Source organism: Halomonas llamarensis (assembly GCF_023555005.1).
Classification (GTDB): domain Bacteria; phylum Pseudomonadota; class Gammaproteobacteria; order Pseudomonadales; family Halomonadaceae; genus Vreelandella; species Vreelandella llamarensis.
Genome location: NZ_JAMJPJ010000001.1, coordinates 57,672 through 172,733, shown reverse-complemented (window position 1 = coordinate 172,733; position 115,062 = coordinate 57,672). Strand labels below are relative to the sequence as shown.

The following is a 115,062-nucleotide window of genomic DNA, read 5'->3' as shown; positions in this document are numbered from 1 at the left end:
CATCGCCGAGAAGCGCCATATTATCGGCATTGACGCCTGCAATCGTAATGCCGCATGGTAGTGAAATAGTCAGGCCAGGGGGGTGCTCTTCTCAGGGCTGGCCGTACTGGTGGGAATGACGGTGGTAAATCCAGCCTGTGGTTGAGCGTCAGCCGACTCGCGGCTCATGAACTTTTGACGCCAATAGCTAAACTGGTGATAGGTCAATGACTGCTGTTGGCAGAACGCCATGCCCGACAAGCCTGACGCCTGCCACTCAGTGATGTGTTGTTGCCAGTAGTCCCTGCGTTCTTGCTGGGTCATGATGAACTTCTCGCGCTGATAACGGTGGTATCTCAGTGTGAGAAATCTTAACAGGTATCTAGATGTCGGTTTAAGGACGCTTACGTACGCGCTGGCCGACGAAGTGCTGGAAGCTGCCATCTATGACAGTCAACCCATGCGTAACATCATCGGTATCGATATGGCCATCGAGAGCGTGGCCGATGTTACGATGACCGAGCATCTCGTACGTGGCGATGGGGAGCAGATAAGCGGCGATGTCGGCTACATCGGGATGGGGAAATACTTGGACGGAGAGAAGGATGATCCGGCTGCCAGGGGAAACAGACCACCTGAGGTGGTTAGCAAGTGATCGCTGATCCGGTGTTTGGGCCTCGCTGATCGCTTCGGGCGCCTATGGCCGAGTTGTTCAGCGGTTCCCTAGGGCGCAACGAATGACACATTACCGGTGCAGGCCACACAGGAAGTTGATAGCATCGAAACATTAAATGTGTACATTTCTTTCGGCGAAGATTGTCTTGGTGTGCAAGCCGCGAGGCGAACGCGCACCTTCAGGGGAGAGCGGCGCATGGAAACAACCGTCAGATGAAGGGGAAAAGCCGCCACGGCGCCACGCGGCGCGATGATAACAGCACCGCGTTTGACCGCTGGCTGAACTGTGTGGTGAGTGTGGCGGTCATTACGGCACTGCTGGTAGGGTTAGCCGCGGTACTTGCCCACTGGTTATTATAGCCTCCAATGACTGAGTCCTGCTATGTTCACCGCTGCCGCTGAACCCCGCCGTTACGCCTCTCGCCGAGAAATATTCGGCTGGGCGATGTTCGATTTTGCCAATCAAGCGTATACGCTGCTGATTATCACCGTCGTGTTTGGTGAGCTTTTCACCACGGTTATCGTGGGCGATCGAGGGGACGGCTACCGGCTGGCAAACTTTCTGTGGAGCATGGCGCTTGCCGCGAGTTATTTGTTAGTGGTAATAACCGCCCCACTTTTTGGCGCCGTGATGGATTACCGCGCTCAGAAAAAGCGGTTTTTGCTTTTCAGCTACATCGCCACCGTCGTCACCACCGCGCTTTTGTACTTTGTCGCGCCAGGCTATATATGGCTAGGCGTTGTGCTTATTATTCTCTCCAACTATGCCTATTCCATGGGCGAATCTTTCATAGCTGCGTTTTTGCCCGAACTCGGGCCACCGAGTGCGCTGGGTAAGATTTCCGGATTTGGTTGGGCGCTAGGCTATATCGGCGGCCTCTTTGCTGCAGGGTTTACGCTAGTTGTGCTGGGTGAGGCAACGGTAGATAACTTTGAGCGCATCCGCTGGGTGGGGCCGTTTGCCGCCGGTTTTTTCTTGGTCGCGGCAATACCCACGTTTTTGCTGCTGAAAGAGCGCAGCCAGCCGCAGCCGATGGTGGCTTCTTATCGCCACATCGCGCGCTTGCGCGTCGCGGCCACGTTGCACGATCTACGCTATTTTAAAGACTTGAGCGTATTCTTGGTGTCGTTGCTCTTCTCGATGGCCGGGGTCTACATCATCATTGCCTTTGCCTTTATCTATGGCGCGCAAGTGATCGGTTGGGAGGAAGGCGTGCGCAACCTTATGTTCATTATCGTCCAAGTCACGGCGGCGGCAGGCGCATTGGCCTTCGGTTGGGTGCAAGATCGGCACGGGGCAAAAGCGACATATCTCATCACGTTGGCACTTTGGGTTTTGGCGATTGTCTTTATTTGGGCGACACCGGGTATCACCGAGATAGCGAACCGGCACTTTGGTTGGCAGTGGCAGTCTCAATATGTGTTTCTGGTGGTGGGCTGTTTGGCGGGGTTGAGTTTGGGCTCCAGTCAATCGGCGAGCCGCACGCTGGTAGGGCTCTTTGCGCCGCTTTCCAAAACGGCCGAGTTCTTCGGTTTTTGGGGCTTAGCCAATAAGCTGGCGGGGGTGTTAGGCATTGTGTTGCTCGGCACGTTGCAAACGCTGGTAGGGTTGCAGGCCTCGATTTTACTCTGCGCGGTGCTATTCATCATGGCTATGTTGTTGTGTATACGGGTGAATGAAGCGCGTGGACGAGCCGCTGCCGAGCAGTGGCAGGCGCCTTGAATGGCGCGGGAGGAGTCACATGACCCAACGCAACGGCTCCATGCGCAATCGCGGCAGCGGCCTGGTGATGATGTTGCTGTTTTGGGTGCTGCTGATGGCGGTTGGCACGTGGTGGCTACACGGAGGGCTCGAAGCGACACTGCGCCCCAATGCCCACATTGCGCAAAGCGACAGTGACGCCGAGCCGCTAACGCTTAAGCGCAACCGCGCGGGGCACTTTCAAGCGCCAGGGTTTATCAATGGCGAGCCGGTAACATTTTTACTCGATACCGGTGCAACGTATGTCGCTGTACCGCAAAGCATGGCCGATAGACTGAGCCTAGAACCTGATCGAAGTGCTTGGTTTAACACCGCTAACGGGCGTGTGGAAGGCAACTTAACGCAACTCGGTGAGGTACGTTTGGGCGGTATTCGGATTGAAGATGTACAAGGCTCAATTGGCCCCGGTATGGAGCGTGACACTGTGCTTTTGGGCATGAGTTTTCTCAATTTGCTCGCCATTGAGATGTCGCAGGGAGAAATGGTGCTGCGCTTGCCGGAAGACTGCGCGGGCCAGTCTTGTTAAGTGGCTGACCTTGTGACGTAATAAAGCCTGTGCTTAGCTTTTACATCATTTATGTCATACGTTTAATTTGCTTATACGGTTTAAGGAGTCTCTATGGGGATTGAAGTTGGGGGGCTGTTAGGGCTCATTTGGCTTATCATCGTGATTTGGGCGATTGTGAAAGTCGCGAAAAGCTCAGCCGGTGGCATTTCTAAACTGCTGTGGATTTTGGTGCTGCTTTTTTTCCCCTTCTTCGGCTTGTTGATCTGGCTGTTGCTAGGGCCAAAAGGGTAGCCACCAATACTCAGCAACCTGAAATCGAGCAATAAAGGCAAGTCGTAAGCCTTGTCTGTTAGCTCTTTCTACCTTCATACGCAGGTTTAATAAGGTATCCTGGCGAATCACACCACCCGTCTCAATCCAGGGGAGCGGGAGAAGCGCGTACTAAAGCGGAGCAACGAAGACGCATGGTCGATCATTTAGAAAAACAGTTTGAAGCGCTTGGAGCCCAAGAGCCGACGATGCCTGATTACCCTGATCAGGATCACATTTTAATTATTGAAGATGACCAGCGCCTGGCAGAGCTCACGCGTGACTACTTAGAAGCCAACGGGTTTCAGGTCACGTTAGAGGCTGACGGCTCTAAAGGGGTTGATCGTATTTTAACCTTGCAGCCTGATTTGGTGATTCTGGATTTGATGTTGCCCGGCGAAGACGGCCTGGCGATTTGCCGTCGTGTCCGGCCGAATTTTGCCGGCCCGATCATGATGATGACCGCGCGCACCGATGATTTAGATCAGGTGCTGGGGCTAGAAATGGGGGCAGACGATTACGTACCAAAACCGGTGCAACCGCGGGTGTTGCTCGCACGTATGCGGGCGCTTTTGCGCCGTGCGGATGGCCCAGCCCCCAGCGGGGAGATGCGCTTAGCGTTTGAAAACTTAGATATCGATAATGCGACCCGTGAAGCGTGGTTATCCGGTGAGCGTATTGACCTAACCAGCGCTGAGTTCGATCTGTTGTGGCTATTGGCCAGCAATGCTGGCCGCGTGCTCACCCGGGAAGAGATTTTTAGCGATTTACGTGGCATTAAGTACGACGGTCAAGATCGCTCAATCGACGTGCGGGTGTCGCGGATTCGACCCAAAATTGGCGATGATCCGAATCAGCCCCACCGGATCAAAACCGTGCGTAGTAAAGGCTACTTATTTGTTAAAGACAGCTAATGTTGCCTTGAGCGAAGTATGAACGCGATGCGTTGGGTGCTAAACCATAGCTCTTTTTTGCGTTTTTATCTGCTTCTTGGCTTGGTGCTATTGGTGCTTTTTATGATGGCGCTTGGTGGGCGGATGCTAATTGAGAAAATACGTCAAGAGGCGTATCACGAGCAGCTTGTCTCGCTCCCCATGTCGCTGTTGGTTGAAGAGCTTTCGCCACTGTCCCCTCGCCAGCGCGAAAAACACATGGCGGTATTGGCCGAACGCTTTGGCATCTCGCTAGCGCTAACGCCGCTGGCTGAGGCGGATCTGAGCTACTTCGAGCGTGCCCGCCTTGAGCGGGGTAAAGTGCTGGTGGAGAAATCGCCTTGGCGGCTGCGCAAGCGCCTCGATGATTCCCCTTGGTTGATCCACGCAACGGTTGCCGAGTGGCGCGATCAGCAGTGGCACGCAAGCCTTGCGTTGGCCGCCGAGCAGCTAGCAACGATACCGCCCCCCGAGCGCAAGACACAGCTTGATGGTTTGGATAGTGGTAGCTGGCCGTTGCACCTGCGGGATTCACCCCCCGAGGGGCTGACGGCAACGCAGCGCGCTCAGCTTGCTCAAGGACAAATTGTGACGCGTCTAAGCGGCGAGAAATTTGACGTGTCCCTTCTTATTGCCCTGCCTCGCACCGGCGAGCACGCCTCGCAGTGGCTAGAAGCCGGACCGATGCGGCGCAGTGACCTGCTGCCACTTAACCTGCACCTGCCGCTGCTCATCGGGGTGATGGTCGTGCTGACGCTGGTGATTTATCTGATTATGCGCAGTATTGAAGCGCGCATGGCACGTCTTGAGCTCGCGGCGACACGGATCGCTAGCGGGCGTTTGGAAACTCGCGTCAAGGTGGAAAGCGGTGATTTTCTGGGTCGCGTGGGGATGGCCTTTAACGGTATGGCCAACCAAGTACAGTCGCTTCTGCGCGGCCAGCAAGAGATGATCCGCGCGGTATCGCACGAGCTGCGCACGCCAGTGGCGCGGATTCGCTTTGCCGTACAGATGGTCGAGGACATGACCGAGCAGCCCGCTATTCGCCGACAACTGCAAGGCATTGACGCCGATATCGCCGAACTCGATACGCTGGTGGATGAGATTCTTACCTATGCCCGCTTAGGGGGTGAAACCATCAATGGCGCGGAAATGGAAATGTCGCTCGTTGATTGCCGCGCTATGAGCGAGCGGGTGATCGACGCGCTGTCGCCGCTGCATGAGGGCTTAACGCTAAGGCTTGTGCCTGGGCCTGATGTTGAGCTTCTGGCCGAGCCGCGCTATTTACAGCGTGCGCTGCAAAACTTGGTGAGCAACGCCTGCCACTACGGTCACTCCCAGGTAGAAGTGCGCCTTTGGGATGAGCCGAACCTCGTGCGTATTGACGTCGAAGACGACGGCCCCGGCGTGCCTGTAGAATCGCGTGGTGATGTGTTTAAGCCTTTTGCCCGCTTGGATGATAGCCGCACGCGCAGCTCCGGCGGCTATGGGCTCGGGCTTTCGATCGTGCATAAAATCATGTCTGGCCACGGTGGCAGCGTGACCGTGGATATCAGCCCCACACTGGGCGGTGCGCGCTTTACTCTGCTGATTCCGCGTCGCGAATCGCGGGCTTAATGCCTGAAAGCACCGCAAACGAGGTCTCGCGCGCGGTGCGTAAAAAGTCCTGCATCCAAGGTGCCTCAAGACTCTCCTCCCGAATAGCGGCGTAAAGCGTGTTCCATACACCGTCTTCCCCCAGCTTTACCGCGCTCACGTAGGCGCGCTCTAAATATTCGGTTAACGCCCAGTTAGGTAGCGCGCACACACCGCGGCCGCTCGCCACCAGCTGCATCATCATAATGGTGAGCTCGGCGGTACGAATCTCTTTCGGTCGCACGTTGGCCGGGTTTAAAAAATGGGTAAACACATCCAGCCGTGACTGCTCTACCGGGTACGTGATCAGGGTTTCCCCCGCGAGTTCTTGCGGGGTGATGGCGCTTCTCTGTGCAAAGGGGTGCTGGCGGGAAACCGCCAAAAGCCCCTCGTAGCGAAATAGCGGCGCATAGTGCACCCCTTCAAGCGGCTGCGGGTCAGCGGTGATGACCAGGTCAAGCTGTTCGCGGGCAAGCGCCGGGAGTGGGTCGAAGTGATGGCCGCTGGGAATGTCGATCTCCACTTCCGGCCAGTGATCGCGAAAATAATCCACCGTTGGCATTAGCCATTGAAAGCAGCTATGACACTCGATCGCCATGTGCAAGCGCCCCTGCTCGCTGCCGGTGAGTCGGGCAATATCGCGCTCGGCGCCACGCACTTCGGGAAGTACGTGATCGGCGAGCGTGAGCAGGCGCAAGCCGGCGCGAGTGAACTCGACCGGGCGGGTTTTGCGCACAAAAAGCGGGCTCTCTACCCGGCTTTCCAGGTCTTTTAGCTGGTGCGATAGCGCCGACTGCGTAAGGTGGACGCGTTCAGCGGCTTCCACTAGCGAACCGGTTTCGCGCAGCGCAAGGAGGGTGCGGAGGTGGCGAAGCTCAATCATGGTGATGTTATTTCATGTTGTGTATTAGAAATATTAGTTTGATTCACTTTAAGCCGAAGCTCAGACTGTGCAAAATCATTCACGTTAACGAGCAATTATCATGACAGTTTCTCATATTCTTGGCTATCCACGTATCGGCGCTAGGCGCGAATTAAAAAAAGCCACCGAGGCCTATTGGGCCGGTGAACTATCCCGTGAGGCGCTAGAAATAAAAGGCCAAACGCTGCGTCAAGCGCATTGGCAAGCGCAGTTTGACGCCGGGCTCGACTATGTCAGCGTCGGTGATTTCGCCTTTTATGATCAGGTGTTAAACGTCTCCGTGCTATTAGGGGCGGTGCCTGAACGTTTTAATGCCAACGACGAGATAGCACGTGGTGATATTGACCTTGATACCGCATTTCGTATGGCTCGCGGTCGGGCGCCGAGCGGCGAGCCTGCTGCGGCGTGCGAGATGACCAAGTATTTCGATACCAATTACCACTACCTGGTCCCTGAGCTACATCAGGAGCAGCATTTCGCGCTGGCTTGTGAGCGTCTTTTTGAGGAAGTCGATGAAGCGCAAGCGGCAGGTTTCACGCCGAAAGTCACGCTTACCGGCCCGTTGACCTGGCTGTGGCTGGGGAAGGCGAAAGGAGATGCGTTTGATCGCCTGACGCTTTTGGAGGGCGTGTTAGATGTTTACGTGGAAGTGTTGAATCGCTTGGCGAAACAAGGCGTTGAGTGGGTACAGTTGGATGAGCCAGCGCTGGTGCAAGATTTGCCGCTCGCTTGGCAGCAGGCGTATGAACGCGCCTATCATCGCTTGCAAGCCGCGCCGGTGAAGTTAATGGTAGCGAGCTACTTCGGTGGCCTCGGCGATAACCTATCGGTTGCCACGCGGCTGCCGGTGGCGGGGTTACACGTAGACGCCGTGCGCGCGCCGGAGCAGCTTGAGCGTGTGATTGATCGGTTAAGCCCGCACCAGGTGCTTTCTATCGGCATGATCGATGGACGTAACGTCTGGCGCGCGGATCTGGCCGTGCTGCGTGAGCGCTTGATGCCGTTGAAAGTGCGCTTGGGCAACCGCCTGTGGCTGGCGCCAAGCTGCTCGCTATTGCACGTGCCGGTGGATCTGGACGCCGAAACCGAACTGGGTGAGGAATTGACAAGTTGGCTTGCGTTTGCACGCCAAAAGCTCAGTGAAGTGGTGACGCTTACGCGGCTTCTCGACGGCCGTGCCACGGGCGAAGACGGAGCGCGTTTAGCCGCTGCCACGCAGGCACTGGATGCACGCCGGTCTTCAACCCGTATTCATCGTGGCGTTGTTAAAGCGCGCTTAGCCCAGGTTGGCTCGGCGGATAGCCAGCGCACCTCGCCCTATGCCGAGCGCGCGTTGGCGCAGCGGCATGAATTGGCGCTGCCGCTTTTTCCTACCACCACGATTGGCTCGTTTCCGCAGACAAACGCGATACGCGCAACGCGCCGGGCGTATAAAAATGCCGAACTCAATCTCGATGCGTACGAAGCCAAGATGCGCGAAGAAATCGCCTACGCGGTGGCACGCCAAGAAGCGCTGGATATTGATGTGTTGGTACACGGTGAAGCTGAGCGTAACGATATGGTGGAGTACTTCGGCGAGCAGCTCGATGGTTTTGCCTTTACTCGCTTTGGCTGGGTGCAAAGTTACGGTTCACGCTGCGTAAAACCCCCGATTATCGTCGGCGATGTCTCGCGCCCGAAAGCGATGACGGTGCGTTGGAGTGAGTATGCGCAATCGCTTACCGATAAACCTATGAAAGGCATGCTGACCGGGCCGGTGACGATTTTGCAGTGGTCGTTTGTGCGCGATGATCAGCCGCGAGAAACGACCTGCAAGCAGATCGCTCTGGCGCTTCGGGATGAAGTCGCCGACCTCGAAAACGCCGGTATTAACGTAATTCAAGTTGACGAGCCAGCGCTTCGAGAAGGCTTGCCGTTACGCCAAAGCCAGTGGCAAGCGTACTTAAACTGGGCGGTCGAGAGTTTTCAGCTAAGCGTGGCCGGCGTGGAAGACGCTACCCAAATTCATACTCACATGTGCTATTCAGAGTTTAACGACATCATAGGCGCGATTGCAGCGTTGGATGCCGATGTGATCACCATTGAAACCTCGCGTTCGGATATGGAGCTTTTGGAAGCATTTCAAGACTTTGCTTATCCTAATGAAATCGGCCCCGGGGTTTATGATATCCACACCCCCAATACCCCGGATGAGGCATGGATGGTTAGCCTGATGGAGAAAGCGCTAGAGAAAATTCCCGCCGAGCGGCTGTGGGTAAACCCGGACTGCGGGCTCAAAACTCGCCGTTGGGAGGAGGTTGAGCCGGCGCTTGCCAACATGGTGGACGCGGCGAAAGCACTGCGTAAACGCTACGCGTAACGCCTGCCCAGGAAAGTCAACGCCCCGCTAAAGTGCGGGGCGTTGTCGGTGGCAGTAGGGTAAAGCGTGTTGGGTCGAGAGCCACTTAGCTTTTGGTGGCGTAAGCGTAAAGCAGCGTTTCTTGTGCGCTGATGGGGGCACTGTCGCCAGCATCTTGTTTACGATAACGGCCATCAGGCTGCAGCAACCAGCTCTGGCAGTTATCCACTAAGTAGGTTTCCAGATCCTTGCGCACCCGTGTGGCGAGCTTTTTGTCCAGTAGCGGAAAGCAGGTCTCTACCCGGTGGAACATGTTACGCGACATGAAGTCGGCGCTAGAGCACCAAATTTCAGGCTTGCCGTCGTTATGGAAGTGAAAAACGCGCGTGTGCTCCAAAAAACGGCCAATAATCGAACGCACGCGAATGTTGTCAGAAATTCCTTCCAGGCCCGGCTTTAAACAGCACATGCCGCGAATAATCAGGTCGCACTCCACGCCTGCTTGCGACGCGCGGTAGAGCGATTTGATCAGCCTAGGTTCGGTCAGCGAGTTGCACTTGATGATGATATGCGCGCGTTTGCCTTTGCGTGCGTTGTGCGCCTCGCGCTCGATCATTTCGGTGAGCCGTTCGTGAAGGGTAAAAGGCGCATGGAGCAGCGTGTCGATTCTTCGCGCGCGACCCATCCCTGAAAGCTGCTGAAATACCCGGTGTACATCGGCACACAATGCTTCGTTAGCGGTAAACAAGCTGTAGTCGGTGTAGAGCTTGGCCGTTTTAGAGTGATAGTTGCCGGTGCCTAGATGGGCATAGTGGCGCAGTTCGCCCTTTTCCCGACGCACGATATGCAGCATTTTGGCGTGGGTTTTGTAGGCCATGACGCCGTAAATCACAATGGCACCGGCTTCCTGTAGGCGTGAAGCGAGCTGCAGGTTATCGGCTTCATCAAAGCGTGCGCGCAGCTCAATCACCACCGTGACTTCTTTGCCCTGCCTTGCAGCATCCACTAAGGCGCTGACGATGGGTGAGTCGGCGCCAGTGCGGTAGAGTGTTTGCTTGATGGCCAGTACATCTGGATCGCGCGCGGCCTCGCTGAGCAGGTCTTCGACCGGCGAGAACGACTGAAAAGGGTGGTGGAGTAATAGATCGCTTTTACGAATCGCATCGAAAAGGCTACCGCTGCGAAGTGCTTTGGGTATGCCGGGTATAAAAGGACGATAGAGCAACTCGGGGCGATCAACATCCCCAAGCACGGCCATCATGCGGGTGAGATTTACCGGCCCCTCAACGCGATAGAGATCCTCAGCTTCGAGGCTGAACTGGCGCAAAAGAAAGTTGATGAGGTCATCAGGGCAGTTATTAGCGACTTCAAGACGCACGCCACTGCCGTATCGGCGTGCCAACAGCTCGCCACGTAGCGCCGAGGCGAGATCAGACACTTCTTCCGGGTCGACGGTCATATCGGCGTTACGCGTTAAGCGAAACTGGTAGCAGCCGCGCACGCGCATGCCAGGAAAGAGCTCTTCGGCGTGAGCATGGATCATCGACGACAGAAAAACGTACTCCGAGAACCCGTCTTCGCTAAGCTCCTTAGGTAGCGCTATCAGGCGCGGCAGCGAACGTGGCGCGGGCAAAATGGCCATGCCGCCGGCACGGCCGAACGCATCCTTGCCTTCTAGCTCGACGATAAAGTTAAGACTTTTGTTGACCAAACGTGGGAACGGATGTGAAGGATCAAGCCCGATCGGGCTAATCACGGGCATAATTTCGTCATTGAAAAATGCGCGCACCCACTTTTTTTGTGCCTCGGTCCACTGATTGCGCCGACGAAACCGCAGCCCTAGTGCTTCTAGTTCGGGCAGAAGGATGTCGTTGAGAATCTGGTACTGGCGGGTGATTTGCTCATGAGCGATGCGGGCAATTTCGCCCAGCACGGCCTTGGGCAAGCGGCCATCTGCGCCGGTGGTGTCATCGCCCAGCGCGATCTGGTGCTTGAGACCCGCGACGCGAATCTCAAAGAATTCATCCATGTTGGACGAGAAAATCAGTAAAAACATCAGCCGGTTGAGCAGCGGATGCGCTTCGTCTAGCGCCTGCTCCAACACACGAATGTTGAACTGTAAGTGGGAAAGCTCGCGATTGAAGTAAAGCTGTGGGTCGTCGAGATCGGTTTCGGCTGGGTTGTCCCGTGCTTGCACGCCCGTTGGCGTGCGGTTAACGCGTAGCGACGGCGCTTCGCCTTCGGTCACGCCTTGGTCGGCCCCGTGTTTGAGGAATGTGTCTGAGGCTTGAGAGTCCATTACCGCTCCTTCTCGAAAGACAAATACATAAGGTAATGCTTTCAGTATGGCGGATAAAGATGACAAAAGGGTGTCACCCCGTTGTCATATTTGGGTGATGCGCTGACAATGGTTCGGAAAGTTTTAAAGAAAGCCTGATGCTCAGATAATAGGGTCTCTGACAACACCACGACTCGAGCACAGGCTTTCATGGAAATAGTCAATACGGTCTTGCAGCAGATGTCCAGTCTCAAAAAGCCTCAGCGGCGATTTATGCTCGCCTTGCTTCCCTTGCTGATGTGCTTGAGAGGCCGCGTCAATTTTCGCAACCTCAGCCGTTACAGTGACTATCATGAGAAGACCTTTTCACGGTGGTATCGGCGTGATTTTGATTTTACCGAGTTCAATCGCTTGAGTTTGCTGACACTCAGTGAAGAGACGGCTAACACGCTCATCGCCGCCATGGATTGCCGCTTCATTCCAAAAAGCGGCCGACATACCGAGGGGCTAGGCAAGTTCTACAGCGGCGGCACAGGCAGGGCCGAAAAGGGGCTGGAAATATCCACGCTCGCCGTGGTGAACGTGACGGAAAATACGGCGTATCACCTCTCTACACGACAAACGATAGATCGCTCTGAGAGTGAATTGTCGCGAGTGGATAGCTATCTTCATCACCTCCAGCAAGATCGTGCCTCACTACCGCCCCAGGTGCGTTATCTCGTGGCGGATGGCTATTACAGTAAAACCCGCTATCTCCAGGGCGTCGTGGCACTGGGGTTGCATCAGATCGGTAAGCTGCGTCATGACGCCAACCTGCGTTGGCTGTATCAGGGAGAACAGAAACCCCGGGGGCGAAAGCGCCGTTATGATGGAAAAGTCAGCGTTGATGACATGAGCCGATGGACGCTTGCCGGCAACATGAACGAGACGCAGGCGTATACCGTGATTGTGAACAGCGCGCATTTCAAACGCGATCTACGGGTGGTGTATTTAGTCAAGCGTTGTGGCGGCAAGGTGAAAACCGCCTTGCTGTTTTCGACGGATACGTCGCTGGACGCCATGACATTAGTGACGTACGACAAGGCGCGTTTTCAGATTGAGTTCCTGTTTCGCGAGGCAAGCAGTTTCTGGGGCTGAACGACTGCCAGGCACGCAAGGAAAAAGCGCTACACTTTCATTTCAACGCGTCAATGACCGCGCTTAACCTGCTCAAGCTTGAAGATCGGCAGCATCAGTCAGGCGACAGGCGAGTGATTTCTATCGCCCGCTGGAGAACCCGGAAAGCCAACGCACACCTGCTCGAACGCTTTTCTTTCTACTTGGGTCTGGTCTTCAATCGCATAAAATCCCGGCCCGACTTTGAGCAGATGTGCCACTACGGCGCTATCGCGTCATGAAACTGTCCGAACCATTGCGCTGAGCGAGATCAATAAAATGCGCTAACGCTAAGCACGCAGCAAGCGCGCAGCATCAAGTGCAAAATAGGTTAAAATACCGTCGGCCCCCGCACGTTTAAAACACATTAGTGACTCAAGTATGACGCTATCGCCGTCCAGCCAGCCATTATCGAAAGCGGCGCGGTGCATGGCGTACTCGCCGCTTACCTGATAGGCGAAGGTGGGCGCGTGAAGCTCGGTTTTGACCTGGCGTACCACGTCAAGGTAGGGCATACCCGGCTTTACCATCACCATATCGGCGCCTTCGGCGAGGTCCAGCGCGACCTCGTGCAGGGCCTCATCACTGTTTGCCGGGTCCATCTGATAGGTGCGCTTATCCGCTTTACCCAAGTTGCCCGCTGAGCCTACCGCATCGCGGAAGGGGCCGTAATAGTGCGAGGCATACTTGGCGCTGTAGGCCATGATTTTGACGTTGTGCAGGTGTTCTTGCTCAAGTACCTGACGAATCGCGCTGATACGCCCATCCATCATATCCGAGGGTGCCACGACGTCAGCACCGGCTTCCGCGTGGGAGAGCGCTTGTTTGAGTAGCGTATCGACGGTGCGGTCATTCAACACATAGCCGTGCTCGTCGATGATGCCGTCCTGGCCGTGGCTGGTATAGGGGTCAAGCGCTACGTCAGTGATGACGCCAAGCTCGGGGAGCGCTTGTTTTAGCGCACGAACGCTACGCTGCACCAAACCGCCTGCGTTGTAGGCCTCTTCGGCAAACTCCGATTTCAGCGCAGGACCGACTACTGGAAAAAGCGCTAGCGCCGGAATGCCAAGCGCGAATGCTTCGCGTGCCTGCTCAATCAAAAGGTCCAACGAAAGACGCTCAACGCCGGGCATAGAAGGAACGGCTTCGCGCTGGTTTTCGCCTTCTAAGACAAAGACCGGCAAGATGAGGTCCGACGGTGTCAGGGTGTTTTCCTGCATTAGGCGGCGGGAGAAATCATCACGGCGCATGCGCCGCATACGCGTAGCCGGGAAGTGTCGCGGGGTCGGGGTACTCAAGGGTTTTCTCCTCGCTATCATCAAAGTAGGTTGTCGCTTTCAGTGAGTATATCAGGCCCTATGTAGGGGAGAACATGTAGAGAGAATAAGATGGGGGAAGGTGTGCGGTGAGAGCTGCCTTGTGGAGATTTGGCAAACTGCATAAAGTGAAGCGCAATAGGCAAGCCGTATTGAGAATGCCTACCAAGAAACCGTACTGAGAAATCGTACTCTGCAATAGTACTGAATTGAAAAAAGGGGAATAGCATGACCAGACAGGTAGCGGTGATTTTGGCCGGCTGTGGCGTCTTTGACGGCTCGGAAATTTATGAAACCACGCTTACGCTCCTTCGCTTAGATCAGCTTGGCATTGGCTATCGCTGCTTCGCGCCGGATATGGAACAGCACCACGTGATTAACCATGCGACCCACGACGTGGCCGAGGGGCAAACTCGTAACGTGTTGGAAGAAGCCGCGCGGCTGGCACGCGGTGACATCAGCCCGCTTAGCGAGTTAGATGCCGACGCCTTCGATGCGGTTATTGTTCCCGGTGGTTTTGGGGTGGCAAAAAACCTCTCAGACTTCGCGACTGCTGGCGATGCCATGAACGTCATCGAACCGCTGAAAGAGGCATTGGCGGGTTTTCGCGAGGATGCTAAACCCATTGGCTTGATGTGTATCTCGCCAGTGATGGCCCCTCGCTTACTAGGTGAAGGCATTGCCGTGACGGTAGGTCATGACCCCGGCGTATCTGGCGCCATCAGCGCCATGGGCGGCCTGCACCGCAGCTGCGGGGTAGACGAGATTGTGGTGGATTTTGAGAACCGCGTTGTCTCTACGCCAGCCTATATGCTCGCCACGCGCATCAGTGAAGCGGCGACCGGCATTTTTAAGTTGGTGGATCGTATTGATGAAATGATGGGCTAAGCGATCACGTTTGCGTCGAGCATAACGCAAGACCTCCGCTGTGTATGGCGGAGGTTTTTAGTGCGCTGTACGGTTACGAGTCTTCGGCGTCGGCACTTTTTTCAGCGTCTTCGCGGCGCTTACGCCGCACTAAGCGACCAAACAACAGACCAACCTCGTAAAGCAGGTACATCGGTACGGCGAGTAAGCTCTGCGATACCACATCGGGCGGGGTGAGCAGCATCCCCACCACAAAGCAGCCCAAAATAATGTAAGGCCGTTTTTTGGCAAGGCTCTCGACGGTGGCGGCGCCGGAAAGCACCAGTAAGAATGTGGCAATGGGGATTTCAAACGCAACGCCAAAGGCAAAAAAGAGTTTCAGTACGAAGTTCAGGTACTGATTGATATCGGTCATTATGGTGATGTCTTGCGGCCCGGTTTGGGTGAAAAACGCAAACAGCAACGGAAATACCGCGTAGTAGGCAAACGCAGCACCGGCATAAAAAAGCCCCACGCTTGAGGCTAGAATCGGAATCGCTAAGGCTTTTTCGTTATCGTAAAGCCCAGGAGCCACAAACGCCCACGCCTGGTGAAGGATAAACGGTACTGCAATAAACACAGCCACGACGAGTGTCAGCTTAAACGGGGCTAAAAAGGGCGAAGCCACTTCAGTCGCGATCATCTGCGAGCCTTCCGGCAGCAGTGCCATTAGCGGCTGTGCCACAAAGGTGTAGATGTCATTGGCAAACGAGTACAAGGCGAGAAAAATGACCAGCACCACCACGACCGAGCGCATAAGGCGTGATCGCAGTTCAACCAAGTGCTCAATCAAAGGGGCCTGTTTTTGCGCGTTCTGCTCCTGAGAGTCGCCACTGCTCATCGCTGTTCTTCGTCCTTTTGAGATTGGGCTTTTTGAGATTGACCCCTTTGAGAAGCGCCCTGTTGAGCCTCTTCCGGCTGACTTGACGAGGGCGTTTTCGGCGCCTCGGACGGGGTGTCTTCCCGCACGGTGTTCAGCGCATCATCTAACCGCGCCGTGGCGTCCGCTAGGTTTTTCTCCTCCTTTTGAGAGGCAGGCGGCGCCTCAGCTAGGCTTTCAACGTCCTGTTTGGCCTTTTTGAGGCTATCATCGAGCGATTTCTGTTGATCGTTCAGTTTCTGCCTTAGCTCTTCGGCCTCAAGCTGAGAGCTGATTTCGCGCTGCATGCCCGATACCGTGCGCTTGATCTTGCCAACCCATAGCCCTGCCGTTCGCGCTGCACGCGGCAAACGCTCGGGGCCGAGCACTAAAAGCCCTACCACCGCGATGATCAACAGTTCAAGAAAGCCGATATCCAGCATGGTTTATTGGCGCTCGTCGCTTTGTTCAGCCTTTTTTTCTTCTGCCTGAACGTCATAGGTGTTGCCAGCCTCTTCGTGGCTGACTTTTGCCTGCGGCTTGTCGGCGTCTGCGTCTTTGTTTTCACCCTCTTTTTCTTCTTCGTGTATAGCTTTCTTAAAGCCTTTTACCGCACCGCCCAAGTCAGTGCCCACGTTGCGCAATTTTTTGGTGCCGAAAATCAGGATGATGATCCCCAGAACAATCAGCAGCTGCCAAATACTGATACCACCTAACATATGCGTGTCCTCGTTTTTGTGAGCGACAAGGGAATCTTGCGCTATTTAAAAGTGCTTTTTAAGAGAGCTTTTTTACCTGTGTTAACGCGCCGCCTTTTCATCGTGGCCCGATACTCCAAAGCGACGTGCCAGTTCATCGAGTACATCTTGGTGATTCATCCCCAAGTGAGAGAGCATCACAAGCGTATGAAACCATAGATCGGCCGTTTCAGCGATAAGCGCTTGGTGTTTCGTGTCATCGCCACCGTCGGCGTCTTTGGCAGCGAGTAATGTTTCGGTCGCTTCCTCACCGACTTTCTCGAGTATCTTGTTCAATCCCTTATGGTGCAAGGACGCGACGTAAGAGTCTTCCGGTGCGGCATTACGCCGCTGCTTGAGAACGTCGGCGAGCGCTTCAAGCACGGTATCCGTTGCCGGCGATGTATTAGATGGTGCCGTATTTGTCATCTTGTCAGTCCGTGTTCTTTGTCAATAGCTCTTCATTACTAGCTCGTCGTTACTAGCCCTTCGTCAATATCCGCATGTGCGCTAATGCCACGCCAGTAGCAGTAACCCGATCGCCGCGGCGGCGAGTACCGGCCATTCCTGGATGGCCACCCACTGGCTGAGCGGCTGCCATGCCAGCGCGATGGCGAGCAATATCAGCCCTAAGCGCAGGCGATAGGAGCGGTTGCCTTGGCGTGTTAGGTGGTGGCGAATTGAAGTGATCGCGCTGGATTGCTGTTGGCGTTGGCGCTGTTCATGTTCCATGCGGCTTAGCGCTTTGTGAGCTAACACCGGTAGCTCCGGTAGCTGATGGGAGAGCTCGGGCGCCTGGCGTTTGAGAGAGTCCCACAGCCCGCGTGCGCCGGCGCGCTCTTTCATCCAGCGCTCTAAAAACGGCTTGGCGGTGCTCCACAGGTCCAAATCTGGGTAGAGCTGGCGGCCAAGGCCTTCGATGTTGAGTAGTGTTTTTTGCAACAGTACCAGCTGTGGCTGCACTTCCATATTAAAGCGTCGCGCCGTTTGGAATAAGCCGAGTAACACTTGACCAAATGAGATGTCTTTTAACGGTTTTTCCAAAATCGGCTCGCAAACAGTTCGAATTGCCGCGGCGAATTCGTTGGCGCGGGTGTCTTCGCCGACCCAGCCAGACTCGATATGCAGCGCCGCGACTTCATAGTAATCCTGGTGGAAAAATGCCAGTAGGTTACGCGCCAAGTAGTCTTGGTCTTCGCGGGTGAGGCTGCCGACAATGCCGCAGTCGATGGCAATATACTGGGGGGTTTCCGGGTCGTCGCAGTTAACAAAAATATTGCCGGGGTGCATGTCAGCATGAAAGAAGTTATCGCGAAAGACCTGGGTGAAAAATAACTCCACGCCGGTCTCAGCGAGTTTTTTTAAGTTGGTGTTGCAGGCCGTTAAGGTGGTCATATCGGCCACCGGTACGCCGCGAATGCGCTCTTGCACCATGACGTGACGCCGCGTGTAAGGCCAGTAAATGGTGGGTACGAATAACAGCGGCGAGTCTTTAAAATTACGCTTAAGTTGCGAGGTATTAGCGGCCTCTTTGTAAAGGTCAAGCTCGTCAAATAGTGTCGATTGGTAGTCGCGGATCACTTCCACCGGGCGCAAGCGCCGCGCTTCGGGTACTTTGGTTAGTACCTTGGCGATCTGGTAGAGCAGCGCGATGTCTTGGCGCATGACACGCATAATGCCAGGGCGAATGATTTTGACCACGACTTCCTCGCCACTATGAAGTGTGGCGGCGTGGACTTGGGCAATTGACGCCGAGGCCAGCGGAACGCGATCAAAACTGGCAAATGCCTCGCTAAGCGACATATCGAGTTGTTCTTCTACCCGTGCCACGGCCGCATCGCCGGGGAAAGGCGGGACTTGATCCTGTAGGCGTTTGAGTTCGTCGGCGATATCTTCGGGGAGTAAATCGCGGCGCGTCGAGAGCATCTGGCCGAGCTTGACGAAAATCGGCCCTAAGCCTTCCAGCGCCAAACGCAAGCGCTCGCCGCGGGAGCGCTCATCCCGCGGAAACAGTTTTAACGGCGAGAACCAAAGTAGCGTGCGCATCCACCAGGGCAGACGCTCCAACGGGATCAGCGTATCCAAACGGTGGCGGGCAATGATCCAGCCAATGCGCACTAAGCGTAGGCTCATGTCGGTGTGTCTCCCGGACTTTCCGTCGTGCTATTCTGTTGGGCCTCGCTATTTTGTTGGGCCGCAGTATGTTGTTGGGTGATGCGTCGGTGTAGGCGCTTTAAGCGTGCTTCCAAGCGGTCGGTGGCGACCTCAAGCTCGGTGAGATGATCGCGCAGCACGTCGCGTTGTTGACGCCCAGGTAGCAGCCGCGCTTCTTCAAACACGTATTCTGAGACATCCGCCATCAGTTCGTCTTTGGCGCGTAGGCCCCAACGCCCCGCGCGGCGCAACCCCTCGGCCAGTGAGTGGGCGGGTGTCGCCCCCAGCCAGCGGGCGAGTTCGCTTTCCCAGTCGATGTCGAGGTCGGTTAGAAGCTCGCGGGTGGATTCCAACAGGTACGTGCGACCACGCACCGAGAGCTTGCCCTCAAACATCAGCCGCTCAACGGAGGTGCCGCTGATCCACTCGGAGAGTGTCTCCGGGGTGAGTTCAACCACGGCATCGGCGTCGGCTTCGTCAAGCGCCTCGGCGCGGCGCAAGTCGATGCCACCGCGATGAAAGTGTAGTAAAAGCTGTAGGTGTGGCTGCTCTAGGCGAATCAGCAGCCTGTTTCCGGCAAGGGCTTCAAGGCGTGCCGGGGCAGCAGGGTCGCGGGCTAGCAGCGCATTTAGCGTGCGCTCGCAGCCAGCCAATAGCAGGGCGGGCGTTACCAGCATGCTGACCTCATCGTCGCTGAATTCTTTGTGGCTAACTTCATCAATGCGAATGTCATCAATACTGGCTTCATTGATGCTGGCGTTGTTGGTTGCCTCATAACTTAATGCCGCGGTGCAGCGCGACAATACCACCGGTCAGGTTGGTGTACTCCACGCGGTCTAGCCCCGCGGTTTCCATCATGCCTTTGAGGGTTTCTTGATCCGGGTGCATGCGGATGGACTCGGCCAAGTAGCGGTAACTTTCTTCATCGCCCGCCACAAACTGCCCTATTTTGGGCAGCAAACGGAACGAATATTCATCGTACGCCTTGGTGAGCAGCGGGTTGTTAGGCTTGGAAAACTCCAGCACGAGCAGACGCCCGCCGGGTTTTAGCACGCGCGCCATCGAACGCAGCGCAGCGTCTTTATCGGTGACGTTGCGCAGGCCAAAAGCAATGGTGATGCAGTCAAAGCTGTTATCGGGAAACGGCAAGCACTCGGCATTGGCTTGCACGTACTCGACATTGCCGCCCACGCCGTTATCCATCAGCTTGTCGCGCCCAACGTGCAGCATAGAGGCGTTGATATCGGCGAGTACGACCTTGCCGCGCGGGCCCACCATGCGCGAAAACTTAAGCGTTAAATCGCCCGTGCCGCCAGCAATATCCAGTACCTGGTGGCCAGGGCGAACGCCCGAGCGCTCAATCGTAAGACGCTTCCACAGGCGGTGGATGCCCATCGACATCAGGTCATTCATGACGTCATAACGGGCGGCAACGGAGTGGAAAACATCGGCGACGCGAGACGCTTTCTCATCGACCGACACTTCTTCGTAACCGAAGTGGGTCGTGCGCTTTTCCGTGGGGCTCATGGGGCGGTAGCTCCCGAAGTCGAGACGGTTAAACCGTGGGTGAAATAGTTGAATACCATTGTAGCCTTGTCTGCCCCGATTTGTCTGCGCTTACCTAGATCGACTTAACCTCGATGCCTGACGGCTCGCGGGAAGCGCCCGCGTCTTCCAAGCGTTGTAAATAATCGCGCCAATAATCGTCTTGGTGAGTGGCGAGCTCGTAGAGATAGTTCCAACTAAACAGGCCGCTGTCGTGGCCGTCGTCAAAATGCAGTTTGAGGGCGTAGTTGCCCGCCGGGGTGATGTTTTGTAGGCCAATGTGTTTTTTGCCGACTTGCAAGACGGCTGTATCGCCGCCGTGCCCGCGCACTTCCGCAGAAGGCGAGAACACGCGCAAAAGCTCAATCGGTAGCCGATAGTTTTCGCCGTTGGCATAGCCGAGTTCAAGTTCGCGGGCTTGCTTATGGTAGTGAACGCGGCTGGGGGTATTAGCGCTCATGACGGTGCCTCATGGCTGGGGCTAACATAGATAAGAACTAGCATAGATAAGAACTAGCGCAAACTGCCCAGCTAAGCTAGGCAGTTTGAAGGTGGCGGATGACACCATGTTTTACAAGGTATGATTTACAAGATATAGCGCGAGAGATCTTCGTCAACGGCAAGTTCGCCAAGCTGCGCGTTGACGTAGTCGGCGTCGATCGAAAGCGGGCTTTCCATATCGCCGCCGCGGAAAGAGGCTTCTTCCAAGAGTCGCTCCATCACCGTGTGGAGGCGGCGTGCGCCAATATTTTCGGTGCCTTCGTTAACCTGCCAGGCAATCTCGGCGATACGCTCGATACCGTCAGGGGTGAATTCAATATCCAGCCCTTCGGTGGCCAGTAACGCCTGATACTGCCTGGTCAGCGATGCCGACGGCTCGGTGAGGATGCGTTTAAAATCCCCTGGGGTGAGCGCATCGAGTTCAACGCGAATCGGCAGGCGACCCTGTAATTCGGGAATCAAATCTGACGGACGCGATAGGTGAAACGCCCCCGAGGCGATGAACAGGATATGGTCGGTCTTCACCATGCCGTGCTTGGTCGAGACGGTGGAGCCTTCGATCAACGGCAATAAGTCGCGCTGTACGCCCTCGCGGGAAACCTCGCCACCGCTGGATTGGCCGCTGCCTTTGGCGACTTTGTCGATCTCATCCAGAAACACGATGCCATGCTGCTCGACGGCTTCCACCGCACGCGATTTGATATCCTCTTCGTTGACCAGCTTGCCCGCTTCCTCGTCGCGCAGCAGGCCAAAGGCGTCTTTGACGTTGACGCGGCGCGTTTCGCGCTTTTGCTGGCCCATGTTGGAGAACAAGCTCGACAGCTGTTGAGTCATTTCTTCCATGCCCGGGGGCGTCATGATATCCACGTTCGGCCCCTGCTGGGAAAGCTCGATATCGATCTCTTTGTCATCGAGCTGGCCTTCGCGTAGCTTTTTGCGGAAGGCCTGACGTGTGCCGTTATCTTCGCGAGGTTGGTCTTCCTGGCCACGGGGCGGCGGCAGCAGCGCATCAAGGATGCGGTCTTCCGCCGCGTCTTCGGCGCGGTGGCTAACCTCTTCTTTGGCTTGCTCGCGCACCATTTTGATCGCGGCTTCCATCAAATCGCGGATGATCGATTCGACATCGCGGCCCACATAGCCCACTTCGGTGAACTTGGTCGCTTCTATCTTGATAAAGGGTGCGCGGGCAAGCTTGGCCAAGCGGCGGGCAATTTCCGTTTTGCCTACGCCGGTCGGGCCGATCATCAGGATGTTTTTGGGCGTCACTTCAGAGCGCAGCTCGTCGTCGAGCTGCATGCGGCGCCAGCGGTTACGTAGGGCGACGGCGACGGCGCGCTTGGCATCTTGCTGGCCGATGATGAACTGATCTAACGCGTGAACGATCTCGCGGGGAGTCATCTGTGTCATGGCTTATAGCTCTTCCATCGTGACGTGGTGGTTGGTGAACACGCAGATGTCACCGGCGATCTCTAACGACTTCTCGGTAATCTCACGCGCCGAAAGATCGGTGTTTTCCAAAAGCGCCCGGGCGCTTGAAAGCGCGAAGTTGCCGCCGGAGCCGATGGCGATAATGCCACGTTCGGGTTCAACCACATCGCCATTGCCGGTAATGATCAGCGAGGCGCTGTGGTCGGCCACCGCCAACAGCGCTTCTAAGCGGCGCAAAGCACGATCGGTGCGCCAGTCTTTCGCCAGCTCCACAGCGGCCTTGGTGAGGTGGCCTTGGTATTTCTCTAGCTGCGCTTCAAAGCGCTCAAACAGCGTGAAGGCATCGGCGGTGCCACCAGCAAACCCGGCCAGCACTTTGCCGCGGTAGAGGCGGCGGACTTTACTGGCGTTGCCTTTCATCACGGTGTTGCCTAGCGACACCTGGCCATCCCCCGCCAGGGCAACTTGGTCACCGCGACGCACGGAAACAATCGTAGTCATGGAGATAACTCCTTGTGGGAGGCGAACTCCCGATGACGAACCGGCCGCTAAGGCGGCCGCTGAAAAAAAAGCGAGTCCCAACAAAATGCGGGCGGCCGATAAAAAATCAACCGCCCGCTAGGGTGCGTTGGTACGTTTTTCAGTTCTGGCGCGTCTTTCCGTTCTGTAACTGGATCAAAAGTGGCTCAATGCCTTGTGTGTTCATCAAATCCTGCGCTCGGTTGAGCTCGCGGGTGTCTTCGTAAGGGCCAACCTGGACCCGGTGCCAGGTGTTGCCGCCAGCCTGCACTTCACTAATTTGTGCCAGTAGGCTCAAATTACGCAGTCGGCTACGTAGCTGTTCGGCATCATTGAATTCGCGAAACGAGGCCGCCTGCAGCATGTAGCGCCCTGGCGGTGTCTCGGTTGGCGCAGTAGTGGCTGTATTGACGTCATCGCTATTGGCCGCGATCACTTGAGCGATGGGGTCATCCTCGCTGACGGCGGGTGTGCTGTCGCTTGGCGTTGATTCCTCCGCTGGCGGTTCAGCGATGATGTCAGTGGCATTGGTGGCTGCCTCCGGGCGATTGACGCTAGAAGGCAATGCGCCACCGGGGGCAATCACCTCGGTTTCTGGGAGCAGCGTGTAAAACTCAAACGTCGGCATCGAGGGCTGGGCGTCCTGCTCGGTTTTCCGGGCGGCGTCTTGGGCCTCGCGCTGCTCTTTGGAGATCACCGTGGCTTGGGGCGTGTCGTCCGGCGGCTCCTGCCACGGTGCGGTGCCATGCTGATGCTGCGCCAGAAAGAACCCCGCCGCCATCCCGGCCAACCCCCATAGCCAGCCGGGTAGCCGAAACCCCGCCTGCTTTTTAGCGGACTTTTTACGCTGAGAGGTGGCGCCACGGGTGGTTTTTTTGCGCGGGGTGGCCACGGGTTACATCTCCTCTGGTGCGCTAACACCCATCAAATCAAGGCCGTTGCGTAGCACCTGGCGTGTCGCCAGACCAAGGCTCAAACGGGCGTTACGGGTGGCATCGTCATCGACCATGACTTTCACTGCGTTGTAGCAGGTGTGGAAATCGCCGGCAAGATCCAGCAGGTACTGCGCGACCTGCTGCGGTTCGCGGTTTTTGGCGGCATGTTCGACCACGTCAGGAAAGCGTGCTAAGCGATTGAGCACGGCTTTTTCCTGATCGCTGTCGAGCAGCGCCAAGTGTTCCAGCGCTAAGTCGTGCATGAACGGCTGATCGGCGTCTTGGGCTTTGCGCAACATACTGCACACCCGCGCGTGGGCGTACTGAATGTAGTACACCGGGTTATCGTTAGACTGCGAGCGCGCGAGATCAATATCAAACGTCAGCTGCGAATCGGCGCGGCGGGCAGCCAAGAAAAAGCGGGTCGCGTCACGGCCGACTTCGTCGATTAAATCGCGCACGGTCACGTAGCTGCCTGCGCGCTTGGAGAGTTTTACCTCGACGCCTGAGCGGGTCACCATCACCATCTGGTGCAGCACGTAATCCGGCCAGCCGTTGGGGATGCCGACTTCCAGCGCCTGTAGGCCGGCACGCACACGGGTCACGGTGGAGTGGTGGTCGGCGCCTTGCTCGTTGATCACGGTGTTGAAGCCGCGCTGCCACTTATCGAGGTGGTAGGCGACGTCGGGTAGGAAGTAGGTGTAGCCGCCTTCGCGCTTGCGCATCACGCGGTCTTTGTCGTCGCCGAAGTCGGTAGTACGCAGCCACAGGGCGCCGTCTTGCTCATACGTGTGGCCGCCACTGATCAGCTTCTCAACGGTGGCATCGACCTTGCCATCTTCATACAGCGACGATTCGAGAAAATAGACGTCGAATTCAACGCCGAACGCCTTGAGGTCTAAATCCTGCTCGCGGCGCAGCCATGCCACGGCGAAGGCTTGAATCGCGTCAAGATCATTTGAGTCGGCTGAAGCGGTCACCTCGCGGTCGTCGGCGGTGACGGTTTTGCCCGCGAGGTAGTCGTTGGCGACATCGACGATGTACTCGCCGCGGTAGCCATCCTGGGGCCAGCTGGCGTCTTCTGGGCCCAAGCCCTTAGCGCGCGCCTGTACCGAGAGCGCCAGTTTTTTGATCTGAGCGCCAGCATCGTTGTAATAAAACTCACGGGTGACGTCATAACCGGTCGCTTCGAGCAGTCGGCATAGGCAATCGCCAATCGCCGCGCCGCGACCGTGGCCCACGTGCAAAGGACCGGTGGGGTTGGCAGAGACAAACTCGACCTGCACCTTTTCACCTTTGCCGAGCATGCTGCGGCCAAAGGTGTCGCCGCAATCGAGCACTTGTGCCACGACTTGCGCGGCGGCATCGGCGGCGGCGAAAAAGTTGATAAAACCGGGGCCGGCAATCTCGGTTTTTTGCACGGCGTCGCTTTCCGGTAAGGCGTCGATCACAGCTTCTGCTAGCTCGCGCGGTTTCATGCCCGCGGGTTTGGCCATGGCCAGCGCCAAGTTGGTGGCGTAATCGCCGTGGGCTTTATCTTTGGTGGGGTCGACTTTGATCGTCGGGCTGAGGTCGCTTGGCAGCACACCTTGGTGCTTGAGCGTGGCAACGGCGCCTTCGAGCAGCGAAACAATGGTGTCTTTCATGGGCAGTATCCGGGTAACGTCGGTGGCGGCGTGCGCGGGCGCCTATAACGGGCGCACATCGTAAAAAACGTATTATCGGCGATTGTCGCCTACTTTCAAACCGTCGTGTCAGGTAAGGCTCTGTGGGTCGATGTCCAGCGACCAGCGCACGCGGCGTGCTTCGCGGCTTTGTTCCAGCCACTGCACCAGCACGCTGGCGGCCTGATGAAGCTGGCTGCGTTTGCCGGCGCTAAGCATGACGTGCAGGTGGTAGCGGTTCTGGCGTCGTTCCATGGGCGCCGGCACCGGGCCTAAACAGCGCACTGGGCTTTGCTGGGTGTGAATCCATTCGTGTAGGTAGTGTGCGGCTTCTTGAGCCAGCGTCGTGGCGGCATCGACCTGCGGGCTTTCCACGCGCAACAGCGCCATAAAACTAAACGGTGGCAGCTGCGCGATGCGTCGTTCTTCAAGCAAGTGGCGCGCAAGTGCTCCGTAGCCGTGCTCGGCCAGTTGGCTAAGGTGCGGGTCATCGGGGTGGAGCGTTTGCACCAGCACACGGCCGGGGTCGGCGGCACGCCCGGCACGCCCAGCGACCTGTTCCAATAGCTGTGCGCTGTGCTCCAGGGCGCGAAAGTCGGCCGCATAAAGGCCGCCGTCGGCATTGATCACCACCACCAGCGTGACATGGGGCAAGTGGTGACCCTTTGCCAGCATTTGCGTCCCCACCAGAAGGCATGGCTCGCCGCGCTGAATTTCCTTGATGATTTGCTCGAAGCTGTCTTTACGCCGAGTGCTGTCGCGGTCGATGCGGTAGACCGTGGTGTTGGGGAACAAGCCTTGCAGTGTTTCTTCGGTGCGTTCGGTGCCCGCGCCAAGCGCACGCAGGTCGCCGCTGCCGCAATCGGGGCACGCATCCGGCAGCGCACGACGGCTGTCGCAGTGGTGGCAGGCCAGTAGCGGTGGTTGGCGGTGCAGCGTCATGCGCGCATCGCAGGCGCCACACTCGGCCATCCAGCCGCAGGCGTGGCAGGCAAGGGTGGGTGCAAAGCCGCGGCGGTTGATAAAAATCAGCACTTGTTTGCCCGCTTTGAGCGTGTGTTTGATCGCTTTGATGGCACTGGGCAATAGCCCGCCCTGGCGCCGCTGGTGGCGCAGGTCGGTCAATTCGAGTTTTGCCGGCGGGTGGCGGCTGGCGCGCTGGATCAAATGTAGATGACGGTAAGTGCCGTCGAGCCCGCGCTGCAAGCTCTCTAAAGAGGGCGTGGCGCTGCCTAGCACCACCGGGATTTGGTGGTGATGGGCGCGGGCGACGGCAAGGTCGCGGGCGTGATAACGCAGGCCATCCTGCTGTTTGTAGGAGCCATCGTGCTCTTCGTCGACGATGATCGCGCCGGGGTTGGCAAGCGGGGTGAAAATCGCCGAGCGGGTGCCGATGATGATCAACGCGCGACCGCTGGCGGCAGCCTCCCACACGTCAAGGCGTTCGGGGTCGGTGAGGCCCGAGTGCAGCGCGAGCACCGGCACGTTAAAGCGGCGACGAAAGCGCGCCAGCGTTTGCGGCGTGAGGCCAATTTCTGGTACCAGCACCAGCGACTGCTTGCCCTTGGTGGCGACGGCTTCGATCAGCTGCAAATAGACTTCGGTTTTGCCGCTGCCGGTGACGCCTTCGATCAGACAGGGGTGAAAGCCGTCAAGCTTCTCGTGCAGCGCAGAAAGTACCGCGGCTTGCTCGCGATTAAGCGGTAGCGCCGGGGTGGCGAGTAAGTGCCCGCTGGGCGACGCGGGCGCGGTGAGCGTGATGTCGTGGGGCTCAATCAGCCCTTTTTGCGCCAATCGTGTGAGTGTGTCGTGGCTGAAACCGTGGGCGCTGATGGCCCGCCCCGGTAGCCCGTGCGGATGTTGCCCAAGGAGTGCCCAAAGCTCGGCTTGGCGGGTGGCGCGGCCAAAATCCGGCTCTGCTGGTGCCGTGGGTGAACGCCGCCACAGGGTTTGCGTGCGCCCGGCCATGGGGTGGCCTTGGCGCAGCCGAGCGGGCATGGCATGGGCGAGCGTATCGCCCAGGCTGTGCTGGTAGTAGCGCGCGGTAAAACGGCACAGCCACAACCAGTCGGCCGGTAGTGACGCGTCGTCGAGGGCTTCGCTGACCGCGCGAAGCTGTGCTGGCGGCAGTTCGCTCTTCTCGGCTAGCTCGATCACCACGCCGATGACCTCGCGGCGCCCAAACGGCACGCGCACGCGCACGCCTGGCTGCCAGCCGCAGGCGGGGGCTGACGCGGCGGGCAGGTAGTCAAACAAGCGCCTTAGCGGGGAAGGTAGCGCCACGCGTAAAATAGGCGAGGCGACAGAAAGGGTGCGTGGCAATTGGCCTCCGGCGTTAGGTTTGCTAGAATGCTCGGCCGCTTGAATCAAGGCGATTCGAGCGATTAACCGGTTAGTCGTTTTTCAAAACCCGTATGCGGTGCTTGGCACGTGATCAGGTGGCGGCATACAGCTCAATGAGGTTCAAGATGAAACAAGGTATCCACCCAAAATACCACACGGTCACCGCTACTTGCTCGTGCGGTGCTGAGTTCCAGGTTGGCTCCACGTCTAACGAAGGTTTTAACTTGGACGTGTGTTCTAACTGCCACCCGTTTTATACCGGTAAGCAGAAGCAAGCGACCACCGGTGGCCGTGTAGAGCGCTTTAACAAGCGTTTTGGCGCCGCAATCAAGCGCTAAGTTGCTCGACCGTATCGCGTAAGCACGCGACGTGCTGATCTCTAGACCCCTGGCGTTGGCTGGGGGTTTTTTTGTAAAAGGTGATTTTTTATGGAAAAAATTTCCATAAATTTTACTCAAAAACGCTAAAGCAACCGTTGTTACGACGGTATTTTTACATAATTTTCAGTAAATAATGCCGAAATGACGTGAAAAAGAACGAAAAGTCGAATAAACGGTCGTTTTGTGTTGTTATGTGCCTCGCGCTTGAGGCGCTTGGCGTTTTTCTATATTCTGAAATAACGATTTGATTTCAACGCTAACTTGGACCCTGACCATGACGGATGCATTTAAGCAGGCTGCTTTGGATTATCACGCAAACCCCATTCCCGGTAAGCTCTCGGTAGAGCTAACCAAGCCGACTGCCACCGGGCGGGATTTGGCGTTGGCGTATAGTCCTGGCGTGGCTGAGCCCGTGCGAGAAATTGCCCGTGATGGCGAGAATGTCTATCGCTATACGGGGAAGGGCAACCTCGTGGCTGTTATTTCCGATGGCAGCGCCATTTTGGGGTTGGGTAATCTCGGTCCAATGGCGAGCAAGCCGGTGATGGAAGGCAAGGGCGTGCTGTTTAAGCGCTTTGCCGGGATTAATTCGGTCGATGTCGAAGTCAATGCGGAAAGTCCGCAAGCGTTTATCGACACCGTGGCGCGCATCGCCGATACCTGGGGCGGTATCAATCTTGAGGATATAAAAGCCCCCGAGTGCTTTGAGATCGAAAAAGCGCTGATCGAACAGTGTAATATCCCCGTGTTTCACGATGATCAACATGGCACCGCGATTGTGACCGCTGCCGGTATGCTCAACGCCTTGGACATTGCCGGGAAATCGATTGAAGACGTGAAAATCGTTTGCATGGGCGCTGGTGCTGCGGCCATTGCCTGTATGCGTTTGCTGGTGGCTTGTGGCGCGAGCCAAGATAAGCTCGTGATGCTCGACCGCCGTGGGGTTATTCATAAAAGTCGCGAAGGCATCAATGCGTATAAGGCCGAGTTTGCGCTGGATACCGATATGCGCACCCTGGACGATGCCATTGATGGCGCCGACGTGTTTGTCGGGCTTTCTGGCCCGGGGCTGCTTTCCGCGGATCAGGTGAAAAAGATGGCAGCGGACCCGGTGATTTTCGCCTGCACCAACCCTGACCCGGAAATTCATCCAGCCGTCGCGCGTGAAGTGCGCCCGGATGTGATCATGGCCACCGGTCGGTCGGACTTCCCGAATCAGGTCAACAACGTGCTGGGCTTTCCGTTTATCTTCCGCGGGGCGCTGGACGTGCGTGCGACGCGTATTAATGAGGCGATGAAGGTCGCCGCGGTTCACGCCCTAAAAGATTTGGCTCGTGATCCGGTGCCGCAAGAGGTGCTCGATGCCTACGAGTGCGACGAAATGCATTTCGGTCGCGAGTACATTATTCCGACGCCCGTGGATATTCGTCTGTTGGACCGCGTGTCTTCCGCCGTCGCGCAGGCCGCGGTGGAATCCGGCGTGGCGCGCAAACCGTATCCAGCGCACTACCCACTGAAAAACGTCAATGACGTTTACGGTTGATGGCGAAGTAATGCGCGCGTGACGCGCGTTACCTATAGAAACACATACGCCCGCTTTTGAAGCGGGCGTATGTGTTTCTCGTCGACTGGTTTTAACAAACTTGTTTTAATAAAGCCGTCTTAGCAAAATCGCTTAGGCAAATCCGATTTAACGAATCGGTTCGTCATGCAGGCGCATCAAGCCTTCCTGCGCCGTGGAGGCGATCAGCAACCCTTCGCGGTTATAGATATGCCCGCGCGCAAGCCCGCGTGCACCACCGGCCCAAGGGGAGTCGGTGACGTATAGCAACCAATCATCCAGGCGGGCGTCGTTGTGTAACCACAGGGCGTGATCAAGGCTGGCGATCTGCAGTTTCGGGTCGGTGTATTCCACACCTTGGGGCAAAAGCCCGGTGGTCAATAAGTTGAAATCCGACGCGTACGAGAGCAGGTGACGGTGCAGCGGCGTATCATCGGGCAGCTCTCCGGCAAAACGGAACCATAGGCAGCGTTCGGCGGGTAAATGGCCATCGAGTTTACCGGGCAGGTAGAGAAACTCGCTCGGGTGGCCCTTAAAGCGTGAATAGTGCGCTTGACCGTTCTCCAGCAGCGTCTCCGGTGTGGGGACATCTGGCATCTGGCATTGGTGGGCAATCGGGTTAGGCTCCGGGGTGTGAAACGAGGCGCTGCAAAAAAAGATCGGTCGCCCTTTTTGAATCGCGGTGACACGCCGGGTGGTAAAACTTCCGCCATCACGCACGGTGTCTACTTGGTAGACCACGGGGCGGTGGGGGTCGCCAGGGCGTAAAAAATAGCCGTGTTGCGAGTGGGGGCGACGCTCGCCGGGTACGGTGCTGGAAGCGGCCGCGAGCGCTTGCCCGAGGACTTGGCCGCCGTACAGCTGGGGAAAACCTAAATCCTGGCTCTGGCCGCGAAACAGCGTTTCTTCTAGCGGCTCTAGGTTGAGCAGATCAACAAGCTGGTTCAGTGCATCAGTCATAAAAAGCGGTTTCCTGGGACGGTATTTTTATCGCTATCATACGGGCGTTTGTCCTACCATAACGGAGTTTGCCACCATGCGCAGCGATGAATTTTACATGCACCGAGCGCTCGATCAGGCGCATTTAGCCTTTGCGGCGGGGGAGGTGCCGGTGGGTGCCGTGGTGGTGGCGCCCGATGGCGAAGTGCTTGCCGCCGCCTACAATGCGCCGGTGGCCGACTGCGACCCCAGTGCCCATGCGGAAATTCTCGCCCTGCGCCGCGCGGGCGAAAAAGCACGCAACTACCGCTTGGATGGCTGTACGCTGTTTGTGACGTTGGAGCCGTGCATGATGTGCGCGGGTGCCATGGTGCATGCGCGCATTGCGCGGCTGGTTTACGCGGCCCCCGAACCGCGCGCGGGTATGGTGGAGTCAAAAGCCAACTTGCTCGCTCAGCCGTGGTTCAACCATCAGGTGGCGGTGACGGGGGGCGTGTTGAAGGCACCCTCAAAGCAGCTGTTGAACGCTTTTTTTGCCGACCGCCGCTAAGTCCCTTCAGATTTAGCGCTTGCCACGCAGTTGCGCCCCTGCTCTTTGGCGCGGTAAAGCGCTTCGTCAGCGGCCTGCATCAAGCGTGGCATATTGATCTCGCCTTGCGTGTGAGTGACAACGCCTGCGCTTAGCGTCAACGGCGTGTCGTCAGCGTGGGCGAGTGAAAGTGCCATCACTTGGCGTCGCAGCTGCTCGGCGATCGCGAGGGCGCGTTGATGATCCACTGCGGGTAGCCAGGCGACGAACTCCTCTCCGCCATAGCGCGCAAAAATTCCACCGTGCTGGGCGATGAGTGTCGCGCCGAGTTTGGCGGTGGCTTCTAAATAGTCGTCGCCCACCAAGTGACCAAGCTGGTCGTTGACGCGCTTGAAATGGTCAATATCACAAAGGATCAGGCTCAGCGGAAGCGGCTGAGTGAGCTTGCCAGCCTGCGCTAAGAAGTGACGACGATTGGCGATGCCGGTGAGTTCGTCGTGGCTTGCGAGCCATTCAACTTCTTTTTGCAGTTCGCTACGTTTTTCGATCTCAAGCTGCAGCATGCGGTTATTAAAGCGCATGGCGCGGTGCTGTTCGCCCAGGCGTTTGAACGTGTAGAGCACAAGATACAGCAAATACGCCAACACGAGCCCAAGGGTCAGCCCGATAGACGGTAGTCGCGACATTTGGCTTAGCAGGTAATCGCGGTTGGGCTCGCGGGTGAGCGTGAGGGGCTCTTGACCGAGTGTCAGCTTATAGTGGTGCTGCCATGGGCCGGGCTGAGTCGCGGTGCCAAAGCGTGCCAGCACGCTGTCGCCATTGTGCCAGCGCAGCGTCGCATGCTCAGGGGTGAGAGAAGCAAATAACATATCGGCCAACATGGGAATGCTCACCGCCATCGCGGCCGCTCCGACCGGGGTTTTGTCGTTATTTTTGATCGGCCAATAATAAATGATGCCGGGGCTACCCTGTAGAAGCTCAACAAGCCCTGTGCTGCCCTCGCGTTCTCCTTGGAGCGCTGGCGCTAATGCCTGTCTGCCGCGGGGTTGGGCTTTAAATAGCCGCTTACCTTGAATATTGCGATTGAGCAGCGTGGGCGGGTAAACGTGAGTCACTTGGCTATCGGTCGCGATAAAGGCGATATTCAAAAAATAGCGGAAATCGGCATGATAATCCGCCGCTTGTTGCGCCCATTGCGACGCGTTAGGTGTCTCATCGAGCAGTTGCCAAAAACGCGAGAAGCGACGCATGGCTTGGCGGTGCGCTTGGATATCGGACGTTATCCGGCTGATTAGCGCCTCGCCTTCAGCATGAGTGCGTTGATAAAGCGCCGATTCTATCGAGCGATGCTGCTGTTGCCACAGCAATAATGCCACTAGCATCAAGGTGATCGCGGGCCATAATGCACCGGTAATGTAGCGTTTGCCGCGCCAGTATGACCACGTCAGTGCGATGTGAGTGGCGATCATCAAGGCTAACGTAAAAAGAGTGCTACCGCTGGCGTTGTAGTGCAGCAGAGTGGGCGGGTCGTAGCCAATGATCCGGTCAATCAGTTGGGTGCAGAGCAAAAGTAGCGCGGTAGCCAGCAGTAAGGGCGCCCCAAGACGAGCGCGCTGATGCAGCAACAGGCTTAGCGCCAGCAGGGCAAGCGTTAGCGTTACCAAAAGCGGCGTGCGCCATGTTTCCAGCGTGCTTTGCTGGTTAAGCGCACTGGCCAAGCGTTGCCATTGTGCCGTGCTGATCCACCCTTCCGGCGTGATGTAGCTTAAAAGGCTCGGTAGCAGCAGTATCAATGTGAGCGCGGCGAGACTACGCGCCAATCCCCCGCGTTGGATGAGTGCCGCCCATAGTGCAAGCGTTGAGGTGATTAACGTAACAGTGCTGAGGCTAAGGGTATTGGCTAACCCAACGGCCGCCGCTGCGCTGGTCAATATCAGCCACCATGTAGCAGGGCGAGTGGGTAATCGCATGAGGCCCTCACGTTAATTAAGCGGTGGCACATAGTCAAAGAGTAGCAAAGACGCATCGTTGACCGGCGTTTGCTCAAGTTGGAAAAACTGTCGCCGGCTGCGTTCAATGTATTCGATCATTTCATAATAGCGACGAATGTTGCGCACATAAATCACCGGCTCGCCACCGCGGGCGTAGCCGTGGCGCGTTTGGCTGTGCCACTCGCGCTGTTGCAACAGTGGCAGCGCCTCGCGCACATCCGCCCAGCTATCCGGGTCGTCGCCCTGCATCTCAGCGATTTTACGCGCATCGTAAAGATGCCCTAGGCCGACGTTGTAGGACGCCATGGCCATATATAAACGGTCATCGCCGGTAATGCTCTCGGGGAGACGATCGTGAATGCTGCGTAGATAGCGCGCGCCACCATCAATGCTCTGTGCCGGGTCGCGGCGGTTTTCGATCCCCATCTCTTTTGCCGTGGGGCGGGTGAGCATCATCAGCCCACGCACGCCGGTGGGAGACACTGCCTCCGGGTCCCAGTGCGACTCTTGGTACCCCAGGGCGGCAAGTAGCTTCCAATCAAAGCCGGTTTCGCGAGCGGCCTGTTTGAACAGCTCCTCATAGCGCGGCAGGCGCGAATCGAGGTGGGATAAAAACGTACGGGTGCCCACGTACTCCAAATAATCGTCATGGCCGAAATAGCGGGCCTTGAGACGTTCGAGCATGCCGCTCCCCTGAAGGTCTTCCAGGAAACGGTTGGCGGCTTGTAATAAGCCCAGCCCGCGCCCGCTGGGGACTGCCCACGCCATGGAGATGGTTTCGCCAATAGAAAAGCCTCGCTCGACATTGGGGAAAAAAAGCCGGTTGAGACGGAATTGATGGTCATAAATCACCGCCGCATCAAGGCTTTCGTTTTCGATTTTCGCCAAGAGCTCGGCGACTTCTAGCTCGCTGGACTCTTTCCAACTCAGCGCAGGGTGCTCGGCTTGTAGCTCACGCAGGTTGGCCGATGTGCCCGAGGCGCTTAAGCTACCGATCTCCAAGTCGATCAGATCGGCTGGCTTTTCAATGCCATGAATCCCGCGGCGATAGACCAAAAGCGGCTGCATATTGATAATCGGCCGGGTGAAGTGAATGCCCGGTGTGTCAGGCGCAAGCGGCAGCCTCGCCGCACCCAGGTCGCCCCGCTCGCGCACGGCAGGGAGTACGCTGTCCACATGGTGGCTCGCGTCGAGGTTTAGGCTCACCCCCAGATAGTCAGCGAAGCGGCGCATCAGCTCGTACTCAAACCCCGTGGGGCCTCGACGCCCCTCGTAGTAGGTCGTGGGTGAGGTACGGGTATGCACCGTCATAAAATCGCGGTGGTGAATTTGCTTTAAATGCTCGCCAGGCGGGGTGAGCGACATGGTTGGCACCATCACCAGCAATACGACGGCAATAAGCGCGTAGAAGAAGCGGAACTGGGCCGAAAAGTGGCGGTAAATCAGCGTTGGCATGGCATCTTATCGGCTTTGGCTGTGGCATCACGATACCCAGGCCGAGCCTGGCTGTCATCTTGCCGATTTCGTGTGTTCCGCGCTTTACCGTATCATAGGGGTAATCAGTGTCATAAAAGCGGGTCGCCCTGCGGCCTAATGATTTCCTGCTTGAACGTTACCCAGAACCTTTTCCTGCTTTAGAGGCTCCCAGATATGCTCGAACTGCGAGGCGCGCCCGCCCTATCGGCTTTCCGTCATGCTCGGTTACTGGAAACGCTGCGTGAACGTGTGCCTGAGGTTGAGGCGTTCACAGCGGACTATGTCCACTTCATTGACCATCACGGCGAGTTGGATGACCCCGCCCGCGAGCGGTTGGCGCAGCTGCTCGACTATTCCGTGGGCCATTCCAAGGACGTTGGCTCGCACAGCAGCGAGCCGACTGATCCGCTTCAGGGCGCGCAGCGTTTTTTGGTGGTGCCGCGTATCGGCACGCAGTCGCCTTGGTCATCGAAAGCGACCGATATCGCCCACAACTGTGGCGTGAGCGATGTGACACGCATTGAGCGCGGTATCGACTATCGCATCGCGTTTAGCGCGCCGCCGGACGAAGAAGAGTTCAACACTCTGCTGGTGCTTTTGCACGACCGCATGACCGAAACCGTGCTGTTTGACGCCTCCGATGCGGCGAAGCTCTTTGCTCATCACGAACCGGCGCCGCTGGGCCGGGTAGATGTGCTGGATGGCGGTCGTGAGGCGCTGGCAGCGGCCAACCGTGAATTGGGGCTGGCGCTTGCCGATGACGAAATCGACTATCTGGTGGAGGCGTTCATTGAGCTGGATCGCAACCCCACCGATGTCGAGCTGATGATGTTTGCTCAGGCCAACTCTGAGCACTGTCGGCATAAGATATTCAACGCCGACTGGGTGATCGACGGCGAAGAACAGTCGCATTCGCTGTTCAAGATGATCAAGAACACCTTTGCTTCCTCGCCGGATAACATTCTTTCCGCCTATAGCGATAACGCCGCGGTGATTAAAGGCTCTCACGCAGGGCGCTTTTTCCCTACGCCACTAACCGGCGCGGGTGATGAGCGCGCGCAGTACGCCACCCATGAGGAGCCGATCCATATCCTGATGAAAGTGGAGACCCACAACCACCCCACGGCGATTGCGCCGTTCCCAGGGGCGGCGACCGGCGCTGGCGGCGAGATTCGTGACGAAGGTGCCACTGGTATCGGCGGCAAGCCCAAAGCGGGGCTTTCTGGTTTTACCGTCTCCAACTTGCGTATTCCAGAGTTTGTTCAGCCGTGGGAGGCGTTTGATTACGGCAAACCCGAGCGTATGCAGTCGGCGCTTAACATCATGCTTGAGGGTCCGATTGGTGGCGCGGCGTTTAACAACGAGTTTGGCCGCCCTAACTTGACCGGCTACTTCCGTACCTACGAGCAGGAATCGCTCAACGACGGTGGCATTGAGCGGCGTGGCTTCCATAAACCCATCATGCTCGCCGGTGGCTACGGCAATATCCGCGCCCACCACGTTCAGAAGGGCGATATCCCCGTGGGCGGCAAGCTGATCGTGATGGGCGGCCCGGCCATGCTGATTGGCCTTGGCGGCGGCGCGGCATCGAGCATGGCCTCTGGGGTGTCGAGCGCTGATCTTGATTTTGCCTCGGTGCAGCGCGAAAACCCTGAAATCGAGCGCCGCGCCCAAGAAGTCATCGACCGCTGCTGGGCGCTGGGCGAGCAAAACCCCATTCGCTTTATCCATGACGTCGGCGCCGGCGGGCTTTCCAATGCCTTGCCGGAGCTGGTGAAAGACGGCGGCCGAGGCGGTTTGTTTGATATTCGCGCCGTGCCTAATGCCGAGCCCGGCATGAGCCCGCTGGAAATTTGGTGCAACGAGTCGCAGGAGCGTTACGTGCTTGCCGTGGCGCCGGAAGAGATCGACACGTTCGACGCCCTTTGCCAACGTGAGCGCTGCCCCTATGCGGTGGTAGGCGAGGCGCTTGAAGCGCACCGCTTGGAAGTCCGCGACGGTCACTTTGAGGCACAGGCCGACAAGACCAAGCCCGTGGATCTGCCCATGAGCGTGCTGTTCGGTAAGCCGCCGAAAATGCAGCGCGAATTCAGTCGTCACACGCCCGAGCTTTCCGGCGTGATGCTGGATAACTTGGATCTGCGCGAGGCGATGGATCGTGTGCTGCGTTTGCCCACGGTGGCATCCAAAAGTTTTTTGATCACCATTGGCGACCGTTCGATTACCGGCCAAGTGGCGCGTGACCAGATGGTCGGCCCGTGGCAGGTGCCGGTGGCCGATGTCGCGGTGACCACGGCAAGTTTCGATACCTGCGCCGGTGAGGCGATGGCAATGGGCGAGCGCCCCCCCGTGGCGCTGATTAACCCGGCGGCGAGCGCGCGTCTCGCCGTGGCCGAGGCGATCACCAACCTCGCCGCCGCGCCGATTGCCAAGCTCAGCGATATCAAACTCTCCGCCAACTGGATGAGCGCGGCCAATCACCCCGGCGAGAACCAGGCGCTGTATGACGCCGTGCACGCCGTGGGGATGGAGCTTTGCCCGGCGCTGGGCATTGCCATTCCGGTGGGCAAGGATTCGATGTCGATGCGCACCGCCTGGCAAGCGGAAAACGCCAAAGGCGACACCGAGGAGAAAAGCGTTACTTCGCCGCTCTCCCTGGTGGTGACCGGCTTCGCCCCGGTGACCGATGCCATGGCCACGCTCACTCCCCAAATCAACCTGGACCAGGAAGAGTCTGACCTGATTCTGATCGATTTGGGCAACGGTCAAAACCGCATCGGCGGCTCGGCCTTGGCGCAAGTGTACGGCCAAGTTGGTAACGAGTGCCCGGATGTCGACGACCCCGAAGATATCAAAGCGTTTTTCGAGGTGATTCAGGGCTTAAACCGCGACGGCAAGTTGCTTGCTTACCACGACCGCAGCGACGGCGGCCTGCTCGTAACGCTGTTGGAGATGGCGTTTGCCTCTCACGCGGGCCTTGAGATCAAGCTTGATTGGCTGATCGACGAGCCGGTAGAAGCCTTCAATGCGCTGTTCTCGGAAGAGCTGGGCGCGGTGATTCAGGTCAATCGCGCTGACACCGAAGCGGCACTGACGCAGTTCGCCATGGCGGGGATTGAAACCTGCGGCGTTATCGCGCGTCCGCGTTACGATGACCAAGTGCGCGTCACGCTGTTTGAAGAGCCGCTGCTGGAAACCACGCGTCAGCTCACTCAGCGCACCTGGTCGGAAACCAGCTACCGCATGCAGGCGCTGCGCGATAACCTCGAATGCGCCAAAAACGAGTTCGATAACCTGCTGGATGTCCGCGACCCGGGGCTTTCGGCAACGCCAACGTTTAATGTCGATGAGGATATTACCGCGCCGTTTGTCAACACCGCCAAACCGGCCATGGCGGTGTTACGCGAGCAGGGCGTCAATGGCCAGGTAGAAATGGCCTGGGCCTTCGATAAGGCAGGCTTTGACGCGGTCGACGTTCACATGAGCGATATTCTCGAAGGCCGCGTGTCGCTGGACGAGTTCAAGGGCTTGGTGGCCTGCGGTGGCTTTTCCTACGGCGACGTGCTCGGCGCTGGTGGCGGCTGGGCGAAATCGGTGCTGTTTAACGAGCGTGCCCGCGAACAGTTCGCCCGCTTCTTCCAGCGCGACGATAGCTTCTCGCTGGGCGTATGTAACGGTTGCCAGATGCTATCGCAGCTGAAGTCGCTGATTCCCGGTGCACAAGATTGGCCCGATTTTGTCCGTAACGAGTCCGAACAGTTTGAAGCGCGGGTGGCGATGGCGCGCGTGGAGCAAAACCCGTCGATTCTTCTGGCCGGGATGGAAGGCTCCCAGCTGCCCATCGCCGTCGCCCACGGCGAAGGCCGCGCCGTGTTCCGCGACAGCGCGCACCTGCGCACCATGCAATCAAGCCAGCAGGTGGCGCTGCGCTACATCGACAACTATGGTCAGGCCACCACGCGCTATCCGGCCAACCCCAACGGCTCGCCCTCGGGCATTACCGGCCTCACCACGCCGGACGGCCGCGTGACCATCATGATGCCGCACCCAGAGCGCGTGTCCCGTGCGGTCACCAACTCTTGGCGCCCTGCTGAGTGGACCCAAGACGGCGCTTGGCTGCGGCTGTTTCGCAATGCCCGTGTTTGGTTGGGCTGAGTCCTGTCTTTGCTGATGAATCAGCGGCCTGCGGGCCGCTTTCCTGTTTCGCCAATTGGTGGCGAGCTAAAGGGATCTTCTGGGAGCTCGAATGCATCAAATTCTTAACGAACGTGTCACGCTGACCTTCGCCGACCATGTGGCCGAGGTTATGTTGTCGCGACCCGATCATCACAACGGCCTGGATTGGGCCATGATCGATGGCCTGCTAGCGGCTCAGCAGTGTCTAACGCAGCTAGAGGGAGTGCGTGCCGTGGTCCTGAGCGGCGATGGTGACAGCTTTTGCGCGGGTCTCGACATGGCGTCGGTCATGGGTGAGGCGGCGCGGCTACCGACCTTGCTGGCACCCGACACGGCGGGCATCAATCCGGTTCAACGCCTAGCCCTGGGCTGGCGTGAAGCCGACGTTCCCGTGGTAGCGGCCCTGCACGGGCATGTCTATGGCGGCGGCTTGCAGATAGCGCTGGGTGCCGATATCCGCATTCTCCACCCACACGCCCGTCTGGCCTTGCTGGAGATCGATTGGGGCATCATCCCCGATATGGCCATCAGCGTAACCGGGGTGGGGTTGCGCCAGGATGTACTTCAGGAACTGGCGATAAGCGGGCGCAAAGTGTCAGGGGAAGAGGCGTACGCGTTGGGCCTGGGTAGCCGGTTGAGCGATACGCCTCGAGAGGCCGCCCGGGAAACCGCCGCGCTCATCGCTGCGCGCTCACCTCGGGCCGTTGCTTCGGCTCGCAAGCTATTCGCTCGCGCGCCGGACTTAGCCCACCGCGATCGGCTGGCCCTCGAAGCGCACCTGCAGCAACAATTGCTTGCTGGCACCGAGCATCGCGAAGCGGTAAGCGCGCGAATGGAGCGTCGCGCCCCGCGTTTTGACTGATATGCCTCGATCCAGTCCTTCCGCCGATGCTGTTTCCGGCTCGCCACCCTGTTTGCGGCCTTACCAACGCGAAGCGGTCAAGCGCGTGGTGGCGCATTTTCGTCAATCGAGCGACCCAGGCGTGGTGGTGTTGCCCACTGGTAGCGGAAAATCGCTGGTGATCGCCGAGCTTGCGCGCTTGGCACGCGGGCGTGTGCTGGTGCTGGCTCACGTGCGCGAGCTGGTGGAACAGAACCACGCCAAGTTTGAGGCGTACGGTTTACAAGCAGACATCTTTAGCGCCGGGCTAAAGCGCAAAGAGGCCGCGCGCCAAGTGGTGTTTGGCTCGGTGCAGTCGGTGGTGCGCAACTTGGCAAGCTTTAATGATGCTGGCTTTACCTTGCTGGTGATTGACGAGTGCCACCGCGTCTCGTTGGACGACAACGCCAGTTACCGCCAAGTGATCGATCACCTGCGCGCCCAGAACCCTCAGCTTAAGATTTTGGGGTTAACCGCTACGCCCTTCCGGCTGGGGCAGGGCTTTATCTATTATCGTCACCATCACGGCATGGTGCGCGGCAGCACCGACAGCTTCTTCCGCGATTGCGTGTTCGAACAGCCGCTGCGTCTGATGGTCAAGCAGGGGTATCTGGCAAGGCCCGAACGACGCGATATGGCGGTGGCGCACTACGATTTCTCGGCGCTGGCGCCGGGCAATCACGGCACTTTTCGTGAGGAGGACTTAAATCGCGTGGTCGCGGGTAACCGCGCCACGCCGCAGATTATCGCTGATATCATTGGGCACGCGCGTGAGCGAGTCGGCGTGATGATCTTTGCCGCCACGGTCGCCCACGCCGAAGAGATCATGGGGTATCTGCCCAGTGAGCAGGCGGCGTTGATTACCGGTGGGACCGTGTCTGAGACGCGCACGCGCTTGATTGAGGCGTTTAAAGCGCGAGAGCTTAAATACCTGGTTAACGTCGCGGTGCTAACGACCGGGTTTGATGCGCCGCACGTGGATTTGATTGCCATACTGCGGCCCACCGAGTCGGTGAGTCTCTATCAGCAAATTGTCGGACGCGGCCTGCGTCTTTCGCCGGGCAAGGAGGATTGCTTGGTGCTCGACTACGCGGGCAACCCCTGGGATCTTTACGCGCCAGAAGTGGGTGAGCCCAAGCCCGATAGCGACAGCGAGCCGGTACAGGTGGAATGCCCTGACTGTGGCCACGCCAACCTGTTCTGGGGCAAACGCGACGGTGAGCTCGTGCTTGAGCATTTTGGTCGTCGCTGCCAGGGCTTGGTCGAAGCTGACAGCGATAGCCGTGGCGCAGCACCGGGCGCCGATAAAAAGCAATGTGAGTTTCGTTTCCGCTTTAAAGTATGCAGCGACTGCGGCGCGGAAAACGACATCGCTGCACGGCGCTGCCACGGCTGTCAGCAGCTTTTGGTGGACGCCGACGACAAGCTCAAAGACGCCTTGAAACTCAAAGACGCCAGGGTGCTGCGCGTGGCGGGTATGCAGCTAGAGGCCACCGCCAACGGGCGGGGGCTGCCGCGCTTGAAAGTGACGTATTTCGATGAGGATGGCACCACCCTCGCCGAGTGGTTCGCGCTGGAAACCTCCGCCCAGCGGCGCGCTTTCTACGCGGCCTTTCTACGCGATCATCTGCGTGCACCGGGCGTTTCGTGGCAACCGACGTCACCCGAGGCGGTCATCGCCGAGCAGCGCCGCCTGCGTCACCCGGATTTTGTCGTCGGCCGTAAGGTCGGGCGGCATTTCCAAATCCGCGATAAGCTGTTTGACTACCAAGGGCGCTTTCGCAAAGCCGCGGAGGCAAGGTAGCATTGCCGGTAGTTTTTTATCACCTTCACTTCATCGTCGTACAGCAGGGAGTGCACCATGCCCGTGGTTCTGCGCTTGCAAGGATTCAAGTTCTTTTTCTATTCAAACGAAGGTGATCCCTTGGAACCTGCTCATATCCATGTGTTTAAAGCAGGCTCTGAGGCAAAGTTCTGGCTGTCACCTGAAGTACAGCTGGCACAAAATGATGGGTTTGATGCCAAAGAGCTACGTAACATTAGCACTATGGTAGTGCAGTACCGTAACCAACTTGAGGCCGCCTGGCATGACTACTTCTCCTAAAAGTGTGACGTTCGATGACGATAATTTTTGGGTGGCGCTAAGTGACGGGCGAACCCTTGGGGTGCCTCTGGCCTGGTATCCGAGGTTGCTGAATGCAACGCCAGAGCAGCGAATGAATTACGAGCTGAGTGCCCGAGGAATTCATTGGGATCAGGTGGATGAAGATATTTCCATTGATGGTTTGTTGGCGGGGCGCGGTGATATGACGCGCCATCGACAAGCCGTTGCTTAAGCGTGAGCGAGACGCCTGAGATCAGTGAACCAATAGCCGACGGCGACGCCGCTTTAACACACGTGGTGGCGCGGCTTTTTGACGAGCCAATTACAACGCTGCCGGAGGATTTGTATATTCCGCCGGAAGCGCTGCGGGTGTTTCTGGAGGCCTTCGAAGGGCCGCTGGATCTGCTGCTGTACCTCATTCGCCGCCAAAACTTGGATATCCTTAACGTTAACGTCGCCGCTATTACCCATCAGTACATCGAATACGTTGAGCTGATGAAGGCGATGGAAATTGAGCTGGCCGGTGAGTACCTGTTAATGGCGGCGATGCTTGCCGAGATTAAATCGCGCACGCTGCTGCCGCGCCCGCCCAAGGAGGAGAGCGACGACGAGGAAGACCCGCGCGCTGAGCTTATCCGGCGTTTGCAAGAGTACGAACGCCTCAAAGAAGCGGCGGAGTCGCTCAATACGCTGCCGCGCATGGGGCGCGATTGGTTCAGCGTACAGGCGGGGTTGCCGCCGTTGGAATCGCGCGTCGTTCATCCCGACGTCGAGCTGGACGAGCTTCTCGGCGCACTTGCCGGGCTTCTCAAACGCGCCGAGCTGACCCAGACGCACCATATTAGCCGCGAAGTGCTCTCCACCCGCGAACGGATGCTCGCGATCATGGATCAGCTACAGCGTGCGCCCGGTCGCGATACCCCCTTTGAGGCGCTTTTTGCCCTGGAAGAAGGCCGCGCTGGGGTGGTGGTCACATTCATGGCCATTTTGGAGCTGGCCAAAGAAGCGATGATCGACATTGTACAAAACGCCCCGCTCTCGCCCATCCACGTACGCGCGCGGCAAGTGGCGCCAGACGGTCCAGCCGAGGTGATAGATGGCGGTGAAGGGAGTGCTGATGAAAGCCCGTTTGAGGACGTAACATGAGCGATAACGGGGCAACGACCTTAGACGATATTCTCGAAGCGGCGCTGCTCGCCGCCGGTGAGCCGCTAGCGCTTGAGCGGCTGGAAACGCTGTTTCGGGATGCCGAATGCCCGCCGCGAAGCGATATCAAACAGGCGCTTTTGCGCCTAGAGCGCCGCCACGTCGACAGTGCGTTAGAGCTTATTGAGACGGCCTCGGGTTATCAGCTGCGCATTCGCCCGCGGCTGTCGCCCTGGGTATCGCGGCTGTGGGACGAACGCCCACAGCGCTACTCGCGGGCGCTCTTGGAGACGTTGGCGCTGATTGCCTACCGCCAGCCGGTGACTCGCGGCGATATCGAAGAGGTGCGCGGCGTGAGTGTGTCGAGCTCGATTGTGCGCACGCTGATGGAGCGCGGCTGGATTCGCGTGGTGGGGCATCGCGATGTGCCGGGACGCCCCGCGGTTTACGCCACCACGCGCGGTTTTTTAGACGACTTCGGCCTGAAAACGTTGGACGCGCTGCCGCCGATGCACGCGCTTACCGCAGCGGCGACGGCGGATGACGAAAGTCCTGATACCGCCGCCGCTGATTTATCCCTAGACGCCAGCGATAAAACGGGGCAGGATGCGCCCCCTGAGACGGCCGAGACGGCCGACCCACACGCCGAGACGGCGTTAAACTCGCCGCTGAGCTTTGCCGATTTGGAAGCACGGCTCGCGGCCCGTGCGCAGCGTGGCGATAAGCCCGAGCGCACGTCGACAGAAGAGAAGCCAGATGAGCATGAATCAGGACAGTAACACCGCCCCCGTCACCAGCGAAAAGCTGCAAAAAGTCCTCGCCCGCGCGGGTTTAGGCTCGCGCCGTGAGATGGAAAAAGCCATTAGCGATGGCCGGGTGCGGGTGAATAATCAGGTCGCGACACTAGGCGATCGCGTTGAGCTGCGTGACAAGGTCACCTTTGATGAGCGCCCCGTCACGCTGCGCACCGAAGAAGAAACACCGCGCCGCGTGATCATGTACAACAAGCCTGAAGGCGAACTGTGTACACGCAAAGACCCGGAAGGGCGTCGCACCGTGTTCGATCGTCTACCGCGCTTGAAAGGCGAGCGTTGGATTGCCATTGGTCGGCTGGATATCAACACCAGCGGCCTGTTGCTCTTCACTACCGACGGCGAGCTTGCCAACCGGCTGATGCATCCCTCCACCCAGGTCGAGCGCGAATACGCCGTGCGGGTGATGGGCGAGGTGAAAAAAGAGCACCTCGTCGCGATGGTCGACGGGGTGATGCTGGAGGACGGCCCCGCGCGTTTTACTGACGTGCAGGAGTTCGGCGGTGAAGGGATTAATACCTGGTTCCACGTGGTGATTCTAGAAGGCCGCAACCGCGAGGTGCGTCGCTTGTGGGAGTCGCAAGGGCTGACGGTGAGCCGCTTGAAGCGCGTGCGCTACGGCAACATCTTCCTCGATAAGCGCGCCAAAGCTGGTGAGTGGGTGGAACTGGGTCAGGATGAAGTCGATGACTTGGCCACCCTGGCGGGCCTTGAATCGCGCAAAGTGCCGGAATTGACGCCGGATGAGAAAAACCGCTGGAGCCGCGACAAGAACAAACGTCGCCCGGTTCAAGCCATGCGCAAGCCTGGTATGCCTAAAGCGACGCATAAAAATAAGCGTCGATAAGCCATAAAAAGCACAGCGAAAGGCGAAAAAGACTTGCGGATGCCGCGCCGTATACGTAGGATATGCATCCGTTCGGGCGGGTCGTTAGCTCAGTTGGTAGAGCAGTTGACTTTTAATCAATTGGTCGTAGGTTCGAATCCTACACGACCCACCAATACCGAATCGTGCAAAACTGCTAAAAAGCTCTTGGCAAATAAAATCATAGCAAAAAAGTTCTTAGCAAAAAGGGTCGTTAGCTCAGTTGGTAGAGCAGTTGACTTTTAATCAATTGGTCGTAGGTTCGAATCCTACACGACCCACCAAATTCAACGCCCTTGGCAGCTTGCTGTCAGGGGCGTTTTGCTGTGGACAGCAAAAAAACGTCGGTGTAGCCGGTGCATGTGGCATGTGTATGACCTTTTGCCCTTGCAGCATGCAACATTTTACTCGCAGAATAGTCTAAAATTATGGAGCAATCAGGCCAGCCATCGCGAGAGACGCAACGGCTGGCTGCTTAGGCGCGGCGCGTGCGGAGTGCATACGCTGCGGTCGATGTTCAACAGGGGGATTCCCTGTTTGTCACAGTGGTAGACACGATGACGATTATGACTTCTCAAGCGGAGCTCGATACGCAGCTCCCTAGTGCATACTGCCCCACGCGGATTCCCGCGGAAGATCAGGCGCGTGTGGAAGAGATCAAACGCCTGTTAACAGCGCACAACGCTGTGCTGGTGGCGCACTATTATACCGATGATGCCATTCAGCAGCTGGCCGAAGAGACCGGCGGTTGCGTGGCAGATTCTCTCGAAATGGCACGCGTTGGCGCCCGCCACGACGCCACCACGTTGGTGGTCGCGGGTGTGCGCTTTATGGGCGAAACGGCCAAGATACTCTCACCGGAAAAACGCGTGTTGATGCCCACGCTAGAAGCGACCTGCTCGCTGGATATCGGTTGCCCGGCGGATGAATTCAGTGTCTTCTGCGATCAGCACCCTGACCGTACCGTGGTGGTTTACGCCAATACCTCGGCGGCGGTGAAAGCGCGTGCGGATTGGGTGGTGACCTCTTCCATTGCGGTGGACGTGATCGAGCATTTGCAAGCGAAAGGCGAGAAGATTCTGTGGGCACCGGATAAACACTTAGGTGGCTACATCCAGAAAAAGACCGGCGCCGACATGCTGATGTGGGATGGGGCTTGCATCGTCCACGAAGAGTTTAAAGCCAAAGGGGTAGAGGACTTAAAGCGTCTTTATCCAGATGCCGCCGTGCTTGTTCACCCCGAGTCGCCCGAGCCGGTGGTTCAGCTTGCCGATGTCGCGGGCTCGACCTCGCAGCTTATCAAGGCCGCGCAAACGCTGCCTAACGATAAACTGATCGTGGCCACCGACCGCGGTATCTTTTTTAAGATGCAGCAGGCAGTGTCGGCAAAAACGCTATTTGAAGCCCCCACCGCTGGCAACGGCGCAACCTGTCGAAGCTGTGCGCACTGCCCATGGATGGCGATGAACGCGCTGGATAATCTCGCCGGCGCGTTGCGCGAAGGCACCGGTGAAGTTTTTGTCGACGACACGTTACGCCAGCAAGCGCTCAAGCCGCTGGAGCGCATGCTTAACTTTCAGCCCTAACCGTTAGGTTCGCCAACGCCCGATTTATCGGGCGAATCCCGCTTAATGCGCACAATAACTTTCGCTCCTACACTTGCAATTCCCATCCGCTAAAACGTTTCCAGCGCCTCGCGGTATTGAATAAATGCCTCGCGGCGCTGCTCAATGCGCCCTAATACTCGCGTGTCGTTTTCTTGCTTAGCGGCATCTCGTGCGATATCCAGCTGACGAATGCCACGGTCGACACGGCCGGTTAGTTGCAAATATTCCGCGCGGGCTAAATGCCCCCAGCCGCTATGATTGCTGCGACCGGCGGCTTCGGCCAGCAGGCTGAAGGCTTGCGGCGACTCCGGGTGCTTGGCGGCGATATCGCGCAGCAGGTCAAACGCCGCAGACGGGTCGCGCTGTAGCTGAGCTTCGGCAAGAATCAATTGCGCGGGCAGATACCCCGGCATCAAGCGGAGCAAATGCTGGCTGCGCTCAATGGCATCCTCAAAGCGGCGTTCCTCTAAGGCGACCTGAGCGGCAGAGGCGGGTAGGGCGGTATAATCTGGGTGCGCGCGCGCTAGGCGGTCGAGGGTTTGAAGAGCCTGATCGGTATGTCCGTTACGCGCGGCAATGAGTGCATCAAGGTAGACGATGGCGGCATCGTCGGCATTTTCTTGGCGCATGCGTGTAACGGCTTGCTGCGGGTCGTTGGCGTGAATATGTAAAAGCGCACGGCCACGCATCATGTCGTAGAGCGTATCGCTGTGGCGTGAATCGGGCACGTCAAGTTGCGCGGCCCGCGCTTGTGTATCGCTTAAGCGGTTTTCGCTGATGGGGTGGGTGAGCAAAAATTCGGGCGGAGTGCCGCCTTGAAGCCTTGCCATGTGCTGCATTTGACGCAACATTCGCACCATCGCATCGGGGTCGTAACCTGCGGCCGCAAGCGCTTGTAGGCCCACGCGGTCCGCCTCCTCTTCATAACGCCGCGAGTAGGTGAGCCGATCTTGCAAAAGGGCTGCCTGCGACCCCATCGCCGCTGCGATACCCGCATCGCCCGCGCCGCTGGCAGCCATTATCATGCCCGCGAGCATAGCCGCCATGGCGGGAATTTGCGTCTGCTCGGCGCGCGCCGTACCACGCGCGTAATGGCGCTGGGCGATGTGTCCGAGTTCATGGGCGACCACAGAGGCGAAGGCGCCTTCATCCTCAGCAAAGGCGAAGAGCCCCGCATTCACGCCAATCACCCCGCCCGGCACAGCAAACGCATTCAGCGAGGCGCTATCGACCATCACGGTGATGGTGTCGATACCGTTAATATGGCTATGCGGAGCGAGGCGCGCGACCAAACGATCGAGATAGTGATGAACAATAGGGTCTTGCCACTGCGGCGCCTGAGCGCGGAACTGCCGCAACCAAGCTCGGCCTAAGCGAGTCTCCTCGCTGCTGGCCGTTGATGATCCAGTGCTGAGCGTCGGTAGCTGGTAGTTGCCCTGTGGGTAGTTGCTTTGTGGATAGTTGCTCTGTAGATAGTTGTCCTGTGCCGCGCCGCCTGTGCTGTAAAATAGCGTACTGGCTGTCAGGGCAGCGGCACAAAGCCACCCATAGCGAGTGAGACGAAGACGTGGCATAGCATCCTCTTGCATGATGGTAAGCAGCGGGGTTACGTCAGCGGTATTAACGCAGGCGTGCGTGATGTTGTGACATTGATTCACGGTGAGAAGTGCCGTTAAATCGTAACCGTTTGGCGTTGGATGTTGATGTCTCGCATCATGTCACATAAATGCACAATATAGCGGGGTTAGAATGCCGAAAGAGACGAACACAGAGTCACGCGGTATCGGCGAGCGCGATGCGCTGTTGGATGCGTGCGGTTTGCACTGCCCGCTGCCGCTTCTCAAAGCAAAACAAATGCTGGCTTCATTAGAAGAAGGTAAACTGCTTGAGGTGCGTGCAACCGATGCCGGTTCATGGCGCGATATGGCGTCATTCACTGAGCAGAGTGCGCATACGTTAGAAGCGCAAGAGGAGCGTGAAGGCGTTTATTATTACTGGATTCGTAAGGTAGGGGTGAGTGCGTCATGACCATGCGCACCATCTTTAAAAGTTGGATAGAGCGCTACTTTTCTGACGAAGAAGCGATCATTTTGCTATTGGTATTGGTCGCAGGTTTTGCGGCCATTATCTGGTTTGGTCGCATGTTGGCGCCGTTTTTTACCGCGCTGATTATTGCCTTTCTGCTGCAGGGGGCGGTGAGTGCGTTAACGCGCCGACGTGTGCCGCACCTGCTGGCTGTTGTGATCGTCTTCTTAGGCTTTATCAGTGTCTTGTTGACCTTGGCGTTCATTCTTATGCCGTTAATTTGGAACCAGCTGGTGGGGCTGGTGCAAGAGACGCCCAGAATGTTTGCCAGTGGCCAAGATTGGTTGGATGAGCTGCAGTCGCGCTACCCTAACTTGATCACGCCGGATCAAATGCAGAGTTGGATTGGCGTTGCCAGTCGGGAGATCAGCCAGTTAGGGCAGCGGGCATTAACGCTTTCGCTGGCTTCGCTTGGTAACATTATGGCGCTGATCATCTACCTTGTTTTAGTGCCGATTCTGGTTTTTTTCATGCTCAAGGATCGCGACAAGTTGGTGGGGTTTATCCTCTCATTGCTGCCGCAAAAGCGCGATTTAATGACGCGTATTTGGCACGAAATGGATGCACAAATCGCCAACTACATCCGCGGTAAGTTCATTGAAATTATTATTGTGGGTACGATCGCATTTTTTACCTTTGCCTATTTTAGGTTGCCGTATTCGGCGCTTTTAGCTGTGTTGGTGGGCTTTTCCGTGCTTGTGCCCTACATCGGCGCCGCAGTGACCACGCTTCCGGTGGCGGCGGTGGCAGGCTTTCACTTCGGTATTAGTGATCAGTTTGTGTATGTGTTGATCGTCTATGGCGTTATTCAGGCCCTCGACGGTAATGTGCTATCGCCGATTCTGTTTTCGGAAACAAACAATATTCATCCTGTCTCGATTATTGTCGCGGTGCTGTTTTTTGGTGGTATTTGGGGCTTTTGGGGCATTTTCTTCGCCATTCCGCTGGCAACACTGCTTAAAGCGCTGGTATATGCATGGCCGCGTGGGTTACATGACCGCGATGAAGAGCGAGGGAAAGATGTGCCTCAACGCGTAAAAGAGGATGAGCCCGCAGCGCTTTAGCACAGTCAACGTGCGCCTATCTCACGTTGACCACTGAGGGTAAAAAGGGCTGCGTGCTTAGTTGTTGACCACTTAGTTGTTGACCACTTAGTGTTTAAGTGATCCGTTGTGGAGCGCTTTTGCCGCGTCTAACACCTCAGCCACATGGCCGGGAACTTTGACACCGCGCCACGCTTGCGCGAGTTTGCCGTCCGAGTCGATCAAAAACGTGCTGCGCTCGATGCCGAGGTGCTCTTTGCCATACATCTTTTTGAGTTTGATGACGTCAAATAGCGGACAAACGGTTTCGTCTTTGTCGGAAATCAGGTCAAAGTTGAAATCTTGTTTGGCTTTAAAGTTCTCCTGGGCACGAATGCCGTCGCGCGAGACACCGATAATCACGGTGTTAGCAGCGTCAAACTGCGGTTTGTGGTCGCGAAAGTCGCCGCCTTCGGTGGTGCAGCCAGGGGTGCTGGCTTTAGGGTAGAAATACACCACTATCTGCTGACCGCGTAGCTCGGATAGCGTAACGGTTTTATCGCCGGTAGCCGGGGCGGAAAAATCAGGCACGGGTTGGTCAATCTCAACGCTCATAGCGGACTCCTCATTAAGGTCAAAGACCGTATGATTACACGCAAGGAGCGTTGCGCTGTCAAAATTAAACACTGAAAACATCTCGTGCTCCTGAGCATAATGAAAACGCGCTAGTGAAATATCTGCAAGCTGGCGGCTTTGCGCTGTACAGGGTCGAGCCGCCTGAGTACCATTTACACTTATTGTTCGCCCACGAGCGGCGCACGCATACCCTTATTTGACGTTGAGGAAAAACGGATGATAACAGGCAGCATTGTCGCCCTAGCGACGCCGATGAAGGTCAATGGCGACATCGACTGGGAGGCGCTTCGTCGTCTGGTGAACTTCCACCTTGAAAACGGTACCGATGCCATTGTGGCCGCGGGGACAACCGGCGAGCCGACGACCATGTCATTCGCCGAGCACTTTGACGTGATTCGAAGTGTCGTGGAAGAAGTCAACGGGCGTATTCCCGTGATTGCCGGTACGGGTGCAAACGCGACCTCCGAGGCGGTGGAGCTGGCGCGTTACGCGTCAGAGGTGGGCGCGGATTACTGCCTCTCGGTGTGCCCGTACTACAACAAGCCGACCCAAGAAGGCTTGTACCAGCACTTCAAAGCGGTTGCCGAAGGCAGCAAGTTGCCGGTGATTTTGTATAACGTGCCGGGCCGTACCTGCTCTGACCTCTACAACGAGACCGTCGTCCGCTTGGCGGAAGTGGATAATATTATCGGCCTGAAAGACGCCACTGGTAACTTAGAGCGCGCTGAAGATTTGATCAACCGCGTGAAGGGCAGCGGTTTTATGCTTTACTCCGGTGACGATGCCACTGCTTGTGACTTCATGTTGATGGGCGGCCACGGTGATATTTCGGTGACGGCCAATGTCGCCCCCAAAGCGATGCACGACCTTTGCGCCGCCGCAGTGTCCGGCGATGCTGACAAAGCCCACCAGCTCAATACCCGTTTAATGCCGCTGCACACTAACTTGGGCATTGAATCCAATCCGATTCCGGTGAAATGGGCACTCAATCGTATGGGGTACGCCGATGCTGGCATTCGTTTACCGCTGACTTGGTTATCTGAAAAGTACCACGCCACCGTGAGCGAGGCGCTTCAGCTTGCCGGTGTCGTTGAGGAGTAATCCTGTCGATAACGTTACGTTGGCTTGGTGCTAAAGTGTGTGCTTGGCCTCTATTTTATGAACACTAAGGTGGCTTGATGAGTTCTGCCCTGAAACCCTATGCCCTAACACCCTTCGCGTTTAAAACTCCGGCGCTTAAATGTATCCCGCTGGCACTGGCACTGGTAACGGCGGTGGCGCTATCAGGCTGCGCGCGTGAAGGCTTCTTTGATGATCGCAACCTCGATTATGTTGATGTTGAGCCGGGGACTTCGCTGAGCCTACCTGAAACCCGTAACGCCCAGCGCTATGGTGATGCACTGCCGGTGCCCGAGGTCGCGAGCCCGTCGCGTTTAAGTGCGCCCAGCGACGTGCGTCCGCCACAGCCGCTTACCCTTGCCGGTGGTATTGAGTCAGCGTTTGTTGAGTCGCGTGAAATTGGCGGTCAGCGCTGGCTGGTGGTAGCGGCAGACGCGGGCACGGTTTGGCCGCTGCTTGAGTCGTTTGTGCGCTCTCAGCCGGTTGATGTGACTCGTGTCAGCCCCTCGCAAGGGGTTATTAATCTACAGCAGGGTCAAATCAGTCTGCAAAGCGCATTGCGTGCCGGGCACAGCGAAGTGCGTTGTGAGCAACAAGGCACATCGCTTGCGAACTGCCTTAATGCGCTTGACGACTACCTCAGCGCGCGCGCGAGTGCAGAGGGTATGCTGTCATCGTCGCTCAATGCTCAGCGCTATACCGATCAAAAATCCTTGGCGTTTCGCCAAGAGGATGGGCAGTGGACGGTAAATATTCCGTATCAGACCGACCGTGTTTGGGCAGAGCTCGACCATTTTCTTGAGTTGGATTTTGACGCCGAGGGCCAACGTGAGCTGATTGAAGCGCGCCCGTCTGATTATGCCTTTGTGGTGGATTACACGCCGCGGGAGCTGCGTGATTTCGGCTTGTGGACGCGGATGATGAAGTCGTTGACCAACACGTCGCCCTATCGGGTGCGCCTGGTGCTTGACCCCCGCGGCGAAGAGGTTGTGCTGCGTGCGCAAAATGCTGGCGAGCGTGATCTTAGCGCCGAGCATCAGCGTGAGTTGTTAGAACGCGTGGCTGGTTATTTACGCTAAATTATTTACCCCTTCGACTCTCTCGGAGCCTCCATGGAAAAGCGCCAAGAACTTTATGCCGGTAAGGCAAAGTCTGTATATACCACCGACGATCCTGATTTGTTGGTACTCCAATTTCGCGATGATACCAGTGCCTTCGATGGTAAAAAGAAAGAGGCGCTTGCGCGAAAAGGGCTGGTCAATAATGTCTTTAACGCCTTTATTATGGAGCGCCTAGAAGACGCCGGTATTCCGACGCATTTTGAAAAGCGCCTCTCCAGCACCGAAAGCTTGGTGAAGAAAATGGAAATGATTCCGGTAGAGTGCGTGGTACGTAATATTGCCGCCGGTGGTCTGGTGAAACGCCTAGGTGTAGAGGAAGGGATGACCCTTACGCCGCCTACGTTTGAGCTGTTCTTGAAAAACGATGAGAAGGGCGACCCGATGATCAACGAGTCGCTCGCTGAGACCTTTGGTTGGGCCAAGCCTGAGCAGTTGGCTAAAATGAAAGACCTTACGTTTAAGGTCAATCACGTGCTTAAACAGCTATTTACCGAAGGCGGGATGCTTTTGGTGGATTACAAGCTGGAGTTTGGCATCTTCAACGGCCAGATTGTTTTGGGCGACGAGTTCTCGCCCGATGGTTGCCGCTTATGGGATGCCAACACGCGGGAAAAAATGGATAAAGACCGCTTTCGTCAGGGGCTCGGCGGCGTAATTGAAGCTTATGAAGAAGTCGGCCGCCGCATCGGAATTAACTTTCCGGCATAGTCGAGCTTTCCCCACTTTATACGGCTTCAATGGCCACAACTGCTAAGGTTGTGGCCATTTTGTTGTCGGCGGTGTTGTGATCCCACGCCTGAAACTTAACGTCCACATCGCGTAGCCTAACGCCGTAGGTGCGCTCGCTTGCGCTATTGCGTTGGTACGCCGGGCGTGGGTCTTGGCTAAGTACTTGCGTAATCAACGCCTGTAGCGAGTCGTGATCGTCGCGCTGTGCCAACATGTTGAGCGCTGCTGGCTGAAAAATGACCTCAACGTTCGGCGGTGAGGTGGGGGCAAATCCGGCGCTGGCGTCAGGCTTGGCTTCTGCCCACGGCAGATAAGGCTTGATATCCACCACTGGGGTGCCGCGTACTAAGTCGCAGCCGGCAAGGGTGAGGTGTACGCCACGCTGGGTATCAATGCGCTCAAGCGCGAGAAGAGAAAGCCCTAAACGGTTGGGCCGGTTGGGGCTGCGGCTGGCAAAAACCCCTACCTTACGGTTGCCGCCTAAGCGTGGTGGGCGCACCAGCGGGGTCCATGTGGGCGGGTTCTGGTGGAAAATAAAGCTGACCCAGAGATGACTGACCGCTTCCAACCCGCGCACGCTAAGCGGGTCGTTATAAGGCGCGACGAGCGTTAATGTGGCAGTGGCTGCAGGGGCAAGTCCAGGTTGGCGTGGCACGCCAAATTTATCCGGGTAGTCGCTATCAATGTAGCCAATCGGCGTGAGGGTGAAGTCCATCGCTACGTTCATTCCGTCGTTAGAGGGTAAAGGCGTCACAGTAGGGGTGAAAAATAAGCGCAAAGGGGTGTGAAGCGTGTGTCAGTATAAGGTAAGTTGGGTTCTTCTATCGGATAGGCAAGATGCAACGAGGCAATTATGACCGAAGCGTTAGCACCGTCTTCCCCGACGGTCGCGCCGCGCGTCGTGTATCGTCAAGCCCTTGTGCGCGACGGTGCCGATCAGGCCGAGGTTTTCTACCACGCGGTGATGCAAGGTGCCGCGAATCACTATTCGCTAACCGAGCGGCGTGCCTGGGCGAATGTATTACCGCGTGAAGCCAGCGCCTGGGCGGCACGGCATTCGCTTTACACGACGCTGGTGGCAACTTGCGATGGTCATTGCGTGGGGTTCTTGGAGCTCGACGTTAGCGCTGGGCGCGTCGAGACCCTCTACGTTTGGCCGTCGCTTACCGGACGTGGTATCGGCACCACCTTGCTGATCCATGCCGAACGGTCGCTGTTAGAAGCCGGGTGCGGCACGATTGAGATTGAAGCGAGCCTTATGTTGTATGAGCGTTTAGAGCGTCGCGGCTGGCAAAACCTCGGCGAGCGTTGGGTAGAGCGCGGCGGCGCGCAGTTAAAGCGCTTCCACTTGCGTAAGCCGCTGCTCGCCGTGGAGACCTAACCTTATCAATAACGGCCTCAGCCAGAGGCCATCGCGAAGCTTTTATAACAGTCGGCTTAGGGAGAGTAAGTGCGCGTGAGGCGCATGGAAAGGTCAATGGAGGTCACGTCTTTGGTGAGTGCGCCGCTTGAAATGCAGTCCACCCCGGTGTCCGCAATCGCTTTGAGTGTGGTGGCATTAACGTTGCCTGAGGCTTCTAGGGTGGTGCGCTCATTTCCTCGCTTAACCGCTTCGCGCAGCTCGTCGAGCGAAAAGTTGTCGAGCATGACGATATCGGCGCCAGCATCAAGCGCCTGGTCCAGCTCGTCAAACGTCTCGACCTCGACTTCGACTGGCACATTGCTGGCGACCTTGCGTGCCTCCTTCACGGCGTCGGCAATGCCGCCGCAGGCAGCAATGTGATTTTCCTTAATTAAAAAGGCATCCCATAGCCCAATACGGTGATTGTGGCCGCCACCGCAGGTGACGGCGTATTTTTGCGCTAAGCGCATATTGGGTAGGGTTTTGCGCGTATCGAGTAGACGCACGCCAGTACTGGCTATCAAATCAACATAGCGTCGCGTGGTAGTGGCTGTGCCCGAGAGCGTTTGCAGTACGTTAAGTGCCGCTCGTTCGCCGGTCAGCAAGCTTCGCGCCGGGCCTTCCAGACGCAAAAAGCACTGGTCAGCGGCTAAGCGGTCGCCATCGGCGGCTTCCCACGTCAGTATCACACGGCTGTCCAGACGGCGGAAAATCTCATCCACCCAGGCAACGCCACAAAGCACAGCGTTGTCACGGGTGATAACGTGCGCTTCTGCCCATTGGGATTCAGGAATTAATTGAGCGGTAATATCGCCAGGCCCCACGTCTTCAGTGAGCAGGTGGGCAGCGTTAGCGCGGATCTCTTCGGCAAGGGCAGTATAGTAGTGCATAAAGCGTGTGAATCCCTGAGCGTGGGTTTGCGTATAACACCATTATAGTGAAAGAACGTACGTAACGTTATAGGCGTGCAAAATACGGAACAGGAGTGCCGAGTGGCCAATTCTTCACAAGACGGTTCTTCACAAAATGCGACGTGGTGGCCCAGGGCGCGGGTTGTGGAATCACCTAACGCGGATGAGCGCCCAAGTGACGAAATCTCGTTGGTTGTGCTGCACGCCATCAGTTTGCCGCCGGGCCGGTTTGGTAGCGATGCCATTGAGGCGCTGTTCACCAACCGCCTTGTGGCTGAGGATCACCCCTTTTTTGCCAACATTGCATCGCTTCGCGTGTCGGCGCATTTTTTGATTCGCCGCGAGGGTGAGTGTGTGCAGTTTGTGGATACCCAGCGCCGCGCGTGGCATGCGGGGCATTCACGCTGGTGGGATGCACGCCAACAAGCGATACGCCAAGCGCTCAACGACTTTTCGCTGGGTATCGAGCTTGAGGGCGATGACGCGACGCCCTTTACGAAGGCGCAATACACCACGTTAGCCCAGCTCGTTGGTTGGTTAATGGCGCGCTATCCTGTGCTTGATTCCACGCGTATCACCGGCCATGCCAACGTTGCGCCGATGCGCAAGACGGACCCCGGCCCCGCGTTTGACTGGGCATATTTGCGTCAGTTGCTGGCGCAAGCGCAGCGAATACAGGCAGTAGTCGATAAAACGGTAGTTTAACTACATGTGTGGGGTAAGTGGTGGGTTGCCGCGATGGCGTTAAAAAGCGCTTATGCTGCAGTGCATTATGTTGTTTTTGGTCATGTTTTGCCATTTTCTGCAATTGGCAGCGCGGCTACTTTGCGGTATCTTCATCACTACAAAAGACTAATTGCTACCAATATTATGTAGCTTAACTACATTCTTGGCGTGCAAGGCACAACTTAATGTCTTGAATGTAGAGAAGAATTTAACTCGCACCGGCCGCTGCGCTGGTGGCAATGGGTTTGCGACAACCGATGAAGGTCGCATGCCTAGACCCCTAGCGGTTAGCGGGGGTCACTGTCATTTATCGTCATTCGGAGAGACCTCTATGAGTCTGGAGACAAGAGAAGATCTCGATCCGACCGAAACCACGGAGTGGCTAGAATCCCTGGAGTCGGTACTGGATCGTGAGGGCGAACAGCGCGCCCGCTACCTGATGACCCGCTTGGCGGATCGTATGCGCCGGGATGGTATGAAGGTGCCCTTCTCAGTGACAACCCCGCACCGCAATACGCTTCCCGTTCACCGTGAAGCGCCGATGCCGGGCGATTTGTTTATGGAGCGCCGCATTCGCTCCTTAATTCGCTACAACGCCATCGCGCAGGTCATTCGTAATAACCGCGCCAAACCCGGTTTGGGCGGCCACATTGCCAGCTTTATGTCCTCTGCGACGCTTTACGATGTCGGCTTTAACCACTTCTTCCGCGCGCCTAACGGCGATTTTGGCGGTGATCTGGTTTACATTCAGGGGCACGTTGCGCCCGGTATTTATGCGCGCTCGTTCTTGGAAGGCCGTCTAAACGAAGCGCAGATGGACAAATTCCGTCAGGAAGTGGATGGCGGTGGTCTCTCGTCTTATCCGCACCCGTGGCTGATGCCGGATTACTGGCAGTTCCCCACGGTGTCGATGGGCCTGGGGCCGATCATGGCGATCTACCAAGCCCACGTGATGAAGTACCTGCATTCGCGTGAAATGAAGGACATGCATGATCGCAAGATCTGGTGCTTCATGGGCGATGGCGAATGCGATGAGCCGGAGTCTCTCGGCGCGATTTCGCTGGCCGGGCGCGAGAACCTCGACAACCTAATCTTCGTGGTCAACTGCAACCTCCAGCGCCTGGACGGCCCCGTGCGCGGCAACGGCCGTATCATGGACGAGCTGGAAGGGGTGTTCCGCGGCGCGGGCTGGAACGTGCTTAAAGTGGTCTGGGGCCGCCATTGGGACCCGCTGTTCGAGCAAGATAAAAAAGGTGTACTGCAAAAGCGCATGGACGAAGCGGTCGACGGCGAGTACCAGAATTACAAAGCCAACGGTGGCGGCTACACCCGCGACCATTTCTTCGGCAAGTACCCTGAAACCGAGGCAATGGTCGACAATATGTCCGACGAGGACATCTGGAAGCTCAACCGTGGTGGCCACGATCCGTTCAAGGTGTATGCGGCCTATCACGAAGCGGTTAACAACGCCGCTGGCAAGCCGACGGTCATTCTCGCCCATACCGTGAAAGGCTACGGTATGGGGAGCGGCGATGGCGAAGCGGCCAACGAAGCGCACCAAGTCAAGAGTATGGAACTTGAGGCGTTGAAGACCTTCCGCGATCGCTTCGGTATTCCGCTCACCGATGAGCAACTCAAAGAAGTGCCTTATTACAAGCCGGATGATGACTCCCCCGAGCTTAAATACATGCACTTGCAGCGTGAACGTCTTGGTGGCTACCTGCCTCAGCGCCGCGCGGACTTTGAGTCGCTGTCGATCCCGGCGCTGGAAGATAAAACCTTTGCCTCGCAGATGGGCGGCTCCAAAGGGCGTGAAGTTTCTACCACCATGGCCTTTGTGCGGGTTCTCAACGGCCTGGTGAAAGACAAGAAAATCGGTAAGCAGGTGGTGCCCATCATTCCTGATGAAGCGCGCACCTTTGGCATGGAAGGCATGTTCCGCCAGCTGGGTATCTACACTTCAGAAGGGCAGAAGTACGAGCCGGTGGATAAGGGCCAGATCATGTTCTACCGCGAGGATAAGCAAGGCCAAATCCTCGAAGAAGGCATCAGTGAAGCCGGGGCGATGTCGGCGTGGATTGCGGCGGCGACGTCTTACAGCAACCACAATTTGCCGCTTCTGCCGTTTTATGTGTACTACTCCATGTTCGGCTTCCAGCGTATTGGCGATCTCGCGTGGGCGGCGGGTGACCTGCAGGCGCGCGGCTTTATGGTCGGCGGCACCGCCGGGCGTACCACGCTCAATGGTGAAGGCTTGCAGCACCAAGATGGCCACAGCCTCATTCAGGCCTCCACCATCCCCAACTGCCGTAGCTACGACCCAACGTACGGTCACGAAGTGGCGGTTATCATGCAGGATGGTTTGAAGCGCATGTTCACCGAGAAGGAGAACTGCTTCTACTACCTGACCGTGATGAACGAAAACTACGAGCATCCGGCGCTCGACGACGTGCCTGCCGACGATATCGTTAAAGGCATGTATCTGTTGCGCGAAACGAAAGGTAAAAAAGGCCGCGTTCAGCTGATGGGCTCTGGCACCATTCTGCGTGAAGTCGAAGCGGCCGCTGAGCTGTTGGAAAACGACTGGGGTGTGGGCGCTGATATTTGGAGTGTGCCTAGCTTTAATGAGCTGCGTCGCGAAGCGCTGTTGATTGAACGTACCGCTTTCTTAAACCCAGACGATGAGGCGCCCAAGCCACACGTTACCCAGTGCTTAGAAGGTCGCGATGGTCCGGCAATTGCCGCCACCGACTACATGAAGCTCTATGCGGATCAGGTGCGCGCGTGGGTGCCAACCGACTATAGCGTGCTTGGCACCGACGGTTTTGGCCGTTCGGATACCCGCGAGAAGCTGCGTTACTTCTTTGAAGTGGACCGCTACTTCGTCACCGTCGCGGCGCTCAAAGCGTTGGCGGATCGCGGCGATATCGAGCGTAAGCGAGTGGGTGAGGCGCTGAAAAAGTACGCCATCGACCCAGCCAAACCCAACCCGCTGACCAGTTGATCCTGGCCTGCGGGGTTGCCCGCAGGCTTGTGACAAGTTGAGAGGAGCGCGACCTTGAGTAGCGAAATCATCAAAGTCCCCGATATCGGCGGTGACACCGACGTCGAAATCATCGAGATTGCGGTATCGGAAGGCGACGTCATCGAGGCGGAAGACACCTTGATCACGCTGGAATCCGACAAGGCCAGCATGGATGTTCCGGCGCCTAAGGGCGGCAAGGTCATTAAGGTGCTGGTCAAAGAGGGTGACACTGTCTCGGAAGGCGACGGCATCGTCGAAATCGAAGCGGAAGGTGAAGGCGGTGGCGAGGAGGCGGCGCCAGCCGAGCCAGCGCCAGAGCCCGCCGCTTCATCATCGCCGTCATCGCAGCAGAAAGAGCCGCCAAAAGCCGCTTCTGGCGGCGGTGGTATGCAGGCCGTGGATATCATCGTGCCGGATCTTGGCGGCTCAGAAGACGTCGAAATTATCGAAGTGGCCGTCAGCGAAGGCGATGAGGTCAGCGCGGAAGATACGCTGATGACGCTGGAGTCTGACAAAGCCTCAATGGACGTCCCCAGCCCATACTCGGGTAAGATCGTGGCGTTTACGGCGAAAGAGGGCGATACCGTCTCTGAAGGTGACGTGATCGGCCAGATGGAAATCCCCGGTGAAGGCGGCGGTAGCGATCAAGCCGACGCCGCGCCCACCGAGAAAGCCGCTCCTGCCGAAGCCAGTGAACCGCAGGAAGAGGCGGCTGAAGAAGAAAGCGGTAGCAGTGAGCCGGAGCGCAAAGAGATTCGCGTGCCGGACCTCTCCGGCTCTGCGGATGTGCCGATTATTGAAATTGGCGCGGCTGCCGGTGACGAAGTCAACGAGGAAGACCCGCTGATTACGTTGGAGTCCGATAAGGCATCGATGGATGTGCCGAGCCCTTACAAAGGCAAGCTTCTGGAGCTTACGGTGAAAGAAGGTGACACCGTGTCGGAAGGCGATGTCATCGGCTATATCGAAGTGGCAGGTGCCAAGAAAACCGCGCCGAAAAAGTCTACAGCAGAGAAGCCGACTTCGTCGGGTGAATCTTCGCCACAGAAAGCATCAGCCCCGGCAAGCAGCGGTGGCGGCACACCGAGCCCCGAAGCGCAGATGGCGTCCCATAAGCCGCGTGATGGTAAATTGGTTCATGCTGGCCCCGCCGTACGGATGCTGGCCCGCGAACTGGGTGTCGATCTTGCCCTGGTTAAGCCCAGTGGCCCAAAGGAGCGCGTGCTCAAAGAGGACGTGCAGAACTACGTCAAGCAGGCGCTGGCTAACAACGGCAGCGCAAAAGCGACGGCTCCTGCGGCAGCGGTAAGCGGCGGCGGCATTCCGCCGATTCCGGAAGTCGATTTCAGCCAGTTCGGTGAGGTCGAAGAAAAACCGATGGGCCGTCTGCTTAAAATGGGCGCGACCAACCTGCACCGCAGCTGGCTTAACGTGCCACATGTGACGCAGTTCGACGAGGCGGATATCACCGAGCTTGAAGCCTTTCGCAAGTCGATGAAGGCCGAAGCGGAAGCCCAAGGGGCTAAGCTCACGCCGCTGCCGTTTTTGGTCAAAGCGTGTGCTTTTGCGCTGCGTAAGTTCCCGCAGTTTAACGTCAGCCTAAAAGGCGACGGTGAGACGATGGTGTGGAAGAACTACGTCCATATCGGTATCGCCGTGGATACGCCGGAAGGGTTGATGGTGCCGGTTCTGCGCGACGCAGATAAAAAGTCCTTGGTTGAGATCGCTAAGGACATGGCCGAACTGGGCAAAAAAGCGCAGAGCAAAAAGCTCAAGCGCGAAGAGATGACCGGTGGCTGTTTCACCATTTCGAGCCTCGGCTCGATTGGCGGTACAGCGTTTACGCCGATCGTCAACGCACCGGAAGTGGCGATATTGGGCGTGTCGAAATCGCAGACGAAACCGGTGTGGGATGGCGATACCTTCCAGCCGCGTTTGATGATGCCGCTGTCGCTGTCCTACGATCACCGGGCGATTAATGGGGCAGATGCAGCACGTTTCACTGCCTTCTTGGCCGATGTGTTGACCGATATCCGGCGTTTGCTGTTGTAGATCCGGTATTATGCAAGACCATGCACGACTACTAGCGGCGCCTTTAGGCGCCGTTGGTGGTTTTATACGCGAAAATGCGCGACCAAAGCGTTACGACCAAAGTGCAGCGTTAGCGGTAGATTGCTGTTTTGGAAGTGTTAAAGGCGATAAAAAACATCACTCTCAGGCTTTTGGAGAGTTGTGTCGCCTCATTGGCGCGGGTATTGTCGTGAATCTTATTTTTTTATCTGTCATTCAAGGAGCAGTGCCATGCGTTTGATCCTGTTAGGCGCCCCGGGCGCAGGCAAGGGGACTCAGGCTCAATTTATTTGCGAGCAGTACAACATCCCGCAAATTTCCACTGGGGATATGTTGCGTGCAGCGATTAAAGAGGGCAGTGAGCTCGGCCTTAAGGTCAAAGAAATCATGAACACGGGTGGCCTCGTCTCGGACGATATCATTATCGACCTAGTGAAAGAGCGTATTGGCCAGTCGGATTGCGATAATGGCTTCCTGTTTGATGGTTTCCCCCGCACCATTCCGCAGGCGGATGCCATGAAAGAGGCGGGCGTTAAGCTGGACCACGTGCTGGAAATTGCCGTGCCGGATGAAGAAATCGTCAATCGCCTCGCGGGCCGCCGCGTCCACCCGGCATCGGGCCGTGTCTACCACGTGGAGCATAATCCGCCCAAAGAACCGGGCAAAGATGATGTTACCGGCGAGCCGCTGATTCAACGTGACGATGATCAAGAATCGACCGTGCGTAACCGCTTAGCGGTTTACCACGAGCAGACCGCGCCGCTGGTCGATTACTATCAGCAGTGGGCGAAAGAGGACCCTAGCGCCGCGCCTCAGTATCATCGTGTGGAGGGGGTCGGTAGCGTGGACGATATCACGCGTCAGGTAAAAGAAGCGCTAAGCGCGTAAGTTATGATAAGTACGTCGTGGTAAATACGTTGCGATAATGTACGTTTTGATGATGGCCCGCCGCATGCGGGCCATCGTCGTTTAGAGATAGCGTGGGTATAATCGGCTTTTATTTGTTTTCAGTGGGATCACTATGTCATTACACCTATTGGCGTTAGACGCCTCTTCCAGCGCGTGCTCGGCGGCACTGCTGCGTCGAGATGGAGCGCGCGAAACCTGCCTTGCGCGCTTTGAAATGACACCGCGCGCGCATACCCGGCGCTTAATGCCGATGGTGAATGACGTGCTCGCTGAAGCCGGTGTGACGCCTACACAGCTTGATGCCGTGGCGTTTGGGCGTGGGCCGGGGTCTTTCACTGGTCTTCGAATTGCGGCGGGAACCGCGCAGGGCTTGGCTTTTGGCTTGGATTGCCCGCTTATCGGTATTTCCACGCTGGAAGCGCTAGCCCTGCAGGCGCACCAGCGTTTTCATTACCGCTACGTTGTGACGGCGATAGATGCCCGGATGGGAGAAATCTACGCGGCTGCGTGGTACTGCACCGATGGACGGGTTACGGCACAAAGCGACGAAGCGGTGCTGCCGCCCGCGTACTTTTCACTGCCTCGCCAAGAGATCGACTGGGCCGGTGTGGGGTCGGGCTTTACCCTATGGGAGCAGTTTTCCGCCGAGGTGCATATGGCAATGTCGCAGCACTTAAGTGATGTCGAACCTCGCGCCGAAGAAATGACATGGCTGGCCGCGCGCGACTTTGACGCAGGCCTTGGGCAGTCGGCTTATGATGCACAGCCGGTCTACCTGCGTAACGATGTCGCTTGGAAAAAACCCGCATGACGCAAGACGGTATTTCCTTGCCGCCGGGGTTTTCTCTCGAAACGCGAGATGAGGGCCTGGTGCTGGCGGCGGATGAGGCGCGCTACGGCAAGCCGCTTTGGGTGGATTTTGTCGGCGGTAAGGTCGGGCACCGGCGCCGGTTCGGCGGTGGGCGCGGGCAGCTCGTGGCAAAAGCGTGCGGGCTAGCAAAAGGCGTGACCCCTAACGTGGTGGATGCCACGGCAGGGCTTGGTCGTGATGCGTTTGTGCTGGCAAGTTTAGGCGCGCGAGTCCTCATGGTAGAGCGGGTGCCCGCGATTGCGGCACTCTTAGCCGATGGGTTGGTCCGTGCGAGCCAAGAGGCGGAAACCGCTGACATTGTGGCGCGGATGCAGCTACGCACAGGCGATGCTGCGCAGCAGCTTGCCGCCATCGTAGCAGATGCCGATTTTACCCCTCACGTGGTTCACCTTGACCCCATGTTTCCGCATCGTGAGAAGTCGGCACTGGTTAAAAAAGAGATGCGACTGTTCCGCGAGCTTGCCGGTGATGACGCAGACGCTAGCGAGCTGCTTCACACAGCGCTTTCAGTGGCGACCCATCGCGTGGTGGTCAAGCGCCCGCGCAAGGCCCTCCCAATCGAGGGGCTCGCCCCACAACATACCATCGAGGGCAAAACTAGCCGCTACGATGTGTATGTGCATCGTTCGTTAAGGCGTTAAGCTGACGGTTAGCCAAAACAGTAAGGAGCCCTCTATGCGCCACGGCTGGCACGCTCATAACCGTTTTACGCTGCTGCCGGAATCCAAGCGGTTTTTACCTGCGATGTTTACCGCGATTGAGCAGGCGCAACACTACGTATTTCTCGAACTTTATCTTATGGCGTCAGGAACGCTTGCCGACCGGGTCATCGACACGCTAACGCAAGCGGCGCAACGTGGGGTTCACGTTGCACTGTTATTAGACGGCTATGGCGCAATGGGGCTTGCTAATGCTGATAGGTGGCGATTACACCAGGGAGGTGTGGCGCTGCGTTTTTTTAATCCCCTGGGCTTTCACTCGTTGGCGCGCCATTTAAGTCGTGACCATCGAAAAATGACGCTAGTGGATGGCCAAATGGCGTATGTGGGTGGTTTTGGCGCCGTGGATGCGTTTCTTAACGCTTGGTATGAAATCGCCGTGTGTGCCCAGGGGCCGGTAGTGACGGATTGGGAGACGCTCTTCCGCCATCTTTGGGTTTCGCGCATGACCCGCGATTATTTAATCGATAAACCCGCCATGACGCTCCCAGCATCGCGGGCCGATACGCAGTACCCAATGGGAAAGATGCGGGGGCGCGCGATGGATGGGCGCGGCTATCGCTATCAGGCCATTCGCCGTTCGTTGCACCAACGCGTGGATGGCACCGCAACGCGGTTATGGCTCTGCACGCCCTACTTTGTCCCCACGTTTACCCTGCGGCGGCGATTGGCCCGAGCCGCCCGGCGTGGTGTGGATGTGCGCTTGCTGGTACCCGGTGGTGAAAATGATCACCCAGGGGTGCGTTACGCGTCGCAGCGGTTTTATCACGCGCTACTCAAAGCGGGCGTGCGCATTTTTGAATTTCAGCCGAGCTTTATTCATGCCAAATTTGTCTTGGCTGATAACTGGAGCAGCATTGGCTCGTGCAATTTCGATCACTGGAACTTGCACTGGAACTTAGAAGCCAATCAAGAAGTTGATGATCCGCAGTTTGCGAAACAAGTGCGCGAGCTGTTTGAGCGTAACTTTGCCACCAGTGACGAAGTGGACGCGGCCGCGTGGGCGTCTCGTCCCTGGCCACAGCGAGCTAAAGAGTGGCTGTACGGTACGCTTGATAGCTTGGTGACTCGCCTCAAATAGCCTTAGCGTTTTTTTCCTTTGGCCGGGGTTTTCTTGCGTGGTTTGGGTTTTGGCGTTTCCGGTGGTACGCGGTAGTGCAAGTAGAGATCGAGAAGCAGTTCGGGAAGCTGAACGACGAGTGCCTCTTGTCGGGTGCTGTCGCTTGCAAGCTCGGCCATATCGGGCTCATCATCAAACAATCCCGAGAGCAGCATAAAGGGCAGCAAGAGGGTGGCGGTGGCTTCTTCATCGTCGGCAAACCAAGCGCTTTCATCGCAAAAGACGCCTTCCATAAAGCCTGCGCACCAGTCGCCAATGGGGGTTTCTTCTGCGGGGAGACCGCCGAGTGTCAACTCGAATGGCAGCTCTGGCGATCCACCCTGCTCAAGCACGGCCATGGCGTTATTGCGCAGAGCGGCAAGTAAGCTAATAATCTCGTTGCGTTCGTCATCGTCAGCATAACGCGGCTCGCCTTGAAAGAGTACGGCTAGCCACTCGGCATCGGCGAGTTCGCTGGGTGCTACGGCCAGCGCTACCATAAAGCCATGGGCTGAAATCAGGTCAAGCGCGTCATCATCGACCTGCTCGGAGTCCAGGAAGTCATCCAGGCGATCAAGCTGTTCGTCGTCGAGTAGCGGCTGCGGGGGCATCGTTTCGGGGGCGTTGTCGCGCGTTGACATACAGAGCCTCTAGCAGAAAAGTCAAAGGGTAGGATGTGAGCAGTTTATCATCAAACGGATATCTTCAAACCCAAGCATTGCCGCTCCCTGCCTGGCCTGAAGCCGAGCTAGTGGCGCTAGGTGAATCGGCGCTGATGGATGCCGCCAGCACCCGGGTCAAGCAGGCCTGGCAGCGCTGTCGCGAGGTTCATCCGACGTTGCCGTCACCCAAGGTGTGGTTTGACCTTAAAGGCGCCTCCGCCGGGCAGGCGCACTTAGGCCGAGGCGGGTTGCGGTTTAACCCGGTACTGCTTAGTGAGAACCGCCGCGCGTTTTTTGACCAAGTGATTCCCCATGAAATGGCGCACTGGCTGGTTTTTCATCTCCAAGATGGCCCGCGCTTAAAACCGCATGGCCGCGAATGGCAAGCCGTTATGCGCGACCTTTTTGGTTTGGCGCCCGATGTAACCCACCGTTTCGACATTAAACGCGCGCAACGAGCGCCTTACCGTTATGCGTGCGCGTGTCGCCAACACGCCTTTACCGCACAGCGCCACACGCTCGCCCGTGGTGGTCGGCAGTATCGTTGTCGCCAGTGCGCTCAGACCTTGGTCTATTGCGGCCGTGATGTGTCGTGAATAGCAATATAAGTCGTTGTTATTTAAATAAAAAATGTTAATACCAATGTCTAAAGGGAAGGGCGCACCGGGAGGTTTATGCTAGGTGAACATTCATAATAATAGTGCCGGTGCAGTAAATAACAATACCGGCTACATTCATACAGAGAGTGCATTTCCACGGACAGAGGCAATTTCATGAGCGAACAACAGAATGTCTATCCGGTGCGCGACGATATCGCCGCCAATGCTTGGGCCGATGAAAAAACGTATGCGGCCATGTACCAGCGTTCGGTAGACGACCCGGAAGGCTTCTGGGCCGAGCATGCCAAGCGGCTTGACTGGATGAAAGTCCCCAATAAAATCAAAAACACGTCGTTTGACCGGAATAACGTAGACATCCGCTGGTTTGAAGACGGCGAATTGAACGTTGCCGTAAACTGCATCGATCGCCACCTTGAAAAGCGCGGCGAGCAAACCGCGATCATTTGGGAAGGCGACGACCCGAACGATGCTAAGCATATTTCTTATCGTGAACTCTACGAACACACCAACCAGCTGGCGAATGCGCTTAAAGAGCTGGGCGTAAGCAAAGGCGATACCGTCACGCTTTACATGCCCATGATTCCAGAAGCGGCCATGGCCATGCTGGCCTGTGCGCGTATCGGTGCAGTGCACTCGGTTGTTTTCGGTGGCTTCTCGCCGGATGCCGTGGCCCAGCGTGTGATCGGCGCTAACTCCACGCTCGTCATCACCGCTGATGAATCCGTGCGTGGCGGTAAGCAGGTGCCGCTAAAAGATAACGTGGATGCGGCGTTGACCCGTGACGGTACCGATGTGTGCAAGAACGTGTTGGTTGTGAAGCGTACCGGCGGCGATATCGATTGGAAAGAAGGTCGCGATCTGTGGTTCGCCGATCTGGTCGATAAGCAGTCTACTGAGTGTGAGCCCGAAGCGGTGGGCGCGGAAGACCCGCTGTTTATCCTTTACACCTCGGGCTCTACCGGCGCGCCCAAAGGCCTCAAGCATACAACTGGCGGTTATCTTACCTACACTGCGATGACACACCAGTATGTTTTTGACTATCAAGATGGCGAAGTTTTCTGGTGCACCGCTGACGTGGGCTGGGTAACCGGCCATAGCTACATCGTTTACGGACCGCTCGCCAATGGCGCGACGACGCTGATGTTTGAGGGCGTGCCAAGCTACCCAAGTCACGGCCGTATTGGCGACATTGTCGACAAGCATAACGTCAATATTCTGTATACCGCACCGACTGCCGTACGCGCGTTGATGGCTCACGGCGACAATGTCATGGACTCAAGCAAGCGCGATTCGTTGCGCCTGCTCGGGTCGGTGGGCGAGCCGATCAACCCCGAGGCGTGGGAATGGTTCTACCGCGTGATCGGCAACGGGAAGTGCCCGATTGTCGATACCTGGTGGCAAACCGAGACCGGCGGCATTATGATTTCACCACTGCCTGGCGCCACGCCGCTTAAGCCAGGGTCGGCGACCAAGCCGTTCTTTGGTGTACAGCCCGCACTGGTGGATAACGAGGGTAATCTGCTTGAAGGCGCCACCGAGGGGAATTTGGTGATCCTTGACTCCTGGCCGGGTCAGGCGCGGTCCATTTGGGATGACCATGATCGTTTCGTGCAGACGTATTTCTCGACCTACGACAACATGTACTTCACCGGTGATGGATGCCGTCGCGATGAAGACGGTTATTACTGGATCACCGGACGTGTAGACGACGTTCTCAACGTCTCTGGTCACCGCATGGGCACCGCGGAAATTGAGTCATCGCTGGTCGCACATGACGCGGTTGCCGAAGCTGCCGTGGTGGGCTACCCGCATGATATTAAAGGCCAAGGCATCTATATCTATGTCACCCTCAACGATGGCATTGATCCTACCGACGAGCTCAAAAAAGAGCTGACCAAGTGGGTGCGTAAAGATATCGGCCCAATTGCCTCGCCGGATGTAATCCAGTGGGCGCCGGGTCTGCCGAAAACGCGCTCGGGTAAGATCATGCGCCGCATTCTGCGCAAAATCGCGGCCAATGAGTGTGATGGTTTAGGGGATACCAGTACGTTGGCGGACCCCAGTGTCGTGGATGAGCTTATTGAGCAACGCGTTAATCAGTGATTTTTAATGCGGATATGACCCTCAATCACGCACCGTTTAGCAGTTAATGCTGTGCCGGCTCATTAGCCGGCACAGTTGTTTCTGAGTTAGCGCAGTAAATGTGACAAATCGTTCACGCGAGGCTTGGGAATAGAGAAGAGCATGGGGTACCATGCTGCCAACGTATACGTTTCAAGCGTATGGCCTAGCGTCGCGGCGGGTAGCGTGTTGTGACTGCTGCATAAGAAACCGGAGGAACATCCATGGCAATCGCCCATAAATTCATCGTCGCAGACGACCACCCCCTGTTTCGTGCTGCGTTGACACAAGCACTGCGTCAACTAGCGCCGCAGGCGGAGATTGTCGAAGCTGACACCATGGAAGCAACGACGGAGGTAGTGAATCGCCACCCAGACGCCGATTTGATTCTCCTGGATCTACATATGCCCGGCGCCCACGGTTTTTCTGGGCTGATTCAATTGCGTGGGCAAATGCCCGATGTCCCGGTTGCGGTGGTATCCGGCAGCGACGAGCCTTATGTGGTGCGCCGTGCGATTGATTACGGTGCCTCGGGCTTTGTCCCCAAATCCTCTTCGCTACAGCTGATTGCTGAAGCAGTGGGTGAGATTTTAGACGGGGAAGTATGGCTGCCGGAAGCGTTATCGGGCGTGCTTGAAGAGACCAACGAGGAAGAAACACGCTTTGCTCAGGCGATTGCTTCTCTTACGCCGCAGCAGTTTCGTGTGTTGAACATGCTTACCGAAGGGTTGTTAAACAAGCAAATCGCCTACGAACTGAGTGTGTCTGAGGCGACCATCAAAGCGCACGTGACGGCGATTTTGCGTAAGCTTGGCGTGCACTCGCGTACTCAAGCCGTCATTGCAGCGCAAAAGCTTGAGGTCGAGCCGCCCAAGGTGGAGTCTTAAGCGGCGCGTAACGCGGGCTTTAACGTAACGATTATGGTGTTGCTCGGCTGGCCTGCAGCGTACGCGTCAACAGTGCCCGCAAGGCAGCCGGGCGCACTGGCTTGAGTAGCAGCTGGTAACCGGCGCGTTTTACCTCCTCTGCCACATCTTCGGTTCTGTCGGCGGTGATCACAATCCCCGGCACTACGCTTTCTAATCGCTCGCTCAGCGCCTCTAGCGCCATTAATCCGGTGACTTCGTTATCGAGGTGGTAGTCGGCAAGAATAGCGTCGGGATCGCCGTCCATGTTACGCAGAATCGATTTTGCGCCGCCAATGCTGGTCGCGGTATAGACTTCGCAGCCCCAGCCGCTGAGCATGGCCGTCATGCCTTCCAGAATCAGCGTCTCGTTGTCGATACAGACAATGCGTGTGCCAGCGAGCTTGTTGCTGGCGCGGCGGGTCTTCGGCTCCTTATCGGCCTCGCTTATCTCTCTGGCTGCGACGATGGGGACACTGACGGCAAAGACCGTCCCCCTCCCTTCCCACGAACGTACTTTGATCGGGTGGTCAAGCACGCGGCTCATGCGGTCGGCAATCGAGAGCCCTAGCCCCAACCCTTTTTCGCTTTCTTTGTGCCGTGAGGTTTGATCCAAGCGGCGAAACTCCTGAAAGATTTCGGAAAGTTTGGAGTCAGGGATCCCAGGGCCAGAATCCCACACCTCGATACTCAAACGCTCGCCATGACGACGGCAGCCTAGCAGTACGCGCCCCTCTTGGGTGTAGCGCAGCGCGTTGGAGAGGAAGTTTTGAATAATCCGGCGCAGCATTTGTGGGTCGGAATCGACCCATTGCTTCGTCGTGACGACGTTTAAATCCAATCCGCGGTCGTCCGCCATGACGTCAAACTCTGCGCGCAGCGGGCGGAAAATATCCGCCAGGGCGAAATGGCTGCGTCTCGGGGTCAGGGCACCGGCATCAAGCTTGGAAATATCTAGCAGCGTACCGAGCAGCTCTTCAGCGGCTTGCAGTGAGTTATCGATATGGCCGATGGTGCGTTGGTGGTTGGCGTCTTGCATATCGTGCAACAGCGCCGAGGTAAATAACCGCGCAGCGTTGAGCGGTTGAAGTAAGTCGTGACTTGCGGCGGCCAGAAAGCGCGTTTTTGATGCGTTGGCATCTTCGGCCACCTGCTTGGCTTGGCGCAGTGCTTGCTCGGCTTCGGCGCGCACACGGTTTTCCTGGCGTAAGGCCGCGTTGGCTTCTGACAGCGCTTGTGTGCGCTCGCGCACCCGCTCTTCCAGTGTTTCATTGGTCTCTTTGAGCGCGATTTCGGCCTGGCGACGTTCGGTAATGTCTTGATAGAGAGCAAAAAAGCCAAGAATCGATTGGCTGTCGCCAAAATGCGGCGTGTAGGTCACCAGCATATAGCGCATCGTACCGTTTAAGCGCAGGGAGACCTCAAAGCTGACCCGCTCGCCCTGTAGGGTTTTTTCTACCCATGGCGCGCGTTCTTCGAACTGTTTCAGCGGTAGAACGTCTTCGTAGCGCTTACCGATCACCGCGTTGCGGTCGATGTTAAAGGCCTGTTCGTAGGCCCGGTTGGTAAACAGGTAGCGCCCTTCTTTATCGAAATAGGCGATCAGTGCCGGGACGTTGTCGGTGTAAATACGGATATTGTTTTCCGAGCGAATCAACGCCTCTTCGATACGCTTTTGTTGGGTAATATCCTGGTACGTATAGACAAAACCGCCGCCGGGCATTGGATTGCCTTGAACTTCGAGCACGCTGCCATCTTGGCGGTAGCGCACGTAACGGTGCGGTTGTCCTTCGCGGATATTATCGAGCAACAGTTGTACATGCTCTTCCGGGTCGCCGGGGCCGTATTCGCCGTTATGAGCGTTATAACGGAAAATGCGATCTATCGGCGCGCCGACGCGAATCAGATGATCAGGAAAGCGGAAAAGCTCCAAATAGCGTTGGTTCCATACCACTAAGCACAGGTTTTGATCGACGACACTGATGCCCTGATTAATGTTCTCAATCGTGGCTTGTAGCAGTGCGCGGTTAAATTCCAGCACCTGTGACGCTTCGTCAACAATCGAGATAACGTCGGAAATACCGATGCCGCGGCCTTGAAGCGCCGAGTTGACCACGATGCGGGCGGAGGAGGCCCCGAGGACCGAGGCTAAAAAACGTTCGGTAAACTGGATCAGGTCAATTGATGCGCGGGTGCTCTCCTCCAACGGTTTGCCAGTGCGTCGGGCATAGTCATCAAAGGCGCGTTCTACTTGGTCAGCGCCTAAAAAGCGCTCACACAGCACTTTTAAGTCGCCTACGGTGGTGGCGCCTGTCCACGGGCGGTTGACGGATGTTTGGCGCGTCTCAACGCTATCGACAAAGAGAGAGGCTTGAATACGCTCAATCACGCGCTGCGACGTTACTTGAGAGACAAAAATATAGCAGAACAAATTGATGCCGAGAGAAAGCATCACCCCGTGGGTAAAGCTGTCGCCGAGATTCAGGCCAAACAGCGCCGTCGGCGCAAGCCATGCCAATCCAAGCGGGCCGCCGTCAAACCAAGTGCTTGGCAGCACGTCGGCGTTAATCATGGCGGGCATGAGCAGGCTGTAGGCCCAGATGGCAAATCCGGCATTCATGCCGGTAATGACCCCGAGGCGGTTGCCGCGCTTCCAGTAAAGTCCTCCGATGATGGCCGGCGCAAACTGTGCCGCAGCGGCAAAGGAGAGCATGCCGATAGAGGCCAGTGAGGAGAATTCGGCGATCAAATGGTAGAAGCCGTATGCCATGGCGAGTACGGCAACGATGGTCAACCGGCGTGCGCGTAACACCAAACGACCGTAGTCGCGGGCTTTGGTGTCGAACCAGCGTAAACGGAACAGTGCCGGGATGACGATCTCATTAGAGATCATGATCGACACCGCAACTGCCGCCACAATGACCATGCCGGTAGACGCGGAAAAACCGCCGATGAAGGTTAAAAGCGTTAGCCAATCCTGTCCTGAGGCCATGGCTAACGAGAGAACGTAACTGTCAGGTTCCACCGAGGTATCGGCGAACAGCCATAAACCCGCTGCCGCTAGCGGAACGACAAAAAACGCGATCGCGACAAGGTAAAGTGGGAAGAGCCAGCGTGCTTTGCTGGCATCGTCAGAGTGCGTGTTTTCTACTACCGCGACATGGAATTGGCGAGGTAGGCAGAGGATCGCTAGCATCGCGAGCAGTGTTTGCGCCCAGAAACCTTGGCCGAAATCTTGGTTTGCCAGTTGGCGCTGAAGCTCAAGCTGGGTTTCGGCAAAGCCCATCAATTCGCCAAGCCCGTCAAACATTCCCCAGGTGACGAACGCACCGAGCACGAGAAACGCCACGAGCTTGACCATTGACTCAAACGCTACGGCGTGAATCAGCCCTTCGTGGTGCTCGGTGGCATCGGTATGACGGGTGCCGAAGAGAATGGCGAAGGCCGCCATCACAATGGCGATGTAAAACGCCGTATCACCGAAAAGCGGCGTATGCGTGACATCGGTGGCATGGGTTAACACGCTAAACGAGGTAGAGACCGCTTTTAGCTGTAGGGCGATATAGGGCAGGGTGCCGACGAGGGCGACTAGGCTGGCAAAGGCGGCAAGCGATTGGGCTTTGCCGTAGCGCGAAGCGATGAAATCGGCAATGGATGTCACGTTTTGGTGCTTGGCGACACGGATCATTTTGGCCAGTACCGGCCAGAAGAGTAAGAAGGTAAGGATGGGACCGACGAAAATGCTGGCAAACGACCAGCCCTCCGTGGCGGCTTGCCCCACGGCCCCGTAAAACGTCCACGATGTGCAGTAAATGGCCAGTGCGAGGCTGTAGATAATCGGCCGACGGTGGCTGGCGCCATGCAGTCGCGCCCGACGGTCACCGTACCACGCAATACCAAAGAGCACTGCGATGTACAAAAGCGATACCGTGACCAGCAGCCCACCATGAAACATAAGACGCTCCTGCGCATAGCCTTGAAGCAATGCGACTTGCTGATTGCCGCTCAAAAAGGCTTATTCTAGGGGAAATTGCCCCGAGCGTCAGTGCTAAGGGCGGGGCATCTTGCTAGAGGCTTTAACGCGTCGTTTTTTACTAAACGGTGGTTTATAGAACAGTGGTTTAGCGCGATGTATTGCAAATGGCCGTATAAATCCCTGAGTCGCGGCGCAGCGTGCGCATTGCCTCAACATCGGGTTCGCCGGTGTCGCTCGCCAGTGGCATAAGTTCACGCGAGCGACAGTTCAGCACATACGCTTGTGGGGTGACCACATCGGCATGATGGTGCTCAAAGTGGTAAAGCATGAATTCGGCTAAGACGGGAGTGCCCTCGCTCAAGCGCACACTGTCACGGTCGATCACGGTAAATTCTTTGACGATCGGGAAGGCAAAGGTCCACGGGCGCCAAACCGCACTGCTTTCTTGGCTTGAGACGACGTCTACCGACGCCGGAAGTTGTTGCTGCTTGTGCTCAAACCAGTTGTATTCGGTATAAATTTGATAGCTGAGCATCCCCAGCCCGCCAAGCACCGGCACGATCCATTTAGGTAACCGCTTGGCGCTTAAGTTGCGAAGCAGTAGACCTATTCCTGCAGCTGCCAGGCCAGCAAAGACGGCGGCAATTAAGTGCCAGATCATACTCTATCCTTTCCGAAAGACGCTTTCTGAAAGCAAACGGGCCTCCCTAAGGAAGCCCGAAGCGTTGTTTAACCGGGCGCAGCACGTGTGCCGCGCCCGGAAAACGTAGGTGACGAGATCACTACGATGAATCAGTGATCCACGGCACCACCAGCACCTTTGGGATAGCGAACGCTTTCCACCAGGTCCTGAATTTCTTGCGGTGGTTCTTCGGTGACGCTGGCCACGGAGAAGGCAACCGCGAAGTTGATCATAGCACCGATTGCACCGAAGGAGAGCGGCGAGATGCCGAAGATCCAGTTTTCCGGTGTGTTAGCCAGCATGTTGGTTTCTGGCACAAAGAACCAGCCCAAGTAGGTGAAGATATACAGCAGGGTGGTGATAAGGCCTGCCAACATACCGGCAACGGCGCCCTTGTTATTGATGCGCTTGGAGAAGATACCCATCATCAGCGCCGGGAAGAGCGAAGCACCGGCGATACCGAAGGCAAGTGCCACGGTTTGCGCGGCAAACCCGGGCGGGTTGAGGCCAAGATACGTTGCTAGCAGGATGGCACCCGCCATGGAAATACGCGCGGCCAACATTTCGCCTTTCTCGCTGATCTTCGGGTTGATCATGGTCTTGATCAAATCGTGACTGATCGCTGAAGAGATCGCCAAGAGCAGGCCAGCAGCGGTTGATAGCGCGGCCGCGATACCACCGGCAGCAATAAGACCAATAACCCAGGGCGGAAGGTTGGCAATTTCGGGGTTGGCCAGTACGAGGATGTCATTATTGACGGTCAGCTCGCTGCCTTCCCAACCACGTGATTCAGCAACTTCAGCATAGTCTTCATTGCTATCGTTGTAGACCTGAACGCGACCATCGTTATTTTTGTCATCAAACTGGATCAGGCCGGTTTCTTCCCAGGTGCGGATCCACTCAGGACGCTCTTCGTAGACAAGTGCCTGTTCAGCAGCGTCGTTATAGTCTTCTACCTGGCCCGCCATTTCTGGGTAGACCGTTGTAGCGAGGTTCAGACGCGCCATGGAACCAACGGCCGGTGCGGTGAGGTAAAGCAACGCGATGAACACCAGCGCCCAGCCTGCTGACCAACGTGCGTCAGCCACCTTAGGTACGGTGAAAAAGCGAATGATGACGTGCGGAAGACCCGCGGTACCCACCATCAGCGACAAGGTAAACAGCACCATGTTGAGCTTGTTATCCACATCGGCGGTATAGTCGCGGAAACCAAGCGCATTCACTACCTCATTGAGCTTGGTTAACATCGGAATACCGGATTCCGTGTGGGTGCTGAACATACCGAACATCGGGATTGGGTTGCCGGTCAGCTGCATGGCAATGAACACCGCTGGAATGGTGTAGGCGATGATCAGTACCACGTACTGCGCTACCTGCGTGTAGGTGATGCCTTTCATACCACCGAAAACGGCGTAGAGGAAAACGATCAGCGCGGCAATCCAGATACCGGCGGTGTTCGGCACTTCCAGAAAGCGCGAGAACGCAACACCTGCACCGGTCATCTGACCGATAACGTACGTGACTGACGCCACGATCAAACAGATAACGGCAACAAGGCGCGCGGTACGGCTATAGAAGCGATCACCGATGAAGTCGGGTACCGTGAATTTGCCGAACTTACGCAGATAAGGCGCGAGCAACATGGCCAAGATGACGTAGCCGCCGGTCCAACCCATCAGGAAGGTCGAGTTAGCGTAACCCCCTGAAGCAAGCAGGCCTGCCATGGAGATAAATGACGCCGCAGACATCCAGTCAGCCGCAGTCGCCATCCCGTTGGTAATAGGGTGGACACCGCCGCCTGCGACATAGAAATCTTTCGTTGAGCCGGCGCGCGCCCACACGGCGATGCCGATGTAGAGGGCGAAGGATGCGCCGACGAACAGTAAGTTAATTGCAAACTGACTCATGTTGGCTTACTCCCCCAGTCCGTATTTTTCGTCGAGTTTGTTCATCTTCCAGGCGTAGAAAAAGATCAACACGATGAAGGTCAGAATGGAGCCTTGCTGAGCAAACCAGAAGCCCAGGTCGGTTCCCCCAACGGGGATGCCAGCGAGCAGCGGACGAAACAGGATGGCACATCCATACGAGACAAATGCCCAGACAACCAGGCATCCGACGATCGTGCGGACGTTAGCCTTCCAGTATTCAGCAGCATTAGATTTATCGTCTGCCATTGTGTTGCTCTCCACTTGTGATTTTTAAGGTTTGGAAAGTTAACCCAAAATAGCGTATGACCCACCAGGGCAATCGCACGTTTGGAAGTCACTCATTGATCACATCGGCTGCCTGCGTGTTTGCGCCATTGGCTTTTGTGTTCAGTTGATGGCACCGAGGTCGTTAGTGACGTGCGATTAACCTGAATGACTCGAAAATCATAGTGGGCAATAAACGCGAAAATTAAATCCCAGACTTTGGTATCAAAAGGATTTTGAAGTTGAGATATTTATTATAACTACATGAAAAATATATAATTTTATTATTTTAATGGAGGCGAAGTTAGGGCTTGCTAGCACTATGGGATAATAGCCTTTTGGGCGCGTATAACCACATTGTTATGCTATTGGCAGTACTATTGAGTGTTATAACGTCGTCAGCAACGCCGTTGATGTATCAGCTGAAAAAGTCATTTTTTTGATGGTTTTTTGTTTGTCTTAGTTGCATTCAAATCGTTCAACGTTAAGTACAACGAAAGGATAGTAGCGCAAGGTATAAGGCAAATAGGCTTGCTTAGTACGCCGTAAAATCGGTATACCCACTATAGCGGAGTCAGTATCGTTTGTATCAACACAGTTAGCATCAATACTGCATCGCAATATCGCGCGTCACAAAAGCAATAATTAGATGTTGAGTCGTCCTTGATGACCATCATCGGTATTAACCAACATCGGATAGCGCTAAAACCGCCGTGCGCACACTGCCACGCGCTAATTAAGAGGTGACCGCCATGGTCGAAGTGGATCTATCGCAACTCCCTTTCACGCTGCTTGACGAAGCGGGTAGGGAGCACGTGCGCCGCGGCATGGACATGGCTTACTTCGACCGCGATGAGGTAATTTTAGAAACCGGTCAGGTGGGTGAGTACGTATTTTTGATTCATAAAGGCGAAGTGGCGGAAGTTGACCCCACACAGCCGTCTTCAACCGCGCGTATTGGTCACTATACGGCGGGTGATTTGTTTGGGGCGATCAGTATTATTAATGGCAAAAGCCGCTACCGCTTTATCGCCGAACAAGAATGTCTGTGTTACTTATTGCCCAACGTCCTGTTTCAACAGCTGTGTCGTACCTACCCTGAATTTAACGACTTTTTCCGTCAGTCGCTTGCTCACAAGGCAAGGCTACTGACGGAAAAACGTGCCGAAGGGGGCGTCACGATGGCAGGCTTCATGCTTGCGCGGGTGAGCGAATGCATGCGCGAGCCGCTGTTAATGGAAGTCGAGACAGACATCGCTGGCGCGGTTCGCGAGCTTAATGCCAGCCATGCCGATAGCTTGTTAGTCCGCCGAGATGACGCCTTAGGTGTGGTAACCAAAACCGATCTGTTAAATGCGTTGGTGCTCAATGGGCTACCGCAAAGCTGCCCGGTAGTCGATATCGCACATTTTTCCCTGGTTGCCGTCGCGCCTACGCAGTATCTGTTTGAAGCGTTGGTACAGATGACGCGGCACAAAGTTTCGCGGGTAGTGGTGATGGAGCGGGAGGCGCTCAAAGGGGTGGTGGAGCTCACCGATGTGTTGAGTTATTTCTCCAGCCGCAGCTACGTGGTGAGCTTGCAAGTGGAACAGGCCAACGACCTTGATAGTCTTTCTGCCGCCAGTCACCGCACGCCGGAGCTGGTCAACGCGCTAATGGCCCAGGGCGTCAAGCTACGCTTTGCCATGAATCTTCTTGCCGCGCTCAATGGCCGTATCATCAATAAAGCGTGGCAGTTCACCGTGGATGAGCGCTATTTCAACGACAGCTGTATGATGGTCATGGGCAGCGAAGGGCGTGGAGAGCAGATACTGAAAACCGATCAGGATAACGGCCTGATTCTCGATGACGACTTAGAATGGCCCGACTTACAAAGCGATATGCATCGGCTCACCGATACATTGGTGACGTTAGGGTATCCGCCTTGCCCAGGCAATATTATGGTCTCAAACCCCGAGTGGGTCGGCACGGTTAGCCAGTGGACGAACCGCATTGCGCATTGGGTAGAGGCACGCAATGGCGATAGCCTGATGAAGCTTGCGATTATGCTTGATGCTCACGCCGTTGCTGGCAACCCGGAACTGCTTGAGCGCGTGCGCAATGCGCTCTTCGAATACGCGGCTAAGGACGAGTTGCTACTGTCTTATTTTGCTCGCACGGTATTACGTTTTTCCACTCCGTTGACGCTATTTGGGTCATTGAAAAAACCTCAGCACGGGATCGATATCAAAAAAGGCGGTATTTTTCCCATTGTGCACGGCGTGCGTGTGATGGCGCTAGAGCGGCGTATCACAGCCACCTCAACGCTAGACCGGTTAGATGCGTTGGTGGAAGATGGCCGCTTGAAGCGTCGTTTTGCCGATGACCTAGGCGAGGCGCTGGCGTTATTTACCGATCTACGGTTAAGGCAGCAGTTGGCGCAGGAAAGCGTGAATGGTCACGAACGCTCTGATCGCGTGGTGGTACAAGAGCTTTCTTCGTTAGAGCGCGATCTTTTGCGTGAAGCATTGCACATCGTCAAAGATTTCAAGCAACGTTTATCCCACCGGTACCACCTGGAGTATTCATGACAGGGGCGTTAATGAACCATATGGCGGTGCTTGATAGGCACGTGTCTTTCTTTAATGGCTCGCTGCGAACGTTGTTACGCCGCGAAAGCGATCGCCGACGCTATGCCAATTCCCCTTACGCGTGGTTGTTTCAACCCTATATGGGCGAAGAGTTAATAGCGCTTTCGTGCCATGGTGCCCAAAGTGAAGTGCTCAGCGTCGCCGTTGTGCCTTTTACTCAGCAGGCGATTAAAACCAGCGACGCTTATGTGATGACGCTGCTGCCTTCTGAAAAGGCTGTGCGCCAAACATCCCTTATGCCGTCGCAGCGCCAGCATCAGCTCCAGCACGCGCCGGATCGTACCGAGGTCATGAATGAAACGAGCCTGAGTGAGTTAGTTGCGCACGTAGGTAACCGGCCGCTTTTGGGGTGGGGGTTACGCCGCCAGCTTAATATGCTAAATCAGATGCTAAATGCTCATTTAGGCTTTGCGCTGCCCAACGCGCAGGTCGATCTTGGCTCGCTTAACCGGCGCGAGCTGCAGCGTCGTCAACCTTACGTTGATCCGCCAGGCAGCCTGCGTCATGCGGCGGCACGCTATCGTATTCCGCTTCATCCTTTCAGTAGCGTGTTGGATCAAGCGATCGCCAGCGCACTGATTTATCAACGCTTGCAGCGCTTGGTGGATTAGCCTATGACGTCTGCGTTTGGCGCAGAGTGCTGTTAGAATAATCGCCGCTTTCTTTCTATCGGCAGTGATATCGCTTATGCAACACGTTGACCATTTCGACCCTACCGTTTCTGCACCGCCTCACGCGGCGGCTAGTAAGCCCAATGTGGTGGATGCCAAACAGAAGCGCGAATTTAATAAGCTGCAAAAGCGTTTGCGCCGTGAAGTCGGCAACGCAATCATCGATTTCCGCATGATCGATGAAGGCGACAAGGTCATGGTGTGTTTGAGCGGTGGTAAAGATAGCTACACCATGCTTGAGATTTTGCGCAATTTGCAGCGCAATGCACCGATTAACTTCTCGCTGGTGGCGGTGAATCTGGATCAAAAGCAGCCCGGATTTCCCGAGCACGTTTTGCCTGAGTACCTAAATCAGCTTGGCGTTGCGTATCATATTTTAGAGCGTGATACGTATTCGGTGGTGAAAGAAAAAACGCCCGAAGGCAAAACTACGTGCGCGCTGTGTTCGCGTCTGCGGCGTGGCTCCCTTTACGGTTTTGCCGAAGAGATTGGGGCGACGAAAGTCGCTTTAGGGCACCATCGAGAGGATATTTTGGAAACACTTTTTCTGAATATGTTCTTTGGCGGCAGTTTAAAAGCCATGCCGCCTAAACTGCTTTCAGATGATGGTAAAAATATCGTCATTCGGCCTTTGGCGTACTGCAAAGAGGCCGATATCGCTGAATTTTCCCGCCTAATGGAATTCCCTATTATTCCCTGCAACCTATGCGGTTCCCAGCCCAATATGCAGCGTCAAGTCGTGAAAGAGATGCTCGCCGAGTGGAACAAAAAACACCCGGGGCGCTTGGAAAGTATGTTTAAAGCAGTAACAAACGTAGCACCGTCGCAGCTTGCTGACCGTGAACTATTCGATTTTGCGGGCTTGGAAGCAAAGCAGGCCGACCAGATGGCGGATCGCATTCGTGCGTTTAATGTGGGCTAACGTCCGCCTCTTCTTCCTCAGCGAGACTGATTAAACGCGGCATATCAAGAATGTTGACCTCGCGACCGGAGACGGCTACCACGTTTTGGTTTTGGAACCGACTTAAAATGCGGCTGACGGTTTCGACGGCGAGGCCCAGGTAGTTGCCGATATCGGCCCGAGACATCGAAAGTCGAAAGCTATAAGGCGAGTAGCCACGGCGTCGAAAGCGGTCAGAAAGTGTAATTAAGAAACTGGCTAGGCGCTGGTCGGCCGTTTTTCGTGATAGCAAACGCATCATGCGTCGATCATCACGCAGCTCTTTACTCATACTGCGGTAAAGCTGGCCCCGCAGTTCCGGCAGTTCTTCTGAGAGCAGGTCCAAACGATCAAACGGGATTTCACACACCGTTGTCGTTTCCAAGGCGATCACACTGCCGGGGTAGTGTTCTTCGTCAATGCCGTCTAGCCCGACAAGTTCGCTGGGCAAATAAAAATTAGTCAACTGATCGTTGCCAGCGCCTTCCGTGGTGAGCTGTTTTAGGCTGCCCGAACGTACGGCAAATACGCTGGTGAAAGTATCGCCTTGGCGAAATAGTGGTTCGCCTTTTTTTAGCGGCGCCCGACGTCGAATGATGGCATCGAACTGACTGACATCGCCCAACTCAAGTGCCAGGGGCAAGCATAGCGAGCTCAGGCTACAGGTTTGACAACGCGCCTCATGCAGCAAGGGGCGTCGGCGGCTGATAGGTTCCGGCATGCGTTCCTCCATGAAAAAAGATCTCTATCATTATGGGAGGAACGACACGCTGACGACAAGCGTAATTCACAAATCATCTATTCGACTTACCATTAAGCGTTATAGGGACTGGTGCTATACCCACGTTACAAAATCCGTGAGTAACGTTTCGTCGTATCGCCAGGTAAGTGCACGTCAAACGCCATGGCGAGGTGGCGAATCAATAAACGTCCAATGGGCGTTGCACGCAGGATGTCGCCTTCATGCACCACTAAGCCGTCTCGCTCAGCGCCTTCTAAACGCGCAAGCGTATCGGAAAAATAGCGGAGCGCATCAATGTTCCAGCGCTGGCTAACGGCGGCAAAGTCGATCTGCATGTCGCACATCAAGCGTTCAATGACATCGCGACGAATCAAATCGTCTTGGCTCAAGCGCAAGCCTTTTACCGTGGCGAGTTGTCCCGCATCTAACGCCTGCTCATAGCGGTCTAAATCGGTGGGGTTTTGCGCGTATACGTCATTCACACGTGAAATCGCCGAGACGCCAAGGCCCACTAGGTCGCACTGGGCATGGCTTGAGTAGCCTTGGAAGTTGCGCTGCAGGGTCCCTTCGCGCTGCGCCACGGCGAGATTATCATCGAGGCGAACGAAGTGATCCATGCCAATATGGACGTAACCGGCCTGCGTCAACATATCGATCGTAGTGTGTAAAATCGCAAGTTTTTCTTCAGCGCTCGGCAGGTCATCGTCTTTGATGCGCCGCTGCGGAGCAAAGCGCTGGGGCATGTGGGCGTAGTTAAATATTGACAAGCGCGCAGGGTTTAACTCGATAACTTGGCGCAGCGTATCGGCAAAGCTTTCTTGAGTTTGATGTGGCAAGCCGTAAATCAAATCCAAATTGAGCGAGCGAAAGCCTAGCCGATGCGCTTCTTCCATCAGCGTTTCAGTGAGTACTCGCGGCTGAATGCGGTTGATGGCTTTTTGCACCATGGGGTTTAAGTCTTGAACGCCAAGGCTGATACGATTAAAGCCTAGCGTCTGCAAATGGCGTAGGGTAAAAACGTCTGCTTCTCGCGGGTCGATTTCGATGGCGTAATCACGATCGGGCGAAGAGGATAGGCCAAAGCGTGCATCTAGCCTGTCGATCAAATCGCTCATCTGGTCCAGGGTAAGAAACGTTGGCGTACCGCCGCCCCAATGCAGCTGCTCAACGCGGCGTGATGTGTCGAGGTGGCGTGAGGTGAGCAGCATTTCGCGGTCCAGCCGTGACAGGTAGGGCTCTGCCAGCTTTGTATTTTTGGTCGCGATTTTGTTGCAGGCGCAATAAAAGCAAATCTTTCGACAAAATGGGATGTGAACGTAGAGTGATAACGCGCGGTCAGTTTGGTTGCTGCGCTCAAGTGCGGCGATAAAGTCCTTAGCACCGAACTGTTCATGAAACGAAAGCGCTGTCGGGTAAGAGGTGTAGCGTGGGCCACTTTTATCGTAGCGGCGCAATAACTCTTCATCCCAGGCAGCGTGTTGGGGCGCTGCAGTGTCACAAGACGAAGCAGCAGCGTGGTCGTAAACGGCCATGAAGAGGGCTCCAGTGATAGGCGGTTAGTTTTGTTATACTAGCGCTGTACCGACATGAAGGAGTTGAGCCACGTCAATGAAGTCGGTGTCAAACATGTAATGTTAGCGCATCTTATTAGCGCGCTAATAATTGGTTGCGGGGAAACTAGTGTGTCGCGCCTGAAGCAAAGAGCGTGAACAGTTGCCATAAGGCAAATGCAATGATGCTAAATGCCGCCACAGCGCGGGTAGCTGGGTGGCGTATCAAATCGCGTAATTGCCGTGCGGCAAGGCCTGTGGCCAGCAGTGCCGGAAGGGTGCCTAGGCCAAACGCCCCCATAAGCAAGGCCCCGCGTAGCGGGTCAGCGATGGCCAAGCTCCACGCGAGCATCGAATAGACCAACCCACAGGGCAGCCAGCCCCAAATCGCCCCTAGCGCAAACGCCTGCGGTAGCTTGACCACGGGCATGAGTCGGCGCCCAAAGGGCTCGATATAGCGCCAAAAACGTCGTCCAACGGCTTCTACCTTCAACAGCCCCTTCCACCAATTAGCGATGTAGAGCGCCATTAAAATCAGCATCACTGCAGCAAACGCTTGCAGCGCCATACCCGCGCTAGGAGAGAATGACAAAAACGTGCCAAGGGACGCAACCAAGGCGCCAGCGAGCATATAGCTCATTACTCGGCCAACGTTATAGCTTAAAAGCAGCCCCCCCAAACGCGCTGGCTGGCGCATGCTTGGCGGGACTGCAAACATCAGCGCACTCATGATGCCACCGCACATGCCGATGCAGTGGGCGCCGCCCATCAGGCCAAAAACAAAAGCGGCGAGCAGCGGCGGTAAATCAAGGCCAGTCGGGTTCATGAGGAATCGCTATCGTCATCAGGGGGTGTTGTGGCTTTTTGCTCGCGAGCTTGCTGGCGGTGCTTGCGCTCTTCAGGGGGAAGGTCATTTTCATCTTCATCAAAAAGAATGCGGTGTGCCGGCCCTTCTAAGTCATCGAACTGATCATTTTTGACCGCCCAGAAAAAGGCCCAGACGGCGAGACCCAGTAATATCAAGGAAAGCGGAATTAACAGGTAAAGAATTTTCATGCGGACACCGGCGCAGAGGGTGAAACCTTGGCAGTCGCGTGGGCCTGGCGCTTCCAGCGTGATAAGCGTAGGGCGTTACCCACGACCACCAGCGAGCTAAATGACATGCCAAGGGCGGCCAGCCACGGTGGCACTAAGCCCAGTGCCGCCAATGGCATGGCGGTGAAATTATAACAGACCGACCAGACCATGTTTTGGCGCATAATACGTCGTGTTGCGAGGGAAATATCAATGGCATCCGCAATGCGGGTCAGTCGGGGGCTAAGCAGTACGGCGTCGGCGCGGGTGCGGGCGAGGTCGGTGGCGCTGTTCATCGCGATAGCGACATCTGCCCCCGCCAGTACTGGCACATCGTTAATACCATCCCCTACCATAACGACACATTCGCCTTCGGCCTGCAGCGTTTGAATTCTCTCCAGTTTGCCTTCTGGGCTGATACCAGCATGCCAGGTGGTAATCCCCAGCTGCTGTGCAAGCTCTTTGACCGCGTCAGGCGTATCGCCGGAAAGTAGCTCAACCACCAACCCGTTTGCCTGAAGCGCTGAGATGGTCTGCGCTGCGTCATCGCGCACGCCATCGTGCAGGCGAAACCAGGCTCGCGGCGTGTCATCTTCGCTAAGCAGCAGCCATTGGCCCTCCCCGGGCGAGGCTGGCGGCTGTGAACAGGCAAATTGGGGTTTGCCTAAGCGCCAACGATGTTGCGTTAACGTGCCTTCAAGCCCTTGGCCTGTCACGCTACGCAAGTGGCTTGCTTGCAGTGTGGCATCACGGAAGGGGCGAAATGCGCGGGCGATAGGGTGCTCAGAGTGGGCTTCAAGCGCTGCTGCTATCGCGCGGGCACGTTCGGCGCTTAGGGTGCTTTCACAGGGGTGAGTGTCGATCAGTTGCATCTCGCCCCGAGTAAGCGTGCCCGTTTTGTCAAAAATTACCCGTGTGGCGTTAGAGAGCGATTCCATCGCATCCGCGCGGGTAATTAGCACGCCGCGCTTACGTAACTGCCCATGCCCGGCGGTAAGCGCCGTCGGCGTGGCTAACGCCAGCGCGCAAGGGCATGTCACGACGAGAACCGAGAGCATGACCCAAAGCACTCTCGACGGGTCAATCCACCACCATACCGCTGTGACACAGACCGTGACGATCAATAAACGCAGCACAAACAGGTGTGCCATTCGGGCGGCCATTTGGGCTAAGCGCGGACGGCTAGCAAAAGCGCGGTCTGTAAGGTCGACAATGTTGGCCACACGAGCGTTATTGCCTGCGTGGGTCACTCGCATGATCAGCGGGTTTTCCATGTTTTGGCTACCCCCGACAATGCGCTCGCCCACACCACGGGTAACGGGGAGGTATTCGCCGGTAAGCATAGATTCGTCGAGGCTAGATTCGCCATCCTCAATGACTCCATCGCCCGGAACACCGTGCCCGGGTTTGATCAGTACCCGATCTCCGGCGTGAAGCTCACTGGCAGGCAGAATGCGCTCGTTACCGTTGTCATCCAGGCGGGTAGCAGAGACCGGCAGTACACCGCTCAAGGCGTTACCACTCTGGCCGTTACGTCGCCGCGCGCGGGCTTCAATATAGCGGCTAAAGAGCAAAAAGAAGGTGAACATTGCCACCGAGTCGAAGTATACTTCGCCCTTGTTGAAGATGACAGCGTAGGCGCTTGCCGCGTAAGCGCAGCCAATCGCCAGCGACACGGGGACATCCATTCCGAGTATGCCGGTTTTGACATCGCGCAGCGCATTGCGAAAAAAAGGCGATGCGGAGAAGAACACCACCGGTGTGGCCAGCGCAAACGAAAGCCAGTGAAACAAGACGTAGAAATCTTCCGACATGCCCTCTGGCCCGGCGACATAAATAGGGACCGAGAACATCATGACTTGCATCATGCCGACGGCGGCAATGATCAGGCGCCGCACGTTCATACGCTCTTCACGCTGTAAACGCGCTTGGGCTTGATCCGGCTCGTAAGGCTGTGCGGTATAGCCAATCGCCGCGAGTTCAGCGAGTAGCTGCGAAAGTTGTATGATCGCAGGGTCCCAGCCAATACGCACGCGGTGGTGAGTCAAATTGACAGCGCTGCTGGTCACGCCGTCAAGGGCATTGAGGCGGTGTTCAATTAGCCACGCACAGGCCGCACAGGTAATGCCATCCACTGCTAGGGTGGCACGCACATGACCTTCGTCGCCATCTGGGTGCACGAACTTGGCCTGTAAGCCGGGGTCGTCGAAGACCTGCCAGGTGTCGGCATTGGCTGCTTGACGTTCATCCGGGCGTTCAGGGAGTTCCGTGCGGTAACGGTAGTAGCTTTCAAGCCCTCCATCGATAATCGCATGGGCAACCGCTTCACAGCCGGGGCAGCAAAGAGGGTGTTGGGTATCGTCAATCTGAATACGCCACGGAGCCCCGTAGGGCACCGAATTGCCGCAGTGATAACAGGGAGTGGTCGTCGTTACGTCCGGGGTAGGTGTGGTCATGCGTTTACGGCCTAAATGCCGGGAACAAGAGTGATATCGCGGTCGCTGTCTTCCGGAAAGCGTATTTCACCCGTGAGCCGCCACTCCGCCTCTTCACCTTCTTTGGGCTGAAGCTGTAGATACCAGCGATACTGTAGCGGCTCTTCCAACGTGGTGACATAACGTCCGCCACGGACATGGTTCAACATTAGCTCGCGGTCAAAATCGCTGTCAGTCGGAAAGATAAGCGCCAGGTGCAACTGCGCTGGCTGGCGTTCTCCTTCCAGATCAATGATGACATCTCCTGTGACGTTATCCACACGCAGTGCGGCAGAAAGCCCCAATTGACTGGCGTGCTCTTGCTTGGCGAGCTGTTCATTGATGGCCAGCCCCTTTTTGTAGTAATCAGCAGTGACAGAGCCATCGTAGTAGCGCACTGAAAAGAACAGAAATACCATGCTGAAAATCACAGACGATAGCAGTAGGCCAAGCAAAAACCATGGCCAGAATTGCTTGTACCAAGGTGTTTCCGCTGCCGGAGAAGACATAGGCTGATTTACCTCTTAATATTGCCGATAAAGCGTGCTTCACGATCCATTTGGATACTGGCATCGTTGTCGGCTGTAATGGATAGCACAATGTCGTGACTGGGTTGTGAGATTGCCTCCGCCGGAACGGTAACCGTCACAACGTCTAAGCGCGATTCGCCCGCAGGAACGGTAACTTCTGTCTGATCCATACGGATACCTTCAAGGCCGGAAACCTCCAGCGTGTACTGGTGATCCTGTTGATCAAGATTGCGGATCGACAATGTGTAAGCGTTACTGATGCGGCCATCCTGAGTTACCTGGTAAAGCTGTGTGCGTTCACGCACGGCATCAAAATTGAGCGGTAAGCGATCGTTCACGGCCCAGGCAAAGGCGCCGATCATCACCAATAGGGCAGCCAGATAGCCAATCAGGCGCGGTCGAACAATGTGAGTCGGTTTGCCTTCCAGCGCGTTCTCGGTGGTGTAACGAATCAGACCACGAGGGTAGCCCATTTTATCCATGACGCTGTCACAAGCATCAATGCAGGCCGCACAGGTAATGCATTCATATTGCAGGCCCTCGCGGATATCGATACCGGTCGGGCAAACCTGCACGCAAAGATCGCAATCGATGCAGTCGCCGTGACCAGCGGCACGAGCTTCTTCGTGACTGAGGCTACGCTTACGCCGTCCGCGTGGCTCGCCACGGTTTGTGTCATAGGAAACAATCAGCGTGTCACGATCAAACATGACGGACTGAAAGCGTGCATAGGGGCACATGTAAATGCATACCTGTTCACGCAGCCAGCCAGCGTTGAGGTAGGTAAATACGGTAAAGAAGCCTACCCAGAAATAAGACCAGCCGTGGGCTTGCAAGGTCGCAAGGTCAGACATCAGGTCACGGATGGGGGTGAAATAGCCAACAAATGCTGCGCCTGTTGCAAAAGCAATCAATAGCCAGGCGATATGCTTAAGTGTTTTACGGCGTAATTTCTCACCATTCATCGGCTGGTTGTCGAGTTTTATGCGCTTGTTGCGCGGGCCTTCAATGCGGTGCTCAAGCCAGATGAATAGGAAAGTCCATACGCTCTGGGGGCAGGTGTAACCACACCAGACACGTCCGGCAAATACGGTGATAAAAAATAACCCGAAGGCACAGATAATCAATAGCCACGAGAGAAGGATAAACTCTTGCGGATAAAAGGTACCAAAGAAGATATGAAATTCGCGGCCAGGCAGGTCAAACCAGATGGCTGGCCTATCGCCGATATTGATCCACGGTAGTAAAAAAAAAGCCAGCATCAATCCCCAATTGGTGCTGCGCCTGAGTTTTTGAAAGAAGCCCTTAATTTCGCGCACATAAATATGTTTGCGCTGGGCATACATACTTTGCGTGACGGCTTCACCCGTAGATGAGCGCTGATTTTGCGGCTTGGGCGTGACGTCTTTACTGGGTATCTTTTCCATAACGAAATCGCAACTCAAGGAGGCGGTAGAGCCATAGTCTAACGGTTTAGCCGTCAAAAAAGGGTGCGGCCTGCGGCCGCACCCTCTGATAACACATTAGCTAGTGCTTATTCATCAAAACGTAAGCTGTAGACATAAGCAGCAACCAAGTGCACGCGCTCTTCACCGATGTAAGCCGCCTGAGCCGGCATGTGCCCGTTACGCCCATTACGCAACGTCTGGCGGATAGAGTCGGCCACCGTTTGCCCCGGCGCTAAATAGAGCCAAATATCGTCGGTTAGGTTAGGTGCGCCTAGCGCAGTGTTACCGGTGCCTTGCGGCGTGTGGCAGGCAGCGCAGACCGACATGAAGGTGCTTTCACCTTTTTCAGCGCGGTCTTTGTCATGCTCTAGGCTTGAAAGTGACAGAACATATTGAGTTAGGTTCTCAATGTTGTTTTCACCTAGCTGCTGCCAGGATGGCATCAAACCATTACGCCCGTTGTTTAGCGTTGCCATGATGTTTTCCGGCTCACCGCCATAAAGCCAGTCATCGTCGGTGAGGTTGGGGAAACCATAGCCCCCTTGGGCGTTAGAGCCGTGGCAAACTGCGCAGTTGTTGAGATAAATGCGTTCAGCAACCTGCATAGCCTCACCATCTTTAGCCAGATCAGGAATCGGAACTTCCTGGTACTGGGCAAAAATTGGTGCGAAGCGCTCTTCCGCCTGGGCTACTTCTTCTTCCCACTGCTTTTCTTGCGACCAGCCCAGAACACCCTCGAAGTTACCAAGGCCAGGATAAAGCACTAGGTAGCCGATAGAGAAAATAACGGTACCGACAAAGAGTTGAAACCACCATTTGGGTAGCGGATTATCATACTCTTCAATCTCATCGGCGGCGTGGCCTGTGGTTTCCACATTGCCTTCGCTATCGGGTGTTTTGTCGGTTTTGCGGTTCGCAAACAACAGCCAAGCGCTGAGGGCAATGCTGCCGAGTGTGATAACAATGATCCAGGCGCTCCAGAACTCAGGTAAAGAGTCGCCCCATAAATTATTCATGTGTTTTTATCTCCCCTGTCGTGGCGGGAATCTGCTTTATCTTCCGATGAAGCAGGCTTGTCACGGGACGGTTGTTCATCGTCATCGGCGAAGGGTAGGTTAGCTGCTTCATCGAAGTCCGGTTTGCGGCGCTTCGAATAGGCCCACCAAGTGATCCCTAAAAAAGCGATAAGCAATACCAGCGTAATGAGACCGCGAAAAGTTCCCGTATCCATAACTTAACGCTTGCCCTCAAATACGGTTCCTAACTGCTGTAAATAAGCGATTAGGGCAGTAATTTCCTGGGTGCCGCGTACTTCAGCCGTTGCGTTGTCGATCTGCTCATCGGTGTAAGGTACGCCTAAGCTTTTCAGTGTGCTCATCTTGGCCGGTGTATCTTCACCGTCGAGTGTGTTCTCAAATAGCCAAGGGTAGGCCGGCATGATGGATTCGGGTACTACGTCGCGCGGGTTGTACAAGTGCGCACGGTGCCAATCATCGCTGTACCGGCCGCCTACGCGGGCGAGATCCGGCCCGGTGCGCTTGGAACCCCACAGGAAGTTATGTTCGTAGACTTGCTCGCCAGCGACGTTATAGTGGCCGTAGCGTTCCGTTTCAGCGCGAAACGGACGAACCATCTGCGAGTGACAGCCAACACAACCTTCACGGCGATAGATGCCACGCCCCTCAAGCTCCAAGGCGGTGAGGGGCTCAAGCCCCTCAATGGGTTCCGTGGTCTGCTTTTGAAAGAACAGCGGGACGACTTCGGCCAAGCCACCGAAACTGATCGCAACCAGTATCAATACGGCAAGTAGGCCAACGTTCTTTTCAACAATTTCGTGTTTCATTGGTCTCAACTTCTCCGTTTAAGCAGCTTGCGGCGCCGGTTGCTGACTAATGGCTTCGTTGCGTTTGACCGTACGATAAACGTTGTAGGCCATGATCAACATACCGGTGACCCAGAATAAACCGCCGACTAAGCGAACAAAGTAGCCCGGTGCGCTGGCTTCAACCGATTCAACGAAGGTGTACATCAGCGTGCCGTCTGGGTTGATGGCGCGCCACATTAAGCCTTGCAAGATGCCGTTGACCCACATAGAAGCGATGTAGAGAACGGTACCGATCGTGGCCAGCCAGAAGTGAACCGCAATCAAGTTGACCGAGTGCATTTCAGTGCGACCGAACAGGCGCGGAATGAGGTGGTACATAGAGCCGATAGTGATCATGGCAACCCAGCCGAGCGCGCCGGAATGCACGTGACCAATCGTCCAGTCGGTGTAGTGCGACAGGGCGTTGACGGTCTTAATCGCCATCATTGGACCTTCAAACGTCGACATGCCGTAGAAGGAAAGGGCTACGACGAGAAAGCGTAATGTCGGATCGGTCCGAAGCTTATGCCAAGCGCCGGAGAGTGTCATCATGCCATTGATCATGCCGCCCCAAGAGGGGGCCAGCAAAATAATGGACATGATCATACCGAGCGATTGCGCCCAGTTGGGCAGCGCAGTGTAGTGAAGGTGGTGGGGGCCGGCCCACATGTACACCATGATCAGCGCCCAGAAGTGAACGATGGAAAGGCGGTAGGAATAAACCGGACGCTCAGCTTGCTTAGGCACGAAATAGTACATCATGCCGAGAAAGCCTGCTGTCAGGAAGAAACCGACGGCATTATGGCCGTACCACCACTGAACCATCGCGTCGATGGCGCCGGCGTAGATGGAGGTGGAGTACATAGCGGTAACCGGAATGGCGGCATTATTAACGATATGCAGCACGGCAACCGTTAAAATGAACGCAGCAAAGAACCAGTTAGCCACGTAGATATGCGAGGTTTTACGCTGCTTAATCGTCATTAAGAAGATTAGCGCGTAAGTCACCCATACGACGGCGATCAAAATGTTGATCGGCCACTCCAGCTCGGCATACTCCTTGGTAGTGGTATAGCCTAACGGAAGTGAGACAACGGCGGAGAGAATAACCGCTTGCCAACCCCAGAACGTAAATGCCGCAAGCTTGTCTGAGAACAAACGCGTTTGGCAGGTACGTTGAACAACATAATAAGAGGTGGCAAAAAGCGCCGAGCCGCCAAACGCGAAGATAACGGCATTAGTATGCAGAGGGCGGAGACGCCCAAAGCTTGTCCAAGGTAATCCGAGATTCAGTTCCGGCCATACCAGCTGTGAGGCGAGGATGACACCGATCGTCATACCCACGATGCCCCACACAACAGTCATGATCGCGAACTGCCGAACTACCTTGTAGTTGTAGGTCGGGTGTTCAATTGCTGTGCTCATTTCATGTTCCCATCGAACGCGGTTTAGAAGGGTAACCCGAAGTTATTGTGCCCGGGTACGGCCACCCGCTTGATGATGCAGGTCAAGTTCCGTTAGAGATTCTAGCGCAGCTAACGCTTAAGCTGAACACGCCAATTGATTTAGCTAGCCTTACAAAGGGATTGCATGCGCCATTATGTCCAGCAAGGATACACTGAAACTAATCGCACTGTATTTCATCAAGAGCTACGGGAAGGGGGGAGTGGCGCCTTTTACCTTGAAGGTCAGGGCCCTGTGACGCTTCAAGGCGAACCTATTTTGGGTCATTTGCTGTTTGCGCACGGCGCGGGGGCAGGGCAAGATTCTGCTTTCATGCGACAATTTGCCACCTCTTTGGCACGCCAAGGGGTTCAGGTGCTTACGCTAGATTTTGCTTATATGCAGCAGATGCACGAGAGTCGCCGCCGACGGCCACCACCTAAGATCGATAAGCTTGTCGACGAATTGGCCCAGTGGTACCACTTTATTGAGAAGCTTGTACCAAGCCCCATCTGGGTAGGCGGTAAATCAATGGGTGGGCGTGTGGCGAGCATGCTGGCGGCCCAGCAGTTGGTTGCCGGTGTTATTGTAACGGGCTATCCGTTCCATCCAGCGCGTGCGCCTGAAAAACGTCGACTTGCCCATTGGCCGCAGGTGATGTGTCCTGCGTTAATTGCTCAAGGCGAACGCGATCCTCTTGGCTCTCGCCAAGAGGTTGAGGGTTATACGCTTCCTGCCAATGTGAATATCGAGTGGTTAACAGACGGTGATCACGACTTTAAGCCGCGACGCTCAACAGGGCTATCTCAGCAAATTTTAATTGACGAGGCTGCGTTACTTGCGGCATCCTTCGTCCGCGCTCGCAAAACGGCTTGCGGTGAATGAGAAATCGACACCACGATAAGAAATAGGGTTGACTTATCAAGCCGCTTAGGTAGAATGCAGCGCCACGTGACCAGCGGGTGGTTAGCTCAGTTGGGAGAGCACCAGCCTTACAAGCTGGGGGTCACTGGTTCGAACCCAGTACCACCCACCACTTTTTGTGGTTCCCTGTTCGCGTTAGTAATAGAAAGTTGCAGTAAGTTGTAGCAAAAGTCGCAGTAAGAGAAAAGCAGACGTTTTTGATGTTTATGTGGACCGGTAGTTCAGTTGGTTAGAATGCCGGCCTGTCACGCCGGAGGTCGCGAGTTCGAGTCTCGTCCGGTCCGCCAACATCACATGCCAATCGCTATTTCTCGCTTTATCGTTATGTGGACCGGTAGTTCAGTTGGTTAGAATGCCGGCCTGTCACGCCGGAGGTCGCGAGTTCGAGTCTCGTCCGGTCCGCCACGATAAACCTGCACACCCTGGGTGGTTAGCTCAGTTGGGAGAGCACCAGCCTTACAAGCTGGGGGTCACTGGTTCGAACCCAGTACCACCCACCATTTAAAAGATATTAATCGAAGTCTTTTTAAGTGGTAGAAAAACGCTTTGTCTGCGGACCGGTAGTTCAGTTGGTTAGAATGCCGGCCTGTCACGCCGGAGGTCGCGAGTTCGAGTCTCGTCCGGTCCGCCATTAAGCGATATCAGCACTGCTGAAAAAATTGATAAAACCCCAGGTCATTGGCCTGGGGTTTTTGTGTGTGTCGTGCAGAAAATTTACCACGACAAAAAAAGCGGCCCCTGAGGGGCCGCTTTTGCCTCAGCTGGTGATAACGCTGACTGCCGCCTTGGCGACTTGCACATCTTGGTCGGGTTTAACGCCCGAGATACCCACGGCACCGACGACATTACCGTCGATAATAATGGGGACGCCGCCAGATAGCAGGCCTTGCAGCGGCGCAGAAATAAAGGCCGTGCGCCCACCGTTGATCATCTCTTCAAATACCTGTGTCTCCTTGCGCCCCATTGCGGCGCTGCGGGCTTTTTGCGCGGCAACGTCGGCGGTAAACGGTGCTGCACCGTCAAGACGGCGCAGGGCAAGCAGGTGCCCGCCGTCATCGGCTACGGCAACGGTGATCGCCCATCCTTCGCGCTCGGCTTCTTTTTGTGCAGCGTCGAGCACTTGGGTAACGTCGGCTAGTGCTAAAATGGCTTTGGTTTGCATGGTGATATCCTTTGGGTTTTAGGGGATTTTCGTTAATGGTTCAGGCAATTATGTAGAATCATCAGGCTAGCGCCGTGTCGACGACTTCTATCCAGTGGCGTACCGGCGTGCGGTTAGCGCCGGCCAAATGGGTCTGACAGCCAATGTTGGCTGTCACGATCATTTCCGGGTTACCTGCTTCCAGGGCGTTGAGTTTATTATCGCGAAGCTCGGTGGCAAGCTCGGGCTGCGTAATGGAATAGGTGCCCGCCGAGCCGCAACACAAATGAGCGTCCTGCACCGGCGTCAGCGCAAAGCCGAGCTGGGTGAGTACGCTTTCCACCGCACCGTTGAGTTTTTGCGCGTGCTGCAAGGTACACGGGCAGTGGAACGCCAAGCGTTGGCGGGTTTTAACGTGCAGCTCGTCTAACGGCTCGTCGCGTAGCACCTCGACCAAATCTTTAGCCAGCTGGCTGATTTTCTGTGCTTTCTCGGCATACGCCGGGTCGTCTTTGAGCATGTCGCCATACTCTTTGACGAAAGCACCGCAGCCGCTTGCTGTTTGCACAATAGCTTCCGCGCCGTGCTCGACGTGCGGCCACCAGGCATCGATATTGGCGCGAATGCGCTCGCGACCATCTTCCTGGGCGTTCAAGTGAAAATCAACCGCGCCGCAGCAACCGGCTTCAGAAACTGGCGTGACACTAATGCCCAAACGATCGAGTACACGTGACGTCGCGGCGTTGGTGTTGGGTGAAAGCCCTGGCTGTACGCAGCCTTCAAGCATCAAAACCTGGCGCGAATGGCGCTCGGCGGCGGGGCGCGTGCCCGCATTCACCGGTGCTGGCGGCATCTTGGCGCGGAGCTTACCCGGAACGAGTGGCTTAAACGTTTGGCCGAGTTTCAAAAGCGCCGCGAAACGCTTAGGTTCCACTAACATTTTGCGCAGTGCGTAGCGCTGAGCGCGCTCGGCAGCTGGGCGCGGTACACGGCGTTCGATTTCAGCGCGGCCAATATTGAGCAGCTTGTGATACTCGACGCCAGACGGGCAGGTGGTTTCACAATTTTGACACGTCAGGCAGCGGTCGAGGTGAAGCCGCGTTTCTTCGGTGACCTGGTCGTCATCTTCGGGGCTTTCTAGCAGCTCCTTCATTAAATAGATGCGCCCGCGTGGGCCGTCGCGCTCATCGCCTAGCAGCTGATAGGTAGGACAGGTGGCGTTGCAAAAGCCGCAGTGAACGCAGGTGCGGAGAATGCGCTCGGCTTCCTGAATATGCGGCTTCTGACGGTCGGCGTCGGTAAAGTTCGTCTGCATGTCAGCTCTCCTGAATAAAGCGCGCGGGATTAAAACGCCGCATAAAGACGACCGGGGTTAAAGATGCCGTAGGCATCAAGCTCCGCCTTCAGGTTGCGGTGATACTTCTCCACCACGGGGTTGAGCGGGGTGAAGGGGTCTGCCGCGCCGCCGTGTGCCGCTGGGGTGTAACAGGTGGCGTGGCCACCGGCGCGTTGGCACGCCTGGCGTAGTGTCTCGGCGTCGAGTGAGGTTTTGACAAAGCGCTGGCTGCCAGCCCAGTCGTAGAAAATATCGCTTTCGGGGATATCCAGCGCCAGCGGTACGGTATTGGGAGGTAGCGATAGCCGCCATAATGGCGTGTCATTATTCTGGGTGAAAAAGTCGTGCTCCAAATCACGCAGCTCTCGCCAGAAGCTAGCATCAAGCGCTTCGCCGCCCAAGCGGTCGCAGGTTGCGTTTACCGAGCTGTTGCCGCCTTCCAGACGCAAGAATAACTCGCCGTTGTGCCAGGCTGCAGCGGTAATCGGCAGTGGTTGGCGCCCTAGCTCTGCCAGCTTTTTAAGCGCATGACTCAACGGTAATGAAAGCCTTAGGCTGTAGCTGGCGGTGGGCTTAGGTAGCACCTTAAAAGAAATATCCGCCAGTACGCCAAGTGTGCCTTGCGCGCCGGCCATCAAGCGCGACATGTCGTAGCCAGCGACGTTTTTCATCACTTCGCCGCCAAAGCGCAAAAACTTCCCGTCTTGGGTAATGACGTGCGAGCCCAGGACAAAATCGCGTACGGCCCCCGCCCACGGGCGGCGTGGGCCAGAAAGCCCAGTGGCCACAGCGCCGCCGATGGTGCTGGCCTTGCCAAAGCGCGGCGGCTCGAAGGCAAGCATTTGGTTATGCTCGGCGAGCGCGGTTTCCAGCGCGCTGATGCGGGTGCCAGCGCGCACGGTCACTACCAGCTCTACCGGGTCGTAATGAACAATGCCGCTGTGCTCGGCGATATTTAGCGTCTCTCCCTCGACGGGGCGGCCATAGAAAGCACGCGTATTGCCACCGACGATGCGCAGCGGTGTGCGGTCCGTGTGGGCTTTTTTGACCTGCTCGCACAGTGTCTCGGTGATATCGCAGTCAGCGGTTTTAGTCACGGGGTTAGTCATTGTCTTTCCTGCGGGCCAATCAGAAACGGGGCAGTTCCGGGTGCGGAAGCTCGTTGTTGTGCACGTGCATGGCGCCAAACTCGGCGCAGCGGGCGAGCGTCGGAATATTCTTGCCCGGGTTGAGCAAGCGATCCGGGTCAAACGCCGCCTTTAGCGCGTGAAAGACGGTGAGCTCATCGGCTTGGAACTGGCTGCACATTTGGTTGATTTTCTCGCGCCCCACCCCGTGCTCACCGGTGATTGAGCCCCCAGCGGCTACGCATAGCTCAAGAATCTTGCCGCCCACATCTTCGGCGAGTTCGAGCTCCCCTTCGCGGTTGGCATCAAATAGAATCAGCGGATGCATATTGCCGTCGCCAGCGTGGAAGACATTGGCCACTTTTAAACCGCTCTCTTGTGACAGCGCGGCGATACCTTTGAGCACGCGGGGTAGCTCGCGGCGCGGAATCGTACCGTCCATGCAATAGTAATCCGGCGACATGCGGCCTACTGCAGGGAAGGCATTCTTACGCCCGGCCCAAAACTTGGCGCGCTCTGCTTCGTCGCGGGCTTGCTGAATATCGGTGGCGCCGGCTTTTTCCAGCACCGCGCGAACGGTCTCGCAGTCGTCATCGACATCGGCTTCGACACCGTCAAGCTCACACAAAAGAATCGCTTCGGCTTCGGTCGGATAACCCGCTTTGACGAAGTCTTCGGCGGCTTTGATCGCCAGCTTATCCATCATCTCAAGCCCGCCGGGGATAATGCCGGCAGCGATAATATTGCCCACGGCGCGGCCTGCTTTCTCGACGTCGTCAAAGCTAGCCATCAATACCTTGGCGGTTTCCGGTTTGGGCAAAAGCTTCACGGTGATTTCGGTGACCACGCCGAGCATCCCTTCGGAACCGTTCATCAGGGCGAGAAGATCGAACCCCGGCGCGTCGAAGGCTTCTGAGCCGAGCGTCATGGTTTCGCCTTCAATAGTGACGATGTCCACGCGCATGACATTGTGCACGGTAAGGCCGTATTTCAAGCAGTGAACGCCACCGGCGTTTTCCGCCACGTTGCCGCCAATCGAGCAGGCGATTTGCGAGGAGGGGTCCGGCGCATAATAGAGCCCGTAGGGCGCGGCCGCCTCGGAAATGGCCAAATTGCGTACACCCGGCTGTACACGCGCCACGCGGGCGTCCGGGTCGACGCTTAAAATTTGTTTGAAGCGCGACATCACCAGCAATACGCCGCGCTCAATCGGGAGTGCCCCGCCGGAAAGGCCGGTGCCCGCCCCGCGTGTCACCACCGGTACGCCGAGGGCATGGCAGCGTTTGAGTAGCGTCTGCACCTCGTCCAGCGTTTCCGGCAAGGCGACCAACATAGGCAAGATACGGTAGGCGGCAAGGCCGTCGCACTCGAAAGGGCGCAGGTCTTCTTCGCGGTGCAAAAGCGCAAGCGAGGGTGTGGAGGTTTGTAGATCGCGTAAGACGTCGGCTTTTTCAAACGACTTCAGCTCGCCATCGAGGCGTTCATCATAATGGATGTTCATGGGGCAGCTCCCGAAAGAGAAGAGGGCGCGATACAAGGTGTGGTTTTGATTTTATGGAAGTATTTTTCATAAATCTATTCATAAATCCAATCCATCAATATGTATCCCTGCGTTCCAACGCGTTTTTGCTGCGATTCACCGTTTAGTGAGTGAGGTTTCTCGGCCGCGTTCAATCACGATAATAGGGTGCACGCGACATTTTGCCGATCCCGGGATTGAAGCGGTTTGTTGGGTCAAGTTCACGGTAGAAGGTCGCCAGCGCCTCCTTGGCGGGGTAAAGGTGGCCGACATTGTGCTCGGCGGGATATTCGGCCCCACGTGCGTCGAGAATATCGAGCATTGCTTTTTTTAACGCGTTGACGTCGGCACCTCGGCGAAAGATGTAGTCTTGATGGAAAACATAGCAAAAAAAGTGGCCATAATAGAGACGGTGAACAATATCTTTCGAAATGCTCTCGGGCAGCTGTTCAAACCAGGTGGGGTCGTTGCGTGATAAGGCGATATCCAGGGCGAGGATATCTTCGACATCTCGATGGTGAATAGTGCGGTAGCGAACCGCGGCTCCGGCGGCGGCGAAACGGTGCAGCATGGCGCGTTCGCCTTCATCCGCGGTGCATCGAAACCAGGCTTGACGATCAAAACACGTATCAAGGAAGTGCTCGGTTTCTTCCGTCATATCACCGTTAACCCGAATGATCAGGTGATGTTCGTAAGCATCCCGCCATGTGTCGAGCCGTTTGGGCAGTGGCGAGGGAATCAGGCGTGACGTTGCCTGCAGCAGGTGATCCGTAAACGGAGCGGGGAGCAGTGGCAGCTTACGGAAAAAGGCGTCGATACGATTTTTCAGGCTAAACGCCCCGGGCAGACGCTGTGTACCGAGCCACTTGATAAGCAAAAAGCTATCTTTACCGTAGCGCTTGGCGATATCGAAAAGCTCGCGATGCAGGTACTCGGTAGTAATCGGCAGGCGTGAAGCCTCGCGCAGAAAACAGAAGCGGAAATCCGTCAATTGTTGGGTGTCGTTGGTGCCTACGTAATAAGTGGTGACATCCTTTTCCTGCTCGAAGGTGTCCAGTCGAACGGCGAACACCACCACCTTGCCAGCGCTGCCGGATGCGCCATGCAGTAGGCGCGGGTCGTTGTTATAACGCGCTGCACCTGGCTGGTCGGCGCCCCGGATAATGGTCTGGTAATCATCGTCGGAGGCTTTACCAGCATCGTGGCGCACGCTATCGGCGGCAAAGTTACCCTTTTCAACGTGTGGCAAAATCTCTTCGGGCGTGTCGCCGAGGTCGATGCCCAGCTCATTAATCAGTTCGAGTTCGTCGTTTTCATTGATGCGTGCGTAGAGGGCAAGCTCGGTATAGGCAGGGCCACGTCGGCACAATGCGCCACCTGAGTTATTGCACACACCGCCGATAACGGTGGCGCCAATAGAGGTTGAACCGATAACAGAGTGCGGCTCACGCCCGATGGGGGTTAGTGCCTGGCTAAGTTCAAACAGCGTTGCGCCGGGTAGTGACACGACCTGACGCCCCTCATCAAGGAAATGCAGCCCTTTGAGATGCATCGTGTTCAAAATGACCACGGGGCGATCGTACTGGTTGTTAGGCGTCGAGCCTTCGGTTAGGCCGGTGTTGGCGGCTTGCGCAATGATAAGGGCATTGTGCTGATGACAAGCCTGCAGGGTGTGCCATAGCGCAAGGAGTGAATCTGGGTACACAACGGCGATTGCCTCGCCAGAGCCTGAGCGGTAGCCAATCTCATGCGGACGCTTGGATGCCGCATCGGTTATGACGTTATCGTTTCCTGCCGCGTCGGATAGCGCATCGAGAATGGGGGAGGTTGGCATAATATTCTCCTTGTCGTGCTTGCTGCTTGCTTATAGTTCACATCGATATCGGTGGTTCAAGCGGCCAAAGCAGGCAGTTTTGTTGGCAAAAAGTGGGCACTAAAGGTAAAGCTACGAAGGAAGGCCTAAGGAAAAGCGAGCAGTGTGACAAGCAGTATGGTAGGTAATAGCGCGTTGAGTACTGCGATCTGACCTGAGTGAGCGCAATGCCTTGGGCGATAAAAAAAACCTGATTGCCTTGGTGGCGCCCAACCCGCCGGGCTTATGGCTTGGCGGGTTAGTATTCCCTTACGGGTGGCTGTTAACCGCTCAGCGCACTGAGCAGCGGATCACTCATGCCAATGACATAAAAGCCAATCAGCGCAATCACACCGGTTGCGACAAGATAATAGAGGGTCGGCAAGATGGTTTTACGGATGGTGGTGCCTTCTCGGCCTAGCAGTCCAACCGTGGCTGATGCAGCCACCACATTGTGAATGGCAATCATGTTACCGGCTGCTGCCCCGACCGCTTGCAGCGCCACCATAAAGGCGGTGGAGAGGCCGAGCTGGCTTGCAATGTTGAACTGGAAGTCTGACAACATCAGGTTAGACACGGTGTTAGAGCCAGCAATAAAGGCACCCAAAGCACCCACCATCGGCGCGAAGAACGGGTAGACGCCACCGACGCCGTCAGCCACGAAGCGCGCCATGGCAACCGGCATAGAGACAAGGTCCGAGCCATTAACGCCCGAGTTGATCAAAATACGCACCATGGGAATGGTAAAGATCAATACAAAACCGGCGCCTAGAAGGGTTTTCGATGAGTCGCTGAATGCTGCTTTGAGCTCGCCGAGTTTCATGCGATGTAAAACGGCGGTCACTAATACCACGGCCAGCAGAATGCCGCCTGGCAGGTAAAGCGGCTGAATGCTACCGCCAATACCTTCGCCGAGGATGTCGCTCCAACCAAACGCGAAGGAGGTCAGGGCGTTTTTCAGCGGCTCGATCACACGCGATGCGACCAAAAAGATCGCCAGCAGTATGTAAGGTACCCAACCCATGAAGGTAGAGATCGGTGCCTTGTCGGCAATGTCGTCCATCTTGATTTCAAGCTTACCGATCCACTCGTCAGGCCAGGAGGTGGAAGGTGGAAAGTCCCAGGTGTCTTTCGGAATCAAGAAACCGCGACGTGCCGCAGGCACCACGATGGCAAGACCAATCATCGCGCCAATCATCGACGGGAACTCCGGTCCGAGCAGTACCCCTGCCAGCATATAAGGCACCACAAAAGCCACACCGGCAAATAACGCGAACGGCGTGATGGAAAGACCTTCCTTCCAGGAGCGGTTGGCGCCAAAGAAACGTACCATAATGACAACCATGATCAGTGGCATCAAAACGCCCACGAGGCCGTGGACCACTGCCACTTCTCCTGCGATCAAGCGGAAATATTCCATCCAGGTGTAGCCGCCGGTTTCCAACGCTTCGGTAATACCGCCGCGATCCAAGCCGCCGGTGACACCCACCACAATCGGGGTGCCGACTGCACCAAAGGAGACCGGTGTGGATTGGATCATCATGCCCACAACAACAGCAGCAAGCGCCGGGAAGCCCAACGCCACCAATAGCGGCGCGGCGACGGCAGCTGGGGTACCAAACCCAGAAGCGCCTTCGATAAAGCAGCCAAACAGCCACGCCACGATGATCGCCTGTACCCGGCGGTCAGGGCTGATGCCCGAAAAGCCTTTACGAATCGCCGTAATGCCGCCGGAATGCTTTAGCGTATTCAGCAATAAAATAGCCCCAAAGATAATCCACAGTATCGCAATGGTGAGAATGAGCCCTTGGAACGTTGACGCCAGAACACGCGAAAACGTCATGTCCCAAGCGAGCAGGCCGATCAGTGCGGTGACCACAAAGACAATCGGCATGGCCGTTTTGGCCGCCATCCGAAAGCCGATCAACAGCACGCCTGCCAGTACCAGCGGTACGAAAGCAAAAAGTGCAAGAGTTGTTTCATTCATGGGAGGAGCGTCCTCTTGTTATTAATAATGTGCGCCAGAAAGACATTTAGCCGCTAAAGCGACGCGTGTGTCACAGCGAAAGATACGGAGTCGATGGGGGGATGACTACCGTTGGATAATTGGTCTTACCAAAAAAGGAGTCTAAAAAATGCGCAACACTGTCACGTTTTTGGCACTAATATATTGTTTGTAAAAAAGTATTTAGCTAATCGCGAAAAATGGCCGCAGTAAAAACCGTTAGACCAATAGATAATCATGGGTTATCGCGTTACCTATTGAGTGGCATGAGTTGGCACCGCCGCACTTGCTAACGTTACTCAGTGCGACCATGGTGAAACGCTTACTAACAAGCGTAATAAGGATACTTTAATGACACGTACGCTCTATGATTTGTGTGGCCGCGATGAACGCCTGCGTTTTTCTCCCTATTGTTGGCGTGTGCGGATGTCGCTCGCGCATAAAGGGCTAGAGACCCAATTTAAGCCTTGGCGGTTTTTGCAAAAAGACGAGCTTGCCTTCGCTGATTACGACAAAGTGCCGGTGTTATGCGATGGCGATAAGATCGTGACCGATAGCTTCGCGATCATGCGTTACTTGGATACCGCCTACCCCGAAGCACCGCTTTTAGGTGAAAGGGTAAGCTATCGACGCGTGCTGTTTTTTAAGCACTTTGTTGAGCGTAGCGTCACACCCTCGCTATTTCGCATTGTGGCGTTGGATTTGCTTGCCGCCATTCACCCCGACGATCGCGCTTATTTTCGAGAAACCCGTGAAGCTCGGTTTGGCTGTACGCTAGAGGAATTTCATCAGCCGGAACAAGGGCGTCAGGCATTGCAGAAAACATTGGCGCCAGTGCGCGAATTACTGCGTGAAACGCCTTTTCTTGATGGTGAGACGCCCAGCGGTGCCGATTACCTTTTGTTTGGCAGCATAATGTGGGCGTATTGCGTATCAGAAGAGCCGCTTGTGCCACCTGCGGATGAGGTGGCGCATTGGTTTGAGCGCATGTTGGCCCAGTATGACGGCTTAGCGGCTAGAGCTTTCACGGTGCGTGATTTGCCGGCGGAGTAAGAAATGCGAAAATGCATGTTGCGCTGCACAAAAAGCCCTGCTAGCTTAACTATCAGAAGAGGTTGATGCCTCTTGATACCGCTAGCAGCGCTGCTGCTGACGAGTTAACTCACTGCAGGAGAATGTGCCATGAATAAGGCCGCTGAGAAAAACACCCAACAGCTCGAAACCATTTTTGTGTCGCCGATGCGTAGCTATACAAACGCTGCGCTTGATTACTATGATCAGGCGATGAGCGCCCAGCTTGACGCCGCCCGTGCTTACGCTGACATGTCAGTTGCGCAGATGCGCGTTTGGCTAGAGGTCAAAGACGCCGACAGCCTAAAAAAAGCGGTGGATAGCCAGCAGAAAGCCGCAGGTGACATGGTCGAGCGTTTTAAAAACGATGCGGAAAAGCTGACGTCGCTGGGGCAAACGTTTGCGCAGGAAAGTCAAAAAATGGCCGAGCAAAACGTGAAAAACGCCACCGAAGTAACGCAGAAAGCCGCCACCGAAGTAACGCAGAAAGCCGCTAATCAATAAACGGTTTGTCTTGTCCACAAAGCGCCACGGCCTAACCGCCGTGGCGCTTTGGGTTGTGCGCCCTTTTGCGTATACATTAACGAACTTACAAGCAGGCTAATGGTATCTATGCTGTAAGGTGTTTCACACGCCATGTAGTCTCATGACATGTATTCGCAGGAGGCATTTATGCAGTCGCAATTTTATACGCTTACCGATTATCCCAACGGCCTACCCGACCGCGCACTTTTTACATTAGAAACGCAAACCCTACCCGAGCTAGCCGAGGGCGAAGTGCGTATTCGTAATCGATGGCTCTCCGTTGATCCTTACATGCGTGGTCGCATGAGTGGTGTTCGTACCTATGTAGAGCCGTTTGATATTGGCAAGCCAATGGAAGGTGGCGCCATTGGCGAGGTTATCGAAACGAATGACTCAAGCCTAAACGTGGGCGACAACGTCAGCCATATGGGCGGTTGGCGAGATATTGCCCAGTTGCCAGCGCAAGGCGTTACCGTGCTACCCGATATCGACGTGCCCGAGCAGGCGTACTTGGGGGTTTTGGGAATGCCTGGCATGACCGCCTGGACAGGCCTCAATGTCATTGCAGAATGCAAACCGGGCGATAACGTTTTAGTCAGTGCCGCTAGCGGTGCGGTTGGCTCCCTGGTAGTACAGTTGGCAAAAGCCAAAGGCTGCCATGTGGTGGGTATTGCGGGCGCGTCTCATAAGCTCGCTTGGCTGGAATCCCTCGGTGTCGAACCGGTTAGCTATCGCGAACGTACCGCACAGGAACTAAGCGACACCATCAAGCTTGCCAGCCCCAACGGTATCGATGTGTATTACGAAAACGTCGGCGGTATATGCCTTGAGGCGGCACTGAACCAGTTAAATGAAGGCGCGCGCATCGCCGTATGCGGCATGATCGAAAGCTATAATGCCAAAACGCCTGTCCCTGGCCCCAGCAACCTTGCCCAGCTCGTCGTCCGCAAAGCCAAAATGCAGGGCTTCATCGTGACGGATCACTGGCAACATTACCCGGATTTCCTCAAAGAAATCGCTCCGCAAGTGGCCGCTGGCAAGCTCGACTACAAAGAGACCGTCAAAGACGGGCTTGAAAGCACTCCCGACGCCTTTCTTGAACTATTTGAGGGCGGAAATATCGGCAAAATGCTGGTTAAACTGGACTAAAAGGCGTCACGCTAGCCGACTCCCTGCTTTTTTTAGCCGTGTTGCCTTAACCAGCACGGCTTTTTTATGGCGCGCCGCCGTGTGTCCGGTCTTCATGCACCGCCGTATCCCGAACTGGCTAGGCTTGTTAATTTAAATTAAGTGCATGCAGGTATCGCATCTCTGACTGTCATGTGATGTGCTTTATACTGGCGTATCATTAACACCCTTACGTTTACCTGCATGGCCCAGGAGCATTATGAACGCACTGCATTACTCTTCCATTCGTCGTACGAAAATTGTGGCTACCCTTGGCCCTGCCAGTGACCGCGAGGGTGTACTTGAGGCGATGCTGGCTGCCGGGGTCGACGTGGTACGTCTTAATTTCTCCCACGGTACACCGGAAGATCATCGCCGCCGCCTGAACAGCGTGCGTGAAATCGCCGCCAAACTTGGGCGCAGTGTGGCAGCGCTGGGCGATCTGCAGGGTCCCAAAATTCGCGTCGCGCGCTTTAAAGACGGCGCGGTCACGCTTAAAGAAGGCCAGCCGTTTATTTTGGACATGGCAATGGATGGCGAGGCCGGCAATGCCGAGCACGTTGGCTGCGACTACAAAACGCTCGCCAGTGACGTCGTGGAAGGCGACCGTTTGCTGCTCGACGGTGGTCGCGTGGTACTGGATGTCACCGGCGTTGACGGGCAGCAGGTGCACACCACGGTAGTGGTGGGCGGTAAACTCTCCAACAACAAAGGTATCAACAAACAGGGCGGTGGCTTATCGGCGCCGGCGCTGACCGAGAAAGATAAAACCGATCTGAAAACCGCCGTCGATATTGGCGTGGATTATCTCGCCATCTCCTTCCCACGCAACGCAGAAGATATGTTGGAAGCGCGGCGTTTACTTGGCGACGCGGGAAAAGACATCGGCCTTGTCGCCAAAATTGAGCGCGCCGAAGCGGTGGCGGATGAAGCGACCATGGATGCGATCATCGAAGCCTCTCAAGCGGTGATGGTGGCCCGTGGCGATCTCGGCGTGGAAATTGGCGATGCCAAGCTGGTTGGCATACAAAAGCGGTTGATCAAGCGTGCACGGACACTCAATCGCGCCGTGATTACCGCCACGCAGATGATGGAGAGCATGATCACGGCCCCCCTGCCAACGCGGGCGGAAGTGTTCGATGTCGCGAACGCCGTGCTCGACAGCAGCGATGCGGTAATGCTCTCTGCCGAGACGGCGGCAGGGGATTACCCGCTTGAAACCGTGGAGGCGATGGCACGTATTTGCTTAGGCGCTGAGCGCGAAAAAGTCGCCCAAGAGTCCGGCCACCGCATTCACGAGGGCTTTACCCGCCCCGATGAGACCATTGCGCTCTCGGCGATGTATGCGGCGAACCACATGGAAGGCGTGGCCGCGATTGCCTGCATGACGGCTTCCGGCTACACGCCGCTGATCGCCTCACGCATTCGCTCGGGTTTGCCTATCGTGGGCTTGGCCCATAACCCGATTGCCCAACGTCGCATGGCGCTCTACCGTGGTGTGGTCTCGCTGCCGTTTGATACCTCCGAGTTGTCGGCCTCCGAGCTGAATGATCGCGCGCTGGCGCTGTTGGTTGAGCAGGGTATCGTGGCCCCGGGGGACCATGTGATTCTCACCCGTGGTGATCACATGAATGCTCACGGTGGCACCAATACCATGAAGGTGATGACGATTACGGAAAAACACGCGAGCCCCACTGCTTAATCATCGCCGATAAGGAGTTCACCAATGGGTGCATTACGATGGATAGCCATCTTCGCACTAAGTGTGATGTTCACTGCCACGGCATCGGCCCAGCCGCCGGTGGTAGCGGCGGCGTCGGATTTGCAATTCGCGTTAAGTGAAGCTGCTGACGCGTTCACACAGCAAACGGGCGAACGAGTACGACTTAATTTCGGCTCATCGGGGAATTTTCGCCGTCAAATCGCCCAGGGTGCGCCGTTTGAACTCTACCTGTCTGCCGATGAGGACTATGTTTTCGCCCTGAACGAAGAGGGCCACACCCGTGATGAGGGCACGCTTTATGCGGTAGGTCGCCTTGTGTGGCTGCAGCCTAAAGGCGCTAACATGCTACCCAGCGAAGACGCCCCTCTGGCTGTGGTAGACGCGGCGATTGCCGCTCAAGCATCGGGCGAGCGCCAGCGTATTGCGTTGGCCAACCCTGAGCACGCGCCTTACGGTGTGGCGGCTCAGCAGACGCTGGAGCATGCTGGATTGTGGCATGAGACGGCTCCGCTGCGGGTGCTGGGAGAAAACGTCTCTCAAGCGGCGCAGTTTGCCCTATCCGGTGACACGCGTGGCGGGCTAGTGGCGTATTCGCTTGCTTTGGCGCCAGTGCTCGCTGAGAAAAGCGACTACGTGCTAATACCTGAAAGCTGGCATGCGCCACTCAATCAGCGCATGGTGCTAACGCAAAACGCTGGCGAAACGGCTGCCGCTTTTTACCATTGGCTACAAGGTGAAAAAGGGCGCGCCATTTTACAGGACTATGGTTTTAGTGTCCCGGGTTTTAGCGTGCCTGAGTAATGGCAGGTGCAATGGATTGGGCGGCGCTCTCGGTTTCACTGCGCCTGGCAGCATTGACCTGTTTAATCCTGCTGCCGCTGGGGATTTGGCTTGGCCGCACCCTGGCTTATGCGCGTTTTCGTGGCAAAGGGCTTTGTGGAGCGCTGGTCGCCTTGCCGTTGGTGCTGCCACCGACGGTGCTGGGCTTTTATCTCTTACTCAGCTTTAGCCGCGATGCGCCGGTAGGCGCTATCTGGGCGGAGCTGACCGGTAGCGGACTGAATTTTACCTTTAGCGGCATTTTGCTTGCCTCGCTGATCGCCAACGTCCCCTTCGCCGTGCATCCCATTCAACGCGCATTTGAAAGTGTGCCTCGCAACCTGCGCGAAGCGGCCTGGTGTAGCGGGCTTGGCCCATGGCAAACGCTTTGGCGCATTGAGTTGCCACTGGTGTGGCCGGGGGTGCTTTCGGCATTTGCGTTAACGTTCGCTCACACCCTCGGTGAGTTTGGTGTGATTTTAATGGTCGGCGGGTCTATCGACGGCGAAACCCGGACCCTGGCGATTGCCATCTACGACCGTATGCAGGCGTTCGATGAGCAGGGTGCGGCGCTAATGTCAGCGGTACTGCTGGCCGTGTCGTTTATTACCTTAGGTATTGTGTACGGGCTGGCCGGGCGCCGCAGGTGGATAAGTGGCTGATCTACAGGTACGCGTGGCACAGGCGGGCCCGATTCCGCTGGGCGCTGATTTTGTTTGCCGTCGCGGCGAGCTATTGGCGTTAGTCGGCCCTTCCGGCAGCGGCAAAACGACCCTTTTGCGGGCAATTGCGGGGCTCTATCAGCCTGCAGAAGGGCACATTATCTGCGGGGATACACCGTGGTTTGATGCCAAGCGTAAGCACTCACTTTCGCCTCAAAAGCGTCGTGTTGGTATTGTGTTTCAAGACTACGCGTTGTTCCCGCATCTCACGGCGCTGGAAAATATCGCGCTCCCTTTGCGTCATCTCCCTAAACCGACCCAGCGTGACCGCGCCGAGCAGTGGCTAGCGCGTGTGCGCCTAGAAGGGTTGGGGCGGCGCTATCCGCATGCGCTTTCTGGCGGTCAGCGTCAGCGGGTGGCGTTGGCGCGGGCGTTGGCCCGTGATCCTCAGGTGTTACTGCTGGATGAGCCTTTTTCGGCGGTGGACCAAGTCACCCGGCGGCGCTTGCAGCGCGAGCTTGCGTTGCTGCGCCAGCAAATTTCCATTCCCATTGTGCTGGTCACCCATGATCTGGAAGAGGCCACAGCGCTGGCCGACCAGATTTGCGTGCTACATGGCGGGGAAAGCCTGCAGCAAGACACACCGGATCGGCTCTTTCGTCAACCAGCAACGCCTGCGGTGGCGCGCCTTCTTGATCGACATAATTTGTTCAACGCGACAGTCATCGCGGTTGATGGTCAGCGCCATTTGCAGTGGGGGCGTTTTCAACTGGAGGTAGCCGAAGGACTCGATCGTTTTGCCGTCGGGGAAGCGGTCACTTGGTACCTGCCGCCCTCGGATATTGTGCTGCACCGGCGTGACCGTCCCTCTAACGGTGAGCGCGAAAATCCGATACCTGCCATGGTCAGCGAAGTGGTCACGCTGGGTGGGATGACGTCGGTTGCGTTGCGCGTCGCTCACGGCGATATGCTACGTTTTGATATTGCCACCCACGCGGCGCGGCGTAATCGTCTTGCCTCGGGTTCTATGGTGAATGTATCGCTTCTGGCGGCCGGGGTTCATATCATGCCAGGCGCGCACGACCTTACGCGTAGCGATTAACACACGGGCCGATTAAAAGAGGAAAAACCAATGGGCGTGACACGCCGCGCGTTACTCACGGCTTCGCTTGCACTTCCCTTCGTGGCGCTGGCGCCGCTAACGTGGGCAGGTCAGGCGCTCAGCAGCGAAGGGGAAGCGTCATCATTAGCGCGGCGCTCGCTTGCGATTCACAGCGTACAAGGCCCGCATCGGCTCAGTGTAGAAGTCGCGCAAACGCAGGCGCAGCGGCAAAAAGGCTTGATGGGGCGAGAGGTGCTGCCCGCTGATCACGGCATGTTGTTTATGTATGCGCGCGAGCAATCCCCCTATGATGGGTTTTGGATGTATCGCACGCTGATTGCGCTGGATATCGCCTTTATCGACAGCGGTGGCACGATTGTTACGATTATGACGATGCCGCCTTGTGAATCCTCCTCGCCCAGCGATTGCCGCGCTTATGCGCCGGGTAAGCCCTACCATGCCGCATTAGAAGTCAACGCCGGTTATTTTGAGCAGCACGGTATCTCGGTGGGCGACTGTGTGTCGCTGCCCAACGCCGCAGGGGCCTGCCGTTCTCAGTAGCGTTCGCAACGCGCACCTTCCTTCAACGGTGACGACGCGCCTAGAATAACCAGCCGACTGTTTTGGCTCGTCGGCTTACGCCAGTAAAAACGACAACACAATAACGCAATAGGAATTGCTATGACGCTGACACGCTCAATGGCTCGTTTAACTGCCGGCTTGGCCGGTATCGCAATGCTCTCAGCCGCTTTTTCCGTGCAAGCGCGCGAACTCTCTGTCTCTACCGTACTGTCTGATGCCTTCCCCTGGGGGCAGGCGGCGGAAAAATGGGCGGATCTCGTGGAAGAACGCAGCGATGGTGAGCTGACGCTACGTGTTTATCCCAACTCGCAGTTGGTATCCGGCGATCAGACCCGTGAATTTTCCGCCATGCGTTCGGGGTTGATCGACGCTGCCGTCGGCTCGACGATTAACTGGTCGCCACAGGTGCCGGAACTTAACCTCTTCTCGCTGCCGTTTTTTATTCCCGATGAAGCCGCAGTGGATGCGGTCACCGGCGGTGACGCCGGGGAAATGGTGTTTGAGGCCATCGAATCGCGCGGTGTTATACCGCTGGCCTGGGGTGAAAACGGTTTTCGCCAGCTATCTAACTCCCAAGGCCCCGTCAGTGAGCCGAGCGATTTGGAGAATCTGAAAATCCGCGTGGTCGGCTCGCCGCTTTTCCAAGATACATTCAGCGCGCTGGACGCCGACCCCACGCAAATGAGCTGGGCGGATGCCAAGCCAGCACTCACCACCGGCGCGGTAGATGGCCAAGAAAATCCCCTCTCGGTGTTTGATGTGGCGCGCATTGATCAAGTGGGTCAAGAGCACCTGACGCTTTGGAACTACATGAATGACCCGCTGATTTTCGCCGTGAATCAGCAAGTGTGGCAGTCGCTTAGCGAAGGCGAGCGCACGCTGCTGCGTGAAACCGCGGTAGAGGCCGGTGAGTGGGAAATCGCTATGACCCGCGAACAAGAGAGCGAGCGCCTTGCCGCCATTCAAGAGCGCGGCGTGACGGTCACCGAGCTGAGTGATGCCGAGTACCAAGCGTTTGTTGACGCGACACAATCTGTCTACGAAAAGTGGGCGCCGCGAATTGGCGAGGAGCTCGTTGAAGCGGCGCAGATAGCCATCGACGCGCGCTAAACCGGCATCCATGTTGGTGGTCACCGCCCTTGAGTGGCGCTTTAAAAACCAAGGGCAGTGACGTCTGTGGGGCTGTTTTGTAAAAGGTATGTCTGATGCAAGGGAGACCTGATGCGCGCCCAGAACGCTGGCTGGGGGCAATTGCCTTAATCATCATCGCGTCGATCAGTTTAGCGAACGTGGTGACGCGCTACGTGACCGGCGGTTCGTTTTCTTTCACCGAAGAATTTTCGGTATTTCTTCTCGTGGTGCTGACCTTCGCCGGTGCCTCAGTGGCGCTGCGGCGTAACCGCCATATTCGCATTGGGCTGTTAGAGCGTGTGCTGCCACCCGGGCCGCGTAAGGCCCTGATTGTGTTTCAAGCGCTGTGCGGCGCTGCCGTGCTGGGACTGATTACCTGGTATGGCGCTAAGCTTGCCTGGCAAGAGTACCAGTGGCAGTCGCTCTCGCCCGGGCTTGGGTTACCGCAGTGGTGGTATATCGTTTGGCTGCCGCTGCTGTCCGGCGCCATGCTATGGCGTTTGTGTGAGCAAACCCGTGACCGTTTGACCGGGAGGCTCACCGATGAGCCCTGATGTTTGGATGATTTTGGCTTTTGCGGGCTTTCTGATTGCTGGAGTGCCGGTGGCGTTTTCGCTGGCGCTTTCCGGGGCAGTGGGTATTTTGGCTGGGCTGTCGCCGGATATGCTGGCAACGCTCGGCACCAATACCTATAACAGCATTGCCAAGTACCCGCTGATTGCGATTCCGCTGTTTATTTTAACCGGGCTGATTTTTGAGCGGGCTGGGGTGGCGCTACGTTTAGTCCGCTTTGCTCAGGCGTTGATTGGCCCGCGTCACGGGGGCCTGGCCCTGGTGGCGGTGCTGGTGTGCATGATCATGGGCGGTATGAGCGGCTCTGGCCCGGCTGATGCAGCCGCGGTGGCGATGGTGATGCTGCCGAGCATGACCAAAGCGGGTTACCCCAAGCCGTTTTCGGCCACCTTGATTGCGGCATCGGCTTCGACCGCTATTCTTATCCCGCCTTCGGTGGCGTTGATTCTCTACTCGATTGTGGTGCCGGGGGTGGATTTGCGCGCGCTTTTTGCCGCCGGTTTATTTCCGGGGATTTTGGCCGGTTTGGCGCTTTTGCTCCCGGCGCTGTGGGTATCCAGACGCTACGGTTGGGAGGGCTCACTAGGGGTGGGCGCCGAGCGGCTAAGCGTGCAGGAAACGTTTAAGCAAGCGCTGCCAGCGCTGTTTGCCCCGGTGCTGATTCTGGGGGGCCTGCGCTCGGGGCTCTTTACCCCGACGGAGGCGGCCGTGGTCGCGGTGGCTTATGGTGCGCTGGTTGGGCTTTTTCTTACCCGCGAGCTGTCATGGCGTGATCTATGGGAGCTGTTCGGTGAAGCGGCGATTATCTCCGGCGTGGTGATGCTGATTATCGCCTTAGCGGGAATTTTTGCCTGGGCGGGCACCATGCTGGGCACCTTCCGCCACCTGGCCGAGTGGATTATTGGCTTGACCGACAACGGCGTGCTGCTGCTGATCTTAGTGATGCTCGCGGTACTGGTAGCGGGCATGTTGCTGGATGCGATCTCGATCTACCTCATCATGATGCCAATTTTGATCCCCGTGATGCAGCACTTCGAGTGGAACCCGGTGTGGTTTGGCATTCTGCTCGCGATGAATATCGCCATTGGGCAGTTCACCCCACCCGTGGCGGTTAATTTGATGGTGACGACCGAAGTGGCAAAAATCCGCCTGGAGCAGACGCTGGGGTGGGCGCTGTTGTTTGTGCTTGCGATGGCGTGCGCCTTGGCGCTGGTGGCGGTTTTCCCTGCCATCGCGCTGTGGCTGCCGACGGTGTTGGGCTATAACGTTTGAAAAGCGACGGGAGGCGTTGCGTTTTTGTTTAATTTTGGTTGGGGTGCCTCAACTGCAAAAGGTGACCGCAAAATTACTCAAAGCGCCAAGAAATGGATGAATCGTTTGTTTCTATAGATTGATATTTTGGCGACGATCGTTGCAAGTCGATGCAAAAGCTTGCAACTCGCTCCTTGCCTCTGTACCAATAGCCATCCCTTATTTCCCGCGTGAGCAGGCTCCGCGCCTTTGGCGCCTGCGCTAGCGGGGTTATGTCGAGGAGATGGTTATGAATCAGCGTGTCAATATTGAGCTTGGTGACCCCAATGCCGAGGCGTTTGAAGCACGTCAATTCAAAGTCTACACCCACCGCCAGTTGGACAAGATCGAGGCGCTTCAGTCTCTGCCTGAGGACCTGCAGTTTGATATGCGGGTGGTCAGCCAGGTGCTGCCGTTTCGCGTTAACGAATACGTAATCGACGAGCTCATCGACTGGCATAACATTCCCGCCGACCCGGTCTTTCAGCTCACTTTCCCCCAGCGTGGCATGTTGCTCCCCGAGCACTATGACGAGGTCGCTGAGCTGATGCGCGAAGGCGCTTCAGCTGCCGAGATGAAGCCGGCCATTGAGCGTATTCGTAGTGAGCTTAATCCACACCCGGCGGGGCAGATGGACCTTAACCTGCCGCTGCTCGACGGCGAGCCACTACCGGGCATGCAGCACAAATATCAAGAAACCGTGCTGTTTTTCCCCAGTCAAGGGCAGGTGTGTCACAGCTACTGCACCTTCTGCTTTCGCTGGGCACAATTCGTCGGGGATAAAGATTTGAAGTTCGCTTCCAACGAAGCCGACTCGCTTCACCGCTATCTCGCCGAACACAAAGAGGTTACGGATCTGTTGATGACCGGCGGTGACCCCATGGTGATGAAGGCTAAACACCTGCGTATGTACCTGGAAGGGCTGATGCAGCCCGAGCTCGATCACGTTCAGGATATCCGTATCGGCTCTAAAAGCCTGACTTTCTGGCCATACCGATTTGTGACGGACCCGGATGCCGAGGATATCCTTGAGCTGTTCCGCGAGCTGACCGCTGCTGGTAAGCACGTCGCCTTTATGGCGCACTTTAACCATTGGAAAGAGATGGATACGCCGATTTGCCGTGAGGCGATTCGCTGGATTCGTGCCACCGGCGCGGAAATCCGCACTCAAGCGCCGCTTTTAAAGCATATCAACGACGATGCGGCGCAGTGGGCCAAGATGTGGACCCAGCAAGTGCGCTTGGGAATGGTCCCTTACTACATGTTTGTCGAGCGTGACACTGGCGCGCGCCACTACTTTGAAGTGCCGCTGGTGCGCGCCTACGAGATCTACCGTGAGGCGATGAAGCACGCACCTGGCTTGGCGCGTACCGCCCGTGGGCCGTCGATGTCCGCCGACCCGGGTAAGGTGGAAATTCAGGGCGTGGCCGATATACACGGCGAGAAAGTTTTCGTGCTGCGCTTGATTCAAGGCCGCGATGCCGATTGGATCCAGCGCCCGTTTTTCGCCAAGTACAACGAAGACGCGACGTGGCTGCACCATCTGGAGCCCGCCTTTGGCGAGAGCGAGTTCTTCTATGAAGCCGAGTTCGCTGCCATGAAAGACGAAAAGCAGGAATTGATCATGAAGGCGTCGTGATTTTTTAAGCTTGACCACACTGGTTATGCCTTATGCCAATTTCACATAGCAGTAAACGCCTTCTAAACGCTATGAACCGCTAGACTGCTTACACGTTGTAAAGGACTCGCGGCACTTTTGTATGTTTCGCTAGAACGTGTTTTTTTCGCTAAAGTGGTAGTAGTCGGCGTGATGCTGATGCGTGTAATAGACTGTATTGGAAAGACTTTGGTATCCTAATAAGGGAATCTAACAGATATTTCAGTGTTAACGGTTGCCCGGCTTATAACGCTTATAACATCAAGATAAAGAGGTATATCCATGAATCGTCATGTATTTTCTACCGCGGCTTTTTCCGGCGCGTTGCTGGGAGCTGCCATGTTCGCATCACCCGCCATGGCTCAGGATGAAGAGCAATTCATCACCATTGGTACCGGTGGTCAGACGGGCGTTTACTACGTGGTGGGTCAGTCGATCTGTCGCCTGGCCAACCGTCTGGAAGACGCCAACATTAAGTGTAACGCGCCTTCAACCGGTGGTTCGGTGGCCAACATTAATGGCATTAAATCCGGCCAGCTGGATATGGGAGTTGCCCAGTCCGATGTCCAGTATCAGGCCTATCACGGCACCGGTAACTTCGAGGGAGATGCCTACGAGGATTTGCGCGCCGTTTTCCGTGTCCATGGCGAGCCGCTGACCCTGCTGGCACGCGCCGATTCGGGTATTGAGACGCTTGACGACTTGGAAGGTAAGCGCGTCAATATCGGCAACCCGGGTTCTGGCCAGCGCAACACCATGGAAGTGGTGATGGATGCGAAGGACTGGACTGAAGACACCTTTGCGTTGGCGTCTCAGCTGGATGCCGCCGAGCAGGCCGCTGCTCTGGCGGATAACAACGTCGATGCAATGGTCTATGTCGTGGGTCACCCCAACGGCTCTATCCAGGAAGCCACCACGACCGTCGATTCGCGTCTGATCCCGATGAATGACGAAGATATTGACGGGATTGTTGAAGAGTATCCCTACTACTCTAAGTCTGTCATTGCCGGTGGCCTCTATAAGGGCAATCCGGATGATGTTGAGACCTTTGGTGTGGCCGCGACCTTCGTGACGACGGCTGAGGCTGACGAAGAAATCATCTACCAGACCGTCAAGGCCGTGTTCGACAACTTTGATCGTTTCAAACGTCTGCATCCGGCCTTTGAGAATCTCGACCCGGAAGAAATGGTGTCATCAGGTCTGTCTGCGCCGCTACACGACGGTGCTGCGCGCTATTATCGCGAGCAAGGCTGGATTGAGTAATACGGTTATTCTGAGGTGAACACACCTCGGTGAAAAAAATGCGCGGTCACCCGAGGGGGCCGCGCATTCTGTTTGGGGTGTCGAACGGCATCACCTAGAAGGGTTCCAGGTCAAACGTTAAAGAGCAGGGCACGCTTATGACTGAGGATAAAAAGAAGGCCGCGGGATCGGAGGTTGATCTCGAGGATATGGTCGCTTCGACCGATTCAGGGGCTCGCAAGCCGGCCGGTATGCCTGGGAAACTATTGGTGAGCATCGCGGCAGTGTGGTCACTCCTCCAGCTGTGGATCGCGTCGCCTGTGTCCTTTATGTTGGGGTTTGGGGTGTTCAGCGCCACCGAATCCCGCTCCATTCACTTGGCCTTCGCACTGTTTCTGGCCTATATGGCCTATCCGGCACTCAAGCGCTCGCCTCGGGATCGTATCCCTATCCAGGATTGGATTCTGGCGGCGACAGCGGCTTTTTGTGGTGCCTATATGTTCATGTTCTATGAGCAGCTATCGCAGCGTCCCGGCGCGCCGATACTGCAGGACGTGATTATCGGTGTAGTGGGAATTTTGTTGCTGCTCGAAGCGACTCGCCGAGCGCTTGGCCCGCCACTAATGATCGTAGCGTCGGTATTTCTTCTTTATAGTCTGGCGGGCCCTTGGATGCCCGGTATCCTCTCCCATGGTGGGGTTAGCCTCTATGGGCTGATCAATCACCAGTGGCTGACGACTCAAGGGGTGTTTGGCATTGCGCTGGGGGTGTCGACCAGCT

Annotated in this window: 101 protein-coding genes, 7 tRNA genes and 1 pseudogene (1 of these 109 cut by a window edge); 63 read left to right on the top strand and 46 right to left on the bottom strand. The window is 56.4% G+C overall.

Translation table 11 applies throughout. From position 1 onward, the window contains the following. Positions 1–69 precede the first annotated feature (69 nt). Positions 70–303: an IS66 family insertion sequence element accessory protein TnpA gene (gene tnpA, locus M8006_RS00765; RefSeq protein ID WP_250079056.1), complete on the bottom strand. Its 234-nt coding sequence runs from the start codon at positions 301–303 to the stop codon at positions 70–72. An 82-nt stretch (positions 304–385) separates the two neighbouring features. Here tnpA and M8006_RS18340 point away from each other — a divergent pair. From M8006_RS18340 to M8006_RS00730, 7 genes and pseudogenes are all read left to right on the top strand, one after another. Next, positions 386–493: pseudogene (locus tag M8006_RS18340) on the top strand (IS5/IS1182 family transposase); the annotation flags it as partial. 374 nt (positions 494–867) lie between these two features. Beyond that, positions 868–1,014, top strand: a complete 147-nt coding sequence (locus M8006_RS00755) for a hypothetical protein (protein WP_250079054.1) — start codon at positions 868–870, stop codon at positions 1,012–1,014. Positions 1,015–1,036: 22 nt separating this feature from the next. Next, complete coding sequence (locus M8006_RS00750; RefSeq protein WP_250079053.1) at positions 1,037–2,377, top strand: MFS transporter; 1,341 nt, start codon at positions 1,037–1,039, stop codon at positions 2,375–2,377. A 19-nt stretch (positions 2,378–2,396) separates the two neighbouring features. After that, complete coding sequence (locus M8006_RS00745) at positions 2,397–2,942, top strand: retropepsin-like aspartic protease family protein (RefSeq protein ID WP_250079052.1); 546 nt, start codon at positions 2,397–2,399, stop codon at positions 2,940–2,942. A 93-nt stretch (positions 2,943–3,035) separates the two neighbouring features. Beyond that, positions 3,036–3,215: a PLDc N-terminal domain-containing protein gene (locus tag M8006_RS00740; RefSeq protein WP_250079050.1), complete on the top strand. Its 180-nt coding sequence runs from the start codon at positions 3,036–3,038 to the stop codon at positions 3,213–3,215. A gap of 173 nt (positions 3,216–3,388) precedes the next feature. Further along, complete coding sequence (locus tag M8006_RS00735; RefSeq protein ID WP_284046874.1) at positions 3,389–4,147, top strand: winged helix-turn-helix domain-containing protein; 759 nt, start codon at positions 3,389–3,391, stop codon at positions 4,145–4,147. 27 nt (positions 4,148–4,174) lie between these two features. Further along, a complete protein-coding gene (locus tag M8006_RS00730) occupies positions 4,175–5,782 on the top strand; it encodes an ATP-binding protein (protein WP_250079524.1) in 1,608 nt (535 codons plus the stop codon). Here the strand turns inward: M8006_RS00730 and M8006_RS00725 are convergent. Continuing rightward, a complete protein-coding gene (locus tag M8006_RS00725; RefSeq protein ID WP_250079048.1) occupies positions 5,745–6,683 on the bottom strand; it encodes a LysR family transcriptional regulator in 939 nt (312 codons plus the stop codon). The genes M8006_RS00730 and M8006_RS00725 overlap by 38 nt on opposite strands. Positions 6,684–6,783: 100 nt before the next feature. Between M8006_RS00725 and metE the strand changes: the two genes are divergently transcribed. Then, positions 6,784–9,081 carry a 5-methyltetrahydropteroyltriglutamate--homocysteine S-methyltransferase gene (gene metE / locus M8006_RS00720; protein WP_250079046.1) on the top strand — a complete coding sequence of 766 codons (2,298 nt, stop codon included), beginning with the start codon at positions 6,784–6,786 and terminating at the stop codon, positions 9,079–9,081. A gap of 85 nt (positions 9,082–9,166) precedes the next feature. On the opposite strand, the gene ppk1 is transcribed toward metE, so the two are convergent. Further along, the gene (ppk1, locus tag M8006_RS00715) at positions 9,167–11,359 is read right to left on the bottom strand and encodes a polyphosphate kinase 1 (RefSeq protein WP_250079044.1); all 2,193 of its coding nucleotides are present in this window, start codon (positions 11,357–11,359) and stop codon (positions 9,167–9,169) included. 189 nt (positions 11,360–11,548) lie between these two features. Between ppk1 and M8006_RS00710 the strand changes: the two genes are divergently transcribed. After that, the gene (locus M8006_RS00710; protein ID WP_250079040.1) at positions 11,549–12,475 is read left to right on the top strand and encodes a transposase; all 927 of its coding nucleotides are present in this window, start codon (positions 11,549–11,551) and stop codon (positions 12,473–12,475) included. Between the two features lie 308 nt (positions 12,476–12,783). Here the strand turns inward: M8006_RS00710 and hemB are convergent, their stop codons facing one another. Further along, positions 12,784–13,791, bottom strand: coding sequence for a porphobilinogen synthase (gene hemB, locus M8006_RS00705; RefSeq protein WP_250079038.1), 1,008 nt, complete (start codon positions 13,789–13,791; stop codon positions 12,784–12,786). Between the two features lie 246 nt (positions 13,792–14,037). Here hemB and elbB point away from each other — a divergent pair, with 246 nt between their 5' ends. Then, a complete protein-coding gene (gene elbB / locus M8006_RS00700) occupies positions 14,038–14,697 on the top strand; it encodes an isoprenoid biosynthesis glyoxalase ElbB (RefSeq protein ID WP_250079037.1) in 660 nt (219 codons plus the stop codon). Between the two features lie 73 nt (positions 14,698–14,770). Here elbB and tatC read toward each other — a convergent pair whose 3' ends face one another. The 13 genes from tatC to M8006_RS00635 form a co-directional block, all read right to left on the bottom strand. Then, positions 14,771–15,556, bottom strand: a complete 786-nt coding sequence (tatC, locus tag M8006_RS00695) for a twin-arginine translocase subunit TatC (protein ID WP_250079035.1) — start codon at positions 15,554–15,556, stop codon at positions 14,771–14,773. Then, positions 15,553–16,017, bottom strand: a complete 465-nt coding sequence (tatB, locus tag M8006_RS00690) for a Sec-independent protein translocase protein TatB (protein WP_250079032.1) — start codon at positions 16,015–16,017, stop codon at positions 15,553–15,555. The genes tatC and tatB overlap by 4 nt, the downstream gene beginning before the upstream one ends. Before the next feature lie 3 nt (positions 16,018–16,020). Beyond that, positions 16,021–16,293 (bottom strand): Sec-independent protein translocase subunit TatA, encoded by a 273-nt coding sequence (gene tatA, locus M8006_RS00685; RefSeq protein WP_250079031.1) that lies wholly within the window; start codon positions 16,291–16,293, stop codon positions 16,021–16,023. Positions 16,294–16,374: 81 nt separating this feature from the next. Next, complete coding sequence (locus M8006_RS00680; protein ID WP_250079028.1) at positions 16,375–16,740, bottom strand: phosphoribosyl-ATP diphosphatase; 366 nt, start codon at positions 16,738–16,740, stop codon at positions 16,375–16,377. Positions 16,741–16,821: 81 nt separating this feature from the next. Continuing rightward, on the bottom strand, positions 16,822–18,444 hold the full coding sequence (gene ubiB, locus M8006_RS00675; RefSeq protein WP_250079027.1) for a ubiquinone biosynthesis regulatory protein kinase UbiB: 1,623 nt from the start codon (positions 18,442–18,444) through the stop codon (positions 16,822–16,824). Next, positions 18,441–19,142, bottom strand: a complete 702-nt coding sequence (locus tag M8006_RS00670; RefSeq protein ID WP_250079522.1) for a ubiquinone biosynthesis accessory factor UbiJ — start codon at positions 19,140–19,142, stop codon at positions 18,441–18,443. Before M8006_RS00670 ends, ubiB begins: the two co-directional genes overlap by 4 nt. 94 nt (positions 19,143–19,236) lie before the next feature. Continuing rightward, positions 19,237–19,992, bottom strand: coding sequence for a bifunctional demethylmenaquinone methyltransferase/2-methoxy-6-polyprenyl-1,4-benzoquinol methylase UbiE (gene ubiE, locus M8006_RS00665; RefSeq protein WP_250079025.1), 756 nt, complete (start codon positions 19,990–19,992; stop codon positions 19,237–19,239). Between the two features lie 94 nt (positions 19,993–20,086). Beyond that, positions 20,087–20,470, bottom strand: coding sequence for a gamma-butyrobetaine hydroxylase family protein (locus M8006_RS00660; RefSeq protein ID WP_250079024.1), 384 nt, complete (start codon positions 20,468–20,470; stop codon positions 20,087–20,089). A gap of 125 nt (positions 20,471–20,595) precedes the next feature. Then, positions 20,596–21,918, bottom strand: coding sequence for an ATP-dependent protease ATPase subunit HslU (gene hslU / locus M8006_RS00655; RefSeq protein WP_250079022.1), 1,323 nt, complete (start codon positions 21,916–21,918; stop codon positions 20,596–20,598). A gap of 3 nt (positions 21,919–21,921) precedes the next feature. After that, the gene (hslV, locus tag M8006_RS00650) at positions 21,922–22,440 is read right to left on the bottom strand and encodes an ATP-dependent protease subunit HslV (RefSeq protein ID WP_250079021.1); all 519 of its coding nucleotides are present in this window, start codon (positions 22,438–22,440) and stop codon (positions 21,922–21,924) included. A gap of 139 nt (positions 22,441–22,579) precedes the next feature. Beyond that, positions 22,580–23,350: an SPOR domain-containing protein gene (locus M8006_RS00645; RefSeq protein ID WP_250079019.1), complete on the bottom strand. Its 771-nt coding sequence runs from the start codon at positions 23,348–23,350 to the stop codon at positions 22,580–22,582. 3 nt (positions 23,351–23,353) lie between these two features. Further along, positions 23,354–25,039, bottom strand: coding sequence for an arginine--tRNA ligase (argS, locus tag M8006_RS00640; RefSeq protein ID WP_250079018.1), 1,686 nt, complete (start codon positions 25,037–25,039; stop codon positions 23,354–23,356). Between the two features lie 108 nt (positions 25,040–25,147). Beyond that, positions 25,148–27,379 carry a primosomal protein N' gene (locus tag M8006_RS00635; protein WP_250079016.1) on the bottom strand — a complete coding sequence of 744 codons (2,232 nt, stop codon included), beginning with the start codon at positions 27,377–27,379 and terminating at the stop codon, positions 25,148–25,150. Between the two features lie 146 nt (positions 27,380–27,525). Between M8006_RS00635 and rpmE the strand changes: the two genes are divergently transcribed. Together rpmE and M8006_RS00625 are read left to right on the top strand one after the other, a co-directional pair. Continuing rightward, positions 27,526–27,738, top strand: coding sequence for a 50S ribosomal protein L31 (rpmE, locus tag M8006_RS00630; RefSeq protein ID WP_250079014.1), 213 nt, complete (start codon positions 27,526–27,528; stop codon positions 27,736–27,738). 316 nt (positions 27,739–28,054) lie between these two features. Then, positions 28,055–29,323, top strand: a complete 1,269-nt coding sequence (locus M8006_RS00625) for a malic enzyme-like NAD(P)-binding protein (protein WP_250079013.1) — start codon at positions 28,055–28,057, stop codon at positions 29,321–29,323. 147 nt (positions 29,324–29,470) lie between these two features. On the opposite strand, the gene M8006_RS00620 is transcribed toward M8006_RS00625, so the two are convergent. Beyond that, positions 29,471–30,301, bottom strand: coding sequence for an acyl-CoA thioesterase (locus M8006_RS00620; RefSeq protein ID WP_250079012.1), 831 nt, complete (start codon positions 30,299–30,301; stop codon positions 29,471–29,473). Positions 30,302–30,377: 76 nt separating this feature from the next. Here M8006_RS00620 and tadA point away from each other — a divergent pair, with 76 nt between their 5' ends. Then, complete coding sequence (gene tadA, locus M8006_RS00615) at positions 30,378–30,830, top strand: tRNA adenosine(34) deaminase TadA (protein WP_250079010.1); 453 nt, start codon at positions 30,378–30,380, stop codon at positions 30,828–30,830. Here tadA and M8006_RS00610 read toward each other — a convergent pair. Both M8006_RS00610 and mltF read right to left on the bottom strand, forming a co-directional pair. Continuing rightward, positions 30,827–32,779, bottom strand: coding sequence for a GGDEF domain-containing protein (locus M8006_RS00610; protein WP_250079007.1), 1,953 nt, complete (start codon positions 32,777–32,779; stop codon positions 30,827–30,829). The genes tadA and M8006_RS00610 overlap by 4 nt on opposite strands. A gap of 12 nt (positions 32,780–32,791) precedes the next feature. Further along, positions 32,792–34,255, bottom strand: a complete 1,464-nt coding sequence (gene mltF, locus M8006_RS00605) for a membrane-bound lytic murein transglycosylase MltF (RefSeq protein WP_250079006.1) — start codon at positions 34,253–34,255, stop codon at positions 32,792–32,794. A gap of 195 nt (positions 34,256–34,450) precedes the next feature. On the opposite strand from mltF, the gene purL reads away from it, so the two are divergent. The 11 genes from purL (at position 34,451) to nadA (ending at position 45,845) form a co-directional block, all read left to right on the top strand. Further along, positions 34,451–38,431: a phosphoribosylformylglycinamidine synthase gene (gene purL, locus M8006_RS00600; protein WP_250079003.1), complete on the top strand. Its 3,981-nt coding sequence runs from the start codon at positions 34,451–34,453 to the stop codon at positions 38,429–38,431. A gap of 91 nt (positions 38,432–38,522) precedes the next feature. Then, positions 38,523–39,314, top strand: coding sequence for a crotonase/enoyl-CoA hydratase family protein (locus M8006_RS00595; protein WP_250079002.1), 792 nt, complete (start codon positions 38,523–38,525; stop codon positions 39,312–39,314). 1 nt (position 39,315) lies between these two features. Next, entirely contained in the window at positions 39,316–41,136 is a 1,821-nt protein-coding gene (gene radD, locus M8006_RS00590) for a DNA repair helicase RadD (protein ID WP_250078998.1), read from the top strand. Between the two features lie 57 nt (positions 41,137–41,193). After that, on the top strand, positions 41,194–41,436 hold the full coding sequence (locus tag M8006_RS00585; protein WP_250078997.1) for a DUF4160 domain-containing protein: 243 nt from the start codon (positions 41,194–41,196) through the stop codon (positions 41,434–41,436). Continuing rightward, a complete protein-coding gene (locus tag M8006_RS00580) occupies positions 41,420–41,668 on the top strand; it encodes a DUF2442 domain-containing protein (RefSeq protein WP_250078995.1) in 249 nt (82 codons plus the stop codon). The genes M8006_RS00585 and M8006_RS00580 overlap by 17 nt, the downstream gene beginning before the upstream one ends. Before the next feature lie 2 nt (positions 41,669–41,670). Continuing rightward, positions 41,671–42,582, top strand: coding sequence for a segregation and condensation protein A (locus M8006_RS00575; protein ID WP_250078993.1), 912 nt, complete (start codon positions 41,671–41,673; stop codon positions 42,580–42,582). Continuing rightward, positions 42,579–43,361: an SMC-Scp complex subunit ScpB gene (gene scpB, locus M8006_RS00570; RefSeq protein WP_250078991.1), complete on the top strand. Its 783-nt coding sequence runs from the start codon at positions 42,579–42,581 to the stop codon at positions 43,359–43,361. Before M8006_RS00575 ends, scpB begins: the two co-directional genes overlap by 4 nt. Beyond that, positions 43,345–44,241, top strand: coding sequence for a 23S rRNA pseudouridine(2605) synthase RluB (rluB, locus tag M8006_RS00565; RefSeq protein ID WP_250079521.1), 897 nt, complete (start codon positions 43,345–43,347; stop codon positions 44,239–44,241). Before scpB ends, rluB begins: the two co-directional genes overlap by 17 nt. Before the next feature lie 78 nt (positions 44,242–44,319). After that, positions 44,320–44,395: transfer RNA gene (locus tag M8006_RS00560), tRNA-Lys, on the top strand. 72 nt (positions 44,396–44,467) lie between these two features. Then, positions 44,468–44,543 (top strand) — tRNA-Lys (locus tag M8006_RS00555). Between the two features lie 273 nt (positions 44,544–44,816). Further along, complete coding sequence (gene nadA, locus M8006_RS00550; protein ID WP_250078989.1) at positions 44,817–45,845, top strand: quinolinate synthase NadA; 1,029 nt, start codon at positions 44,817–44,819, stop codon at positions 45,843–45,845. 89 nt (positions 45,846–45,934) lie between these two features. On the opposite strand, the gene M8006_RS00545 is transcribed toward nadA, so the two are convergent. Beyond that, positions 45,935–47,440 carry a M48 family metalloprotease gene (locus M8006_RS00545; RefSeq protein WP_250078987.1) on the bottom strand — a complete coding sequence of 502 codons (1,506 nt, stop codon included), beginning with the start codon at positions 47,438–47,440 and terminating at the stop codon, positions 45,935–45,937. A 175-nt stretch (positions 47,441–47,615) separates the two neighbouring features. Between M8006_RS00545 and M8006_RS00540 the strand changes: the two genes are divergently transcribed. Together M8006_RS00540 and M8006_RS00535 are read left to right on the top strand one after the other, a co-directional pair. Further along, positions 47,616–47,894, top strand: coding sequence for a sulfurtransferase TusA family protein (locus M8006_RS00540; protein WP_250078986.1), 279 nt, complete (start codon positions 47,616–47,618; stop codon positions 47,892–47,894). Further along, positions 47,891–49,015 (top strand): AI-2E family transporter, encoded by a 1,125-nt coding sequence (locus tag M8006_RS00535; protein ID WP_250078984.1) that lies wholly within the window; start codon positions 47,891–47,893, stop codon positions 49,013–49,015. Before M8006_RS00540 ends, M8006_RS00535 begins: the two co-directional genes overlap by 4 nt. Before the next feature lie 87 nt (positions 49,016–49,102). Here the strand turns inward: M8006_RS00535 and M8006_RS00530 are convergent, their stop codons facing one another. Continuing rightward, on the bottom strand, positions 49,103–49,588 hold the full coding sequence (locus tag M8006_RS00530; RefSeq protein WP_250078982.1) for a peroxiredoxin: 486 nt from the start codon (positions 49,586–49,588) through the stop codon (positions 49,103–49,105). 237 nt (positions 49,589–49,825) lie between these two features. On the opposite strand from M8006_RS00530, the gene dapA reads away from it, so the two are divergent. The 3 genes from dapA to purC all read left to right on the top strand — a co-directional run bounded on the left by dapA (position 49,826) and on the right by purC (position 52,557). After that, positions 49,826–50,710, top strand: coding sequence for a 4-hydroxy-tetrahydrodipicolinate synthase (dapA, locus tag M8006_RS00525; RefSeq protein WP_250078980.1), 885 nt, complete (start codon positions 49,826–49,828; stop codon positions 50,708–50,710). A 77-nt stretch (positions 50,711–50,787) separates the two neighbouring features. Then, positions 50,788–51,807 (top strand): outer membrane protein assembly factor BamC, encoded by a 1,020-nt coding sequence (locus tag M8006_RS00520; RefSeq protein ID WP_250078978.1) that lies wholly within the window; start codon positions 50,788–50,790, stop codon positions 51,805–51,807. A gap of 33 nt (positions 51,808–51,840) precedes the next feature. After that, complete coding sequence (gene purC, locus M8006_RS00515; protein ID WP_250078976.1) at positions 51,841–52,557, top strand: phosphoribosylaminoimidazolesuccinocarboxamide synthase; 717 nt, start codon at positions 51,841–51,843, stop codon at positions 52,555–52,557. A 16-nt stretch (positions 52,558–52,573) separates the two neighbouring features. Here the strand turns inward: purC and tsaA are convergent, their stop codons facing one another. Further along, entirely contained in the window at positions 52,574–53,293 is a 720-nt protein-coding gene (tsaA, locus tag M8006_RS00510; protein ID WP_250078972.1) for a tRNA (N6-threonylcarbamoyladenosine(37)-N6)-methyltransferase TrmO, read from the bottom strand. 138 nt (positions 53,294–53,431) lie between these two features. Between tsaA and M8006_RS00505 the strand changes: the two genes are divergently transcribed. Then, positions 53,432–53,959: a GNAT family N-acetyltransferase gene (locus tag M8006_RS00505; RefSeq protein ID WP_250078970.1), complete on the top strand. Its 528-nt coding sequence runs from the start codon at positions 53,432–53,434 to the stop codon at positions 53,957–53,959. A 56-nt stretch (positions 53,960–54,015) separates the two neighbouring features. Here M8006_RS00505 and nadC read toward each other — a convergent pair whose 3' ends face one another. Then, positions 54,016–54,870, bottom strand: coding sequence for a carboxylating nicotinate-nucleotide diphosphorylase (gene nadC / locus M8006_RS00500; protein WP_250078968.1), 855 nt, complete (start codon positions 54,868–54,870; stop codon positions 54,016–54,018). A gap of 102 nt (positions 54,871–54,972) precedes the next feature. Here nadC and ampD point away from each other — a divergent pair, with 102 nt between their 5' ends. From ampD to M8006_RS00465, 7 genes are all read left to right on the top strand, one after another. Beyond that, positions 54,973–55,596: a 1,6-anhydro-N-acetylmuramyl-L-alanine amidase AmpD gene (gene ampD / locus M8006_RS00495; protein ID WP_250078966.1), complete on the top strand. Its 624-nt coding sequence runs from the start codon at positions 54,973–54,975 to the stop codon at positions 55,594–55,596. A gap of 352 nt (positions 55,597–55,948) precedes the next feature. After that, positions 55,949–58,621: a pyruvate dehydrogenase (acetyl-transferring), homodimeric type gene (gene aceE / locus M8006_RS00490; protein WP_250078964.1), complete on the top strand. Its 2,673-nt coding sequence runs from the start codon at positions 55,949–55,951 to the stop codon at positions 58,619–58,621. Positions 58,622–58,675: 54 nt separating this feature from the next. Continuing rightward, a complete protein-coding gene (gene aceF, locus M8006_RS00485) occupies positions 58,676–60,694 on the top strand; it encodes a pyruvate dehydrogenase complex dihydrolipoyllysine-residue acetyltransferase (RefSeq protein WP_250078963.1) in 2,019 nt (672 codons plus the stop codon). A 249-nt stretch (positions 60,695–60,943) separates the two neighbouring features. After that, entirely contained in the window at positions 60,944–61,600 is a 657-nt protein-coding gene (gene adk, locus M8006_RS00480; protein ID WP_250078961.1) for an adenylate kinase, read from the top strand. Between the two features lie 133 nt (positions 61,601–61,733). Beyond that, positions 61,734–62,432 carry a tRNA (adenosine(37)-N6)-threonylcarbamoyltransferase complex dimerization subunit type 1 TsaB gene (gene tsaB, locus M8006_RS00475; RefSeq protein ID WP_250078960.1) on the top strand — a complete coding sequence of 233 codons (699 nt, stop codon included), beginning with the start codon at positions 61,734–61,736 and terminating at the stop codon, positions 62,430–62,432. After that, positions 62,429–63,133, top strand: coding sequence for a class I SAM-dependent methyltransferase (locus M8006_RS00470; protein ID WP_250079519.1), 705 nt, complete (start codon positions 62,429–62,431; stop codon positions 63,131–63,133). The genes tsaB and M8006_RS00470 overlap by 4 nt, the downstream gene beginning before the upstream one ends. A gap of 34 nt (positions 63,134–63,167) precedes the next feature. After that, positions 63,168–64,292, top strand: a complete 1,125-nt coding sequence (locus M8006_RS00465) for a phospholipase D-like domain-containing protein (RefSeq protein ID WP_250078958.1) — start codon at positions 63,168–63,170, stop codon at positions 64,290–64,292. A gap of 2 nt (positions 64,293–64,294) precedes the next feature. On the opposite strand, the gene M8006_RS00460 is transcribed toward M8006_RS00465, so the two are convergent. After that, entirely contained in the window at positions 64,295–64,951 is a 657-nt protein-coding gene (locus M8006_RS00460) for a UPF0149 family protein (RefSeq protein ID WP_250078956.1), read from the bottom strand. Positions 64,952–64,986: 35 nt separating this feature from the next. Between M8006_RS00460 and M8006_RS00455 the strand changes: the two genes are divergently transcribed. The 3 genes from M8006_RS00455 (at position 64,987) to M8006_RS00445 (ending at position 68,600) form a co-directional block, all read left to right on the top strand. After that, a complete protein-coding gene (locus M8006_RS00455; protein ID WP_430886803.1) occupies positions 64,987–65,568 on the top strand; it encodes a SprT family zinc-dependent metalloprotease in 582 nt (193 codons plus the stop codon). Positions 65,569–65,745: 177 nt separating this feature from the next. Further along, complete coding sequence (gene acs, locus M8006_RS00450; protein WP_250078955.1) at positions 65,746–67,695, top strand: acetate--CoA ligase; 1,950 nt, start codon at positions 65,746–65,748, stop codon at positions 67,693–67,695. A gap of 242 nt (positions 67,696–67,937) precedes the next feature. Beyond that, on the top strand, positions 67,938–68,600 hold the full coding sequence (locus M8006_RS00445; protein ID WP_250078953.1) for a response regulator: 663 nt from the start codon (positions 67,938–67,940) through the stop codon (positions 68,598–68,600). A gap of 31 nt (positions 68,601–68,631) precedes the next feature. On the opposite strand, the gene M8006_RS00440 is transcribed toward M8006_RS00445, so the two are convergent. The 4 genes from M8006_RS00440 to M8006_RS00425 all read right to left on the bottom strand — a co-directional run bounded on the left by M8006_RS00440 (position 68,632) and on the right by M8006_RS00425 (position 75,450). Further along, a complete protein-coding gene (locus M8006_RS00440) occupies positions 68,632–72,573 on the bottom strand; it encodes a hybrid sensor histidine kinase/response regulator (protein ID WP_250078951.1) in 3,942 nt (1,313 codons plus the stop codon). A gap of 166 nt (positions 72,574–72,739) precedes the next feature. Next, the gene (locus tag M8006_RS00435) at positions 72,740–73,255 is read right to left on the bottom strand and encodes a hypothetical protein (RefSeq protein ID WP_250078949.1); all 516 of its coding nucleotides are present in this window, start codon (positions 73,253–73,255) and stop codon (positions 72,740–72,742) included. Positions 73,256–73,386: 131 nt separating this feature from the next. Continuing rightward, on the bottom strand, positions 73,387–75,183 hold the full coding sequence (locus M8006_RS00430; RefSeq protein ID WP_250078947.1) for a sodium:solute symporter family protein: 1,797 nt from the start codon (positions 75,181–75,183) through the stop codon (positions 73,387–73,389). A 6-nt stretch (positions 75,184–75,189) separates the two neighbouring features. Next, positions 75,190–75,450, bottom strand: a complete 261-nt coding sequence (locus M8006_RS00425) for a DUF4212 domain-containing protein (protein ID WP_250078945.1) — start codon at positions 75,448–75,450, stop codon at positions 75,190–75,192. A 770-nt stretch (positions 75,451–76,220) separates the two neighbouring features. Between M8006_RS00425 and M8006_RS00420 the strand changes: the two genes are divergently transcribed. The 3 genes from M8006_RS00420 to ttcA all read left to right on the top strand — a co-directional run bounded on the left by M8006_RS00420 (position 76,221) and on the right by ttcA (position 79,691). Continuing rightward, entirely contained in the window at positions 76,221–78,038 is a 1,818-nt protein-coding gene (locus tag M8006_RS00420; protein WP_250078943.1) for a putative nucleotidyltransferase substrate binding domain-containing protein, read from the top strand. Then, complete coding sequence (locus M8006_RS00415) at positions 78,035–78,709, top strand: 3'-5' exonuclease family protein (protein ID WP_250078941.1); 675 nt, start codon at positions 78,035–78,037, stop codon at positions 78,707–78,709. Before M8006_RS00420 ends, M8006_RS00415 begins: the two co-directional genes overlap by 4 nt. Before the next feature lie 76 nt (positions 78,710–78,785). After that, complete coding sequence (gene ttcA, locus M8006_RS00410) at positions 78,786–79,691, top strand: tRNA 2-thiocytidine(32) synthetase TtcA (protein ID WP_250078940.1); 906 nt, start codon at positions 78,786–78,788, stop codon at positions 79,689–79,691. Here ttcA and fnr read toward each other — a convergent pair. From fnr to ccoN, 11 genes are all read right to left on the bottom strand, one after another. Then, complete coding sequence (fnr, locus tag M8006_RS00405) at positions 79,678–80,430, bottom strand: fumarate/nitrate reduction transcriptional regulator Fnr (RefSeq protein ID WP_250078938.1); 753 nt, start codon at positions 80,428–80,430, stop codon at positions 79,678–79,680. The two genes, ttcA and fnr, sit on opposite strands and share 14 nt — an antisense overlap. A gap of 125 nt (positions 80,431–80,555) precedes the next feature. Beyond that, entirely contained in the window at positions 80,556–81,983 is a 1,428-nt protein-coding gene (gene hemN / locus M8006_RS00400; protein ID WP_250078935.1) for an oxygen-independent coproporphyrinogen III oxidase, read from the bottom strand. A gap of 145 nt (positions 81,984–82,128) precedes the next feature. Beyond that, positions 82,129–82,827 (bottom strand): sulfite exporter TauE/SafE family protein, encoded by a 699-nt coding sequence (locus M8006_RS00395; protein ID WP_250078932.1) that lies wholly within the window; start codon positions 82,825–82,827, stop codon positions 82,129–82,131. Next, positions 82,824–83,057 (bottom strand): cbb3-type cytochrome oxidase assembly protein CcoS, encoded by a 234-nt coding sequence (ccoS, locus tag M8006_RS00390; RefSeq protein WP_250078930.1) that lies wholly within the window; start codon positions 83,055–83,057, stop codon positions 82,824–82,826. Before ccoS ends, M8006_RS00395 begins: the two co-directional genes overlap by 4 nt. Beyond that, a complete protein-coding gene (locus tag M8006_RS00385; RefSeq protein WP_250078926.1) occupies positions 83,054–85,531 on the bottom strand; it encodes a heavy metal translocating P-type ATPase in 2,478 nt (825 codons plus the stop codon). Before M8006_RS00385 ends, ccoS begins: the two co-directional genes overlap by 4 nt. 11 nt (positions 85,532–85,542) lie before the next feature. After that, positions 85,543–86,058: a FixH family protein gene (locus M8006_RS00380; protein WP_250078925.1), complete on the bottom strand. Its 516-nt coding sequence runs from the start codon at positions 86,056–86,058 to the stop codon at positions 85,543–85,545. 8 nt (positions 86,059–86,066) lie between these two features. Beyond that, a complete protein-coding gene (gene ccoG, locus M8006_RS00375; RefSeq protein WP_250078922.1) occupies positions 86,067–87,506 on the bottom strand; it encodes a cytochrome c oxidase accessory protein CcoG in 1,440 nt (479 codons plus the stop codon). A gap of 107 nt (positions 87,507–87,613) precedes the next feature. Next, on the bottom strand, positions 87,614–88,543 hold the full coding sequence (ccoP, locus tag M8006_RS00370) for a cytochrome-c oxidase, cbb3-type subunit III (protein ID WP_250078921.1): 930 nt from the start codon (positions 88,541–88,543) through the stop codon (positions 87,614–87,616). Next, on the bottom strand, positions 88,540–88,758 hold the full coding sequence (locus tag M8006_RS00365; protein WP_250078918.1) for a cbb3-type cytochrome oxidase subunit 3: 219 nt from the start codon (positions 88,756–88,758) through the stop codon (positions 88,540–88,542). The genes ccoP and M8006_RS00365 overlap by 4 nt, the downstream gene beginning before the upstream one ends. A 3-nt stretch (positions 88,759–88,761) precedes the next feature. Beyond that, a complete protein-coding gene (ccoO, locus tag M8006_RS00360; protein WP_250078915.1) occupies positions 88,762–89,370 on the bottom strand; it encodes a cytochrome-c oxidase, cbb3-type subunit II in 609 nt (202 codons plus the stop codon). 18 nt (positions 89,371–89,388) lie between these two features. Beyond that, a complete protein-coding gene (gene ccoN, locus M8006_RS00355) occupies positions 89,389–90,816 on the bottom strand; it encodes a cytochrome-c oxidase, cbb3-type subunit I (protein WP_250078913.1) in 1,428 nt (475 codons plus the stop codon). Positions 90,817–90,981: 165 nt separating this feature from the next. On the opposite strand from ccoN, the gene M8006_RS00350 reads away from it, so the two are divergent. The 6 genes from M8006_RS00350 to M8006_RS00325 all read left to right on the top strand — a co-directional run bounded on the left by M8006_RS00350 (position 90,982) and on the right by M8006_RS00325 (position 92,389). Beyond that, entirely contained in the window at positions 90,982–91,719 is a 738-nt protein-coding gene (locus M8006_RS00350) for an alpha/beta fold hydrolase (protein WP_250078911.1), read from the top strand. A 75-nt stretch (positions 91,720–91,794) separates the two neighbouring features. Further along, positions 91,795–91,870: transfer RNA gene (locus M8006_RS00345), tRNA-Val, on the top strand. Positions 91,871–91,968: 98 nt separating this feature from the next. After that, positions 91,969–92,045 (top strand) — tRNA-Asp (locus M8006_RS00340). 41 nt (positions 92,046–92,086) lie between these two features. Beyond that, positions 92,087–92,163: transfer RNA gene (locus tag M8006_RS00335), tRNA-Asp, on the top strand. Between the two features lie 19 nt (positions 92,164–92,182). Continuing rightward, positions 92,183–92,258 (top strand) — tRNA-Val (locus M8006_RS00330). Between the two features lie 54 nt (positions 92,259–92,312). Next, positions 92,313–92,389: transfer RNA gene (locus M8006_RS00325), tRNA-Asp, on the top strand. 126 nt (positions 92,390–92,515) lie between these two features. Here the strand turns inward: M8006_RS00325 and M8006_RS00320 are convergent. The 6 genes from M8006_RS00320 to M8006_RS00295 all read right to left on the bottom strand — a co-directional run bounded on the left by M8006_RS00320 (position 92,516) and on the right by M8006_RS00295 (position 100,720). Beyond that, positions 92,516–92,920 carry a heme-binding protein gene (locus M8006_RS00320; RefSeq protein WP_250078909.1) on the bottom strand — a complete coding sequence of 135 codons (405 nt, stop codon included), beginning with the start codon at positions 92,918–92,920 and terminating at the stop codon, positions 92,516–92,518. 61 nt (positions 92,921–92,981) lie between these two features. Further along, positions 92,982–94,214: a glycolate oxidase subunit GlcF gene (glcF, locus tag M8006_RS00315; RefSeq protein ID WP_250078907.1), complete on the bottom strand. Its 1,233-nt coding sequence runs from the start codon at positions 94,212–94,214 to the stop codon at positions 92,982–92,984. Between the two features lie 29 nt (positions 94,215–94,243). Then, positions 94,244–95,344 carry a glycolate oxidase subunit GlcE gene (glcE, locus tag M8006_RS00310; protein ID WP_250078905.1) on the bottom strand — a complete coding sequence of 367 codons (1,101 nt, stop codon included), beginning with the start codon at positions 95,342–95,344 and terminating at the stop codon, positions 94,244–94,246. Between the two features lie 19 nt (positions 95,345–95,363). Further along, positions 95,364–96,863: a glycolate oxidase subunit GlcD gene (glcD, locus tag M8006_RS00305; protein WP_250078903.1), complete on the bottom strand. Its 1,500-nt coding sequence runs from the start codon at positions 96,861–96,863 to the stop codon at positions 95,364–95,366. Between the two features lie 169 nt (positions 96,864–97,032). Further along, on the bottom strand, positions 97,033–98,715 hold the full coding sequence (gene dld, locus M8006_RS00300) for a D-lactate dehydrogenase (protein WP_250078901.1): 1,683 nt from the start codon (positions 98,713–98,715) through the stop codon (positions 97,033–97,035). Between the two features lie 301 nt (positions 98,716–99,016). Next, positions 99,017–100,720 (bottom strand): L-lactate permease, encoded by a 1,704-nt coding sequence (locus M8006_RS00295; RefSeq protein ID WP_250078899.1) that lies wholly within the window; start codon positions 100,718–100,720, stop codon positions 99,017–99,019. 369 nt (positions 100,721–101,089) lie between these two features. On the opposite strand from M8006_RS00295, the gene M8006_RS00290 reads away from it, so the two are divergent. The 14 genes from M8006_RS00290 to M8006_RS00225 form a co-directional block, all read left to right on the top strand. Further along, positions 101,090–101,791, top strand: a complete 702-nt coding sequence (locus tag M8006_RS00290; protein WP_250078897.1) for a glutathione S-transferase N-terminal domain-containing protein — start codon at positions 101,090–101,092, stop codon at positions 101,789–101,791. A 129-nt stretch (positions 101,792–101,920) separates the two neighbouring features. After that, entirely contained in the window at positions 101,921–102,313 is a 393-nt protein-coding gene (locus M8006_RS00285) for a phasin family protein (RefSeq protein WP_250078895.1), read from the top strand. A 168-nt stretch (positions 102,314–102,481) separates the two neighbouring features. Next, complete coding sequence (locus tag M8006_RS00280; protein ID WP_250078893.1) at positions 102,482–103,483, top strand: NADP-dependent oxidoreductase; 1,002 nt, start codon at positions 102,482–102,484, stop codon at positions 103,481–103,483. Between the two features lie 238 nt (positions 103,484–103,721). Continuing rightward, complete coding sequence (gene pyk, locus M8006_RS00275; RefSeq protein ID WP_250078891.1) at positions 103,722–105,203, top strand: pyruvate kinase; 1,482 nt, start codon at positions 103,722–103,724, stop codon at positions 105,201–105,203. A 24-nt stretch (positions 105,204–105,227) separates the two neighbouring features. After that, a complete protein-coding gene (gene modA / locus M8006_RS00270) occupies positions 105,228–106,025 on the top strand; it encodes a molybdate ABC transporter substrate-binding protein (protein WP_250078889.1) in 798 nt (265 codons plus the stop codon). Further along, positions 106,025–106,705: a molybdate ABC transporter permease subunit gene (gene modB, locus M8006_RS00265; RefSeq protein WP_250078887.1), complete on the top strand. Its 681-nt coding sequence runs from the start codon at positions 106,025–106,027 to the stop codon at positions 106,703–106,705. The genes modA and modB overlap by 1 nt, the downstream gene beginning before the upstream one ends. Further along, entirely contained in the window at positions 106,698–107,807 is a 1,110-nt protein-coding gene (locus M8006_RS00260) for an ABC transporter ATP-binding protein (protein WP_250078886.1), read from the top strand. The genes modB and M8006_RS00260 overlap by 8 nt, the downstream gene beginning before the upstream one ends. Before the next feature lie 30 nt (positions 107,808–107,837). Further along, positions 107,838–108,368 (top strand): DUF192 domain-containing protein, encoded by a 531-nt coding sequence (locus M8006_RS00255; RefSeq protein WP_250078883.1) that lies wholly within the window; start codon positions 107,838–107,840, stop codon positions 108,366–108,368. Between the two features lie 120 nt (positions 108,369–108,488). Further along, a complete protein-coding gene (locus M8006_RS00250) occupies positions 108,489–109,499 on the top strand; it encodes a DctP family TRAP transporter solute-binding subunit (protein ID WP_250078880.1) in 1,011 nt (336 codons plus the stop codon). 95 nt (positions 109,500–109,594) lie between these two features. After that, positions 109,595–110,074 carry a TRAP transporter small permease gene (locus M8006_RS00245; protein WP_250078878.1) on the top strand — a complete coding sequence of 160 codons (480 nt, stop codon included), beginning with the start codon at positions 109,595–109,597 and terminating at the stop codon, positions 110,072–110,074. Continuing rightward, a complete protein-coding gene (locus M8006_RS00240; RefSeq protein WP_250078876.1) occupies positions 110,064–111,365 on the top strand; it encodes a TRAP transporter large permease in 1,302 nt (433 codons plus the stop codon). Before M8006_RS00245 ends, M8006_RS00240 begins: the two co-directional genes overlap by 11 nt. A gap of 268 nt (positions 111,366–111,633) precedes the next feature. Further along, the gene (locus M8006_RS00235) at positions 111,634–113,022 is read left to right on the top strand and encodes a KamA family radical SAM protein (protein ID WP_250078874.1); all 1,389 of its coding nucleotides are present in this window, start codon (positions 111,634–111,636) and stop codon (positions 113,020–113,022) included. Positions 113,023–113,322: 300 nt separating this feature from the next. Continuing rightward, positions 113,323–114,303 carry a TAXI family TRAP transporter solute-binding subunit gene (locus M8006_RS00230; protein WP_250078871.1) on the top strand — a complete coding sequence of 327 codons (981 nt, stop codon included), beginning with the start codon at positions 113,323–113,325 and terminating at the stop codon, positions 114,301–114,303. Positions 114,304–114,440: 137 nt separating this feature from the next. Beyond that, a protein-coding gene (locus M8006_RS00225; RefSeq protein WP_250078869.1) for a TRAP transporter permease crosses the window boundary here: on the top strand, positions 114,441–115,062 show its start. 1,973 nt of this gene lie beyond the right edge of the window; only the first 622 of its 2,595 coding nucleotides appear in the window; its start codon is at positions 114,441–114,443; the stop codon falls past the right edge of the window.

Bases quoted from the DNA above. Each gene is read 5' to 3' on its own strand.
- M8006_RS00350 (WP_250078911.1), top strand. From the start codon at position 90,982: ATGCGCCATTATGTCCAGCAAGGATACACTGAAACTAATCGCACTGTA.
- M8006_RS00505 (WP_250078970.1), top strand. From the start codon at position 53,432: ATGACCGAAGCGTTAGCACCGTCTTCCCCGACGGTCGCGCCGCGCGTC.
- tsaA (WP_250078972.1), bottom strand. From the start codon at position 53,293: ATGGACTTCACCCTCACGCCGATTGGCTACATTGATAGCGACTACCCG.
- M8006_RS00245 (WP_250078878.1), top strand. From the start codon at position 109,595: ATGCAAGGGAGACCTGATGCGCGCCCAGAACGCTGGCTGGGGGCAATT.
- dld (WP_250078901.1), bottom strand. From the start codon at position 98,715: ATGCCAACCTCCCCCATTCTCGATGCGCTATCCGACGCGGCAGGAAAC.
- acs (WP_250078955.1), top strand. From the start codon at position 65,746: ATGAGCGAACAACAGAATGTCTATCCGGTGCGCGACGATATCGCCGCC.
- argS (WP_250079018.1), bottom strand. From the start codon at position 25,039: ATGAAAGACACCATTGTTTCGCTGCTCGAAGGCGCCGTTGCCACGCTC.
- ccoP (WP_250078921.1), bottom strand. From the start codon at position 88,543: ATGAATAATTTATGGGGCGACTCTTTACCTGAGTTCTGGAGCGCCTGG.
- purC (WP_250078976.1), top strand. From the start codon at position 51,841: ATGGAAAAGCGCCAAGAACTTTATGCCGGTAAGGCAAAGTCTGTATAT.
- M8006_RS00420 (WP_250078943.1), top strand. From the start codon at position 76,221: ATGGTCGAAGTGGATCTATCGCAACTCCCTTTCACGCTGCTTGACGAA.
- M8006_RS00520 (WP_250078978.1), top strand. From the start codon at position 50,788: ATGAGTTCTGCCCTGAAACCCTATGCCCTAACACCCTTCGCGTTTAAA.
- M8006_RS00255 (WP_250078883.1), top strand. From the start codon at position 107,838: ATGGGCGTGACACGCCGCGCGTTACTCACGGCTTCGCTTGCACTTCCC.
- nadA (WP_250078989.1), top strand. From the start codon at position 44,817: ATGACGATTATGACTTCTCAAGCGGAGCTCGATACGCAGCTCCCTAGT.
- M8006_RS00580 (WP_250078995.1), top strand. From the start codon at position 41,420: ATGACTACTTCTCCTAAAAGTGTGACGTTCGATGACGATAATTTTTGG.
- M8006_RS00365 (WP_250078918.1), bottom strand. From the start codon at position 88,758: ATGGATACGGGAACTTTTCGCGGTCTCATTACGCTGGTATTGCTTATC.
- M8006_RS00425 (WP_250078945.1), bottom strand. From the start codon at position 75,450: ATGGCAGACGATAAATCTAATGCTGCTGAATACTGGAAGGCTAACGTC.
- modA (WP_250078889.1), top strand. From the start codon at position 105,228: ATGGGTGCATTACGATGGATAGCCATCTTCGCACTAAGTGTGATGTTC.
- M8006_RS00445 (WP_250078953.1), top strand. From the start codon at position 67,938: ATGGCAATCGCCCATAAATTCATCGTCGCAGACGACCACCCCCTGTTT.
- M8006_RS00460 (WP_250078956.1), bottom strand. From the start codon at position 64,951: ATGTCAACGCGCGACAACGCCCCCGAAACGATGCCCCCGCAGCCGCTA.
- modB (WP_250078887.1), top strand. From the start codon at position 106,025: ATGGCAGGTGCAATGGATTGGGCGGCGCTCTCGGTTTCACTGCGCCTG.
- pyk (WP_250078891.1), top strand. From the start codon at position 103,722: ATGAACGCACTGCATTACTCTTCCATTCGTCGTACGAAAATTGTGGCT.
- M8006_RS00545 (WP_250078987.1), bottom strand. From the start codon at position 47,440: ATGCCACGTCTTCGTCTCACTCGCTATGGGTGGCTTTGTGCCGCTGCC.
- hemN (WP_250078935.1), bottom strand. From the start codon at position 81,983: ATGGCCGTTTACGACCACGCTGCTGCTTCGTCTTGTGACACTGCAGCG.
- M8006_RS00465 (WP_250078958.1), top strand. From the start codon at position 63,168: ATGCGCCACGGCTGGCACGCTCATAACCGTTTTACGCTGCTGCCGGAA.
- tatB (WP_250079032.1), bottom strand. From the start codon at position 16,017: ATGCTGGATATCGGCTTTCTTGAACTGTTGATCATCGCGGTGGTAGGG.
- rluB (WP_250079521.1), top strand. From the start codon at position 43,345: ATGAATCAGGACAGTAACACCGCCCCCGTCACCAGCGAAAAGCTGCAA.
- M8006_RS00620 (WP_250079012.1), bottom strand. From the start codon at position 30,301: ATGACTGATGCACTGAACCAGCTTGTTGATCTGCTCAACCTAGAGCCG.
- tatC (WP_250079035.1), bottom strand. From the start codon at position 15,556: ATGAGCAGTGGCGACTCTCAGGAGCAGAACGCGCAAAAACAGGCCCCT.
- dapA (WP_250078980.1), top strand. From the start codon at position 49,826: ATGATAACAGGCAGCATTGTCGCCCTAGCGACGCCGATGAAGGTCAAT.
- M8006_RS00735 (WP_284046874.1), top strand. From the start codon at position 3,389: ATGGTCGATCATTTAGAAAAACAGTTTGAAGCGCTTGGAGCCCAAGAG.
- tadA (WP_250079010.1), top strand. From the start codon at position 30,378: ATGCGCAGCGATGAATTTTACATGCACCGAGCGCTCGATCAGGCGCAT.
- ccoG (WP_250078922.1), bottom strand. From the start codon at position 87,506: ATGGAAAAGATACCCAGTAAAGACGTCACGCCCAAGCCGCAAAATCAG.
- M8006_RS00710 (WP_250079040.1), top strand. From the start codon at position 11,549: ATGGAAATAGTCAATACGGTCTTGCAGCAGATGTCCAGTCTCAAAAAG.
- M8006_RS00435 (WP_250078949.1), bottom strand. From the start codon at position 73,255: ATGATCTGGCACTTAATTGCCGCCGTCTTTGCTGGCCTGGCAGCTGCA.
- M8006_RS00670 (WP_250079522.1), bottom strand. From the start codon at position 19,142: ATGCTGGTAACGCCCGCCCTGCTATTGGCTGGCTGCGAGCGCACGCTA.
- M8006_RS00440 (WP_250078951.1), bottom strand. From the start codon at position 72,573: ATGTTTCATGGTGGGCTGCTGGTCACGGTATCGCTTTTGTACATCGCA.
- adk (WP_250078961.1), top strand. From the start codon at position 60,944: ATGCGTTTGATCCTGTTAGGCGCCCCGGGCGCAGGCAAGGGGACTCAG.
- hslU (WP_250079022.1), bottom strand. From the start codon at position 21,918: ATGACACAGATGACTCCCCGCGAGATCGTTCACGCGTTAGATCAGTTC.
- M8006_RS00415 (WP_250078941.1), top strand. From the start codon at position 78,035: ATGACAGGGGCGTTAATGAACCATATGGCGGTGCTTGATAGGCACGTG.
- scpB (WP_250078991.1), top strand. From the start codon at position 42,579: ATGAGCGATAACGGGGCAACGACCTTAGACGATATTCTCGAAGCGGCG.
- radD (WP_250078998.1), top strand. From the start codon at position 39,316: ATGCCTCGATCCAGTCCTTCCGCCGATGCTGTTTCCGGCTCGCCACCC.
- M8006_RS00295 (WP_250078899.1), bottom strand. From the start codon at position 100,720: ATGAATGAAACAACTCTTGCACTTTTTGCTTTCGTACCGCTGGTACTG.
- M8006_RS00725 (WP_250079048.1), bottom strand. From the start codon at position 6,683: ATGATTGAGCTTCGCCACCTCCGCACCCTCCTTGCGCTGCGCGAAACC.
- M8006_RS00380 (WP_250078925.1), bottom strand. From the start codon at position 86,058: ATGTCTTCTCCGGCAGCGGAAACACCTTGGTACAAGCAATTCTGGCCA.
- ccoO (WP_250078915.1), bottom strand. From the start codon at position 89,370: ATGAAACACGAAATTGTTGAAAAGAACGTTGGCCTACTTGCCGTATTG.
- M8006_RS00250 (WP_250078880.1), top strand. From the start codon at position 108,489: ATGACGCTGACACGCTCAATGGCTCGTTTAACTGCCGGCTTGGCCGGT.
- mltF (WP_250079006.1), bottom strand. From the start codon at position 34,255: ATGCCAACGCTGATTTACCGCCACTTTTCGGCCCAGTTCCGCTTCTTC.
- elbB (WP_250079037.1), top strand. From the start codon at position 14,038: ATGACCAGACAGGTAGCGGTGATTTTGGCCGGCTGTGGCGTCTTTGAC.
- purL (WP_250079003.1), top strand. From the start codon at position 34,451: ATGCTCGAACTGCGAGGCGCGCCCGCCCTATCGGCTTTCCGTCATGCT.
- M8006_RS00540 (WP_250078986.1), top strand. From the start codon at position 47,616: ATGCCGAAAGAGACGAACACAGAGTCACGCGGTATCGGCGAGCGCGAT.
- ccoS (WP_250078930.1), bottom strand. From the start codon at position 83,057: ATGAAAATTCTTTACCTGTTAATTCCGCTTTCCTTGATATTACTGGGT.
- M8006_RS00680 (WP_250079028.1), bottom strand. From the start codon at position 16,740: ATGACAAATACGGCACCATCTAATACATCGCCGGCAACGGATACCGTG.
- glcD (WP_250078903.1), bottom strand. From the start codon at position 96,863: ATGAACATCCATTATGATGAACGCCTCGATGGCGAGCTGAAGTCGTTT.
- M8006_RS00280 (WP_250078893.1), top strand. From the start codon at position 102,482: ATGCAGTCGCAATTTTATACGCTTACCGATTATCCCAACGGCCTACCC.
- M8006_RS00585 (WP_250078997.1), top strand. From the start codon at position 41,194: ATGCCCGTGGTTCTGCGCTTGCAAGGATTCAAGTTCTTTTTCTATTCA.
- M8006_RS00230 (WP_250078871.1), top strand. From the start codon at position 113,323: ATGAATCGTCATGTATTTTCTACCGCGGCTTTTTCCGGCGCGTTGCTG.
- M8006_RS00730 (WP_250079524.1), top strand. From the start codon at position 4,175: ATGCGTTGGGTGCTAAACCATAGCTCTTTTTTGCGTTTTTATCTGCTT.
- ubiB (WP_250079027.1), bottom strand. From the start codon at position 18,444: ATGAGCCTACGCTTAGTGCGCATTGGCTGGATCATTGCCCGCCACCGT.
- M8006_RS00745 (WP_250079052.1), top strand. From the start codon at position 2,397: ATGACCCAACGCAACGGCTCCATGCGCAATCGCGGCAGCGGCCTGGTG.
- ubiE (WP_250079025.1), bottom strand. From the start codon at position 19,992: ATGAGCCCCACGGAAAAGCGCACGACCCACTTCGGTTACGAAGAAGTG.
- tatA (WP_250079031.1), bottom strand. From the start codon at position 16,293: ATGTTAGGTGGTATCAGTATTTGGCAGCTGCTGATTGTTCTGGGGATC.
- rpmE (WP_250079014.1), top strand. From the start codon at position 27,526: ATGAAACAAGGTATCCACCCAAAATACCACACGGTCACCGCTACTTGC.
- hslV (WP_250079021.1), bottom strand. From the start codon at position 22,440: ATGACTACGATTGTTTCCGTGCGTCGCGGTGACCAAGTTGCCCTGGCG.
- tnpA (WP_250079056.1), bottom strand. From the start codon at position 303: ATGACCCAGCAAGAACGCAGGGACTACTGGCAACAACACATCACTGAG.
- aceE (WP_250078964.1), top strand. From the start codon at position 55,949: ATGAGTCTGGAGACAAGAGAAGATCTCGATCCGACCGAAACCACGGAG.
- M8006_RS00740 (WP_250079050.1), top strand. From the start codon at position 3,036: ATGGGGATTGAAGTTGGGGGGCTGTTAGGGCTCATTTGGCTTATCATC.
- ppk1 (WP_250079044.1), bottom strand. From the start codon at position 11,359: ATGGACTCTCAAGCCTCAGACACATTCCTCAAACACGGGGCCGACCAA.
- ttcA (WP_250078940.1), top strand. From the start codon at position 78,786: ATGCAACACGTTGACCATTTCGACCCTACCGTTTCTGCACCGCCTCAC.
- M8006_RS00750 (WP_250079053.1), top strand. From the start codon at position 1,037: ATGTTCACCGCTGCCGCTGAACCCCGCCGTTACGCCTCTCGCCGAGAA.
- metE (WP_250079046.1), top strand. From the start codon at position 6,784: ATGACAGTTTCTCATATTCTTGGCTATCCACGTATCGGCGCTAGGCGC.
- M8006_RS00610 (WP_250079007.1), bottom strand. From the start codon at position 32,779: ATGCGATTACCCACTCGCCCTGCTACATGGTGGCTGATATTGACCAGC.
- M8006_RS00395 (WP_250078932.1), bottom strand. From the start codon at position 82,827: ATGAACCCGACTGGCCTTGATTTACCGCCGCTGCTCGCCGCTTTTGTT.
- M8006_RS00240 (WP_250078876.1), top strand. From the start codon at position 110,064: ATGAGCCCTGATGTTTGGATGATTTTGGCTTTTGCGGGCTTTCTGATT.
- M8006_RS00755 (WP_250079054.1), top strand. From the start codon at position 868: ATGAAGGGGAAAAGCCGCCACGGCGCCACGCGGCGCGATGATAACAGC.
- M8006_RS00535 (WP_250078984.1), top strand. From the start codon at position 47,891: ATGACCATGCGCACCATCTTTAAAAGTTGGATAGAGCGCTACTTTTCT.
- glcE (WP_250078905.1), bottom strand. From the start codon at position 95,344: ATGACTAACCCCGTGACTAAAACCGCTGACTGCGATATCACCGAGACA.
- nadC (WP_250078968.1), bottom strand. From the start codon at position 54,870: ATGCACTACTATACTGCCCTTGCCGAAGAGATCCGCGCTAACGCTGCC.
- M8006_RS00470 (WP_250079519.1), top strand. From the start codon at position 62,429: ATGACGCAAGACGGTATTTCCTTGCCGCCGGGGTTTTCTCTCGAAACG.
- M8006_RS00530 (WP_250078982.1), bottom strand. From the start codon at position 49,588: ATGAGCGTTGAGATTGACCAACCCGTGCCTGATTTTTCCGCCCCGGCT.
- glcF (WP_250078907.1), bottom strand. From the start codon at position 94,214: ATGCAGACGAACTTTACCGACGCCGACCGTCAGAAGCCGCATATTCAG.
- ccoN (WP_250078913.1), bottom strand. From the start codon at position 90,816: ATGAGCACAGCAATTGAACACCCGACCTACAACTACAAGGTAGTTCGG.
- M8006_RS00385 (WP_250078926.1), bottom strand. From the start codon at position 85,531: ATGACCACACCTACCCCGGACGTAACGACGACCACTCCCTGTTATCAC.
- M8006_RS00660 (WP_250079024.1), bottom strand. From the start codon at position 20,470: ATGAGCGCTAATACCCCCAGCCGCGTTCACTACCATAAGCAAGCCCGC.
- M8006_RS00235 (WP_250078874.1), top strand. From the start codon at position 111,634: ATGAATCAGCGTGTCAATATTGAGCTTGGTGACCCCAATGCCGAGGCG.
- fnr (WP_250078938.1), bottom strand. From the start codon at position 80,430: ATGCCGGAACCTATCAGCCGCCGACGCCCCTTGCTGCATGAGGCGCGT.
- M8006_RS00625 (WP_250079013.1), top strand. From the start codon at position 28,055: ATGACGGATGCATTTAAGCAGGCTGCTTTGGATTATCACGCAAACCCC.
- M8006_RS00595 (WP_250079002.1), top strand. From the start codon at position 38,523: ATGCATCAAATTCTTAACGAACGTGTCACGCTGACCTTCGCCGACCAT.
- M8006_RS00320 (WP_250078909.1), bottom strand. From the start codon at position 92,920: ATGCAAACCAAAGCCATTTTAGCACTAGCCGACGTTACCCAAGTGCTC.
- M8006_RS00430 (WP_250078947.1), bottom strand. From the start codon at position 75,183: ATGAGTCAGTTTGCAATTAACTTACTGTTCGTCGGCGCATCCTTCGCC.
- M8006_RS00290 (WP_250078897.1), top strand. From the start codon at position 101,090: ATGACACGTACGCTCTATGATTTGTGTGGCCGCGATGAACGCCTGCGT.
- tsaB (WP_250078960.1), top strand. From the start codon at position 61,734: ATGTCATTACACCTATTGGCGTTAGACGCCTCTTCCAGCGCGTGCTCG.
- M8006_RS00285 (WP_250078895.1), top strand. From the start codon at position 101,921: ATGAATAAGGCCGCTGAGAAAAACACCCAACAGCTCGAAACCATTTTT.